The organism is Bacteroides caecimuris (assembly GCF_001688725.2).
GTDB lineage: Bacteria > Bacteroidota > Bacteroidia > Bacteroidales > Bacteroidaceae > Bacteroides > Bacteroides caecimuris.
In genome coordinates, this window is record NZ_CP015401.2 from 2,537,541 (window position 1) to 2,652,883 (window position 115,343).

At 41.0% G+C, this 115,343-nt stretch carries 100 protein-coding genes, 3 tRNA genes, 1 other RNA gene and 6 pseudogenes (1 of these 110 only partly in view); 29 read left to right on the forward strand and 81 right to left on the reverse strand.

All coding sequences use genetic code 11. The features are described 5' to 3' along the window. Positions 1-107 precede the first annotated feature (107 nt). The 4 genes from A4V03_RS10970 to A4V03_RS10985 all read left to right on the forward strand — a co-directional run bounded on the left by A4V03_RS10970 (position 108) and on the right by A4V03_RS10985 (position 4,289). Positions 108-416, forward strand: coding sequence for a DUF3853 family protein (locus tag A4V03_RS10970; RefSeq protein ID WP_071807672.1), 309 nt, complete (start codon positions 108-110; stop codon positions 414-416). A 14-nt stretch (positions 417-430) separates the two neighbouring features. Then, positions 431-1,507, forward strand: a complete 1,077-nt coding sequence (locus tag A4V03_RS10975) for an AAA family ATPase (RefSeq protein WP_016269990.1) — start codon at positions 431-433, stop codon at positions 1,505-1,507. Between the two features lie 212 nt (positions 1,508-1,719). Further along, the gene (locus A4V03_RS10980) at positions 1,720-2,676 is read left to right on the forward strand and encodes a toprim domain-containing protein (protein ID WP_065540388.1); all 957 of its coding nucleotides are present in this window, start codon (positions 1,720-1,722) and stop codon (positions 2,674-2,676) included. Between the two features lie 209 nt (positions 2,677-2,885). Continuing rightward, entirely contained in the window at positions 2,886-4,289 is a 1,404-nt protein-coding gene (locus tag A4V03_RS10985) for a mobilization protein (RefSeq protein WP_065538908.1), read from the forward strand. A 100-nt stretch (positions 4,290-4,389) separates the two neighbouring features. Here the strand turns inward: A4V03_RS10985 and A4V03_RS10990 are convergent, their stop codons facing one another. Then, positions 4,390-6,348, reverse strand: coding sequence for an exonuclease domain-containing protein (locus A4V03_RS10990; protein ID WP_048927844.1), 1,959 nt, complete (start codon positions 6,346-6,348; stop codon positions 4,390-4,392). Between the two features lie 369 nt (positions 6,349-6,717). Then, positions 6,718-6,802 (reverse strand) — tRNA-Ser (locus tag A4V03_RS11000). Positions 6,803-7,041: 239 nt separating this feature from the next. On the opposite strand from A4V03_RS11000, the gene pflB reads away from it, so the two are divergent. Next, a complete protein-coding gene (gene pflB / locus A4V03_RS11005; RefSeq protein WP_065538910.1) occupies positions 7,042-9,270 on the forward strand; it encodes a formate C-acetyltransferase in 2,229 nt (742 codons plus the stop codon). Positions 9,271-9,285: 15 nt separating this feature from the next. Further along, positions 9,286-10,014 carry a pyruvate formate-lyase-activating protein gene (pflA, locus tag A4V03_RS11010; RefSeq protein ID WP_065538911.1) on the forward strand — a complete coding sequence of 243 codons (729 nt, stop codon included), beginning with the start codon at positions 9,286-9,288 and terminating at the stop codon, positions 10,012-10,014. 277 nt (positions 10,015-10,291) lie between these two features. Here the strand turns inward: pflA and A4V03_RS11015 are convergent, their stop codons facing one another. The 9 genes and pseudogenes from A4V03_RS11015 to A4V03_RS11055 all read right to left on the reverse strand — a co-directional run bounded on the left by A4V03_RS11015 (position 10,292) and on the right by A4V03_RS11055 (position 21,145). Continuing rightward, on the reverse strand, positions 10,292-11,647 hold the full coding sequence (locus A4V03_RS11015; protein WP_065538912.1) for an MFS transporter: 1,356 nt from the start codon (positions 11,645-11,647) through the stop codon (positions 10,292-10,294). 13 nt (positions 11,648-11,660) lie between these two features. Then, positions 11,661-12,589, reverse strand: a pseudogene (locus tag A4V03_RS11020) (glycerophosphodiester phosphodiesterase family protein). A 12-nt stretch (positions 12,590-12,601) separates the two neighbouring features. Beyond that, complete coding sequence (locus A4V03_RS11025) at positions 12,602-13,885, reverse strand: IPT/TIG domain-containing protein (RefSeq protein WP_065538913.1); 1,284 nt, start codon at positions 13,883-13,885, stop codon at positions 12,602-12,604. A gap of 26 nt (positions 13,886-13,911) precedes the next feature. After that, positions 13,912-15,672, reverse strand: a complete 1,761-nt coding sequence (locus tag A4V03_RS11030) for a SusC/RagA family TonB-linked outer membrane protein (RefSeq protein ID WP_065538914.1) — start codon at positions 15,670-15,672, stop codon at positions 13,912-13,914. Positions 15,673-15,842: 170 nt separating this feature from the next. Next, positions 15,843-17,402, reverse strand: coding sequence for an ATP-binding protein (locus tag A4V03_RS11035; protein WP_084081140.1), 1,560 nt, complete (start codon positions 17,400-17,402; stop codon positions 15,843-15,845). 76 nt (positions 17,403-17,478) lie between these two features. Next, on the reverse strand, positions 17,479-18,459 hold the full coding sequence (locus A4V03_RS11040) for a FecR family protein (protein ID WP_065538915.1): 981 nt from the start codon (positions 18,457-18,459) through the stop codon (positions 17,479-17,481). Between the two features lie 67 nt (positions 18,460-18,526). Next, positions 18,527-19,123, reverse strand: coding sequence for an RNA polymerase sigma-70 factor (locus tag A4V03_RS11045; RefSeq protein ID WP_065538916.1), 597 nt, complete (start codon positions 19,121-19,123; stop codon positions 18,527-18,529). A 168-nt stretch (positions 19,124-19,291) separates the two neighbouring features. Then, a complete protein-coding gene (locus tag A4V03_RS11050; protein WP_065538917.1) occupies positions 19,292-20,590 on the reverse strand; it encodes a porin family protein in 1,299 nt (432 codons plus the stop codon). A 6-nt stretch (positions 20,591-20,596) separates the two neighbouring features. After that, positions 20,597-21,145, reverse strand: coding sequence for an RNA polymerase sigma factor (locus A4V03_RS11055; protein ID WP_065538918.1), 549 nt, complete (start codon positions 21,143-21,145; stop codon positions 20,597-20,599). A 176-nt stretch (positions 21,146-21,321) separates the two neighbouring features. On the opposite strand from A4V03_RS11055, the gene A4V03_RS11060 reads away from it, so the two are divergent. Then, positions 21,322-22,044, forward strand: coding sequence for a NigD1/NigD2 family lipoprotein (locus tag A4V03_RS11060; RefSeq protein WP_065538919.1), 723 nt, complete (start codon positions 21,322-21,324; stop codon positions 22,042-22,044). Positions 22,045-22,183: 139 nt separating this feature from the next. Here the strand turns inward: A4V03_RS11060 and A4V03_RS11065 are convergent, their stop codons facing one another. Then, entirely contained in the window at positions 22,184-22,873 is a 690-nt protein-coding gene (locus tag A4V03_RS11065) for an MIP family channel protein (RefSeq protein WP_065538920.1), read from the reverse strand. Positions 22,874-23,004: 131 nt separating this feature from the next. Next, positions 23,005-23,931 (reverse strand): hydrogen peroxide-inducible genes activator, encoded by a 927-nt coding sequence (locus A4V03_RS11070; protein ID WP_065538921.1) that lies wholly within the window; start codon positions 23,929-23,931, stop codon positions 23,005-23,007. A gap of 137 nt (positions 23,932-24,068) precedes the next feature. Between A4V03_RS11070 and A4V03_RS11075 the strand changes: the two genes are divergently transcribed. Beyond that, complete coding sequence (locus A4V03_RS11075) at positions 24,069-24,545, forward strand: Dps family protein (RefSeq protein WP_065538922.1); 477 nt, start codon at positions 24,069-24,071, stop codon at positions 24,543-24,545. A 750-nt stretch (positions 24,546-25,295) separates the two neighbouring features. Next, entirely contained in the window at positions 25,296-26,402 is a 1,107-nt protein-coding gene (locus tag A4V03_RS11080) for a mechanosensitive ion channel family protein (RefSeq protein ID WP_065538923.1), read from the forward strand. A gap of 102 nt (positions 26,403-26,504) precedes the next feature. Here the strand turns inward: A4V03_RS11080 and A4V03_RS11085 are convergent, their stop codons facing one another. The 6 genes from A4V03_RS11085 to A4V03_RS11110 form a co-directional block, all read right to left on the reverse strand. Then, the gene (locus A4V03_RS11085) at positions 26,505-27,683 is read right to left on the reverse strand and encodes a clostripain-related cysteine peptidase (protein ID WP_065540390.1); all 1,179 of its coding nucleotides are present in this window, start codon (positions 27,681-27,683) and stop codon (positions 26,505-26,507) included. Between the two features lie 91 nt (positions 27,684-27,774). Beyond that, a complete protein-coding gene (locus A4V03_RS11090) occupies positions 27,775-28,176 on the reverse strand; it encodes a hypothetical protein (RefSeq protein WP_065538924.1) in 402 nt (133 codons plus the stop codon). Positions 28,177-28,253: 77 nt separating this feature from the next. After that, complete coding sequence (locus A4V03_RS11095) at positions 28,254-28,877, reverse strand: murein L,D-transpeptidase catalytic domain-containing protein (RefSeq protein ID WP_084081141.1); 624 nt, start codon at positions 28,875-28,877, stop codon at positions 28,254-28,256. Between the two features lie 134 nt (positions 28,878-29,011). Further along, positions 29,012-29,872, reverse strand: coding sequence for a sigma-70 family RNA polymerase sigma factor (locus A4V03_RS11100; protein ID WP_002561589.1), 861 nt, complete (start codon positions 29,870-29,872; stop codon positions 29,012-29,014). Positions 29,873-30,056: 184 nt separating this feature from the next. Further along, positions 30,057-31,592: a trypsin-like peptidase domain-containing protein gene (locus A4V03_RS11105; protein WP_065538925.1), complete on the reverse strand. Its 1,536-nt coding sequence runs from the start codon at positions 31,590-31,592 to the stop codon at positions 30,057-30,059. A 317-nt stretch (positions 31,593-31,909) separates the two neighbouring features. Continuing rightward, positions 31,910-32,890, reverse strand: a complete 981-nt coding sequence (locus A4V03_RS11110) for a C40 family peptidase (RefSeq protein ID WP_065538926.1) — start codon at positions 32,888-32,890, stop codon at positions 31,910-31,912. Positions 32,891-32,988: 98 nt separating this feature from the next. On the opposite strand from A4V03_RS11110, the gene rnpB reads away from it, so the two are divergent. Together rnpB and A4V03_RS11120 are read left to right on the forward strand one after the other, a co-directional pair. After that, positions 32,989-33,352, forward strand: an RNA gene (gene rnpB / locus A4V03_RS11115) — RNase P RNA component class A. Positions 33,353-33,374: 22 nt separating this feature from the next. Beyond that, complete coding sequence (locus tag A4V03_RS11120; RefSeq protein WP_065538927.1) at positions 33,375-34,694, forward strand: YihY/virulence factor BrkB family protein; 1,320 nt, start codon at positions 33,375-33,377, stop codon at positions 34,692-34,694. 283 nt (positions 34,695-34,977) lie between these two features. On the opposite strand, the gene tnpC is transcribed toward A4V03_RS11120, so the two are convergent. The 5 genes from tnpC to A4V03_RS11145 all read right to left on the reverse strand — a co-directional run bounded on the left by tnpC (position 34,978) and on the right by A4V03_RS11145 (position 38,901). Continuing rightward, a complete protein-coding gene (gene tnpC / locus A4V03_RS11125) occupies positions 34,978-36,759 on the reverse strand; it encodes an IS66 family transposase (RefSeq protein ID WP_065538928.1) in 1,782 nt (593 codons plus the stop codon). Between the two features lie 82 nt (positions 36,760-36,841). Next, a complete protein-coding gene (tnpB, locus tag A4V03_RS11130; protein WP_065538929.1) occupies positions 36,842-37,189 on the reverse strand; it encodes an IS66 family insertion sequence element accessory protein TnpB in 348 nt (115 codons plus the stop codon). Position 37,190: 1 nt separating this feature from the next. Beyond that, positions 37,191-37,559 carry a hypothetical protein gene (locus tag A4V03_RS11135; protein WP_065538205.1) on the reverse strand — a complete coding sequence of 123 codons (369 nt, stop codon included), beginning with the start codon at positions 37,557-37,559 and terminating at the stop codon, positions 37,191-37,193. 144 nt (positions 37,560-37,703) lie between these two features. Beyond that, positions 37,704-38,240, reverse strand: a complete 537-nt coding sequence (locus A4V03_RS11140) for a nitroreductase family protein (protein WP_065538930.1) — start codon at positions 38,238-38,240, stop codon at positions 37,704-37,706. Positions 38,241-38,298: 58 nt separating this feature from the next. Beyond that, positions 38,299-38,901, reverse strand: a complete 603-nt coding sequence (locus A4V03_RS11145) for a riboflavin synthase (protein ID WP_065538931.1) — start codon at positions 38,899-38,901, stop codon at positions 38,299-38,301. Positions 38,902-39,449: 548 nt separating this feature from the next. Between A4V03_RS11145 and A4V03_RS11150 the strand changes: the two genes are divergently transcribed. The 3 genes from A4V03_RS11150 (at position 39,450) to A4V03_RS11160 (ending at position 43,404) form a co-directional block, all read left to right on the forward strand. Beyond that, on the forward strand, positions 39,450-41,189 hold the full coding sequence (locus A4V03_RS11150; protein WP_065538932.1) for a glutamine--tRNA ligase/YqeY domain fusion protein: 1,740 nt from the start codon (positions 39,450-39,452) through the stop codon (positions 41,187-41,189). 101 nt (positions 41,190-41,290) lie between these two features. Beyond that, positions 41,291-42,742: a tetratricopeptide repeat protein gene (locus tag A4V03_RS11155; protein ID WP_065538933.1), complete on the forward strand. Its 1,452-nt coding sequence runs from the start codon at positions 41,291-41,293 to the stop codon at positions 42,740-42,742. Positions 42,743-42,759: 17 nt separating this feature from the next. After that, entirely contained in the window at positions 42,760-43,404 is a 645-nt protein-coding gene (locus A4V03_RS11160; protein WP_065538934.1) for a DedA family protein, read from the forward strand. A gap of 134 nt (positions 43,405-43,538) precedes the next feature. Here A4V03_RS11160 and tpx read toward each other — a convergent pair whose 3' ends face one another. Continuing rightward, positions 43,539-44,036 carry a thiol peroxidase gene (tpx, locus tag A4V03_RS11165; RefSeq protein ID WP_065538935.1) on the reverse strand — a complete coding sequence of 166 codons (498 nt, stop codon included), beginning with the start codon at positions 44,034-44,036 and terminating at the stop codon, positions 43,539-43,541. A gap of 142 nt (positions 44,037-44,178) precedes the next feature. Between tpx and A4V03_RS11170 the strand changes: the two genes are divergently transcribed. Genes A4V03_RS11170 through A4V03_RS11180 form a run of 3 tightly spaced genes read left to right on the forward strand, consistent with a single transcriptional unit; the run spans position 44,179 to position 46,335 of the window. Further along, positions 44,179-44,658: a DUF4494 domain-containing protein gene (locus A4V03_RS11170; protein WP_004296648.1), complete on the forward strand. Its 480-nt coding sequence runs from the start codon at positions 44,179-44,181 to the stop codon at positions 44,656-44,658. Positions 44,659-44,664: 6 nt separating this feature from the next. Beyond that, positions 44,665-45,333 carry a YggS family pyridoxal phosphate-dependent enzyme gene (locus A4V03_RS11175; protein ID WP_065538936.1) on the forward strand — a complete coding sequence of 223 codons (669 nt, stop codon included), beginning with the start codon at positions 44,665-44,667 and terminating at the stop codon, positions 45,331-45,333. Positions 45,334-45,357: 24 nt separating this feature from the next. Further along, the gene (locus A4V03_RS11180; RefSeq protein ID WP_065538937.1) at positions 45,358-46,335 is read left to right on the forward strand and encodes a dihydroorotate dehydrogenase-like protein; all 978 of its coding nucleotides are present in this window, start codon (positions 45,358-45,360) and stop codon (positions 46,333-46,335) included. Positions 46,336-46,424: 89 nt separating this feature from the next. On the opposite strand, the gene A4V03_RS11185 is transcribed toward A4V03_RS11180, so the two are convergent. After that, the gene (locus A4V03_RS11185) at positions 46,425-47,750 is read right to left on the reverse strand and encodes a PhoH family protein (RefSeq protein ID WP_065538938.1); all 1,326 of its coding nucleotides are present in this window, start codon (positions 47,748-47,750) and stop codon (positions 46,425-46,427) included. Between the two features lie 132 nt (positions 47,751-47,882). Here A4V03_RS11185 and A4V03_RS11190 point away from each other — a divergent pair, with 132 nt between their 5' ends. After that, entirely contained in the window at positions 47,883-49,289 is a 1,407-nt protein-coding gene (locus A4V03_RS11190) for a bifunctional folylpolyglutamate synthase/dihydrofolate synthase (RefSeq protein WP_065538939.1), read from the forward strand. On the opposite strand, the gene A4V03_RS11195 is transcribed toward A4V03_RS11190, so the two are convergent. Next, positions 49,257-49,631 (reverse strand): RidA family protein, encoded by a 375-nt coding sequence (locus A4V03_RS11195; RefSeq protein WP_065538940.1) that lies wholly within the window; start codon positions 49,629-49,631, stop codon positions 49,257-49,259. The genes A4V03_RS11190 and A4V03_RS11195 overlap by 33 nt on opposite strands. Positions 49,632-49,769: 138 nt before the next feature. Then, a complete protein-coding gene (locus tag A4V03_RS11200; protein WP_306821701.1) occupies positions 49,770-50,069 on the reverse strand; it encodes a hypothetical protein in 300 nt (99 codons plus the stop codon). Here A4V03_RS11200 and A4V03_RS11205 point away from each other — a divergent pair. Then, positions 49,986-50,210, forward strand: a pseudogene (locus A4V03_RS11205) (N-acetylmuramoyl-L-alanine amidase); the annotation flags it as partial. The gene A4V03_RS11200 and the pseudogene A4V03_RS11205 sit on opposite strands and share 84 nt — an antisense overlap. A 62-nt stretch (positions 50,211-50,272) precedes the next feature. Here the strand turns inward: A4V03_RS11205 and A4V03_RS11210 are convergent. The 23 genes and pseudogenes from A4V03_RS11210 to dnaN all read right to left on the reverse strand — a co-directional run bounded on the left by A4V03_RS11210 (position 50,273) and on the right by dnaN (position 77,825). After that, complete coding sequence (locus tag A4V03_RS11210) at positions 50,273-50,506, reverse strand: DUF4248 domain-containing protein (protein ID WP_065538941.1); 234 nt, start codon at positions 50,504-50,506, stop codon at positions 50,273-50,275. Between the two features lie 279 nt (positions 50,507-50,785). Beyond that, positions 50,786-51,688, reverse strand: coding sequence for an Rpn family recombination-promoting nuclease/putative transposase (locus tag A4V03_RS11215; RefSeq protein ID WP_065538942.1), 903 nt, complete (start codon positions 51,686-51,688; stop codon positions 50,786-50,788). 20 nt (positions 51,689-51,708) lie between these two features. Next, positions 51,709-51,912 (reverse strand): annotated as a pseudogene (locus tag A4V03_RS21670) (DUF4248 domain-containing protein). Between the two features lie 346 nt (positions 51,913-52,258). Then, entirely contained in the window at positions 52,259-53,386 is a 1,128-nt protein-coding gene (locus A4V03_RS11220) for a DUF1972 domain-containing protein (RefSeq protein ID WP_065538943.1), read from the reverse strand. Positions 53,387-53,544: 158 nt separating this feature from the next. Continuing rightward, positions 53,545-54,642, reverse strand: coding sequence for a glycosyltransferase (locus A4V03_RS11225; RefSeq protein WP_084081142.1), 1,098 nt, complete (start codon positions 54,640-54,642; stop codon positions 53,545-53,547). A gap of 28 nt (positions 54,643-54,670) precedes the next feature. Continuing rightward, positions 54,671-55,444, reverse strand: coding sequence for a glycosyltransferase family 2 protein (locus A4V03_RS11230; protein WP_065538945.1), 774 nt, complete (start codon positions 55,442-55,444; stop codon positions 54,671-54,673). Then, a complete protein-coding gene (locus A4V03_RS11235) occupies positions 55,431-56,696 on the reverse strand; it encodes an O-antigen ligase family protein (protein ID WP_084081143.1) in 1,266 nt (421 codons plus the stop codon). The genes A4V03_RS11230 and A4V03_RS11235 overlap by 14 nt, the downstream gene beginning before the upstream one ends. Before the next feature lie 7 nt (positions 56,697-56,703). Continuing rightward, the gene (locus A4V03_RS11240) at positions 56,704-57,477 is read right to left on the reverse strand and encodes a glycosyltransferase family 32 protein (protein WP_236588640.1); all 774 of its coding nucleotides are present in this window, start codon (positions 57,475-57,477) and stop codon (positions 56,704-56,706) included. Between the two features lie 95 nt (positions 57,478-57,572). Then, positions 57,573-58,550, reverse strand: coding sequence for a glycosyltransferase (locus A4V03_RS11245; RefSeq protein WP_065538947.1), 978 nt, complete (start codon positions 58,548-58,550; stop codon positions 57,573-57,575). After that, the gene (locus A4V03_RS11250; RefSeq protein ID WP_065538948.1) at positions 58,535-59,497 is read right to left on the reverse strand and encodes a polysaccharide pyruvyl transferase family protein; all 963 of its coding nucleotides are present in this window, start codon (positions 59,495-59,497) and stop codon (positions 58,535-58,537) included. Before A4V03_RS11250 ends, A4V03_RS11245 begins: the two co-directional genes overlap by 16 nt. Then, a complete protein-coding gene (locus A4V03_RS11255) occupies positions 59,487-60,602 on the reverse strand; it encodes a radical SAM family protein (RefSeq protein ID WP_065538949.1) in 1,116 nt (371 codons plus the stop codon). The genes A4V03_RS11250 and A4V03_RS11255 overlap by 11 nt, the downstream gene beginning before the upstream one ends. Before the next feature lie 6 nt (positions 60,603-60,608). After that, entirely contained in the window at positions 60,609-62,945 is a 2,337-nt protein-coding gene (locus A4V03_RS21135) for a lipopolysaccharide biosynthesis protein (RefSeq protein WP_065538950.1), read from the reverse strand. Between the two features lie 131 nt (positions 62,946-63,076). Continuing rightward, positions 63,077-64,489: an undecaprenyl-phosphate glucose phosphotransferase gene (locus A4V03_RS11265; RefSeq protein ID WP_065538951.1), complete on the reverse strand. Its 1,413-nt coding sequence runs from the start codon at positions 64,487-64,489 to the stop codon at positions 63,077-63,079. Between the two features lie 18 nt (positions 64,490-64,507). After that, on the reverse strand, positions 64,508-65,641 hold the full coding sequence (locus A4V03_RS11270) for a chain-length determining protein (RefSeq protein WP_065538952.1): 1,134 nt from the start codon (positions 65,639-65,641) through the stop codon (positions 64,508-64,510). 30 nt (positions 65,642-65,671) lie between these two features. Beyond that, positions 65,672-68,086 carry an SLBB domain-containing protein gene (locus A4V03_RS11275; protein WP_065538953.1) on the reverse strand — a complete coding sequence of 805 codons (2,415 nt, stop codon included), beginning with the start codon at positions 68,084-68,086 and terminating at the stop codon, positions 65,672-65,674. Then, positions 68,064-68,660 carry a UpxY family transcription antiterminator gene (locus A4V03_RS11280; RefSeq protein WP_065538954.1) on the reverse strand — a complete coding sequence of 199 codons (597 nt, stop codon included), beginning with the start codon at positions 68,658-68,660 and terminating at the stop codon, positions 68,064-68,066. The genes A4V03_RS11275 and A4V03_RS11280 overlap by 23 nt, the downstream gene beginning before the upstream one ends. A 357-nt stretch (positions 68,661-69,017) precedes the next feature. After that, positions 69,018-69,962 (reverse strand): tyrosine-type recombinase/integrase, encoded by a 945-nt coding sequence (locus A4V03_RS11285; RefSeq protein WP_065538955.1) that lies wholly within the window; start codon positions 69,960-69,962, stop codon positions 69,018-69,020. Positions 69,963-70,358: 396 nt separating this feature from the next. Continuing rightward, the gene (locus tag A4V03_RS11290) at positions 70,359-72,065 is read right to left on the reverse strand and encodes a serine protease (RefSeq protein ID WP_065540394.1); all 1,707 of its coding nucleotides are present in this window, start codon (positions 72,063-72,065) and stop codon (positions 70,359-70,361) included. 1 nt (position 72,066) lies between these two features. Continuing rightward, positions 72,067-72,810 carry a 23S rRNA (guanosine(2251)-2'-O)-methyltransferase RlmB gene (rlmB, locus tag A4V03_RS11295; RefSeq protein WP_065538956.1) on the reverse strand — a complete coding sequence of 248 codons (744 nt, stop codon included), beginning with the start codon at positions 72,808-72,810 and terminating at the stop codon, positions 72,067-72,069. 102 nt (positions 72,811-72,912) lie between these two features. Beyond that, a complete protein-coding gene (gene recN, locus A4V03_RS11300; protein WP_065538957.1) occupies positions 72,913-74,574 on the reverse strand; it encodes a DNA repair protein RecN in 1,662 nt (553 codons plus the stop codon). Between the two features lie 26 nt (positions 74,575-74,600). Next, positions 74,601-75,809, reverse strand: coding sequence for a bifunctional phosphopantothenoylcysteine decarboxylase/phosphopantothenate--cysteine ligase CoaBC (gene coaBC, locus A4V03_RS11305; protein ID WP_065538958.1), 1,209 nt, complete (start codon positions 75,807-75,809; stop codon positions 74,601-74,603). After that, positions 75,809-76,588 (reverse strand): 3'-5' exonuclease, encoded by a 780-nt coding sequence (locus A4V03_RS11310; RefSeq protein ID WP_065538959.1) that lies wholly within the window; start codon positions 76,586-76,588, stop codon positions 75,809-75,811. Before A4V03_RS11310 ends, coaBC begins: the two co-directional genes overlap by 1 nt. Before the next feature lie 112 nt (positions 76,589-76,700). Further along, positions 76,701-77,825 (reverse strand): DNA polymerase III subunit beta, encoded by a 1,125-nt coding sequence (gene dnaN, locus A4V03_RS11315; RefSeq protein WP_065538960.1) that lies wholly within the window; start codon positions 77,823-77,825, stop codon positions 76,701-76,703. A gap of 153 nt (positions 77,826-77,978) precedes the next feature. Between dnaN and A4V03_RS11320 the strand changes: the two genes are divergently transcribed. Together A4V03_RS11320 and A4V03_RS11325 are read left to right on the forward strand one after the other, a co-directional pair. Then, entirely contained in the window at positions 77,979-78,353 is a 375-nt protein-coding gene (locus tag A4V03_RS11320) for a DUF3127 domain-containing protein (protein WP_065538961.1), read from the forward strand. 266 nt (positions 78,354-78,619) lie between these two features. Beyond that, entirely contained in the window at positions 78,620-78,913 is a 294-nt protein-coding gene (locus A4V03_RS11325; protein WP_065538962.1) for a hypothetical protein, read from the forward strand. On the opposite strand, the gene A4V03_RS11330 is transcribed toward A4V03_RS11325, so the two are convergent. The 5 genes from A4V03_RS11330 to A4V03_RS11350 form a co-directional block, all read right to left on the reverse strand. Then, on the reverse strand, positions 78,850-80,424 hold the full coding sequence (locus A4V03_RS11330; protein WP_065538963.1) for a DUF3352 domain-containing protein: 1,575 nt from the start codon (positions 80,422-80,424) through the stop codon (positions 78,850-78,852). The two genes, A4V03_RS11325 and A4V03_RS11330, sit on opposite strands and share 64 nt — an antisense overlap. An 83-nt stretch (positions 80,425-80,507) precedes the next feature. Further along, complete coding sequence (locus tag A4V03_RS11335) at positions 80,508-81,266, reverse strand: MBL fold metallo-hydrolase (protein ID WP_065538964.1); 759 nt, start codon at positions 81,264-81,266, stop codon at positions 80,508-80,510. 10 nt (positions 81,267-81,276) lie between these two features. Beyond that, a complete protein-coding gene (gene murB, locus A4V03_RS11340) occupies positions 81,277-82,269 on the reverse strand; it encodes a UDP-N-acetylmuramate dehydrogenase (RefSeq protein WP_065538965.1) in 993 nt (330 codons plus the stop codon). 101 nt (positions 82,270-82,370) lie between these two features. Beyond that, entirely contained in the window at positions 82,371-83,219 is an 849-nt protein-coding gene (locus A4V03_RS11345) for a DUF4348 domain-containing protein (protein WP_065538966.1), read from the reverse strand. Next, on the reverse strand, positions 83,219-84,172 hold the full coding sequence (locus A4V03_RS11350; protein ID WP_065538967.1) for an NAD-dependent epimerase/dehydratase family protein: 954 nt from the start codon (positions 84,170-84,172) through the stop codon (positions 83,219-83,221). Before A4V03_RS11350 ends, A4V03_RS11345 begins: the two co-directional genes overlap by 1 nt. Positions 84,173-84,308: 136 nt before the next feature. Between A4V03_RS11350 and kbl the strand changes: the two genes are divergently transcribed. Together kbl and A4V03_RS11360 are read left to right on the forward strand one after the other, a co-directional pair. Then, on the forward strand, positions 84,309-85,496 hold the full coding sequence (kbl, locus tag A4V03_RS11355) for a glycine C-acetyltransferase (RefSeq protein ID WP_065538968.1): 1,188 nt from the start codon (positions 84,309-84,311) through the stop codon (positions 85,494-85,496). A gap of 80 nt (positions 85,497-85,576) precedes the next feature. Beyond that, on the forward strand, positions 85,577-86,008 hold the full coding sequence (locus A4V03_RS11360) for a DUF2721 domain-containing protein (RefSeq protein WP_022138585.1): 432 nt from the start codon (positions 85,577-85,579) through the stop codon (positions 86,006-86,008). A 34-nt stretch (positions 86,009-86,042) separates the two neighbouring features. Here A4V03_RS11360 and A4V03_RS11365 read toward each other — a convergent pair whose 3' ends face one another. The 9 genes from A4V03_RS11365 to purU form a co-directional block, all read right to left on the reverse strand. Further along, the gene (locus A4V03_RS11365) at positions 86,043-86,522 is read right to left on the reverse strand and encodes a ferritin (RefSeq protein WP_065540395.1); all 480 of its coding nucleotides are present in this window, start codon (positions 86,520-86,522) and stop codon (positions 86,043-86,045) included. 141 nt (positions 86,523-86,663) lie between these two features. Beyond that, the gene (gene lysA / locus A4V03_RS11370) at positions 86,664-87,824 is read right to left on the reverse strand and encodes a diaminopimelate decarboxylase (protein ID WP_065538969.1); all 1,161 of its coding nucleotides are present in this window, start codon (positions 87,822-87,824) and stop codon (positions 86,664-86,666) included. A 77-nt stretch (positions 87,825-87,901) separates the two neighbouring features. Beyond that, the gene (locus A4V03_RS11375; protein WP_065538970.1) at positions 87,902-89,221 is read right to left on the reverse strand and encodes an aspartate kinase; all 1,320 of its coding nucleotides are present in this window, start codon (positions 89,219-89,221) and stop codon (positions 87,902-87,904) included. A gap of 13 nt (positions 89,222-89,234) precedes the next feature. Continuing rightward, positions 89,235-89,963, reverse strand: a complete 729-nt coding sequence (locus A4V03_RS11380) for a cell division ATP-binding protein FtsE (protein ID WP_024987164.1) — start codon at positions 89,961-89,963, stop codon at positions 89,235-89,237. A 42-nt stretch (positions 89,964-90,005) separates the two neighbouring features. Further along, complete coding sequence (gene hisIE / locus A4V03_RS11385) at positions 90,006-90,617, reverse strand: bifunctional phosphoribosyl-AMP cyclohydrolase/phosphoribosyl-ATP diphosphatase HisIE (protein ID WP_065538971.1); 612 nt, start codon at positions 90,615-90,617, stop codon at positions 90,006-90,008. Between the two features lie 190 nt (positions 90,618-90,807). Then, positions 90,808-91,560 carry an imidazole glycerol phosphate synthase subunit HisF gene (gene hisF / locus A4V03_RS11390; RefSeq protein WP_065538972.1) on the reverse strand — a complete coding sequence of 251 codons (753 nt, stop codon included), beginning with the start codon at positions 91,558-91,560 and terminating at the stop codon, positions 90,808-90,810. Between the two features lie 160 nt (positions 91,561-91,720). Then, positions 91,721-92,440 (reverse strand): 1-(5-phosphoribosyl)-5-[(5-phosphoribosylamino)methylideneamino]imidazole-4-carboxamide isomerase, encoded by a 720-nt coding sequence (hisA, locus tag A4V03_RS11395; protein ID WP_065538973.1) that lies wholly within the window; start codon positions 92,438-92,440, stop codon positions 91,721-91,723. A 138-nt stretch (positions 92,441-92,578) separates the two neighbouring features. Beyond that, complete coding sequence (gene hisH / locus A4V03_RS11400; protein ID WP_065538974.1) at positions 92,579-93,169, reverse strand: imidazole glycerol phosphate synthase subunit HisH; 591 nt, start codon at positions 93,167-93,169, stop codon at positions 92,579-92,581. Beyond that, complete coding sequence (purU, locus tag A4V03_RS11405) at positions 93,169-94,026, reverse strand: formyltetrahydrofolate deformylase (RefSeq protein ID WP_024987160.1); 858 nt, start codon at positions 94,024-94,026, stop codon at positions 93,169-93,171. Before purU ends, hisH begins: the two co-directional genes overlap by 1 nt. Positions 94,027-94,517: 491 nt before the next feature. Here purU and A4V03_RS11410 point away from each other — a divergent pair. Next, positions 94,518-94,591, forward strand: a tRNA-Asp gene (locus A4V03_RS11410). Between the two features lie 65 nt (positions 94,592-94,656). Next, positions 94,657-94,730: transfer RNA gene (locus A4V03_RS11415), tRNA-Asp, on the forward strand. 696 nt (positions 94,731-95,426) lie between these two features. Here A4V03_RS11415 and A4V03_RS21330 read toward each other — a convergent pair. The 8 genes and pseudogenes from A4V03_RS21330 to A4V03_RS11450 form a co-directional block, all read right to left on the reverse strand. Next, positions 95,427-95,558 (reverse strand): annotated as a pseudogene (locus A4V03_RS21330) (carboxymuconolactone decarboxylase family protein); the annotation flags it as partial. A 54-nt stretch (positions 95,559-95,612) separates the two neighbouring features. Next, a complete protein-coding gene (locus tag A4V03_RS11420) occupies positions 95,613-97,148 on the reverse strand; it encodes an STM4011 family radical SAM protein (protein WP_084081144.1) in 1,536 nt (511 codons plus the stop codon). A 44-nt stretch (positions 97,149-97,192) separates the two neighbouring features. Beyond that, a complete protein-coding gene (locus tag A4V03_RS11425; protein WP_065538976.1) occupies positions 97,193-98,467 on the reverse strand; it encodes an STM4012 family radical SAM protein in 1,275 nt (424 codons plus the stop codon). After that, complete coding sequence (locus A4V03_RS11430) at positions 98,464-99,318, reverse strand: STM4013/SEN3800 family hydrolase (protein ID WP_024987156.1); 855 nt, start codon at positions 99,316-99,318, stop codon at positions 98,464-98,466. The genes A4V03_RS11425 and A4V03_RS11430 overlap by 4 nt, the downstream gene beginning before the upstream one ends. Then, entirely contained in the window at positions 99,305-100,315 is a 1,011-nt protein-coding gene (locus tag A4V03_RS11435) for an STM4014 family protein (RefSeq protein ID WP_065538977.1), read from the reverse strand. Before A4V03_RS11435 ends, A4V03_RS11430 begins: the two co-directional genes overlap by 14 nt. 6 nt (positions 100,316-100,321) lie before the next feature. Next, positions 100,322-101,395: an STM4015 family protein gene (locus A4V03_RS11440; protein ID WP_065538978.1), complete on the reverse strand. Its 1,074-nt coding sequence runs from the start codon at positions 101,393-101,395 to the stop codon at positions 100,322-100,324. Between the two features lie 220 nt (positions 101,396-101,615). Further along, positions 101,616-102,743, reverse strand: a complete 1,128-nt coding sequence (locus tag A4V03_RS11445) for an OmpA family protein (protein WP_065538979.1) — start codon at positions 102,741-102,743, stop codon at positions 101,616-101,618. 162 nt (positions 102,744-102,905) lie between these two features. Then, entirely contained in the window at positions 102,906-103,097 is a 192-nt protein-coding gene (locus tag A4V03_RS11450) for a hypothetical protein (protein ID WP_065538980.1), read from the reverse strand. A gap of 191 nt (positions 103,098-103,288) precedes the next feature. On the opposite strand from A4V03_RS11450, the gene A4V03_RS11455 reads away from it, so the two are divergent. Further along, positions 103,289-104,221, forward strand: coding sequence for a YihY/virulence factor BrkB family protein (locus A4V03_RS11455; RefSeq protein WP_065538981.1), 933 nt, complete (start codon positions 103,289-103,291; stop codon positions 104,219-104,221). 395 nt (positions 104,222-104,616) lie between these two features. Here A4V03_RS11455 and A4V03_RS11465 read toward each other — a convergent pair whose 3' ends face one another. Both A4V03_RS11465 and A4V03_RS11470 read right to left on the reverse strand, forming a co-directional pair. Next, on the reverse strand, positions 104,617-104,913 hold the full coding sequence (locus A4V03_RS11465; protein WP_065538982.1) for a YtxH domain-containing protein: 297 nt from the start codon (positions 104,911-104,913) through the stop codon (positions 104,617-104,619). Positions 104,914-104,943: 30 nt separating this feature from the next. After that, positions 104,944-105,204, reverse strand: a complete 261-nt coding sequence (locus tag A4V03_RS11470; RefSeq protein WP_024987149.1) for a GlsB/YeaQ/YmgE family stress response membrane protein — start codon at positions 105,202-105,204, stop codon at positions 104,944-104,946. A 260-nt stretch (positions 105,205-105,464) separates the two neighbouring features. Here A4V03_RS11470 and A4V03_RS11475 point away from each other — a divergent pair, with 260 nt between their 5' ends. Further along, entirely contained in the window at positions 105,465-105,731 is a 267-nt protein-coding gene (locus A4V03_RS11475) for a hypothetical protein (protein ID WP_024987148.1), read from the forward strand. An 83-nt stretch (positions 105,732-105,814) separates the two neighbouring features. Here A4V03_RS11475 and A4V03_RS11480 read toward each other — a convergent pair whose 3' ends face one another. From A4V03_RS11480 to A4V03_RS11495, 4 genes are all read right to left on the reverse strand, one after another. Continuing rightward, positions 105,815-106,111: a hypothetical protein gene (locus A4V03_RS11480; protein WP_024987147.1), complete on the reverse strand. Its 297-nt coding sequence runs from the start codon at positions 106,109-106,111 to the stop codon at positions 105,815-105,817. Between the two features lie 276 nt (positions 106,112-106,387). Beyond that, a complete protein-coding gene (locus tag A4V03_RS11485) occupies positions 106,388-107,344 on the reverse strand; it encodes a manganese catalase family protein (protein WP_065538983.1) in 957 nt (318 codons plus the stop codon). Positions 107,345-107,496: 152 nt separating this feature from the next. After that, the gene (locus A4V03_RS11490; RefSeq protein ID WP_065540396.1) at positions 107,497-108,012 is read right to left on the reverse strand and encodes an outer membrane beta-barrel protein; all 516 of its coding nucleotides are present in this window, start codon (positions 108,010-108,012) and stop codon (positions 107,497-107,499) included. Positions 108,013-108,068: 56 nt separating this feature from the next. Beyond that, complete coding sequence (locus A4V03_RS11495) at positions 108,069-109,196, reverse strand: OmpA family protein (RefSeq protein ID WP_065538984.1); 1,128 nt, start codon at positions 109,194-109,196, stop codon at positions 108,069-108,071. Between the two features lie 315 nt (positions 109,197-109,511). Here A4V03_RS11495 and A4V03_RS11500 point away from each other — a divergent pair, with 315 nt between their 5' ends. Continuing rightward, positions 109,512-111,269, forward strand: coding sequence for a 1-deoxy-D-xylulose-5-phosphate synthase (locus A4V03_RS11500; RefSeq protein WP_065538985.1), 1,758 nt, complete (start codon positions 109,512-109,514; stop codon positions 111,267-111,269). Positions 111,270-111,938: 669 nt separating this feature from the next. Here A4V03_RS11500 and A4V03_RS11505 read toward each other — a convergent pair. Then, a pseudogene (locus tag A4V03_RS11505) lies at positions 111,939-112,459 on the reverse strand (helix-turn-helix domain-containing protein). A gap of 152 nt (positions 112,460-112,611) precedes the next feature. Between A4V03_RS11505 and A4V03_RS11510 the strand changes: the two are divergent. Then, a pseudogene (locus tag A4V03_RS11510) lies at positions 112,612-112,917 on the forward strand (hypothetical protein); the annotation flags it as partial. Positions 112,918-113,085: 168 nt separating this feature from the next. On the opposite strand, the gene A4V03_RS11515 reads toward A4V03_RS11510, so the two are convergent. Then, positions 113,086-115,343, reverse strand: partial view of a S41 family peptidase gene (locus tag A4V03_RS11515; RefSeq protein WP_065538986.1) — the 3' portion only. Its footprint extends 1,018 nt past the window's final position; 2,258 of the gene's 3,276 nt are visible here — the last part of the coding sequence; the start codon falls outside the window, past its right edge; it ends in the stop codon at positions 113,086-113,088.

Sequence of the window (115,343 nt, forward strand, 5' to 3'; positions counted from 1 at the left end):
AACCACATCCTTTCCACTCACTCCCCTATCTAATTTTGCATCGTTCGAGAACAGAGATAACAGCCAGTGCGCAGGGCTGATTGTTTAACGGCTAAATAGATTGAACGATGACAAATCTTCAAGAGTTATTATTAAAACCCGTCTGGCAGATGACAGGCGAAGAGTTCATATTCCTGAGCAAGCACGCTTCCGGTCAAACGGAAACGCAACCACGACCCGTTACGGACACAAAAAGAAAATATGTGTACGGAATACTGGGCATAGCCAAACTGTTCGGGTGCAGCCTGCCCACCGCCAACCGCATAAAGAAAAGCGGAAAGATAGACAAAGCCATTACGCAAATAGGGCGCAAGATTATCGTGGATGCGGAACTTGCCCTTGAACTGGCAGGAAAGAAAACCGGAGGACGGAAATAACGGGAGGAATGGCTATGGACTACATGAAAGAGTTTAAGGACATATCGGCAGAAGAAGCCGTAATCCTTTGGCAAGCCTCACGTTTGAGCCTGTCGAAAAGTTATGAGAAAGCACCCGAAATCCTCAAAGTGCATGGTTCTGTCATTGGGACATTGGGCAATTTCAGCGCATCCATCGGCAAAGCCAAAAGTAAAAAGACATTCAATGTTTCGGCTATTGTAGCCGCCGCATTGAAGAATGGCACAGTGTTGCGGTATGTAGCGGAACTCTCCGACGGGAAGCGGAAAGTGCTTTATGTTGATACGGAGCAAAGTCCTTATCATTGCCTGAAAGTCATGAAACGCATTTTACGGATGGCTGACTTGCCTGATGACAGGGATAATGAGAACCTTGAGTTTCTCGCCTTGAGAAAATACACACCTGAACAGCGTATCAGGATTGTCGAACAGGCTATCTATAATACGCCCGACATTGGTCTTGTAATCATAGACGGCATCCGTGACATGGTATATGACATCAACAGCCCCGGCGAATCCACACGCATCATATCCAAACTGATGCAGTGGACGGACGACAGGCAGATACATATCCATACGATACTGCACCAGAACAAAGGGGATGAGAATGCGAGAGGGCATATCGGCACGGAGTTGAACAATAAGGCGGAAACCGTATTGCTGGTGGAAAAAGACAAAAGCAACGGAGATATAAGCAATGTTTCAGCCATGCACATCCGGGCAATGGATTTCGAGCCTTTTGCCTTTCGTATCAATGACAGTGCCTTGCCTGAACTCATAGAGGGTTACAAACCCGAAGCGAAGAAACCGGGAAGACCGGAAGAGGAAAAGTTCGACCCTTACAGGCATATTACCGAGCAGCAGCACCGTATCGCATTGGAAGCCGTTTTCGGGCTGAAAGAGGAATACGGTTACAAGGAACTGGAAGATGCCTTAATCAAAAGCTATACGTCAATAGGTGTAAAGCTGAACCATCAAAAGGCGGTACCGCTCATCACCATGCTTCGCAACAAACGGATGATAGTGCAGGAGAACGGCAGAAAATACACATTCATGCCCGACTTCCACTATTAACCCGTTACCTGCACTCGCTTCACTTTATTCTATGGGTCTATATATTAAGGATAAAGCGAAGTGATGCAAGGAATGGATAAACCGCTTCACTTTATTGCCGTACTCTATATATACGACAATTTAGTGAAGTGGTTATATAGACCGTACTTCTTAAAATGGTACGGGCGAAAAGAAAAATAAATCAATTCATTAACTACTCAAACAATTATCTTATGGATATACAGACAGCCAAGCAAATCAGGATAGCGGATTATCTGCACAGTTTGGGATATTCTCCCGTCAAACAACAGGGTATCAACCTATGGTATAAATCACCGTTAAGGGAAGAAACCGAAGCCTCGTTCAAGGTAAATACCGAGCGCAACCAATGGTATGATTTTGCACTCGGCAAAGGCGGCGGCATCATCGAACTGGCTTCACACTTATATGCTACTGACCATATACCTTATATATTGGAACGCATAGCGGAACAGACACCACATGTCCGTCCTGTTTCTTTTTCTTTTGGCAAGCAATCATTTTCCGAGCCAAGTTTTCAGCAACTGGAGATTGTACCGCTTTCTTCTCCTGCCCTACTCACCTATTTGCAGGAAAGGGGAATAAACATTGTACTGGCGAAAAGAGAATGCAGTGAAGCGCACTTCACCCATAACGGCAAACGGTATTTCGCCATCGCCTTTCCCAACGTGTCGGGTGGGCATGAAATCCGCAACCGATATTTCAAAGGTTGTATCGCACCAAAAGATATTTCCCACATCAGACAGCCGGGAACAGCGAGGGAAACGTGTTATGTGTTCGAGGGATTTATGGACTATCTTTCATTTCTTACTTTGAGATTGGAAAATTGCCCGAAATTTCCCGAACTGGACAGACAAGATTATATGGTATTGAACTCTGTATCGAATGTGAGCAAGGCTCTCTATCCGTTGGGTAGTTACGAGCGCATACATTGTTTCTTTGACAATGACCGTGCAGGGATGGAAGCACTCCGGCAAATCCGTATGGAATACGGCAGAGACTTATACATCCGTGACGCTTCGCAGACCTACAGCGGATGCAAGGACTTGAACGAATACCTACAGAAACAGGCTGAAAGAAACAGGCAAGTCCAGTCCGTAAGAGAGACGCACACCCAGCCACCGAAAAAGAAGAACGGCTTTCGGTTATAGCCCACTATAACTACACGCTCCGCTTCCGTAGTTGTGGGCTCTCCCGAAGGGATTAGGGCTTTGCCCTAATGACCCACTCAGGGCGTTTCACCCCTGAGAACCCCGAGCAAAGAGTGACCCTCTCTTTGCAATCTCCGCTTATGGGTTACCCCTAAGAACCCCGTTACGGAAGCGGACAAAGTAATCTAATGTAAACAAAAAAAGAAGCTATGGCAACAAAATCAAGCATACACATAAAGCCTTGCAACATCGCATCGAGTGAGGCGCATAACCGAAGGACTGACGAGTATATACGAAACATCGGGGTGTCCAAAATCTATGTTGTGTCCGAACTTTCTGCCGACAACGAACAATGGATAAACCCGAACTTCGGCACTCCCGAACTGCAAACGCACTATGACAATATCAAACGGATGGTCAAGGAAAAGACCGGACGTGCCATGCAGGAAAAAGAACGGGAACGCAAAGGAAAGAATGGTAAAATAATCAAGGTGGCAGGATGTTCACCTATCCGTGAGGGAGTGTTGCTCATCAGAGCGGACACCACATTGGCAGATGTGCGTGAATTTGGCGAAGAGTGCCAAAGACGCTGGGGCATCACGCCACTCCAAATATTCCTGCATAAGGACGAAGGACATTGGCTGGGTGAAAAACCTGACGCAGAAGACAAAGAGAGTTTTCAAGTGGGTGAAAAATGGTTTAAGCCGAATTATCATGCCCATATTGTTTTTGACTGGATGAACCACGATACAGGAAAGAGCCGTAAACTCAATGACGAGGATATGGCAAAAATGCAGACTTTGGCATCAGACATTCTAATGATGGAACGTGGGCAATCAAAAAATGTTACTGGCAAAGAACATCTGGAACGCAATGACTTCATCATTGAAAAACAGAAAGCCGAACTGCAACGCATAGATGCTGCAAAGCGGCATAAAGAACAACAGGTGGAACTTGCCGAACAGGAACTCAAACAGGTAAAATCGGAGATACGCACCGACAAGCTCAAAAGCGCAGCCACCGATGCTGCCACAGCCATAGCAAGCGGTGTAGGTTCTCTTTTCGGAAGTGGAAAGTTGAAAGAATTGGAGCGAACCAACGAAGATTTGCATCAAGAGGTTGCCAAACGTGATAAAGGTATTGACAACCTCAAAATCCAAATGCAGGAAATGCAAGAGCAACATGACAAACAGATACGCAATCTTCAAGGAATACACAGTCAAGAACTTGAAGCTAAAGACAGAGAAATATCACGGCTGAACACTCTGCTTGAAAAGGCATTCAAGTGGTTTCCGATGTTTAGAGAAATGTTGAGAATGGAAAGACTATGCGCTGTCATTGGGTTTACCAAAGATATGATAGATTGTCTTTTGACAAAGAAAGAAGCCATCAGATGCAATGGTAAGATTTATTCCGAGGAACATAAACGAAAGTTTGACATCAAGAACGATATTTTCAAGGTGGAGAAAAATCCAGCCGATAGCGGTAAACTTATGCTGACCATAAACAGACAGCCGATTGGAGAGTGGTTCAAAAAGCAGTTTGATAAGTTACGGCAAAGTTTACGAATATCAGCAGAAGAACCAAGAAAAAGCAGGGGATTCAAATTATAATTGTTTAAATCAGAAAATAAAAGTGCAATTCTGATTGTTTATGAATTGCACTTTTATTTCCTACGTGTAAACATAGTAGATATAACACATAACATCACTTCTAAAAATACAATTCATCATCCGTTCGATAGCCTGCCACATAAAACAAACCACAATTTTTACATTGCAATGTAAACTCCCAATCCCATTTAGGGAAGCTACAATAAGACGATTCCAACAAACCGCCACATTGACAACAATATTTATTTTCTGAAACAAAATTTAATTGAATTGGAGAGTTTTTACAGTATTTAACAATTCCTCTTTGAGATAATTCCCAAAAACATTCTGCCGTAGCTCTTACGTCATACAAGGAATTATGCATATTATCAAAATCTTTGTGAAATAAGTAATTGTACAATTCCTTTAAAGAAGGGTATTTGTACTTTCTATCAGCCATATTACTTTCAATTTTACACACATCTACAGTAGCCTTCATCGTACAAATAATACATATTCCATAAAACAGTAGATTTATATCATCCTTTGACAACTCTGTATAACGCAAGAGCTCACATTTAAGAACATTTATATCAAAATCCGCATTATGAACTACTATATAATGAACAGCTTTTAGCTGCTCCACGAAATATCTATAAAAATCTCGTCTATCCCATCCTTCTTCCTGTGCCCTATCATTAGTAATTCCATGAATAGAAACAGAAGCAGCAGGAATTGTGAAGCAATCTGGTTTCAATATATAATCAGACTCCTTCAATATATCATTATCATAACCTGAAAAGATTTGATAACTTATTTGAACTACGTACGGCCAGTTATCTATATTATCAAAAGACACGTTCAAATCTTGTGCCAGTCCTGTTGTTTCAATATCCAAAACAAGGATTACTGTCTGATATAAATCATAGCGTCTGACACTAGGTCCTATATTTGTCACTTTACAATGGATTATTTCTTCATAATTTAATGCTGTATTATAGCCAAATTCTTGCAAAGATGATAATAAGACCGAAGAAGATATCGTCTGTGGATCATTTTGAGGTAATCCACCAATAAAATTATAATTGAAACCATATCCAGACAAAGAAGGTGGCATTATTACATGACATTTCCATCTCAATTCTATTCGTTTAAAAACGTTTTTATATTTTTCATTTGGCTCAAAAACAATAAAACCTGCATTTTTAAAAAGCTTCTCTGCGTGGCTATTCATTAGTAAATTAGAAGGCAATTCTTCCACCTTTATCCAAACATGAAAACCATTATTACTTCCAGTACTAATAACCCAATCATATATGCCTTTAATGCCCAAAGATAATAAGACCTGTTTTACAAATTCAGTAGAAGAACAGCCATCAATATCAATGCACCTATACGAATTAGCACCAGAAAGGACACCAATACCTGTCGCGGAATTCCAAAAATAAGATTTCCATTCAATATTATTGTAACAATTCGTTATGTGTTTTCTTTTTCTAAAATAAGTAATAGGTCTTTTAAATTGTTGAACAAAATCATATTGTGACAATGTAAAGTCTGTATTTTCTGTTTTTATCAAATCCAGTTCATCTAAATGAAGTATTTGATAGCTTATCTTATTTGCAACTACATCTTTATATTCACAAATAACCGCATCAGTCCACCAATCCCAATCTTCAAACTTATCAGCCTTTATACGGGCAGAATTTCTAAAACAGAAATAATTACTAAACGGTAAAGCCGTAGCAACACTATCAGTTTCAGCATCCATACCACTTGACAAATTAATCGCCTCGTAAATTCTATTTACATCATTTTTTACTATATCAATTTTAAATATAGGTGAACAGTCTTTTTGACATTCAAATATCGCCCAAAGTATATTCTCCTTCAATCCAAGACTAATGTTATATATCTCATTATCATAATATTTACAGAAGTTTTGAAATGTAAACACACGCAAAACACCCTTATTTCCAAAATATCCATTTATGAATGTGACTTGAAATCCCATTGACTTATAAAAATGAGAATACAACGAGAATTTGTCTCTATTACAAATGATTGTGTTGCTTTGCATAACTTATGATATTTTATTTATGGAAAGTATCTCCAATTTATCCATTTCTATATTACATTTTAAATACTTAGCCAATTCTACTTTTATAGAATACTTAATATCCCGCATTTGCAGATTATTATTAGAAAAGTTTATATAATAAACACCAACAGTTCCATTCAGCTTATATTTAACCTCATATTCCATATCGTTTTTATTTTCAAAAATACTAATATTTTATATGTTTTCCAAGAAATGATTTATAATTATACCCAACTATGAGCCAGTGAAATATTAAATCTTAAATAAAACAAAAAACACCCAATTTTACATTCTTGGGTGTAAAATCGGGTGTTAATCTTATAAATCATTGAAATTCAATGATTATTGCGGAGAGACAGGGATTCGAACCCCGGGTACCTCGCAGTACAACGGTTTTCAAGACCGCCGCAATCGACCACTCTGCCACCTCTCCAAAACTCCTTTATCAGAAGTGCTTTCCGTTGAAAGCGGTGCAAAGGTACGAAGATATTTTAAACTTGCAAGAGTTTTCACAAAAAAAATCACGAAATCATTTCCAAAAAATAGTAATATCTAGGTATTTTATGTTGAGAAGCATAAAATAGAGCATATTTATGCTGATTATATGAAAAAACGTTGTAACTTTGTGCGCTTTAAAGAAAAGGATAACTACAACCTCTAATTTTATCATTTATGGAATTAAATAAGATCTTTAAAGACGGTCTTTGGAGCACAGAAATCAACGTAAGAGATTTCGTTAGTCACAACATCACTCCGTATTATGGAGATGCTTCTTTCCTCGAAGGACCTACCGAACGCACTAAAGCTGTATGGAACCGCTGCCTCGAAGCACTGGCAGAAGAAAGAGCCAATAACGGAGTACGCTCACTGGATAATGTCACCATCTCAACCATTACTTCTCATAAAGCCGGATATATCGACAAAGAAAACGAACTGATCGTCGGTCTGCAAACAGACGAACTTTTAAAACGTGCAATCAAACCTTTCGGAGGTATCAACGTGGTAAGCAAAGCCTGCCATGAAAACGGCGTGGAAGTGGACGACCGCGTAAAAGATATCTTCACTCACTACCGCAAGACGCACAATGACGGAGTATTTGACGTATATACCGAAGAAATCCGTTCGTTCCGTTCTCTGGGATTCCTCACCGGACTTCCTGACAACTATGCCCGCGGACGTATCATTGGCGACTACCGCCGTATGGCTCTCTATGGTATCGACCGACTGATTGAGGCAAAAAAAGAAGATTTGCGTAACCTTACTGGTCCGATGACCGAAGCCCGCATTCGCCTGCGCGAAGAAGTGGCAGAGCAAATCAAAGCATTGAAGGACATGAAGGTAATGGGCGAATACTACGGACTCGACTTGAGCCGTCCTGCCTACACCGCACAAGAAGCAGTACAATGGGTATACATGGCTTACCTTGCTGCCGTAAAAGAACAAGACGGTGCTGCCATGTCACTGGGTAACGTCTCTTCGTTCCTCGACATTTATATGGAATATGAATTGAGCAAAGGAACTATCACAGAATCATTCGCACAGGAGCTGATCGACCAGTTTGTCATCAAACTACGTATGGTGCGCCACCTGCGTATGCAATCTTACAACGACATCTTTGCCGGCGACCCGACATGGGTAACCGAATCTCTAGGCGGACGCCTCAACGACGGACGCACGAAGGTAACAAAGACTTCTTTCCGCTTCCTGCAAACACTCTACAACCTCGGTCCTTCACCAGAACCGAATCTGACTGTATTGTGGAGCCCGGAACTTCCGGAAGGATTCAAAGAATTCTGTGCAAAAGTATCTATCGACACTTCTTCCATCCAATATGAAAACGACGACCTGATGCGTGAAGTACGCCAGTCTGACGATTACGGAATCGCGTGCTGCGTATCTTATCAGGAAATCGGAAAACAAATCCAATTCTTCGGTGCACGTTGCAACCTGGCTAAAGCCCTGCTACTTGCCATCAACGGCGGACGTTGCGAAAACACCGGTACAGTAATGGTGAAAAATATCCCCGTACTGACAAGTGATGTCCTCAACTTCGAAGAAGTAATGAGCAACTACAAGAAGGTATTGACAGAAATCGCCCGTGTTTACAACGAAGCGATGAACATCATCCATTATATGCATGATAAGTATTACTACGAAAAAGCCCAAATGGCTCTTGTAGATACCAACCCACGCATCAATCTTGCTTACGGTGTAGCCGGACTTTCTATCGCCCTCGATTCACTGTCGGCCATCAAATATGCCAAAGTGACTGCACGCCGCAACGACATCGGCCTGACAGAAGGCTTCGACATTCAAGGCGAATTCCCTTGCTTCGGTAATGACAACGACAAAGTAGACCACTTGGGTGTTGACCTGGTCTATTTCTTCAGCGAAGAATTGAAGAAACTTCCGGTTTACAAAAATGCCCGTCCTACTTTATCTTTGCTCACTATCACTTCCAACGTAATGTATGGCAAGAAGACAGGTGCTACTCCCGACGGACGCGCCAAAGGTGTCGCTTTTGCTCCGGGAGCCAACCCAATGCACGGACGTGACAAGAACGGTGCCATCGCCTCTTTGAGTTCCGTAGCGAAATTGCGTTACCGCGACTCACAGGACGGTATCAGCAACACTTTCTCTATCGTTCCGAAATCATTGGGAGCTACTGAAGAAGATCGCGTAGAAAATCTGGTGACAATGATGGATGGTTACTTCACCAAAGGCGCTCACCACCTGAACGTGAACGTTCTGAACCGTGAAATGCTTTACGATGCCATGGAACATCCGGAAAAATATCCGCAACTCACCATCCGTGTTTCCGGTTATGCTGTAAACTTCGTGAAGTTGAGCCGCGAACATCAATTGGAGGTTATCAGCCGTAGCTTCCACGAACGTATGTAATCAGATCTACTCAATATGACGATAAACGTACATTCATACGAAAGTATGGGAACATTCGACGGGCCGGGCTTACGGCTCGTCGTTTTTCTTCAAGGATGCAATTTCCGCTGCCTATATTGCGCCAATCCCGACACTATAGCCGGAAAAGGAGGCACACCTACCCCACCGGAAGAAATCGTCCGCATGGCTATGAGCCAACGTCCTTTTTTCGGGAAACGCGGAGGAGTCACTTTCTCCGGAGGAGAACCTACGTTTCAGGCCAAAGCACTACTCCCTTTAGTGCGTGAACTGAAAGAAAAGGGAATACATGTATGCATAGACAGCAACGGCGGCATCTGGAACGAAGAAGTAGAAGAACTTTTCAAACTGACGGATCTTGTATTACTGGATATTAAAGAGTTCAATCCGGCACGCCATCAGGCACTGACCGGAAGAAGTAACGAACAGACCATCCGCACGGCAGCATGGCTGGAAGAAAACGAGAAACCTTTCTGGCTGCGTTATGTATTAGTACCCGGATACAGCGATTTCGAGGAAGACATCCGCCAACTGGGAGAAGCATTAGGAAAGTACAAGATGGTGCAACGAGTGGAAATCCTGCCTTATCATACATTAGGCGTACATAAGTATGAAGCGATGGAGCAAGAATACAAACTGAAAGACGTAAAAGAAAATACCCCCGAACAACTTGAAAAAGCCGCGGAGGTATTTAAAGAATATTTTACTACTGTGGTGGTCAATTAACCATCACAGTAATAAATAGAATAAAAATCCAATACTAGCATCGATATTCAGCTTTTTGCTTATTTCACGAGCCACTTTAAGCGAAGGTTCTCCCAAAGAAAAGTATTCTTCTGAATATTCGGCAAAAAGATTAGAAAAAAATTCCACTAACTCAAGAGCAAGGATGCGGTGCAAAAAAATACGGTTATATCAGCTTATTATGGATAATCCTAACTCCCCAGAATGGCGACTAATACCTCGAAAACAAAGACTTATATTCTAACCTAATGTACTCACTTTAATCCACTTCTTTTGATTTTGCATTCCATACCAGCAAAGCAAACAACACCGAAAGCAAAGCAGCACCAATCCAAAACCAATTGATATAGGTGAAGTCATAAACATCTACTCCATTCTGAACAGTCTTTTGCCCTTCTATCAGTATACCGCTCATCACGTCCTGCAATCCGGCACCGATATAACTGGCAATACCGACTACTCCCAATGCAGCACCCGAAGCATTACGGGGAGCAATATCCACTGCCATCAAACCACCCAGAAAACAGATCAAAACTCCGATACCTAAACCGAAAAGAAACATTGCCAACACGTCTATCCCAAAATGAGCTCCCGGAACTAAGAGAAACAAACAAAGAGCAAACACATTCATCAATCCGAAAATTAACGCAGGAACATTGCGACGTCCACCAAATAACTTATCAGAAATAACACCTGAAAACATAGTACCGATTATACCACAGACCGGACAAATAGAAATGATAAAACTGGCATCCAAAGTGGAGTAACCCTTTTGAGCTTCCAAATAAAAAACGCCCCAACTATTGATAGCATAACGACTGATATACATAAAAGCACTCGAAAGAGCCAGTATCCAAATGGCAGGCATCAGCAATACCTGACGCTGTGCTTTATTGAAATCAGCCGTTTCTGTCTCACTCATTTCCTTTTTCTGTTTGGGAACATTCACCGAAGGAAATCCCATGCTTTCGGGAGTATCATGAAAGAACTTCCAGACGATCAACGCTCCTATCAATCCCACTATACCGGCTCCGAAGAAACCATACCGCCAGCCCAACACACTGACAATTGAGGCTATTATCAGAAAAGTCAACGCTTCGCCGATATTATGGCTCGCAGACCAAAAGCCATAGTATGAACCGCGTTCCTTATCCGTAAACCAACGGGAAAGCCCTACTACACAAGAGGCTGCTCCCATAGACTGAAACCAGCCGCTAATCCCCCAAAGGATAGCGAATAGGATAAAAGAACTAGTAAAACCGAGACAAAGATTAACCAAAGCAGTTACCAATAAACCGGTAGTCATAAAACGGTTGATATTACTACGGTCGGCAAGGAAACCGTTCGTGAATTTCCCGATGGCATAGGTGAAAAACAATACGGAACCTATGATGCCTAACTCTGTTTCCGAAAAAATGCCTTCATCTACAATAGGTTTCTTTACGACATTCAGGCTAAGACGGCACACATAATACATACCGTAACCAAAAGTCGCAGAAAGGAAAGTAGACCATTTCAGAAACTTCAGACGGCGAGCATCGGATGAAGACAAAGCTTCTCCGTTACAAGGTCTCGGTGAAGAGACCTTGTAAAAATTGATTAGTTGTTTCAACATGAAGAAAGTGTGTTTAGTCGTGAAGTTTTTTAGTCTTTAAATATAATATTCAAGGAGTTCGCGCGGTCTGTCTGTTTGGATAAAGGCCATATTTTGCCGGATTATCCACCCCCAACTCTGCTCATACTTCTGTTCCTCAACAGCCTTATCATCATCATGACCACCACAGAGTTCCGGCCACATTACATTCACAAAGATTTTTGCTCCACTATCATGCACCTTTTTAATCAGTCGCAATGTCTCCTCCGAATCTTTACTAAACACTAGCTCAAAAACTAAAGGTTTCAGGTTCTTGATATAGCCATCAATAATTGACTCCGCCGCCGGATTATCTAAATTGACAACAGGCATAAAAGTCATTTTCTGAAGTACATCGCCATGTTCACTTACCACCTTTTCATAAGGGAAATCAGATTTGATAATGCACTGACTGGTAGTGCCCGTTTTTTCCAGAATTTGATAGGCTTCCTGAAAATAGTCATAGCCTTTGTCTACGTTTACAAGGATTTTACCTTTACACAAATTCATTACTTCTTCCAAGGTAGGAATGAGATGAGCAGTCTTATGTCCTGCACCGTTCTTCAGACGAAACTTCCTTAATTCTTCGAGTGTGTAATCCTGCGGTAATCCTTTTCCTGTGGTTGTACGGTCAATCTTCTTATCGTGCATCAGAATCAAATGTCCGTCTTTGGTTTTCTTCAGATCTATCTCAATCATATCTACTCCCATTTCAATGCAATTCTTAATAGCTTGTAGGGAGTTTTCGGGAGCATTACGCCAATCGGCACGATGTGAAACGACCAGAACTGACTTATCAGTAATAGTCTGAAGTGTTTTACTTACATTTTCATCCGACTGCTGCGCACATGAAACAAGCGCACATAATAGTAAGAGACAACTACATAAAATCCTATTTTTTCTCATCTTATTTTTATCTTTCATTCAGGTTGATTATTAAGGTTGTACTTGTGCTTCCTCCACTTTGCGAATAGCATGATTAGAGTAGTCGGCTATATACAATGCACCATCTGGGCCAAACTGACATCCTTCAGGATTATTAAACTCTGCCAGCGAAGCAATTCCATCCACCATGCCAGCCTTATTTTGTCCGGCATAGGTTGAAACTTCACCATCGGGAGTAATAACTCTGATACAATGATTTCCCCGATCAGCCACATAAAAATTACCTTCCTCATCTACGTCTCCTTGAGAGGGTTCGTTGAATTGGGCAGAGGTGCCTGTACCATCAGCATATCCTGTCACTCCAAAAGAACCTGCCAGCAACTTAACATCGCTAAATTCTCCAGTAGCCATATCATAACTTGCTTTGTATATCACATGATTTTTACGTGAAACAATATATGCAGTTGTTCCCGGCTTATCAAATGCAATCGTATTGATGTTTCCTTTACTCGCAGCAGCACCGGCAGCATCGGGAAGCTGAAACTTAGGAATAAAATTTGTAACATCATACTGATATATCCATGAACCGGAATGATAACCGATAAAAACCGCACCAGTTTCCGGATGCACTTTCACGGCTGTTATCCCTCCCTGATCCCAAAGAGATGTCAAGTTTTCATATTTGTCTCCGTTTTTCGTCATCGTACCAAATCCCATAGTTCCACTTGCATTATTATCATTGGCAATATACATCGTATTCTCATTCAACGAAAAGTCAATGGCACGCATTCGCTGCACCAACGTGCTTTCCGAAGCTTTCAACAATGTAGTAAGCCGGTTATCCTTTGCTACCCGAATGCATGCCATATCATCTACAGAACTAGCCCCGTCCTCAACAATATACAACGCATTGTTTTTCCCCCACACCAGATAGCGAGGTTTGGAAAGTGTAGCTACTGAAAAATCGCCATCCGCCTCTCCACTGCTTTCTCCACCTAAATAGGTAGACACAACCTGATTAGATACATAAGTAAAATTCATATCATAAATCAATATTTGCGCATTGGGTCTTTCTCCAAGTATGACTCTGACAATCCCCGAACTTGTTCCTTTCTGCACTTCAGCAGTAATGACCTCATTGGTAACTGTTTTCACCAATGCTTCCTTCCCGTTAATCGTAACTTTGACATTATTTATATCTGTACCAAAATTACTTCCGTTTAAAGTCAGTAGCGTATTTCGTCCGCCCATAACAGGAGAAAAATCAGTAACTTCCGCTTTCAAATTTTGCGGTTGATCTTCATCGTTGCAAGCATAAAATGCTATGAGTATCATAAACAATGCCACTATCGGACATTTATTTAAGCAGTTCCTAACATTTGTATAGAGATCATCTGATCTTCAATAAGGGTAGCTACCGCTACCGGATTGTTCAATTTAGATTGTCCGTAACTCGTATGGTTGTGCTCATAATTGAAATCTCCATTTTCATCACGGACAGGATAGATAGGGGCTGCACCCAATGCTAACGATAATACTCCATCGTCTCCATACCGCCCTTCTGTATTTACCAAATTATAAATATTCCGGGTTAGATTGATATTACCTCCAAATTTCCAACGATTGTAATTTACATCTACTTTGACACGAAATCCCATCTTTGTAAAATCGGAATTGATAACTATCCCTTCTTCATTTTGATAGTTTCCCGACAACATATATTTTATATTCTTATTTCCGCCACTTACGGAAAGATTGTGTTTCGTTATGAAACCTGTACGCAATACCGTATCCTGCCAATCTGTATCTACCAGTCCTTCTTCACCTCTAACGTAAGGTAGTATCTCCGGTGGAAGCATCCAACCTTGATTCTCAATCATGCTACCTGTTTTCAGATTATTCCAACGTTCTTGGTTTGTTGCGTTCGGATTATACAAATCCGCTTTTCCTGCCACTCGCAATTGGTCATAATAAGCATTGTTATGCCCGTCAAACACTAGTTGGGAGTATTCATAAGCATTGAGCACGTCTATTTTATCAGTTACTATTTGAGCGCCGGCATAGCCATTATATTTCACCACCGGCTTTCCCTCTTTTCCTTGTTTCGTTGTAATGATAACAACGCCATTGCTTCCTCTTGAACCATATATAGCAGCGGCCGAAGCGTCTTTCAAGACTTCAATAGATTCAATATCAGAGGTTTCAATAGATGCCAACGGACTTACTGTTATACCTGTAGCATCTCCTGTATCATCACTCAAAGGTACTCCGTCAATAACATACAACGGAGAACTTCCGGCAGTAACCGTGCCCACTCCACGCACTTTCACTTCAAAACCTGCACCCGGAGTTCCATTGGGCTGTGTAATTTGTACACCTGCCATACGTCCTACTAATGCCTGTTCGATACTCGTTGCCGCCACATCTGCTATATCTGATGCACGAATAGAAGAGATAGCGGTTGATACATCTCTCTTTCTCTGGACGCCATAGCCAACAACCACAACTTCATCAATCATTTTGCTGTCTTCAACCAGTGTTATTTTACTCGTATTCTGATTTTTAACAGAAAGATTGACTGTTCTGTAGCCAATATAAGAAATAATTAACGTGGCCGACTCCGGTACATTCATCAATGAATAATATCCATCAATATTAGTAATCGTCCCATTACTCTCTCCCTTTACTTGTACACTGGCATCAATAATAGGTTCTCCTTTTTCGTCAACAACAATTCCTGTTACTTTCTTTGTTTCTTGTTTTTCCTGTGATTTGCGAATCAATACAATGACATTCTCTTGCTCTTTCTTGTAGGTTAACTCCATTTTACCCAAAAGTTGTTGCATGGTTTGTTCAATCGTTGCATCTTTCACATTTAACGATACTTTTTGATTTAACTCCGGAAGGCTCTCATTATAGAAGAATTTGTAATTGCTTACTTGCTCGATTTTCTTTAACGAGGCCCTTAAAGAGATCTCTTTCACATTCACTGTTATTTGGGAATAAGCGGTGAAAGAGACGCTTAAAAACAATAGCAGACAGATAGCTTGCAGTGTTTTCCAGTTTTTACTTCTCCCTGTATTTGCTTGAGGGAGCTTTTCAAAGGTTGTTTTGTGCTTCATATATCAAAACTTTTAAGTTGTTTGATAGGTATACAGACTGCTATACTCGCTCGTCCAATCGCCTATCAGATTTTAACTCTCGTTAACTTATTCAATTCAGAGAATAAAAAAGCCATTCCTAAGTAGTGGGCTCCGGAATGGCTCTATTCTATATTTTACTCGATAAACGATTATATTACTTTGTATTCACCAATATTACGTTCTTCAGCATTAAAGGAAACTCCCACTTTTACTAGCTCACGCCCGTCTGTCCGGTAAGGTAACAAATATCCTTTTTCATCTATTTGTTTCAAAGCTTCGTCTACTGTTCCTTCCAGTTTAAACTCAAAAACATAAATACGGTCTTTCGTTTTCACCACGGCATCGGCACGACCTTTTGCGCTACGGACTTCTGCATCTACATATTGTCCCATCAACTTAAAGACGAGATAAAAGATAACCTGATAATGACGTTCGGTCTTTGTGTTCAATTCGTAGGGAATGTCGGCAAAGAATGATTTCATACGTTCCATAAAGGAATGAACGTCGCCCGACTGAAGTTCACGGACAAACTTAACTGCATTAAAATCCGTTTCATCAGAAGAGATGGGTGTATAATAAGGGATCAGGAATTTAAGAAAGCCATATTTTACCTCATCATTCGGAAAACCTAGTGTATATAGGTTCAATGATTTATCAAAGTTTTTAATGGTCAGATAACCGCTTTGGTAAATCATCGGAAGGGGATTCTTTGTCTCTGCACGGTATTCGGCAAAACCGGAACTTCCTACTTCCAAGCCATCTATCAACAAACGTAAATCATAATCACTTTGCTTCAGCAGGTCTACAAGATAGGTAGGAGTACCAGTCTGAAACCAGTAATTATCAAACATTAATCCATCAAAGACATTGAGTATACTGAAAGGATTAAATAGTCCTTCTTCGCTGTATGTAAAGTGATAGCCATCGTACATTGCTGTCATCTTATCAACTGTATCTTCAAAGGACATCTCCTGCACTTCTGCCAACCGCTCCAACTCGGGAGTAAATGTGGATACTAATTCTTTTTTAGTAATACCACAGATATTGGCGTATGGAATCTTCATGCTAATATCATTCAGTTGATTCAAATCACTGAACACACTTACTTGGGCAAATTTTGTGACTCCTGTTAGAAATATAAACCGGAGATAGCGGTCGGAACTTTTCAGAACACCATAAAAGGCTTTCAGAATACGGCGGTATTCATCCAACAAGTTCTCGTCCAAAAGGGCTTGCAGCAAGGGTTTATCATACTCGTCAACCAATACCACAACTCCTTTTCCTGTTTTCAGGCAGGCTTGCTCTATGACATAACTAAAACGTTCTTCAGGACTACGATCTTTCTTCTCATCACCGTAGATGGCTTCCCATTTCTCCAAATATTGGTTTAGCATGGCAACCAAATCTGCTACCGTCTCATATTTCTTCGCATTCAAGTCAAGATGCAGAACCGGATATTGCTCCCACTTTGTCTCTAACTTTTCAATTGCCAAGCCTTCGAAAAGGTCTTTACGACCCTGAAAGTAGGCTTCAAAAGTGGAAATTAGCAGACTTTTGCCAAAACGACGGGGACGACTCAGAAAATAAGGCACTTTAGTAGCTGCTATCTGATATATAATGGCTGTTTTATCCACATACAAACACCCCTCTGTACGCATCTTTTCAAATGTCTGTATCCCTATCGGCAATTTACGCTCCAATGTATTCATTGCATCTTCAAATTAGTGTACCACAAATATAGACGTTATTCGATGAATAAACAAAGATACTCTATGAAAGTTCCACTTATTTCTCTTTCAAGACAATCACCGAACCGTCCATTTCATAATAGAAAGGTGAAGTAAGCATCAGGATATTCAATGCATTCTGTATGCCACCTCCCGGAATGGTTCCGGTGAAATATTCATTAGGTAGTTTATTGGAGTCGAAACGAATCTCTACGTCATAGATGCGTGAAAGGGTTTTCATTATATTTTCCAAAGATTCTTTCTCGAAATAGATATTTCCTTTCGTCCATTCAATATAATCACTCGGGTGTACTTGAGTGGCTGTTATCTTATGAGTGGCTTTATTATATTCTATCTTATCGCCGGGCTTCATAATATGCGACGTTTTCTGCGCATAGACCCCTACTTTTCCTTCCAAAAGAACGACTGTTACGTCTTTGGCATCTTCATAGGCAGATACATTAAAAGAAGTACCGAGCACCTTCACTTCCAAATCCCCGACCTGCACTATAAAGGCATGTTTTTCATCATGAGCTACTTTGAAATAGGCTTCACCATTCAGTTGCACACGACGCACATTTTCTCCGAAGTTATTCAGATAGCTTAATTGTGAAGCGGAATTGAGAACGACATTCGTTCCGTCCGGCAATTCGATGGTTGCTTTATCTCCTTTATCGGCTTTTACTATAAAAGGCGCTCCCACTGTTTGCGAAGAATCTATAAGATAGTAGGTGAAGAAGGCAATACAAATGGGTAAAACGATGGCGGCAGCCCATTTCCAAGGATTCATGCGAATAGTTCTTGGTTTCTCTTTCCCCTGTGTCTCTTCTTTTCCCTGCGTCTGTTCTTTGATTCGGGCAAATAGTTTGTCACGCAGTATCGGATTAATGCCGGCATCCGATTTGGAAAATTCTTCTTCCCACCAGTTCTGTAAATGGCGGTCGTTCTTTATCCAATCGGAGAGCTCTTTTATTTCAGCATCCGTTATATTTCCATCGAAATACTTTTCAATCAGTTCTTTATAATATATTTTATCCATCTTCTTTCCTGCTTATTTACAAGTATACATTTTCATCCTATCTACTATCCAAAAACGTGTATTACAATTACATTTCATTAACAAAAAAGGCGATCAGAAGCGCAATTACCTTATCGTAATGCTTCATCAACTGCTCACGCATAAACTTCACCGCCAAAGATAATTGTGTAGCAACTGTACTTTCAGAAATTCCCATCATTTCGGCAATTTCCTTATTCGTATAGTTCTGACGCTTACTTAGGATAAATATTTTTTTTCGCTGTGCCGGCAATTCTTCCGCTAATGAGTCGATATAGTCGTTCAAGAAATGAAGATCAATATTCTCTTCTGTTTGCGAATCACGATCCACACTGCTTTTCAGTAGATATTCATTGTAAACATATTCAACGGTCTGACGCTGGTACATGTTCATCAGTAAATTTTTGGCTATCGTACAAAGAAAAGAAATAAATGAAGCGTTCGTATCGACTTTCTCACGTACTTCCCATATACGGATAAAAGTGGATTGCACCACTTCTTCAGCCATATATTGATTGCCGGAAGAAAGCCGCATAATGAAATTGTACAGTTTACCGCTGTACATATTATACAATCTTTCAAATGCTTGAAAAAAACCGTCTTTTAAATCGATTAATAAATGTTTTTCATCTGTAAAATTCACCATAGCTTAGAATTTTGCAACAAAGGTATGCAACCATAGACCATTAACAGGTGACAATATTATTAATATTTTCTCAATTATCCGATTTTTATGAGGAAAAAGATACTAATATCAGGATAGTGACGCTATCTTGAACGGATACCGTCACTATGTTCAGTAAGGTAGTTCGCATTAATAAGTCAAGCGGATACCAGCCTGTATATTGAAGTTAAACGGATTCTCTTTACGTATGGTCTGCATATCCGAACCGTCATCGAAATAATAAGCAACACCGGGTTCTACGTAGATACCCAGACGTTTCGTGGCGTTCACCTGTGCACCTACCGCACCGGATACCGAGAATTGCAGAGGTTTCACAGTTTCTTTCTCTGAACCGAGCTTTCCATAGACACATTTCTCCACCATCCCTCCACCGGAAACGTAGAGAGTGACAAGTTTCTTATCAAGGAAATTCCAGTTGGCATGCAGCGGAATACCTACATAATGCAGTTTTTGTTCTATTTGCCGATCTTCACCCGCCAGTTTCGCATCCGAAGAAAGCAATGTGTAAGTCAATCCCGTTTCGAGAGAGAATCCTTTGGTCAGCCCTTTACGAACGGACAATCCGAAAGAAATAGGTTGATGGTGCTTAATGTCGACCACCTGCTTTGTCTGACGCAGATAAGGCACTCCATCTTCAAAAACCAATGTCTGATCGTTAGGTATCTCCATCAGACCGTTGGAAACAGAAAGCATACTCACACGAGACATATAAGCATGAGAGCCAACACCGACTTCTGTGGATGCTCCGCCCGAATTTCCAACCGATAGTCCCATGGACCATGTTCCTTTTTGAGATGCCCTTTTTTCTGACGGAATATGAAGTTTGTCTTTTCCGGAAGGACGGCGTGGCCTGTTGCCCGACCGTTCGGTATCCTGTGACTGTGTAGCCTGCCCCATATTTTCACTGCCTCCCTGCTTTGCTTCATTTTTCGTCTGTTCCGTCTCACCTTTGAACATCTGATCTTCCTCAATCACAGGGTTATTTTCATTCCCTGTTACAGGTTCGTTGTTATTTTCTATTGCAGATGGGCGTGCATTTGTTTTCTGTTCTGGAAGATCCTTATCAATTTTCGCCAAACGGTCTTCACGAGCCACTGGTCGCAAGACGGGTTCTACGGAAGTGCCCTGCACATCCGGTTGTTGCACACCCGGCAACGCATCGGGTGTAGATGCCAATACCGGGGTTTTTATATGACGTATTTCATCCGCAGCCGGTGTTCCCAGAAAATATAGACTTATTGACGAAACAACGGCTAACAATATAACAGCTGCAGCAGCCATCATCCATTTTCGATAAGGATATATTTTCTTCTCCACAGGAGGCATAAGTTCTTTCTCCAGTTGTTCCCAACCGGAAGCAGGCACCGGCTCGGAATAATCCGCGAGCTTCTCCTTCAACTTATTCATCCACAATTCTTTCTCTTCCATCTCTATCTATCCATTATGCATTATCCATTCTTTTACTCTTTTTGCCAATACACTCTTCGCGCGAAATAGTTGCGAAGCCGAAGATTTTTCATTAATACCTAATTCCTGTGCGATTTCTTTATGCGATTTATCTTCGAATGTATAAAGGTTAAACACTGTACGATATCCGGCAGGTAGTTCTTCTATAAACCGCATCAACACTTTCTGTGGAATAGCTTCTACATCAGAAGCATCCGGTTCTTCATATTCTTCAGGCAACTCTTCTAATGGTGCCGACTGATTGATTACATCATTTTTCCGGAGATATTGCAAAGCTGTGTTGACCATCACCCTTTCCATCCAGGCGCGCAGGGAGCCTTCACCCCTCCAGGTGAACTTGTCGAAGGAATCGAATATCTTTAAAAAACCGTCGTGAAGCAGATCCTGGGCTGTATCACGGTCGCCGGTATAACGAAGACAGATGCCAAGCATACGTCCCGCATACTGCTCATACAGTTCTTTGCGAGCTTGGTTATTGCCTAGCCTGCATTGTTCCGACAACTCTAATTCTTCCATTCTCTTATACACGTGTTTAACTTATAAACGCAGCAAAGATAGAAATACTGCATAGAGAGAACAACTCTTTTATCACTTTTGTTTCTTTAACAGATTCAAATGCAATATTTTCTATCCTACTGCATTTTCACGATACAAAGGAACCATTTTATATAATCTAAAACTTAAATAAGTATATGAAGAAATTCAAATTCATTGCCTTTATCTTTGCTATTATGACTACAATGCCGATTCTCCAGTCATGTTTGGATGACAATGATAACCCGTCCGATCTTTTGGTTGTCAGCACCATCAATATGATTAGCCAGGACAGCAAGGAATTTTATTTCACTTTGGATGACGGGAAAAAGATGTATCCCAGCAATGCGCAAGGATGGAGTAATAAAGATTGGGTGGAAGGACAACGAGCTTTTGTGATATTCAACGAGCTGGAAGAGCCTGTGAATGGATACGACTTTAATATTCAGGTGAGAGGTATCAATCCAATCTTAACTAAAGACATCATCACAATGGGTGAAGATGACAACGAAGAAGAAAAAGTCGGAGATGACAAGATCAACACGACTTATATGTGGATCAACAAGGATAATACATATCTGACGATTGAATTCCAATATTATGGAACGCATAGTGAAGATAAAAAACATTTCCTGAATCTCGTAATCAACGACAAAGAAGAGTCTGCTCCTACTGCTGACGACAACAGTGCAGAGGACGAATATATCAATCTGGAATTCCGTCATAACAGTGAAGGTGATTATCCTCAACGCTTGGGCGAAGGATATGTATCTTTCAAACTGGATAAGATTAAAGACCGGATGGAAGGGAAAAAAGGATTAAGGATCCGTGTCAACACTTTATATGGCGGACCGAAAACTTATGAAGTAAAATTTCCCTAAGATTATAAATCTAATGTAAACGTGCAAAACACACTCTTTTTTAATATAATATATTAATTACGCAAAAGAGGGCGGTAGTTGTGAAACTGCCGCCCTCTTATCTTCTCCTTCATATAAAGAAGTTATTCTTATAAAGGAATTATTTCTTTTCTGCCTTATCTCCCAGATAATTCCAAACTGCCGCACTCAACGCAGCCCCTACAAATGGAGCAATGATGAACAGCCACAACTGCGACAACGCTTCTCCTCCCTGGAATAATGCCGGAGCAATACTACGTGCCGGGTTTACAGAAGTCCCCGTGATAGGAATACATACAATATGCACCAATACAAGAGTCAAACCGATGGCAAGCCCTGCCAGATTGCCTGCCCCCTTCTTCGAGTCGGTAGAGCCGAGCACCACTAATACAAAAATGAAAGTAAATACTGCTTCCGCAATGAATGCCTGCAACATTTCTCCATCGCCAAAACCATTGGAACCTGTAGCCGTAGGTCCGTCATGAGCACCGGTGGAAATTAAAGCAAAAAGAATAGCCGAGCCGATAATAGCTCCGATTACCTGGAAAATCATATACATACCTGCATCTTTTCCATTCATACGCCCAGTTAAGAACACTCCTAATGTAATGGCAGGATTAATGTGACATCCTGAAATACCTCCGATAGCATACGCCATCGCTACTACTGAAAGACCAAATGCTAAAGCTACGCCGACTGTTCCCACGCCAGCACCTACCGTACCAGTCACACTACCGGCAAAAACGGCACTTCCACATCCCATAAGAACGAGCACCATCGTTCCAATCATTTCTGCAATGTACTTTTTCATAACTATTAAATAATGGTTGATGCTTCAAATATAAAGAAATAACTTAAGAAAACAAAATATGCGTATCTTATTATTACTACCCTTGCAATATTTTTGAATATATGACAGGAATCATTTCAATCTCCAATTTATTATAGTAAACATTGTATGGACTGCAAAGTAAGCATTTCTTTGGGGACTGCTGCTTTTATTTCCTCTTTCAGAACACATAACAAACTGTGACGAATAAAATCTCTATTTGTCGCCAGCACCACTTGCCGCGTCGGTCGGGGGATAGCAAACGGACGTACTAATTGTCGCTGTTCTTCCGTCAATTGAGCCACTGCTAGTTCGGGAATAAAAGTGATTCCTTTTCCGCTTTCTACCATTCTCATAAAGGTTTCCATGCTTCCCAAACGATAAGCCATCTGATTAACTTTCACTGCTTCCATCTGACAGAAACGGACAAGTTGGTCACGAAAGCAATGCCCTTCGTCCAAAAGCCAAAGATGTTCGCCGGTTATATCGGAAGTACGGATTACGTCATGTTTGAACGAGGGTTCTTTCCGTGATACATAAGCATAGAATTGTTCATAAAAGAGAGTTTCTTCCGTCAAGAATGTGTCTTCTAATTTACTGGCAATAATCCCTGCATCCAAATCACCGACATGCAAAGCCTGCTGAATATCCTGTGTTTTCATTTCCGTGACACGAATATCCAGTTCGGGATACTTCTCCATCAGTTGAGGGAAAAAGCGGGGTAGCAAATAAGGAGCGATAGTTGGCAATACTCCCAAGCGGAACACGCCCGATAATGACTGCTTATCTTCACTGATGATTTCTTTTACTTGAGCTGCCTGCGCTAGAATCACACGAGCCTGGTCTATCACTTTCTGCCCGATGGGTGTCGGACAAACGGGTTGCACTGTCCTATCGAACAACTTTACACCTAATTCATCTTCCAGCTTCTGAATCATGGCACTCAAAGTGGGTTGCGTCACACGGCAATATTCGGCTGCCCGTGCGAAATGCCTGAACTGGTCTACGGCTAGTATATATTCTAATTGTTGTATCGTCATCTATCAAATCATATCAAGTCATAGATTTCATCTATGCAAAGATAGAAATTTTCAGTTTGACAACAAGTATTTTCCGCCTTATCTTTGCCGTACAGAAAAAAAGAAAACAAGTATAAATCATTAAAAACAATAAGAATATGAAGACTTTAGAATTTATCAAATTGAATGAATCGGGAGCAAACAACGTAGTAGCATCTTTGCAACAACTATTAGCAGACTTCCAAGTGTATTACACCAATCTCCGCGGTTTCCACTGGAATATCAAAGGACATGATTTCTTTGTTCTCCACAGCCAATTTGAAAAGATGTATGATGACACTGCCGAAAAGGTGGATGAAATTGCAGAACGTATCTTAATGTTAGGCAGCACTCCTGCCAATAAATTCAGCGATTATTTGAAAGTAGCGAATATCAGTGAAGTAGATAAGGTGAGCAACGGTGAACAGGCACTGAACAATATCCTTCAGAGTATCAGTTATCTGATTGGTGAAGAACGTAAAATCTTGCCTATCGCCTCTCAAGCCGGAGATGAAGTAACCGTTTCGATGATGAGCGATTATCTGAAAGAACAGGAAAAACTAGTTTGGATGCTGACGGTTTATAATAGCAAATAATTAAGTTATATGGTTTAGGTTTAAAAAAGGTCCACTGCTTCTCTTATTCTTTTTCACTCTACTAGAGAACTAAAAAGTGAAAATTTGCTGTCACCTGTCACACATTCACACTTAAACCACTGATTACAAACTATTAAAAAGGTGACAGCAACATGTGACAGCACAGTGACAGTAATTTTGCTGTCACTTTTTCTCCTACGATTCTCTCTTCTCTCTGTACAATCTTCTCTCTTTACATTTGTTTCATGCCTTTAAACAATTAGTTTCAAGGCTTGAAACTAGAGTTTCATCGGTAAGAAACTAAAGTTCCACCCGTTTGAAACTTTAGTTCCAATTGCTTGAAACCAATGGTTTCTTACCGATGAAACTACAGTTTCTCTTTGTTGAAACTAAAGTTTCAAACAAAGGAAACTAACTTGGAACTTACTTCTAAAAAAAGAAAGCAAGGAAAGGTGTGACAGCAAAAGGTATTGAGAGATTACAGTCCTGCATTTCCAAATCACAAAGGTTAAAACACTGACACACAATAGAGTGAATTTATATTAATTATTCTTTTTATTTTCTTATTTACAGAGAAAGGCAGAGGAACTTTTAATTTTCCATTTGTTTTGTATTATATTAAAACGGAAAAGACCGGTTCATTTATTCCACTAATACAGTATTAATATTAAATTAGAATGTATGAGAGAATTGAATATAGAAACTAAGTCAAAATAATTATCATAATGTACAACTTAAATCAATTCGAATATGTTAGAAAATGAAATTTGGGGAAATTCCATCCAGAATTGGATAATTTCCATACTTATTATTGTTGCCGCGATTGTTATTGTAAAGTTGATTACGCTATTAAGCAAAAAAGTACTCAAACCATTAACAGATCGGACCAAGAATCAACTGGATAATATTATCTTTTATTCTCTCGAACCGCCTGTTAAGTTTGCAATTATTCTGTTGGGTATCTGGATAGCTATTCATCGGTTGGTGTATCCGGACAGCTTTGTGAAAGTAGTAGACAACATTTACCGTATTCTGATTGTACTGGATATTACTTGGGTATTCGCCCGTCTATTCAGCGGTTTACTTCAGGTATACTGGGGACGTCGCTCTAACGGTCAGAATAATAAAATGCTGCCGATTATAAAAAGGACAATTCTAGTTGTTGTCTGGATTATCGGTCTTGTGATGGCATTGAGTAATGTCGGAGTAGATATCAGTGCATTATTAGGAACCCTGGGTATTGGTGGTATTGCATTCGCTTTGGCAGCACAAGACACGGTAAAGAATATATTCGGTGCCTTCACCCTTCTGACAGACAAGCCTTTCAATATCGGAGATACTATTCGTTTCGACAGTATCGAAGGAACAGTGGTCGATATAGGTATTCGGAGCACAAGGATTATGAACGATGATAAACGTATCATCACAATCCCGAATTTTAAGATTACCGACTCTGCTATCACCAACATCTCTTCCGAACCGATGCGACGAGTCGTTCTGAATCTCAGATTGACGTATGACACAACTGCCGAAAAGATGAATGAAGCTTTGAAAATTTTAAAAGCTCTTCCACAAAAAGTGGAAAATGTTTCTTCCAGTCCATCAAATGTGGTTGCCCTCTTTACTGAATATTCAGACTCTGCACTAGGCATCAAGTATATCTACTACATTGAGAAGCAAGGGGATATATCAGGAGTAACTTCAAATATGAATATGGAGATTCTGGATTCTTTCAATAAGGCAGGAATTGAGTTTGTTTCTCCGACACGTACCATTTATCTTCAAAAAGATGAATCGGAAAATGAAACCAAAGATAATGATAAAGCTTCAGAAGCTAAAGTTGACTCATTGAAATAAGAATCATCATCCGCTAACTTCTTCGTTTCTGAAGAAGTTAGCCCATCCTCCTCCCTAAATTCTCCATGTTTGATAGGTATCCGCTTAGAATAAAAACGTTTATCACCAACCTGTCTCATTCCATCCGGCAGCAGAATACCATTGTAGAGTCCTAAAATAATCATTCCAGTTTGAATATCTATCATCCGGTATATAACATCCAATACCTGAATATATATCAGGGTCTATATTAACTAATTTATAATCATCAACATAATCCTTATATATAACTGTCCTATCTAATTGCTCTTCAAAATCAGAAGGAATATTATCATCAGTCAATTCACGTATAAAAGCTCGAAAATCATAAGTTGAATGATCCAGAGGAGATCTCCCATAACCATAATGAGTTTGGAAATAATTTATTCTATTATTATCAAACTTAACCAAATTATCCTGATACTGTTCCATAAGCGAATAAGTAATATTCGTCAATGCTGGCATTTCATCCGTTTTTATCACTGCAATAGTAGCCCACGAATAATCATATTCATTTTTATAGTAATCAATAAAGTCCTTTGCAACATTTATAACATTCTGTTCTGTGTTATCGACAGACAGTAAATGTTTCGTCATCTTAAAATAAGGAAAGCCTGCACTCATTACCTCTGCAGGAGAAAGAATTAAATAATCAGCAGCATTTCTCAATTCATAAGCAACCTCAACTTGCGACATCAAACAAGCATCAAATAGTATATAATCGAAATGAATACCTGATTGCTTCAAAGCAACCGATAAATCAGGAATATTAATTTTTGCTCCTCTGTCGTCTCCAAAAGAACGACTTTTTTTATGATCCACAGGCAACCACCCTGTTGCATGAGAACCCAGAATCAGACTATACTTTTCAGCCGGACAATAAACTTCCACATCCTTCAGAACCTTATTTAGAACTTCATTCGATACAGAATTCTGACCACTATAGGTTTTTATTATCTCTCTTTTACCTACTTTCCCCTTACCATCTACTTCATATTTAAATAAAGTCGGATCAGGGAATTCGCTTTTCCGGCTCCCACCGTCCCAATAGATAACAAATGTACCAGGAGATGCAGCCTTGGCCAACCCCTCCTCTACCGACGCTATATTACTATATATATCACCACTTATACTATTATCGGCAACAAGATACATTAAAACTGTTTTCACTGTTACAGGAACAGGAGTGTCTTCTTCATCGTGACAAGCTGCCACCAACATTACAACACAGAACAAGAGTGATAATATTTTAATCTTTTTCATAATCTTCCTCATTAAGAACAGGGACAAAGATAAAAAAATAAGAGATGCAAACCTGCATCTCTTATTATATTAACAATTAAGTTATTGCTTATTACTCTTCCGGTTTCGTAAAGCGGAAGTTATCTGAATCAATCCGCGATACTGTCATTCTATTATTCTTCTTATATTTATTCAGAATCTTCGTTGCTTCTTTTTCCAACTTCTTTCTGTTTTCCGAGAAGTAGATCATACATGTACTATTCTCCTGCAACTGGTTATCCTCCAGATAATTCTTCAACTGATAACTATATAATTCACGATGAGCCAAAAACCCTTCTTTGCTAACCTTCGCACTATCTAATATCTGAATATCCGTGAAATAGACTACCGTATCCGTAAATGAAGCAGAAATTCCAAAAGCATAAACCGGTTTAGAATGGTCTTTTTTCAAAGAAAAAGCGGAGCACATGGTAAACACAAGTGCAATTGCAAATAGTATTTTTACGTATTTCATATCATATAATTTTTAACTTCGCAAAGGTAACAAAAAAGAGGAGACTACCTCGATTTATCTCAAATAAATAGCATTTCTTAATCATAAATCCATAACAATACAGGTTTCTTTTCTGCCTTGAGCAGCCTGTCAACCTTCCTCATCACCTCATCAGATATCACAGGACACCCTTGACTGATTCCTAATGGAAGATGCAAAGGATACACCTCCGTTTCCGGCATCGGAGTATAAGAATGTAACACGATATACCGTTTGAAAGCATTGTTATTCGTTGCTTCCAATCCATGCAATTTATAATGAACATTAATCCCCCACTTGCTATACGACCGTATCCCTACTTTATATTTTCCTAAAGAAGAGCAATAGCTACCTTCCACATTACTGAATACAGGCTTGGACAGCGTACTGTTTTTCCCGTATCCATGTGCACAAAGACTTGCATACTTCACAGAATCTCCCTTGAAATCCCATACAAAGAAACGCCTTTTACCAGAATGAATACTGAAATCTACCAGAAAGCAATAATTTGTATTATACCCGTTCTTATCACAATAAGCCTTTCCTGCCTGCGCTTTTTCACGCAAACGTTGCTCTATTCTAACAGGCACCGTGTCAGAAGACAATGTCGCATATCTTGCGTATGCCACCACCCCTGCTCCCAAAACAACCAGAACAAATGATATTAAAACAGATTTCTTCATAAAACTCACATAGCACAAGATTAAATTATAGAATGGGACTTATATAAAAAGTCGCATAAGTACATTCTTCTACATGAAAAGTGCGACTTATGCGACTGAAATTCTTTTTTCTTTCAGAAACTGATATTTCTTACTTATCCCAAGTAAGATTTGAGCAATTTACTACGATTACTTTGTCTAAGTCTTCTAATTGCTTTTTCCTTAATCTGACGAACGCGCTCACGTGTGAGGCCAAATTTATCGCCGATTTCTTCTAATGTCATTTCTTGTTGTCCGATACCGAAAAACATCTGAATGATTTCTTTTTCTCTATCGGTTAACGTAGAAAGAGCTCTATCAATTTCCCTCGCAAGAGACTCATTAACCAGAGAGCGGTCAGCCATTGGCGAATCATCGTTCACCAACACATCCAACAGGCTGTTATCCTCTCCTTCCACAAAAGGCGCATCCACCGAAATATGACGGCCGGACACCTTCAGCGTATCAGAGATTTTATCAACCGGAATTTCCAGTTCGTCTGCCAATTCCTCGGGAGACGGACGCCGCTCGTTTTCCTGTTCAAATTTCGAGAAGGCTTTGCTGATCTTATTCAACGAACCTACCTGATTCAACGGGAGACGAACAATACGCGACTGCTCTGCCAATGCTTGCAGAATAGACTGGCGAATCCACCATACAGCGTAGCTAATGAACTTAAATCCACGTGTCTCATCAAATTTCTCGGCAGCCTTAATCAGTCCTAAATTGCCTTCATTAATCAAGTCAGGCAAACTCAAACCCTGGTTTTGGTACTGTTTAGCCACAGATACGACGAAACGAAGATTGGCACGTGTCAATTTCTCCAATGCCACACGGTCACCCTTACGAATGCGTTGAGCGAGTTCCACTTCTTCCTCGACAGTAATCAGGTCCTCACGACCGATTTCCTGCAAATACTTATCAAGAGAAGCGCTCTCTCTGTTAGTGATACTTTTGGTAATCTTTAGTTGTCTCATTCTTTTAAAACAGATTTGGAGTGCAAATTTACGACAAATAATTTGTTAACATACAAAATTTAAGTAACTTTTACACTATATTTTTCAACTAATAAAACAAAAAGAGATGCCGACAAGTTGATTGTCGGCATCCTTTTTCTATTTCATTAGCTTATCCTGTAATCTTCTTACCTTATTTTATATATTACTCTTGAGTAAGATCGACAGCGAAGTATCCGCGTTTACCAGATGGGAACACACCGGTCAGGAACAATACCTGATTCGGAGACTTAACGGCAGCTTTCATCACCTCTTCCAAATCGCTGACTTTGCGCATCGGCTGGTCGTTAGCTTTGAGGATAATGAAACCTTTACGAACTCCTGCATCTGACATCTTACCGGAAGACACTCCTGTCACTTGCAAACCGTAACCTAAATTCAATTGTTTCTTCAAATCATCCGGCAACTCTTTGAAAGCAGCTCCCAGGATTTCCATGCCTGCATCCTTCACGATCTTGGTAGTACCTTGTTCGTTCTTCAACGTCACTTCAACGGTCTTTTCTTTCTTATCGCGCATCAGTTTCACTTTCACCTTATCACCCGGACGATGTTTCGCAAGAGCCTCTTGCAAGTCGGCCATATTGGATACTTTCTTATTATCCACACCGATAATTACATCGTCCACTTTGATGTCAGCTCCTGCAGCAGAACCATTCTCTACGATTTCAGAAACCCATACTCCTTCTACAACACCCAGTTCTTTAGCTTTATCTGCCAGTGTCTTACCGGATTTATCAATCGGTTGACGGTCGTCCATCAAACTGCTACCGATAGAACCACCACGAATACCAAGCAATGCACGTTGTACTGTTCCGTATTGTTTCAGGTCGGTAATTACTTTCGTCATAATGCTGGTCGGGATAGCGAAACCGTATCCTGCATAAGCACCTGTCGGAGAAGAAAGCACCGAATTGATACCTATCAGTTCACCTTTGGCATTTACCAGCGCACCACCACTATTTCCTTGATTGATAGCAGCATCCGTTTGGATGAATGATTCTATACCACCATTATATACTCCCAACGAACGGGCTTTTGCACTTACGATACCGGCAGTTACAGTAGAATTCAGATTGAACGGGTTACCTACTGCCAATACCCACTCTCCTACCCTCAACGCTTCGGAGTCTCCTACCGGAATAGTCGGGAAATCATCACCTTCTATTTTCACCAATGCAAGGTCGGTGCTGGGGTCGGTACCAATCACGCGTCCTTTAAACTCACGGTTGTCATTCAGTTTCACACTGATTTCATCCGCCCCTTCAATCACGTGATTATTCGTTACGATATATCCATCCTTCGAGATGATCACTCCCGAACCAAAACCTACACGAGGTTGAGACTGTATCTGACGCTGCTGTCCGCGTCCATCACCAAAAAAGAAATCGAAGATGTCCGGCGCTTGCTGAACTGTTCTTGTTTTAGCTTCTTGAGTAGACCTTATATGTACGACAGCATGAAGCGAATTCTCCGCAGCCTGAGTCAGGTCAACAGGTTGAGCGTTCACAGCGTCAAAAGCAGCCAATTTGACATTGGGATTCTGCTTGAACATCTCATTGAAAGATGTCTCTTTCGCAGCTTCGTTAGATTGCAACAATTTGTAAGTTGTCAATCCTGCAACTCCTGAGCTAAGAAGAATGATTGCTCCTACTCCCAGAATGTTCTTTGTTGTCTGTTTCATGATTTATAATTCTTTAAATTGTTAATATTCGACATTGTTTTAACTTTTACGACGTTAAAATAATAACAAATATCGTTCACTTATTCCACTTGTCACTTTTTTTTGTCCACTTTTAACAGAGAATATTTAGAGCTTAACAGCGGTTAACGACAGCACCTGACAAATTTACATTCGTTGTATGTCAGATGGCATTAACACTCTGACATTCATTCAGTAAAGTCAGAAAAAGCCCACTAGCCCTGAACCCCAAGCTGCCAAAGTCTCTGTTTTCAAAAAATCGCTTCTATTCTGCATGCTTTAATAGATGATAGGTGAAATCATTTATAATAAGGATTATTATCCGTAGTATTCATCCCCTTCTCCTTATTAATATAAGGTAGGAAGCGAACGGCAAAAAGCAGACGTTTCGTGTTGAACTCGTCATAGTTCTTATCCACAGAGTTCATACTACTGATGTGCACATCGCCCAAAGCGTGGATAAACTGCTTATTACCAAGATAAATACCAACGTGAGAGATTCCTTCTTTACGCTCCGGAGTCGCTTTACGACCGAAAAACACTAAATCCCCCCGTTGTACATTGGCAAAATCAGGAGCAATCTCAATATGTTCCCCCACATAAGCCTGTTGAGACGCATCTCTCGGAATAATAATATCATGCATAAAAAGCACGGTACGTACCAAGCCGCTACAATCTACTCCTTTGGAAGAGGTTCCTGCCCACAGATAAGGAACTCCCATCATCGAATAAGCAGTCGCAATGATACTTTCAACATCTTGTTTCAATGAAGCCCTCCATTTTGTTTCTGGTTGAGAAATAGATTTAGAGATGTACGCTTTCCGACCGTCGGGATAAGATACTTTGTAGAAACGCCCTTTGCTTCCCTCCCACTTCAGACGATTGCCTGCAACCACGTCGGACACAGGTTGAGAACTTTCATCCGGTTTTTCATACGCCAATCCGTAGTGCGAAGTAACCACTATCTTTTCCGCCCGGTTCCACTCATCATAACGTTCCTTCGACATGGGGGTAATCACCATCCGGTGTACCCATCCGGTATAATCATCCGGTGTTTGTATCTCGTACCAACCGGTATATTGAAGCACTTTGACCGGCATCCCCAATAATGCCTGTGTACTCATGCCGGAAGTAAATTTGCCTTCTTCGCGCAAATTACAAACAGAGATATGCACTACCCCATAAGCAGAATCGGCAGGCATGGGACGTATTTCCTGTGCTTTCAAGCCGACTGCCGCAATCACCAGAAAACAATAGAAAAGGAGGATATTCTTCTTCATTAAAATTCATTTTAATAATAGCAAAAGTAGAAATTATTTCTATTTGTGGTACTTTCTTTGGCTAAAATAAAATAAATGACGTATTTTTGCAGCCTAAAGCAGTTGGCCGGTCTGTCGCGTGCATGTTTCGTGCAGGAGGAAAGTCCGGGCAACATAGAGCATCCTACTTCCTAACAGAAAGCTGTCCGTGAGGGTAGAGTAACGTAGAAGAAAATAACCGCCGCTCCTTTCGGGGAGAGGTAAGGGTGAGAAGGTGGGGTAAGAGCCCACCAGCCGCATGGTGACATGTCGGGCTGTACGTCTTAGGAGTTGTAAGGTCATGTAAACCGGCGTTATGAGAGTTGCTCGCTCCATGTCGGAGGGTAGACCGCTAAAGTGTCGTGGTGACACGCCACTCAGATAAATGACAGACACCTTATTTTATATAAGGTACAGAACTCGGCTTATAGGCTGACTGCTTTTTCTTTTAATTATCCGTTGAACTATGAAGAAGAAAATCACCGATATATGGAAGTTTCTTACGTATGACATCTGGCGCATTACGGAAGATGAAGTGACCCAGACCAAGTTCTCACTCTACAATATTATAAAAACCATCTACCTTTGTATCAACCGGTTTACCAAAGACCGGATGACTAATAAAGCTTCCGCACTGACATATAGCACATTGCTCGCCATTGTACCGATACTTGCCATCCTATTTGCCGTGGCACGCGGTTTTGGATTCGACAACCTGATGGAGCATCAGTTCCGCAATGGGTTCGGAGGAAACATAGAAACCACAGAGACCATTCTCTCCTTCGTCAACTCCTATCTTTCACAAACCAAAGGAGGTATTTTCATTGGAGTTGGTTTGGTCATGTTGTTATGGACGGTTATCAATCTGGTCAGCAATATTGAAATCACCTTCAACCGTATTTGGGAAGTGAAAAAAGCGCGGTCCATGTATCGCAAGATTACGGATTACTTCTCAATGTTCCTGTTGATGCCGATTCTAATCGTAGTGTCCGGAGGGCTTTCCCTGTTTATGAGTACCATTCTCAAACAGATGGATGATTTCGTCCTGCTTGCTCCTATTATGAAATTCATGATACGGCTTATCCCTTTCGTCCTGACATGGCTGATGTTCACAGGGCTGTATATCTTCATGCCGAATACGAAAGTAAAATTCAAACACGCGCTCATTGCAGGTATTCTGGCAGGGTCTGCTTATCAGGCTTTTCAGTTCCTGTATATCAACAGCCAGTTGTGGGTGTCAAAGTACAACGCCATTTACGGTAGTTTTGCCGCACTTCCTTTATTTCTGCTTTGGCTGCAAATATCCTGGACAATCTGTTTGTTCGGAGCCGAATTGACGTATGCCGGGCAGAACATCCGCAGTTTTAGTTTTGACCAGGACACCCGGAATATCAGCAGACGATACCGGGACTTTATATCCATCCTGATTATGTCACTCATAGCCAAGCGGTTCAAGAAGAACGAGCCACCTTATACAGCTGCAAAAATCTCGGAAGAACATCAGATCCCCATCCGGCTGACCAACCAAGTGCTTTATCAGTTGCAGGAAATAGAATTGATTCACGAGGTAGTCACCGATGAAAAAAGCGAAGAAATCGGCTATCAGCCATCAATGGATATCAATCAATTGAATGTAGCCATCTTATTGGATCGTTTGGATACATACGGATCCGAGAATTTCAAAATTGATAAAGACGAAGAATTCAACGACGAATGGAAAGTGCTGACCGAATCCAGAGAAGAATACTATAAAAAAGCAAGTAAAGTATTACTGAAAGATTTATAAGGAAAAGGAAGGTAAGCAATGCAACGATCTCGAAAATCAGACTTGACAACCTGATATTCTTATCTAAACACATTTTTGGTTTTAAAGAAACAGGCTGTTTCTTTAAAAGGGAAGAGGCTGTCTAAAAAATCGTTAGTAACTCTAACTCCCCTCCTTTGGGAAGGAGGAGAATGAGGATAGAACCGACTTTTTAAACGTAATCATTCTATTTTCCGCCACGACAATTTTATCGGCTGTTTTTCAGCCGATAAAATAAAAATGCCCGCAAGAAAATATTTTTGTTTTAACATTCCGGTTTATAAAAACATGGTAGAAGAGTCTTCTTGTCGCAGTCCTTACCATGAAGAATACATTCGAACAGGTGCTTCAGGTAATCCTGAGGGTCTATGCCATTAAGCTTACAGCTTTCTATCAGGGAGAAGATGAATGCCGAGTTTTCTGCCGCATCCTCACTGCCTATGTTCATACAGTTCTTGAGCAACAGCTTTACCGGTTTCATCCTTTGTTCACAGAGGTTGTTCGATATTTCCGCTGCACCGTCCTTGAGGATATTTCTCAGGGACTTCCACTGGTTTAACGTATAATTGACAGCCTTTCTCATCAGTTCGTTAGCCATAACCTTCGCATCCTGCATCATCATGACCACCTTATGATGGATACTTTCAAGGATCGGTCCTGTAAGCTTCCGTCTTTTCCCCTTTATCTGCTCACCGCTGAGCTTCATGGTGCGGAACAGATCTTCATTCATGAACATATCGCCGATGGAGTCTATTATCTCCATCGCTGTCCTGTCCGAAGGCAAGGCGTCAACCCACAACCTTCTGCAGTGCGTCCGGCATCCTATATGAAGCACCTTTGAGTCTTCTCCATCAAACATTCTGTAAACCGTATATCCGTCAGTGGAAAGGGTCCCCATAAAATGTTCCAGAAACGACTTCGCCGCATCGGATGACCTGCTGCCGTTGTTATAGTGGTAATAGACCATCTTCATATGCTTTGCAAAGAATGCCCATAAGTACTTTCTCCTGTAAGCCTTGCCTTCCTTTGTTTCGACGCCTACAAGTTCGGTCGTCTCATCAACCATAAGATATTCAGCCTGCTGTACAAACCCCTTGAATACCTCTCCGATAAAACCCTTGAGTTTGGCGATTCCGTTATGGATATAGCTGTTCAGTGTGGTATTGCTTATGTGGATGCCCTCTCTGGCAAGCAGTCTTATCTGCCTGTTCTCCGGCATGCTGAAGTCGTATTTCAGACAGAGCAAACGGGCAAGCAGTTCAGGAGAGAAGATGCCTCCAAGGTCTTTCAGCGGATGTTCCATCGTGTTCGCGAAAGTGCCGTCCGCAAGCTTCACCCTTGCCACCTTGTAGACATGCTCCACGTTATGAGCCCTTACATGTTCTATGACCCTGTATTCCCACACATCAGGCATACCGTTGCGGTTCATGAACCGTCCTCCTTCGGGAAGCGTGTAATACTCGTCCACTTCATGTACTACCACTTTGTCAACTTTCAATTTGGTTTTCACGGCACGTGGTGCAGTTTCCTTTCTTCTTGAAAGTTGGCTGTCCTGTGCAGGTGTGCTACCAGAAATGGTACTGCTGCCGGTTTCGTTACCGTCAGCCTTATCGTTGTCATCATCCTTTCTGTCAGAACCGTCATATTCGGACTTATGCAGTGCAGACTTGTCAAGGTTACGGTTGTTCAGCAATTCTCTTTGCTCGGATGTACGGCCGAAACGGTGTTTCCTGCTGTCCTCAAGCTGAAGCCTGAGATTGGAAATCTCGTTTGCCAGCATCCTGTTCACCTCGTCTTTTGCTTCAAGCTGCTTTCTCATAAGCTCCATTTCTTTCCTATAATTTTCAACCGTAGTTGATTGCTTTTCGAGGGAATCTTTGAGGTCATTGATTGTATCAACCAGAGCCTTGGAGTTCTTTTTATTGGAATCTTCAATGGCCTTAAGCCTCGCAATCAGTTCGTTTACCTGTTTGCGAAGCCCTGCCTTTTCCTCATTCGCCAGACCCAACTGGCAGCAAAGTAACTCGTATGCCCTTTCATCAATCATGATATAAAGATACGAAAAATCAGGCAGTTACGCAAACTTTTTACTGTTTATTTTTATTATTCCATTGGATATCAATACCTTGTTATTCATCTTTAGGGCTTACATACATCCTGTCGACTACGATGCTTTCCGTCAGGTATGCCATATCAGACCACTGGATCCGGTAGCATCTGGAAACTTCATCAAACACAGGTTTCTTGAATTTCCCCATAACAGGACGTTTCTCGTAAAGCACATAAAAACCGCGTTCATAATGAAGTATCTTCACAACCTTACGGTTCCTGGACATGAACATATAGACGTTGGAGGCATCGCTCGGGTCAAGTGACATCTCTTCCCTTATACTCTCACATAATCGGAAAATACCTTTCCGCAGATCAACATTACCGTTGAACAGGTAATAGTTCAGGTTAGCACTCAGTCCAAGCATATCATCCTATCATTTTATTAAGCAACAAGCTCAAATCAAGAACTGTGGTGTTTCTCAGAAACAGTGTGGCACCTGATGTCAATTGCAACTTAACCCATCTTATAGGAGGCTCACCTTCAAGCTGTTTCACTTCCATTTTCACGGTTGGACTGTTGCAGGGATTGCCGGTTATCTGCACCTTGGCTACCTTGGGCTGTTCCACCCGGACTGTTTTGCCTAACTTCTCACTCCACAGCTGGTGGCGCTGCCAGTTCATGAACTTGTCGTAATTCACTCCATAATCCGCACAGAACTCGCGAAGGTCTTTGGTTTCGCAGCACAGCTGATAGAGGTCGTACACCTCCTGGTAGTTTACTTTTTCTTTTGCCATAATCTTTGTTAGTAATTGGTTATGGCGCAAAGATACGCTGGGTTGCGATGCGTGTCAAGGCGGAAAATAGAATGGTTACTTTTTAAACAGCCTCTTTTGGTTATATGCTTATCCTAAAAGTTTTAAAATACAATTATTTTTCCATCAATAACGATTGTATGAAATCACCTTTTCTTTCGGTTTCCTCATCTTCTTACGTTTTTCTTTTGCCGGATAGCCAATGACAATATCCAGCAATAAACGTTTCGAGGCAGGAATACCGGCAAGCTGTTTCATTCCTTTCTCATCAAACCAACCCAGAATACAAGAGCCCAACCCTTCAGCTTCAGCCGCCAAAGCAATATGAGCAGCAGTTATTCCAATGTCGATCAATGGAAAATGCTTGCCTTTCACCTTTCCACCAAGCAGAGAGGTGATATTAGCAGATTCTTCTACCACCAGAATATGCACAGGAGCATCTTTAGCAAACTTATTCATCCCCAAACCAGCAGCAGCCTTCCCCGCTTTTTGAGCCAGTTCCTTATCCGTGATGACTACAAACCTCCAAGGCTGCGCATTACAGGCCGAAGGCGCCAAACGAGCAGCTTCAAGTATCCGTTCCAACTTTTCCGACTCCACCGAACGCTCTTTGTCATACGAACGGTCGCTTTGACGAGCCTGCACCAATTGAAGAAAATCCATAAAATTGCAATTTTATGATTTACAATTTACGATCGAAATTCGCTTTTGCGACAGCCAACTATTTATACTGAATCATCTGGCTGATATACTTACCGATAATATCGAATTCAATATTTACCACACTGCCAATCTCAAACGTATGGAAGTTTGTATGCTCATACGTATAAGGAATGATAGCTACCTGGAAAGTATCATCGGTCGGATTACATACCGTCAGACTAACACCGTTCACAGTCACCGAACCTTTATCCACCGTGATATATCCACGTTTCGCCATTTCCTTATCAAACGCATATTGGAAGGTAAAATACCAACTACCTTCCGCATCCTTCATATCAATACAAGTTGCGGTCTGGTCTACATGCCCCTGAACGATATGTCCGTCCAACCGGCCATTCATCATCATGCTACGTTCAACATTCACCTTATCCCCCACTTTCAGCAGACCGAGATTAGAACGTTCCAATGTTTCTTTCATGGCAGTCACCGTATACGTATCATCTGTCAGAGTTACCACTGTCAGACACACACCATTGTGAGCAATACTTTGGTCAATTTTCAACTCATTCACAAACGAACACTTAAATGTAAAGTGTATATTCTCCTGGTCTTTCACCAGTGCTACCAAAGTAGCATATTCTTCTACGATTCCAGAAAACATAATTTTATTTACTATTTTACGATTTACTATTTTAAGATTGAGAATACTCTCTTAATGCAAGGGTCAAAGATACGAATTAGAAAGGAGCTTAAAAAATAAGAGCAAAAAAAAATGGGGCTTTTCACAAAGCTCCATTTTTCAGTTTTCAATAGGTATTAGTTTTTTTTAAGGTAAAAAGATTGTTTTCAGGATAACGGTGCAAATATAGGCGGTTTTACTGATACTATCCAAATTATAAAACATGTCATATAACATCTTTTTGAAAATTCTTTGGATTTATTATCATTTGAAGCAAAATCCCCTGTAGCTTGTCCGCTATAGGTGACAAATATAGGACGATTTTTTAAGGAGCCCTAATTTCTGTTTAAAAATCCGCAAAAAATTACTTTTTTCGGGTAGTTTTCGTCCTTTTTGCAACGATCTTTTAACACTTTGGCGTCAATAGCCATCATCTGACAGACAATACATTAAAAAAGAACGGTTATATTCCAGTTAAATAAAAAAAATGTCCTACTTTTGTAGCCTAAATACAGATAACATTAACCGTTATGACAGATATTAAAAACGAAGAAGCAGGCGAAAAGAAAAGCTTGAACTTTATTGAACAGGCAGTAGAGAAAGACTTGAAAGAAGGTAAAAATGGTGGAAAAGTGCAGACACGCTTCCCGCCCGAACCTAACGGCTACCTTCACATCGGCCATGCCAAAGCTATTTGCCTTGATTTCGGCATCGCAGAAAAACACGGCGGTGTATGTAACCTTCGTTTCGACGACACAAACCCGACCAAAGAAGATGTGGAATATGTAGAAGCTATCAAAGAAGACATTCAATGGTTGGGATACCAGTGGGGAAACGAATACTACGCTTCCGACTACTTCCAACAATTATGGGACTTCGCTATCCGCCTGATTCAGGAGGGAAAAGCATATATTGACGAACAAAGCTCCGAGCTGATCGCACAGCAAAAAGGTACTCCTACCCAACCGGGTGCGGAAAGCCCTTACCGCAACCGTCCTATCGAAGAAAGCCTAGAACTTTTTAAGAAAATGAATAGCGGTGAGATTGAAGAAGGTGCTATGGTGCTCCGTGCCAAGATTGACATGGCCAACCCAAACATGCACTTCCGCGATCCGATTATTTATCGTGTAGTGAAACACCCGCACCACCGTACAGGTACTACCTGGAAGGCTTATCCGATGTATGACTTCGCTCACGGACAGAGTGACTTCTTCGAAGGAGTAACTCACTCGCTGTGTACACTCGAATTTGTGGTACACCGTCCTCTTTACGACCTCTTCATCGACTGGCTGAAAGAAGGAAAAGACCTGAACGACAACCGTCCTCGTCAGACTGAATTCAACAAACTGAACCTAAGCTACACCCTGATGAGCAAACGTAACCTGCTCACACTGGTGAAAGAAGGATTGGTAAACGGATGGGACGACCCTCGTATGCCGACTATCTGCGGTTTCCGCCGCCGTGGTTATTCACCGGAGTCTATTCATAAATTTATTGATAAAATCGGATATACCACATACGATGCCCTGAACGACATCGCCCTATTGGAAAGCTCCGTTCGGGACGACCTGAATAGCCGTGCCACCCGTGTATCGGCAGTAATCAACCCGGTTAAACTGATCATCACCAACTATCCGGAAGGACAGGTTGAAGAACTGGAAGCGATCAACAATCCGGAAGATCCGGAAGCAGGAAGCCACCTGATCGAATTCAGCCGTGAACTGTGGATGGAACGCGATGACTTCATGGAAGACGCTCCCAAGAAATACTTCCGCATGACACCGGGACAGGAAGTACGCCTCAAAAATGCCTATATCGTAAAATGCACCGGTTGCAAGAAAGACGAAAACGGCGTAATAACAGAGGTATATTGCGAATATGACGCTAATACCCGTAGCGGTATGCCGGACGCAAACCGTAAGGTGAAAGGCACGCTCCATTGGGTAAGCTGCAATCACTGCCTGCAAGCAGAAGTACGTTTGTACGACCGCCTGTGGAAAGTGGAAAACCCACGCGACGAACTGGCTGCCATCCGCGAAGCAAAAAATTGCGAAGCATTGGAAGCCATGAAAGAGATCATCAATCCGGACTCACTGAAAGTTCTGCCCAACTGCTACATAGAGAAGTTCGCAGCTACCCTGCCCACACTCTCCTACCTGCAGTTCCAACGAATCGGTTACTTTAATATCGACAAAGAATCAACCCCGGAAAAACTGATTTTCAACCGCACAGTAGGATTGAAAGATACATGGGGGAAGATTAATAAATAACCTTTCACCACAAATTACACGGATTAACACAAATTAGAGAAATAAAGAATAAAAATCTGTTGTTAATCCGTGTAATCTGTGGTGAACAAAATCAATAAAAAATGGGTAGAAAGAACTCACCATCAGCTAAAAAGCAACTAGTCACACTTATCACAAACTACGAAGAAGCAAAAGCAGAAAACCGACAACTTTATCTGGATGCTGACCAACTGGCCGACATCGCCGACTGGTATGCCTCCGAACGGAAATTTGAAGAAGCACAAGAAGCGATCACCTACGGACTTAAAATACATCCGGGAAATACAGCTTTGCTCACCGAACAAGCCTATCTTTACCTAGACACCCAAAAACTGCAAAAAGCAAAGAAAGTAGCAGATTCCATCACCGAAGATTTTGACCCGGAAGTGAAACTGCTGAAAGCCGAACTATTGCTGAATGAAGGAAAACTGGAAGAAACCCAATGGCTATTAAGTACGATAGCGGATGCCGACGAACTGGGAACAATCATTGATGTCGTATTTCTCTATCTGGACATGGGATATCCGGACGCAGCCAAAGAGTGGCTCGACCGAGGAAAATCGCGTTATGCCGAAAATGAAGAATATATGGCCCTCACAGCCGATTATCTGGCATCGACCCACCAAATAGAATCGGCCATCATCTATTACAACAAACTCATCGACAAATCCCCTTTCAACTCTTCCTACTGGATGGGACTGGCGAAATGCTATTTTATACAGGAACAAATAGACAAAGCCATCGAAGCCTGTGATTTTGCGTTGGCAGCCAACGATCAATGTGGAGAAGCCTACGCTTACAAAGCGCATTGTTTTTTCTATCTGAACAATTCGAATGATGCCATCGAGAATTATCAAAAAGCGATCGATCTTAAATCCATTCCCCCTGAAATAGGTTATATGTTCATGGGAATATCCTACGGCAATAAGGAAGAATGGCAGAAAGCCAATGGCTATTACGACAAAGTGATTGCACGTTTTGAAGAAGACGGAGACAAACAGTCTGTCCTATTAATAGACACATATACCAGCAAAGCCTTCGCCCTGTCTCATCTGGAAAGATATGAAGAAGCACATCAGCTCTGCGAAAAAGCCAAAGAGATAAACCCGAATGAAGGATTGATTTATCTGACAGAGGGAAAACTATACCTGACAGAGGAACTGGAAGACGAAGCCGCCCGGTCTTTCGTACAAGCAGTAAAGATTAACCCCAACGTAGAAATGTGGTATATGATCGCCTCTGCTTATTCGGAAAATGAATATCTGACGGAAGCCAAAAGATGCTTTGAAAAAGTATATCAGATGAACCCGAAACACGAAGATGTGACAGAGAAACTGAGCGTGCTTAGCCTCATGCACGGTGAAATCGACAACTTTTTTAAATACAACAAAGAATGTAATCATCCATTGGAAGAAGATATGATTCTAGATCTGTTAAATAGTCCCGAGCATAGGGAGGAAGACGAAAAAATGCTCAAAGAAGTGTGGGAACGCATGAAAAAAGAGAATAAGGAAAAAAATAAATCAAATAAATAAATTCTATCCTCAAAAACATGGAATCAGTAGCAGAACTTCTTAAATGGGTATTAGAAAATTTGAACTATTGGGTAGTCACCATTTTTATGGCTATCGAAAGTTCTTTTATTCCCTTCCCCTCGGAAGCCGTAGTGCCACCTGCCGCATGGAAAGCTATGGCAGACGACAGTATGAATATCTTTCTCGTGGTTCTATTTGCCACCATAGGAGCAGATATCGGTGCATTAGTAAATTATTATCTGGCGCGTTGGCTGGGTCGTCCTATTGTCTATAAATTCGCTAACAGCCGTTTAGGACACATGTGCCTTATTGACGAAGAAAAGGTACACCATGCAGAAGAATATTTCAGAAAGCACGGTGCAGCCTCCACTTTCTTTGGCCGTCTCATTCCGGCTGTACGCCAACTTATCAGTATTCCCGCAGGATTAGCCGGCATGAAATTAGGTCCTTTCCTGCTTTACACCACTCTCGGCGCTGCGATATGGAACAGCATATTAGCTCTACTCGGATACCTGATCTACCGGTTTACAGACCTCAAAACCACTAATGACGTTTATGTAAAAGCAACCACATACAGCCACGAAATCGGCTATGTCATTGTAGCAGTAGTGGTATTAGTCATCGGATTCCTGGCTTATAAGGGACTGATGAAGAAAAAATAAGTGTTAAGTATTAACAACTCTGACAAATCAGGGGTTACGACTAATACTTAACGTCAGTTCGATATAAGTTCGCCCGTATAGCTTCCCCTCCTTCAAGAAGCTATGCAGAATACTTGCGAAACTTGAATTCATTATTATATCGCTGCCAAAGCTTTGTCATAGTTAGGTTCCTGGGTGATTTCAGGAACAAGTTCCGTATAAGCAATCTTGCCATCCTTGCCAATCACAACTACTACACGGGCCAAAAGTCCTGCCAACGGACCGTCCGCCATACGTACTCCGTAACTTTCATCGAAATCAGAGAAGCGGAAATCAGACAGTGGAATTACATTTTCAATACCTTCCGTTGTACAGAAACGACCGTGCGCAAAAGGAAGGTCCTTAGAGACAGCCAATACTACCGTATCTTTCAGTCCGGCAGCCATCTTATTAAACTTACGTACAGAGGTTGCACATACGCTGGTATCCAGACTGGGAAAAATATTTAAAATCACATTTTTACCATTCAAATCTTTCAGAGAGAAAGAAGATAAATCTGTTTTTACCAGCTCGAAATCAGGAGCTACCTTACCTACTTGTATAAATTCACCGATTAGTTTCACCGGTTGTCCTTTGAAATTTGTTGTTGCCATAATGCATCTATATTTAAAATTTACTTTATATAAGAAACAACTATTCCTCCAAATATGTTCACCCTTTCGGCGCTTACTTTGGTATTTTGTTTATCTTTGTAGGCAATTTACATAAATCAATTAATTAAAAAGGAAGAAAATTATGGCAATGCATACATGGTTTGAGTGCAAGATCCGTTACGAGAAAGTAATGGAAAACGGAATGCAGAAGAAAGTAACAGAACCTTATCTTGTTGACGCACTCAGTTTTACAGAAGCAGAAGCACGGATTATCGAAGAAATGACTCCGTTTATTTCCGGAGAATTTACCGTTTCGGACATCAAACGTGCCAACTATAGCGAATTATTCCCCAGTGACGAAGAAAGTGCCGACCGCTGGTTCAAATGCAAACTTATTTTTATCACGCTCGATGAAAAAAGCGGTGCGGAAAAAAAGACTTCCACTCAAGTATTGGTACAAGCTGCCGACTTGCGTGATGCAGTGAAAAAGCTGGATGAGGGCATGAAAGGAACCATGGCAGATTATCAGATCGGTATGGTATCCGAAACTCCGCTCATGGATGTATATCCTTACAGCGCCGAACCGAATGACAAACCAGAATTTGATCCGTCAAAAGCATAAGTAACAATGAGTATTGCTGACAATTTAAAGCAAGTGCTGGCCGAACTCCCTCAAGGAGTCCAGCTGGTTGCTGTCTCAAAATTCCATCCCAACGAAGCGATAGAAGAAGCATACCAGGCGGGACAGCGTATTTTTGGGGAAAGCAAAGTGCAGGAAATGACAGCTAAATACGAAAGTTTGCCCAAAGATATCGAATGGCATTTTATCGGGCACCTGCAAACGAATAAAATCAAATACATGATACCATACGTAGCGATGATTCATGGAATTGATAGTTATAAACTGCTGGCCGAAGTCAACAAACAAGCTGTCAAGGCTGGACGTACTGTGAACTGCCTGTTGCAGATCCACGTTGCGCAGGAAGAAACCAAATTCGGTTTCAGTCCCAAAGAATGTAAAGAGATGCTGAATGCCGGAGAATGGAAAGAGTTGACTCATGTGCGCATTTGCGGATTAATGGGTATGGCCAGCAACACCAATTGCATTGAACAAATCAACCGGGAATTTTGTTCATTAAATAGACTCTTTAATGAGATAAAAGAAACTTGGTTCACCCACTCTGATACCTTCTGCGAACTATCAATGGGAATGTCATACGACTATCACGAAGCCATTGCCGCAGGAAGTACGCTGGTACGGGTAGGAAGCAAGATTTTCGGAGAAAGAAATTATTGATTAAGTATTAAAAAACATATTGCTATGACCGATTTAAAAACTACTTTCGCAGGGCTTTCTCTTAGAAACCCTATCATCATCAGCAGTTCAGGGCTGACCAATAGTGTTGGCAAAAACAAAAAATTGGCTGAAGATGGTGCCGGTGCTATCGTTCTGAAATCACTGTTTGAGGAACAGATCATGCTGGAAGCAGATCAACTGAAAGACCCGGCTTTCTATCCCGAAGCCAGTGACTATCTGGAAGAATATATCCGTGAGCATAAGTTATCTGAATACCTGACTTTGATAAAAGAAAGCAAAAAGGTATGCCCCATTCCTATCATTGCCAGCATCAACTGTTACACTGATTCGGAATGGATCGACTTTGCAAAGAAAATTGAAGCAGCCGGTGCCGATGCATTGGAAATCAATATTCTCGCCTTACAATCAGAAGTGCAATATACATACGGTTCATTCGAACAACGCCACATCGACATTCTCCGCCACATCAAGCAGACGGTTAACATTCCTGTTATCATGAAGCTGGGCGATAACCTGACCAATCCTGTGGCATTAATCGATCAGTTGTATGCCAACGGTGCAGCCGCAGTTGTTCTCTTCAACCGCTTTTATCAACCGGACATCAATATCGAAAAGATAGAGCATATTTCAGGAGAAATATTCAGTAATGCTTCCGACCTCTCCACTCCGCTCCGCTGGATCGGAATTGCGTCTGCTGTAGTAGATAAGATCGACTATGCGGCTTCCGGTGGTGTTGCCGATGCTGAATCAGTAGTGAAAGCAATCCTTGCCGGTGCTTCAGCCGTAGAAGTATGTAGCGCAGTCTATCTGAATACAAACGCATTCATCGGAGAAGCCAACCGCTTCCTCTCTGCATGGATGGAACGCAAAGGATTCGAAAATATAGCCCAATTCAAAGGCAAACTGAATATCAAAGATATGAAAGGCGTCAATACATTTGAACGTACACAGTTCCTTAAATATTTCGGGAAAAAAGAATAATAAGATTTACGATTAGACGATTTATGATGTACTCCAGCTTTCATCGTACATTGTAAATCGTCTAATTGTAAATCAACACTTTATCCTACTTACAGCAAGTTACTTGCCAACTCACTCAATTCACTTCGTTCACCTTTCAGCAGATTAACGTGTGCAAAGATATTCTGATCTTTCATCCGATCAATCATATATACCAGACCATTGGACTGGCTGTCCAGATAAGGTTGGTCAATCTGTTGAATATCCCCGGTAAACACCATTTTCGTACCTTCGCCCGCACGGGTGATGATTGTTTTTATTTCATTCGGCGTCAGGTTCTGCGCTTCATCGATGATGCAATACATCTCGCTCAAACTACGTCCCCTGATAAAGGCCAAAGCTTCAATCACCAGCTGTTCGCTTTTCTGCATATCCTCAATCCGCTTCACTTCGGTAGAGTTTGCAGCAAACTGACGCTTTATTACGTTCAGATTGTCAAATAATGGCTGCATATAAGGAGCCACTTTCTCTTGTGCATCTCCCGGAAGAAAACCGATGTCTTTGTTAGAAAGCGCCACAACAGGACGTGCCAGTAAAATCTGTTTGTAGTCGGTCAGTTTACCCAACGCAGCAGCCAAAGCCAGCAAAGTCTTACCTGTTCCCGCTTTTCCCGTCAGAGCTACCAGTTTGATATTCGGATCATTCAAGATCTCAAACGCAAAACTCTGTTCCGCATTCCGGGGTTCGATTCCATAATTTTTCCCTTTCATCACGCGGATTATAGAATGAGTAAAAGGATTGTAGCGTGCCAGCACACTGTTCCTATCACTCTTCAACACAAAACATTCATTGGGATGAATCAAATCCTTAAAATCGAATTCACTTAAGTCAATACCTTCTTTAGAAGAATAAATGCGGTCGATCAATGCAGGATCTACATTTTCAAAAATCTCATTGGATTTTTCGAACACATCTACATTGGCCACCTTATCCGTTATATAATCCTCGCAAAGCAACCCGATTGAACGAGCTTTCATGCGCAGATTCACATCCTTGGTCACTAAGATAGATTTCACATTCGGATACTTATCGGTCAAGTATTCGGTCGCCGCCAAAATCAGATGGTCGGGTTTCTTTATTGGAAACGATTCCCACACTTTGGTAGCCGGCACGCTGCTTGTCACGACAAACAGACGCCCCAATCCTTCGCCGAGCTTCACCCCTTCGGAGAAAAGCTCGTCGCTAGTCAATACATCCAATTCGCGTACGAACTCACGGGCATTGAAATTGATCTGCTCATTTCCTTTTTTGAACTTATCCAGTTCTTCGAGTACCACAAGGGGGAGGTAAATATCATTTTCCTGAAAATTCTTCAAGCAATTGTAGTCATGAAGAATAACATTGGTGTCTAGCACAAAATTTTTCTTTGTTCTCATGATTTCTCAGATTTAAATGTTGATATTTGCAATCTCATTCGCCAGTCCCCGCGTTTACGGTTAGATTGACGGTTCTAAAGATAAACAAATTAGCGGGCAATAAAGATCGCCCGAAGTTAAATATTATAAAACATGGACTATCAGAACACTTTAAAGTACTTATATGAGAGTGTGCCAATGTTTCAACAAATAGGAGGCAACGCCTATAAGCCGGGGTTGGAGACCACACATCGATTGGACGAACATTTCGGGCATCCTCATCAACAATTCAAAACGATACATATCGCCGGAACCAATGGAAAAGGTTCCTGCTCACATACTATTGCAGCCGTATTACAGTCCGCAGGATACCGGGTAGGCTTATTCACTTCCCCCCATTTGGTTGACTTCCGCGAACGCATCCGCATCAACGGAGAAATGATGCCGGAAGAATATGTAGTCAACTTCGTAGAAGAGCACCGTTCCTTCTTCGAACCGCTCCATCCTTCGTTTTTTGAACTGACTACTGCCATGGCGTTCCGCTACTTTGCGGACCAGAAAGTAGACGTAGCCGTTATCGAAGTAGGAATGGGCGGACGTTTGGATTGCACCAACATCATTCACCCCGATTTATGTGTCATCACTAATATCAGTTTCGACCACATGCAATATCTAGGGAATACCCTGACAAAAATAGCCAAAGAAAAAGCAGGCATTATCAAAGAAGGTGTTCCGGTAGTCATTGGCAGGGCTAAAGGCAGTGTTAAACGTGTGTTCACCATGAAAGCCAAAGAAATGAATGCACCTATCAACTATGCAGATTCTATCTCCCCCAATAATCCCACAGACTGGCTTCCTTATCCGGAAATGCAGGCGCTAAGAAAACATCTGGACAATACCCTGCATCCGGCAGATAGCATAAAAGCATTAGACAAAATACTCGACAAGAGAAAAGATGCTATCCGAATTGTCAATGAAATGTTTCCGGCAGGTCTTTTTATGGAATTAAGCGGTCTCTGCCAGCATGAAAATATTCTCACCATCCTGTCTGCTCTTAAGGAACTGACTAAAATAGGTTATCGCATCTGTCCCAAAGACTATCTCAATGGTTTTGCCGATGTGTGCAAACTTACCGGACTGATGGGACGCTGGCAGAAAGTACATAGCGATCCGGATATCATTTGCGACACGGGACATAATGTAGATGGCATCAAATATGTCTGTGGACAGCTGGATTTCCTTCATCAGAAATTCAACCAGGAGCTGCACATCGTATTTGGCATGGTGAACGATAAAGATATCAGCAGTGTCTTGCAAGAGTTGCCGAAACATGCCACCTATTATTTCACCAAAGCAAGTGTGAAACGTGCGCTTCCGGAAAATGAACTATTGGCATTGGCAGAAACAAACGGTTTGAAAGGTACCACCTACTCCACTGTTGTAGAAGCTGTACAGGCGGCAAAAAAGAACTGCCCCCTCAAAGATCTGATCTTTATAGGAGGCAGCAGTTTCATTGTCGCAGATTTGTTAGCGAACCGCGATACACTCAATCTCTACTAACGCATCCTTGGGCAGAGCTTTTACGGCAACCGCCGAACGTGCGGGAAAAGCTCCGTCAAAATACGTGGCATACACGCCATTCATCCCTGCAAACAGAGACATATCCTGAAGAAATACAGTAGTTTTGACAATGTTTCCCATTGTCAATCCTGCTTCTTCAAGAATGTGCTTGATATTCTCCAACGACTGGCGAGCTTGTCCTTCTATCCCTTCAGCCATCTGTCCCGTAGCGGCATCAATAGGCAACTGTCCGGACACAAATACCATACCATTGGCTTCTATCGCCTGACTATAAGGGCCGATAGCCCCCGGAGCTTTCGCACTGCAAATTACTTTTTTCATATCTATTTCTTTTTCTGTTTATAATGGATTTCAAAGATAAAAATAAATTCTGAAATTTCTTCCACCGGATTAGGAATCAACATATAGAAATCACAATCTCACCCCATCCCATTGCATCACCACCACCCACTCTTTCGGTTAGCAAATCCCATGAAAACGGTGCGGAACCGTAGCAACCACCAAATCACAATTGGAAGCTAATACGGTTCTCAACTCCTTCAGCAACATATCCATCCGGATAATTAAATGAAGATACTCCGTCATACACCGGATCACGCGCACATACTGATAAATACACATATCCTCTCCCCGCCTTATCCCCCTCAGTGTGTTGGAAGAGACAGCAAGTTCACTTATAACCGGCATAGTATTGGAATCTGCTATGAAGGCGGACTGAATGAAGAAGGTCGTCCGGCAGATACGAGAACACAGGCGCAACGCTTTGCGTTGCTCGACTTGTTGACGATTCTCAAACATCAGTATCCAGAAGCGCAAATCATAGGGCATTATCAGCTTAGTGCTTCGATTCATAAAGCTTGCCCCTGTTTTGATGCTCAAAAGGAGTACTTTACTATCTAAAAAAACTACGGGAGACGGTGAAAATGCTGTCTCCCGTAGTTTTTTTTAGATATTTATATCATTTATAAGTCTCCCGGCTTTCCTAAATAATAGGTGATAAGCCGTACTTCTCTCACAAAAAATGCCTTTGTCTTCGGATGAAAATCGGTAGATAGTATCTCATCCATCAATGGCTTGCATCTCCTCATCCAGCGCCGGAGTTTATTAACTGAAGCACGGATCGTCAGATCAGGAAAATATATCTGCGCCAACTCTTGTTTATTATAACATTTCACTACAAATTCTGAATGTTTCATCGTTTCTTTATTACTGTTTTCTATGCTATAAAGTTACAAAAACTATAACATATAAACAAAGAAAGAGGAGACTATTATCGTCAGAAACCATGTTAACATAATCCCTGCATCCATCTCGGCACCGACATCGCTGCCATAATGCAGTGATTGCCTTGCCACGGTCATAATCTTTCAACAAAAAACATGGTATTTTTTGTCTGAATCAAGAACTTGTCTCAATGCTTGGTTATGACCAACTCCATATCCCACATTGAATAAAACTCAAAACAGTTTCTTTCACTATAACTTTTCTATTTCCTCTTCAGACAATCCGGTAGCTTGTGAAATTACATCAATTGCTACTCCCAATTGTTTCAGATTTCGAGCATTATTCAAATTGGCTTCTCTTACTCCTTCTTCTCTTCCTTCTTTTCTTCCTTCTTCCCGACCTTCTTCTCTTCCTTCTTCCCGTCCTTTCTTTTCTGCCGTAGATATAACACTATACCAATCACGGAAATTCTTCAAGCTGTCCCAATACTCACTCAGTTCAGTCTGGGTAAACTTTGCTATCTCCGCTGTTTCAAAAAGGCGGTCAAAAACTCTGTTCTGCAATGCTCTAGGACGTTCAAGCAGAGAGGCAAGATTACGCAAGACAAACAGCCACTTGTCAAACATGCTATCCAACTCATCCTCACTCTTGTTGAATTTGGGCATTTCAAGGTAAACGAAGGTAAGCTTGTCATAGAATATCTTATGAGTATAAAGGTCTACAAGCTTCACCTCATGATGGAAATACTCCGCATCAGAATTGTCAAAGGAGAAATTCAGGATACCCACCACGTAGACAGCCTTCAACTCATAATCCCATTCCCCACGTTTGCCCTGCTCACGAATAGGGAAAGTGGAATAAAAAACACTGCGGTCCTTAAAGAACTGCTGCTCGCCACGCTGCATCTCAACCAGGAACTTCTCACCCTTCTCATTCTCACAATAGACATCAAAGACAGCCCGACGGTCATATTCCTGCGTCCCAAGATGTTCAGCATTAAGATAAGTGACATCTTTGATTACCTCCTCCTTGAATAAGAGTGCATTCAAAAAGCTGATCAACAATTCCTTATTCATTGTTGTACCAAAAAGCAACTTGAATCCGAAATCGGTATATGGATTTACATATTTATCCTGTATTCCTTCCGCTCCCATGTCTTTTTTTATTTTTTATATTATGGACAAAAGTAGCAATAATCAGATAAAATCAAGCAGAAAAAGACTATTTTAACAGAGGGATGAAAATCGGTAGATAGTATCTCATCCATCAATGGCTTGCATCTCCTCATTCAGCACCGGAGTTTATTAACTGAAGCACGGACCGTCAGATCAGGAAAATACATCTGCGCCAACTCTTGTTTATTATAACATATAAACAAAGAAAGAGGATACTATTATCTGGTATTATGAGAATAAATCGGGAAATATCAACGATCTTCACAGACAGTTGATATAGTGGGAAATTCACATCGGCTTTAACCTCCGATGCCAGGGTGTAGATCAGCAATGTGCCGTCGCGCTTTTTCTGATCTACAATGTAGGGGAATCATGCTGTAAACAGCATGAAGCTAGGGACCTACATTTTTCTTCATCTCACATACGAAACACTCACGTGTTTATTACATCTCAACATTTATTTTATACCATACCTTTTAGGGTTAATCCACCATACATTTATTAGAATTTCATAATTACCCTTCAATTACTACACATTTTACTTTATCATCATTTCTCAACAAACAATTCCATAAAATATTTTTCATGTTCATCTACTAAATGCTCCCAAGAATATTCTGTTTTTATCTCTTCCAAATTTGCAGATATAAATTTCTCTTTATCTCGTGCAGCAATAATATCCATATCATTTAATAACTTGGTCACCTCTATTGCTGTATGATAATATTTGGCATTTTCTTTTAGCACTGATCGATTAAATATATTATCATTAGCTAAAATAAAACAACCTGAAGCCATAGCTTCTAAAAGTGATGGATTTGTTCCTCCTACTGAATGACCGTGAAAATATGCAAAAGAAAACTTACGTATTGAATTCAGTTTATCAAAATCATAAACTCCACCAATAAAACGCACATAACTCTCTTTAGCATATTGTTCCACAAGTTTTTTACCATGAGGGGTATTAGTTTTACCTACAATTATCAATGGTTTACGCCCATTTTCTTTAGAAGCCAAATACCCTTCTATAGCCATTGCAATATTATTCTCAGGTTCTAACCTCGCTACAAGCAAATAATAACCATTCAATTCTAACTTAAATTCCTTCAATACTTCCTTATTGTAATCATCATGTATATCTGCTCCATAAGCAATAAAACGACAAGTTTTATTATATTTCGCCTTATAATAATCATGAATACCCATATTATCAGCAATTAGATAATGACTGTGTTTTACAGCCTGTCTTTCTTCCCAAAAGACAAATTTCCGTATCCATTTATTAAACTTTGTACGCTTATATTCCAATCCATCCATATTCGTTATAAATATTGGACACTTAATATTCTTCACATTAAACCAAATATAAGCTGGTACAATACTAGTGTACCCTGCTTCATAAATAATATCGAACTTTTCCCGTTTGAGTGCATCTTTTAACGAAAAATAATCATAAAAGAAACTCCCAACAGAACTCCCCATCCATGTTTCAGGACTATAAATATGTTTGATACGTACTCCTTTATAAAAATCTTTTTTATAAGGGTGAAAATGAGGAGAATAGACAGTCACTATGTGACCTCTTTTTGCCAAACCTACGGAAATGTATTCAGCAAACTGCTCAAAGCCCCCATAGTTATTTGGAATACCACGAGTGCCAATAAAAGCTATTTTCATCAGAAATTTTAATATATGAAGGTAAATTGATAACTCTAAGTATACAAAACAATCTCTTTTTCTCGGAACAATATTTCGTGTAGCGAGTCCAATATGAGAGTTTTACTTTTTCTTAAATAAAAGCAGAAATAAATTTAGAAAATACCATAATCATTTTTTCAAACTCTATTTATCTCAGCATCAACCATAGTTACAAAATCGTTGATTTCTTTCTTCTGTTCATAACGTTCACAATCTGAAGTTGTATAATAATTATCTAACACTGGTTTTTTTATTATATCCTCTACTGATTGACGATACTTATTGATTGATGTAAGTCTGCCAAAACTAGGAAACTCGTCTATCATTTTACGAAAATATGGAATGTCCGTTAATAACATAACTTTCTTAAAATAACATGCCATTGCAAAAATACCACTTTGCGAAGATTTACGATAAGGTAGTAAAACTACATCTGTATGACTATATAAATAGACCAATTCATCATCATTAATATGACGATCAAGTACCCTGTAATCTGTTGATATTCCATACAATAAACTAAAATCTATATTTTCAACATTTTTACCAGCAATTACAAGTTCGACTTTTTCCCTTACACCATGCGGTAATCTTGCAAATACATCTACAATGATATCAATACCTTTTGCATAACTTAAGTTTCCAAAAAAAAGAAATTTAATTTTGCCAATACTCACAAATGCATTAGCAACATCTTTAGATAGTGACTTTTCCTCATATTTTTTCTTAAAAGAATATTTTAAATGAGGTACATATAACATTGGAACTTTTACCCCTATAGTATTCAATATATTTTTTGTACGCTCAGAATGATAAATAAAGCAACGTACATATTTAGTATAATACCAATCAAAGAAACATAAGACACGCGAAGTATCTATATATTTTAAAGCATGCGCTTCATGCATATCACACCATAATCGCCTACTAACCATACCAGGTGACATCATTAACAGATCATAAAGTTCACCATAACACATATAAATATATACTCCTCTCTTGTGAGTAATCATATGTTTCAATAACCGTAGGTAATTTTTCAAAAGCAACAACACTGATATCAGTTTATTCCTACCAAATATAAGAGAGAAAAAAGGTTTCTCTCCTTGTTCATTAAAAGTAGAAAGAATTTTTACTTGAGATCCCTTCTTTCGCAAAATATCGGCAAATGCTTCATCATAATAATGCATGCCACAGTAAGATCCAATCAAGTCAACTATGTATATTGTTTTCATTTATTATGTCAGTATCTACCATTCTTACTTAATCATTCACCTTTCTGTAGTAAATTTTTAGAATAAATTTCGGACATACACATCTAATCATTCTCTTTACTAAAAACTTTAATATTTCAAAATGTATAGAACCATGAAATACCTCTATTCTTTGCAATTCATTTAAGTGTCTTATTAAAACTTTAATATTAGGAGCAGATGAAATTCCATTTACATTATCATAAGTAGATATTGTAAACGGTAATTGATGAAAAAGATTTCCTTTTTTATATTGTTCCAAGAAAAATGCATAATCGGCAACAATAGAATAGTTTGTATCAAATTTAGTCTTTTTCATTAAATCAGTTCGAACAAAACAAGATTGATGTGAAAAACACATATGCAATGGAAGACATTCTAAAGGATATGGTCTCTTTATAATTTTAGTGAAACCATAATCTAATTCTACAGCACCATAAATAATATCTGATTTATATTCATGCTCAAACACTTGTGATAAAATTGTTTCAGAATAAAATCGATCACCACTATTCATAAAAATCAACCATTCTCCTGTCGCTCTATCAATACCCTTATTCATTGCATGATATACCCCACTATCTTTTTCAGAAATCCAAAAAGAAATAGATTTTTCATATTGCCTAATTATATCAACCGTACCATCCCGACTTCCACCATCAATAATTATATATTCAATCCGAGGATATGTTTGTTTAAGTACACTTTCTATCGTATCCTCAATAACAGATACTGAATTATAAGACACTGTTATGACAGTAATTAATGGATTATCTATTCTCATAAACTGATTTTACTGATTTATTTAAAACAAATCCCATTCCTCCCCATATATAATAAACATAAGGATACTGAAATATATTAACTGATACAACGGAAACCATTAATGTAGCAATCATCAACGATGACATTATCAAATAAATCTCCGTTTTATATTGCCTCATTTTTTTTAAAAGCACAAACCATAAAAACAAATAAAAGGCACATCCTTGTATTCCTATTTCATAAGCTTGTAATAAAATAGAAGATTCTGCAATATTTCCTCCATCACCATCTATAGTTCCTGTTCCTAGACCATTTCCCCATGGCGTTGACAATAACTGCAAATAAAAATCATGAACCATATCTCCTCTTGTTGAAGCACTACTTTCTTCACCTGTTAAAGAAGCTACTACAATATCAAAAAACATTGGTTCTAAAATAAAAACAATAGCCATTATTAATACCAAAGCAAATAACATAGCAAACATAAATTTGATTACAACAACAGCTTTTCCTTTATAAAAATTAAATAAAAAGAGTGTTATAATAACAAGCGCCCAACCAGCTCTAGAAAAAGACATGAACAAGCATCCAGAAATCAAGACAAGACATAACCAAGAAGAAAATTTATTTATGGATTTAGAAATACATGCTGAATATATCCATAGCCAAACATATGCCATATAGACACCAAACTGATTTGGAGCTCCAATAAGACCATTCATCCTCTCAATTCCCATTATCGTAAAAGATGGAGTTACATAACTCAAGGCTCCATTCTTATCAATTATATAATGATTTAAAAAAAGATGCCAATCTGATTGAAAGAAAAAATAAATGACAATTCCTGTTATACAAAGAATATATGTTACCCAAAGTTGTACAATAAAAAGTTTTTTTATTTGTAATGAAGTAAATTTCAAAGTTGACAAACTAAAAAATAAACAAAAGCAATGAAGATAAATCCTCAATGTCGAGATCGCATCTTTATCATTAGGCAGCAAAAAATAAAAAGCAAAAAGATATAATATAAAAAATAAAAAGACAATCCAATAGTAAGAAACCTGCATTTTAACTCTAAACGCCTTTTGTAGAAGAAAGAATATTGCAATATCATACCAAAAAGGAAAATAAACATCCCCACCTAGAATTGCAAAACAATGCTTTAATGTGATATGAATAGGAAATAAAATGAATAATGAAGAAAGCACTAAGTATGCACGAGTTCTCCAGCAAAAGATAAAGTAAATTATTAAAAAGTATAAAGTATACATATAGCAACTATCGATGCTTTAGAAATTTCTTAACTTCCCATTTTAATCGTTCAAAAAAGCTTTTATCCCTCCAACTTCCATCACAAAAATGCATACAATAAGATTGTTTGATTCTTGTCGCAGGATTACCTGCAAAAACTGAGGAATTAAAAATCATCATATTATTTTCCAATAATTGATCCTCGTCTTTATAAACAAATCCATATGCTGTAGCTATTGTTGCCATTATCCCAGGATTAATGATATCTATAAAAAGGCTACCATCTTCTTTGACAAAATGTCTACTTCCAAAGTATTCCAAACATTCCTTTACAAATGCATTCCCTTTTTTTGCAGCAAAACATGCAGCCAGCAATCCGCACCCTTCTACTACATCACCTTTTTTCAAAGCGTGCCCATCTACATCAACACAATTTCTGCCTGACGAAATATAAATCTGAGGATGATATTCTACAGAGGTAAAAAAATCCCAATTAAGAAACTCATCAAAAGGACGAAATACTTTTACATCAGTATCTAAATATATTCCTCCCTCAGTATATATAGCATAATGCCTAATATAATCTGACGCTAATGACCACTTCCCTTTGCTAATAGCTTCCTTAACCCAAGGAACTGAATTTACATCAAATACATTCTCATCCCAACATTTAATTTCATAATCAGGCATTTTCTCCTTCCAAGAATTAATGCAATCTATCACAGAACGAGGCTTAGAAGCATTCCCTAACCAAACATAATGTATTTTCTTTGGTATGTTACTTTCATTTTCCATCTTCATACTTACTTTTTATTATCGTCACATATAGACTAACCAAATCACAATATAAAATACTCCATATTACAAATGTTTATTACATATTTCCATAAACACAGTTATTTTTGTGAAGAAAGACTTTTTTTTGATGCAGACTTTAAGTTCAAAGAACTCATAACAACAGAATGAAGTCGTCTTATTGTCCAAAAATGATATCCTTTAATAGCACTGATAAAATAATAGACAGTCACTATACGTTCATTTTGAAAAAGCATCAAACATACATTCAAACAAAGCTTTATAAGGATTTTGATATAAGATATATAGTGATAGATAATAGATTTTTTTTCATTTATAGCAAAATCATATGCCATAAGAACAGGTACGGATAATCCAAATCCTTTAGACATAGATACTAAATACTTATAACTCAATCTTTTTTCTGAGAGAACATGAACAAATGTTACTTTCTCCGTTGCTGCAAGCACACAATGTCTAAGCAATATTAACTTTGTTATTTCACTATCATCACCTGCAAGTAAACGATTCCCACATCGACCAGTTAATAATAACACATAATGCGAATCATATATTTCTTTTAATAATGAAGCCCTAACACACAGCCCTGCACCATATAAATAAGTCTCACCCTTTTGTGGTCCTATAGCATATATTGGCAAATGCTTTTTTACAAAATGATGTGGTATCCCTTGAAATTCTGCAACTCCCATTCCACCACATGCACCTAATAGTGGATTAGACTCCATCATTTCAAACATTTGCTCTATATATGTATCACATAATAAATTATCATCATCACAAAATTGAATATAAGAATATTGAGCCTCTTCCACTCCCCTTTTTCGGGCATGAACTAATCCTTGTTTGGGTTCATTAATAACTTTATGTGGTATGGATGCATTATTTAGCAATCTATTTGCAATTACATCTGTGCCATCTGTTGAAGCATTATTTACTACTATAATTTCCCAAGCAATGGAATTATTTAGCTTTTGCTTCAGTAATGCATTCAAACAACGCTCTATAATCCAAGCACTATTATAACAACAAACAATTACACTTACTCCTTTGGACATATTTTTTTTGATATAAATTCCACGTTATCTAAATCAAAGAGCCATGTATCGAAAAAAGAACTATTCTTTCCATAAGAATTATCAAAGAAAAAGAAAGGTTTATTTAGCAGAATTGACAAAATTGCTACATGCAATCTTGTTGTGTATATATTTTTGTATTGAGAAACAAATTCTACTCCCTGAGCAATAACTCTATTCCTATAATAATAAAAAGCAAATATATCTCCTATTGGAAAATTTGTTTTTATTTGAATACTCACCAACTTATATAAAAGCCGTAAAAGCAATGATTTCTTTTCCATAGAAGGCCAATCCCTTACCTCAACCCACCTTTCTCCCTTAATATATTCATTAAAATCCCAATCTACTATTTCCTTGTCTTTCCGCTTTAATAACAAAGCTTTATCACGTACCTTACCAACAAAACGATGAATATACTGCAAATCAATATAAAAAGCCATATCTGGAATTAGTAGTATCTGATTAGAGGTACTCATTTTCAACAAATCATAGCTACGTTTATCTCTCACACATATTGTTAACCTACTATGATCTGATAAAAGAACACATTCTTTTTTTAAAATGAAATCATCTGTATAAAATACTGTTTGTGGAAGGATTACAATTTTATTTTGAGGATATTTTTCTATTATTTTCAAACGAAAAGCTTGATGTTCTATCCATATATCACCAAAATTCCCTCCTCCTTGTAAAAGAATAATAACATTAGAATCTAATATCCCAAAATCAAAAGTGTCTATTGAAGCCCTCTTCAAACATTTATGAGAAAGAGTTCTTAAAAAATTTTCCGTTCCTTCCCATATTAAAACATCTCCAACATTATCATAATATGGAAGTCCCAATAAAACATAGTCATTATCAATAACAGGAATTAATGCCTTTGCAATTTCTGTTCTTAGCTTATTTATCTTTTCGTTAAAATCCATGCTTTACCTTAAATAGAATTCGTTTAACAAAGTTTTTAGCATCAGACTTTATTCTTAAAATACGAATCAATCTATTGACCTTCATTTTTTCTACTTCAGTATATTCCTTATTTGATTCGTATAATTTTGTATTCATAAAAGCCTTCATTTTAGGCTGTAGCCATTCAGTTCCATAAATCGTTATACGATTTCTCAGTTCACCATACGTAGGAGTCCTCAATTCTGGAATGTCGCCAAGAGCTAAAAAAGCATGTCCGTTATAACAATGATACTGATTACAATTATTTCCAACAGGAATGAATTTTATTGGCTTAGTTATATCCTTATATATATTTTGTTTAAAATAAGAACAATAACATTGAGAAGCTTCTCCTGTTCCTATATTCACACTTAAAGACCAATCACCAGCATAACAAAATTCTTTTCTTTTCACTCCAAAAATAGACATCTTATAATCAAAAAACTCGGAATTGAACACTCCCCAAGTTTTCTGATATTCATTACGAGACATTTTTGTTAGAATTGGTAATTTTTCTATTTTACAGCGTTCATCACGAGCAACAGTAACATGATTTAGCGCACCCAAATATTTCAATGCTTCCTCTTTCATTTCATTTATATAAGGAACTAATTCATCAGATGGTGTGGCCTCAAGTGTAAATGAACACCCTACATCACGCATTTTACAAACATTCCTAAAAAAGATATGTAATAGATTCCTTTTTTTTAATTCCAAATAATGATATGAAAATTTGAAAAACAAACGTTCTCTTAACTCTTTTGGAAATTGAGCGATCTCATCAAAACGTTTTGAACACGTTGCATTAGTCACAATCATTACATAATGCCCTTCCTCTAATAATGCTTTTGTATACCCAACTACCTCAGCAGGCAATAAAGTCTCCCCTCCTCCACATAAATTAATCAAGCATGTACCTCCTAATCTGTCTTTTGATAATGCTTTACGAATAAATGCTGCATCATATCTGAATTTGGGTAATTTTGTATCAAAAAGACGTTGGTGGGTAATGTAACAATAATGACATCTTAACGTACAACTCGTTACAGGAACATATCCATCAATGAAACGCTTAATCCTTTCCATAAATATTTAGTTTATATAAATAGCTCCATTCGTTAGTTCTAAAAACTTATCTATTTTATAATTACTCAACAAATCATTAAATAACCATTCATGAGTAAGCACAACAATAGTATCTTTCTGTACTAAATTGTTCATCCACTCAAGATTCAAGAATGCGTAGTCTGATATTTTCTCAAATCTCAAATCTGTTTTGCAATAAACCAAGCCATTTTTGTGGATTGTATCTGAATTTAGTCTATCAACTTCCAAAGAAGTACAATCATAACTTAACCGAGAATCATCTGCTGTCAACAAAACCTTAGTACTTGGTTTTAACAAGTTCAAAAGCTGCCTATCACCTTGAAAACCATGTAATTGAACCATATGAGCAACACTTTTATTACCTGCAAATTTTGTTATACTAGTACACACGTTATTGTAAGATTTCTCAAATTCTTCCAAAGATTGCATATTCATAGATGCGGTACTGGCATGAAAGGCAAACTTTAACCAGTCGCTATTTTCTTGAAATTCTTTCTTAAATTTATCAGTTACATGGTCTATTCTGAATTTGTCATTTTTCTCATAAACATAGAGTGTAAACTTACTTCCATATTTTTTATGTTTTTCTCTCAAATATGCAAAGAATGAATTTTCAAACAAACTATTGTATTCATTCTCATGTACAGTTATGTCGTCAAGGCATTGCCACACATCATCATACGAGAAATGAATATTTACATTCTTCACATTTAAAGCCTGCTTTCCATTATCGTGTGACATCAAACTTATACAGAAATACACAAAAAACAAAAGAGATAATATTTTCAAGAATTTGATTATAACACTAAATTTGAACCTACGAGTATTTTCAATAATAGCTATCTTTTCCTCATTGGAAAGCCCTACAAGATAAACAACCGTAAGAGATATAATAATAGAAACTAAACAAATACAAAGTAGGCATAATATTGTAGGAGGGAATATTATTTTCAAATATAATGGAATAATCAAACTAATTCCAAATGTAATGAAACACCTTAGAATTACATTTTTACTATATTCCAAAGCAGTTATACCAATATAAATATAAAGAAAATATAAACGACAAAACATAGCTATTAAACTTAAAACTATAATAGCTATAAAAGCTGCTCCCGGTGAATATCCCAAAGCATATAGAGCGTATGAAATGGGAAAAGAAATTATTTGTATAAGACTTATTATAATTTGATAATTACGAATCCTACCAGTAGCTTGAATTGCGGCTCCCATCGTATATACAAAACACTCAACTAAAGATACAACAATGACTAATTGAGTTAAATAGACCGAATACTCTGGTATCTGTTTAAGCCACAATAGCAATATTTCGTGACAATATATTAATATTGGTATTGATATAAGCATGAGTAAGAAAAAAGACACCTTCCCGCCTACAAACAACAAAAATCTTACCCTAACATTATCTCCACTTGAATACGATTTTATTATTTGTGGATTCAAAGCTATTGTAAAATTATTCGTAAAATTCATCACACACCTATTTACTTGTTGTGCAATTGCATTAGCTGCATTTACTGTAGGTCCAAAAAAAATGTTCATCAGTATATTTAGCCCTTGATCTTTTAACAAAGAAGCAAAAGAACCAAATATACTCCAAAAAGAGAAACCAAGCATCTGTCTTAACGCTGGTTTATCAGAATGTAAGCAAACAACACATTCCTTAAATAACTTCTTACAATAAAAAAAATAGAACATAAACATTAGAAATGTAATTACCCAATTACAAATACCTAATGTTATTAACTTATCAAATGGCGCTTTCAATATAATATAAGCAATTGCTAATTTTAATATAGCATCAGAAAGACCTAAGTATGCATAAATCTTCATCCGCTCATGTGCAATTATCAATGAATTGAAAGGTACTTGAATAATAGTCAAAAAAGAAGAAAAAATGGCACATTGAAAAATTATGTTACAGGCCAATATTCTATTAGACGGAATAACAAGTTTATAATTTATCAAGTATAAACCAATACTTTCTCCTAAAAGCACAACAATCATAGCAAAAGCACTATGAATAAACAAAGCTGTTGAAAAGATAGCCTGCAACTTTTTAATATTCGAATTTCCCAATTCAAAAGTGAGAAACCTCGATGTTGATACAGCTAAAGAACCATTAATAAAACTAAATAAAACAATAGTACCTGAGATTATATTATTCAAGCCATAATCTACCGCACCTAATGCATTTAATATTATACGTGATGTAAATAATGTCACTAACATTGTTAACATCATACGTATATATAAAAAAACTGTATTTTTAGCTATAACCTTATTTTGATTTTGTGCCACAATAACCTTTATACAACTAACAAATTACTATCTTCCCAGTATATTTCGATTAGCCTTTCCCTACTCAATACTTAGATATATTTTTCAGTTCTTTTATTAATTCTATATATACCAAATCAATACAATCCATTCTAATACGCATTCTTCTCTCCCACAATCACATTCGCCACAGTCTTATAAATGATATATAAGTCAAGCAGCATTGTCCAATGCTCCATATACCAGATATCAGCCTTCACACGTTCCTCCATCTGGGAAAGTTCCCTCGTTTCACCACGGAAACCATGCGTTTGAGCCCAACCTGTCACCCCAGGTTTTATAAAATGCCGCACCATATACTTATCAATCAAACGAGCATAAGTCTCCGTATGAGCCAACATGTGAGGACGAGGACCAACTATCGACATATCACCCTTAAAGACATTGATAAACTGGGGAAGTTCGTCTATATTAGAACGACGAAGAAAGTTCCCAAAACGAGTTTTACGGGGATCATCAGCCGTAGCCTGTTTACTGTCGGCTTCATCATTCACTTTCATTGAACGGAATTTGTAACACACAAAATCCCCACCATTCAAACCTGTACGCATCTGCTTAAAGAATATAGGACCGGGAGAAGTCAACTTGATGATACTTCCTACGATGAGATAAACAAAAGGAAAAACTGTTACCAGAAAAAGACCGGAGAAAACAATATCGAACAGACGTTTTAATATCCGGTTCTCCATCTTACTCAAAGGCTCATAACGCAGATTCAAGATAGGCATATTGCCAACCATACTATGCCAGATACGACGGGGAAAACCTTTGCAGACATTGGGGACACCATGAAAATAAAGCAAGTGGTTCTCACAATAATTCATGATAGAGAAATTATAACGCCCCTCCTCCATCGACAGGGAGCAAAAAACATGCTTGATTCCCGGATGTACGGACATGAAATCTGAAAATCCGTCGGGATTACCCAGATAGGAACATTGTGAGGAAAGCTCCTCATTCGGGTTGATGTCAAAATAACCTACAACCTCATACAACGAGGATGCCAGGGAATTCTCCATCTCTTCATACAATACCTGCATGTTATTGCCACCTCCTATAAAAACGGCATAACGACGGTGCTTGCCCTTGGCACAATAAGCTATCATAAACTCACGGATGATGATACGGTAAATGCTTAAAATGACAAAGAGGAAGGCAAAATAGGCGACAAAGAAGAACGGAGAATAGATAGAGATTCCACTGAAGGTCATGATACATGCCCAAAAGATGAAAAACGCTATTATATTCTTCAACACGCGCAACACTAGTTGGTCGGGACGAATCCCACGACTGTCCCAGACCTTCCCGCGGGAGCCTGAACAGGCAAGATAACAGAGGGTCAACGAAGTCACCATCCAGGAAACCCGGCAGGAAAAAGGCAAAGAAACAAAGGCTTCTTCCCAAAAGAAAAGGAGCAAGAATAAAACCAGGTTCAGGATGATCAGATCTCCTAAAACTGCAATAAATTCTATGAATTTATTGATTTGGCTAGTGGTTGATACCATATCATATAAATATTGATTTTAGGCACATGCTTCTTTGAACTTATTCAGAAAATCTTTGCCGAATAAATTCCAAGAGATAACAATACAAACTGATAGGAAAATAAAAGCTAAGACATATACCTTACGACTGGTTCCCGAAGGATATAATGGTACCACAGCAGGCTCTACGACAGCAAACACAGGTTTCTCTTCCTGAACCTTAGCCCTGGCAACCTGAAGCTGGCTGGCAACCTGGCTGTATACCTGGTAAGCCAGACTCATGTCATTCTGCAAACGTTCCTGTTCGGCACGGACACTCTGCAAAATGATATTGTCATGGGAGTCCATATAGTCGGCGTACTTCTTTTGAGCGGCATAATATTCTTGTTGACGTTCTTTAAACAATTTCTCCAGATAAAGACAATCCTCTTTTGATTTGGAGGTACGATAATCTATAATGTATTCCTGCAACTTCTTAACTACAGAGTCAGCAACAACTGCAGCAACCTTAGAATCCTGAAAAGTTGCAGTAACGGAAGTCATTGAGGTTTTCTTATCCACAGAAGCAGTGATCTTTTCCTTCAAAGTCTCAATTTTCTCCGTTTCCTTCTTTGAAAGTTCAATTATACCCTGACTTGTTTTATCAAAAGATGTAATTTCATCTTCCTCAATAAACAAGGACTTTACTCCGCCAATTACCATACCCGGGAGTCCGATTATATAACTCCACCAAGGAGAGGATTCCTCATCTAAATAAGTATTCAGTGTCATGACTTCATTCTTTGTTACCGGTATATCCATTACAGAAAGTTCCAGTAGAAAAGGAGTGGAAGAAACAATATCAGCAGATAAGGAAGCATTCAAGGCATCGGTTCCATCTCCCATAGAAACTCCACTGCCTAAAAAGGATGCGGCTAAACCGGATAAACCACCAGCTTTACTGCTTCCCATCTCTGGAGAAAGGGTAACTTCAACCGTATACTGCTTAGGGATACTTATCGCAACAATAACACCAATTATCAGTCCGATACCGGCCGCTTTATAGATCTTCTTACGAATACCTATAACCTTACGAAGAAGATCCATCAAATCGATTTCAAGCTCCTCGTCATTGTGATTATTATACACCTGTTTTGTTTCCTTTTCAGATGCTTGTTCCATCAAAGTAGACATAAAATAAATAAAGGTATTATAAAGTATTCGTTATTTCTTGATTAAATTGGCAAGAGAGGCAATCATCATACCCAAAGAACTGAAAGAAGTGGCGTATCCCAGGATTTCACCCATATTAGTACGCTTCTTCGATCTGCTGGGAACAATGATCTCACAACCGGGCTCGATTTGCTTCTTACCGCTACCCTTGACCTTAGTCACCTGACCATTCATGTAAACGATGAACTTCTTGCTCTTCTTCGCATTGTCAGCATAACCACCCGCCTGATTCAAATAATAATCGATATGCTTACCAGATATATAAGAAACAGTATTAGGAACCATCACAGCACCATTGATCTTAACCGTATTGGTACTTTTGGGAATAAAGACAACATCACCCTCACGCAAGACAATATCAGCCGTGCTACCCGGATTAGCCAAAGCTTTCTCCAAATCAATGCCCACCGTAAAATGGTCTTCCACATGAATATCCAAAGAATCCATCATAGCCTCACCTAACTGACGGCTCATTAAGCGAAGCACATCTTCCATACGTTTCTTCTCACCCTCAGTGGCGACACGGGTCAACTTGGCACCGCGCAGGTAGGCGTTTTTGGTGGAACCGCCGGCTTTACGGATCAAATCGGAAAGACGTTCCGTACGGCTGGTCATGGCGTAGGAGCCTTCGAACAGGATTTCACCTTCAACTGATACATTCTGTTGGGCCTGATAGCCCGGGCTGCGGCGTACATAAACCTCATCGTACGGTTGAAGCACAAAACCCGGTGTACCGTCGACAACAAAGCCTTCTTTCAGGGAGAATGTATATGTCCGGCCGATAGTATCGTTATCCACTGTACTATAGGGATTCCTGATTCTGCGAGAGACATCCACACGGACTACAGAAGCGGCTTCACGCAAGCCACCTGCCTGAATAATCAGGTCTTCAAGCGTCATATTGTCAGCGTAAGAATAGGAATCCGGTTTTGCCACTTCGCCGTGGATGACAACATCCCCCCTATCTTCCAGATCATGGATGCTCGGAATATAAAGAATGTCGTTTTTCGTCAGGATAATATTTTGGGAAGTGCCATCCATGATGGCTTTAATGTCAACAGGGACAACTTCAGTAGTGAGGTCCTCACGCTGGCGATAAAGGACGGCACGGTTCAGGAAAGCATCACCCGTCAAGCCTTGGGCTTCGTTAACCAGTTCGCGGACCGTATTCAGTCTGCCGTTGAGCTGGTAGATGCCGGGGCGGTAAACGGCACCACGGATTTCAAGCTTATTAGTGAAGCGGTTGAGGATGGCCTCGGCGGTCACGACATCACCGTTACGCATTTTATAGACACTATAGTCAAGGTCTTTGACCGTGTTCACTTCATATTCCTGCCCGTTTTGGCGTACCACACGCAGTGAACGGGTGTAAGCGTCGGCGTCAAAGCCACCGGCGTAACTGATAAGGGTGGACAGGTTCTCGTCCTTCTTCATTTCGAAACGCATCGGGCGTTTCACTTTCCCGTCGATCTTGACCAGGACCTCATAGGCGGGAACAATCACCACATCGCCTTCCTGAAGGCGGATGTCATCCTGGATGTTGCCTTTCATGATGAACTGGTAGACGTCGATCGTGGCGATGTTTTTGCCGTTACGCACCAGTTGGACATTGCGGAGGCTGCCTATGTCGCTGACTCCTCCGGCACGGTAAAGCGCATGGAAGACAGTAGAGAAGGAAGAAAGGGAATAAGTGCCCGGCTGGACCACTTCACCCATCACATTGATCTGGATAGTACGGATGCCGCCCAGAGTCAGACGGATGTCAGAAGTAGGGTCATTCGTATTATTGAGACCATTATATATCTTGTTTAATGTTCGCTTGAGATAGTCATTGGCTTCAGCAATAGTCATACCGCTCAGGTTGACGGGACCGATTTTCTGGATGTTGATCGTGCCGTCAGGGGAGATCTGTTGGCGGATCGTGTTCTGGCTGGCTCCCCAGATGTCGATGATCACTTCATCACCCGGACCCAGGCGGTAATTTAAAGGGGTGGCGATGTTGACACTGGGTTCAAAAGTCAGGTTACGGGTATTGAAGATGTTGCGTCCGAAAACCTGGTTGCTACGGGCAAGGTCTTCAGTACCAGGACGGTCTTCCAGTATATCGGAAGTGTTCTCGTCCATCTCTTCACGAAGGCGTGATTCATTGACATCCGTACCGGCAGCGTTGGAGGCATTGACATTGTTCTGTTGCTCATAGAGCTGCTTCACACGCATGGCCTGTTCCTTGGTCACGCCTTTGCGTGCCAGTTCGGAGGCGAGTTGCTTTTGTTCTTTTCCCTGCTTGATCCCCTCTTTGACATACTCCAATACCTGGGAGTCGCTCATGGTTTGAGCCATCAAAGGAGAGAAAACTCCCAACAGCAGAATAAATAAAAATACGTTAAAGTTTTTTTGTGTCGTCATTACTAATCTTTATGGGTTCTACATAACCGATTGGCATATCTACACAAGCACAGCCAAGCATATTTAAACGAACGGCAATCTTACTCTTCCCCCCGACGGTCACGAGTTCGCCGACAAGACCGCTCAAAGGGCCTTTGATCACACGGACTTTCTCGCCACGCGCCAATGGAGTGTCATTCATACAGACTGCTTCTTCGGAATAATCGAGCATGAAACGGAAACGGGCCATCTGCTCGTCAGGAATAACGGCAGGAGCGCTTTCACCACGCATCACCATATAACGGCTGACTGTGGAGAAGCTAAGGACTTCCATACGCTCTTTGGGAGTGACATGGACAAAAACCATCATGGGAAGCAAAACGGTGTCAACCACCTTCCGACGGTCGCTCCATTGATGGATCTGCTGCTGGACGGGAACAAAAGAATCAATTCCCATCTTAGACAAACGTTCGGCAACCTTCTTCTCGTGATGCATACGAACGAGTGCCACATACCAACGTTTTGAGTGTGCTACGCCTTCCCCTGTCCCACTTATAGGCCCGGCATTTACTGATTTTGACTTCGTTAAAATCATATTTTTTTACCCCATGTTATTCCGTTACTTCTTAGGTAACGGAAATATATTCGCTACAAAGATAGGTAAAAATATTAATAGCAAACAAGCAAAAAACTTCTTTTTTTCCTTTTTCTCTAAAATATGCAACATGAATCTATCTGAACATGAAAAATAACGTTTTCATGCTCAAGGAATTTTTATTACCTAAATTCAAAAAAGTATTATATTGAATGTTAGGTATCCGCTTTTATATTCCCTCATAATCGATTTTTTTCCTTTTTACACTGCTATGTGTATCCTATATGTGTATTATCCGTTACCTAAGAAGTAATACCAGCATTAAATCCCTAATCTATAATGCCTTAACAATATTAATCAGAACATTTTAAAACTACATACGTAAGAATAATTCAATTTATTAACTTTTGTTCTTTCTTCCAATTCGAAACCCTTTAAATATATCTGTGTTGTTTTAATAGATTTGTGCCCTAATGATTCGCTAATCATCTCGATAGAAACACCTCTGTACTTGGCAGTCGTAGCCCAAGAATGCCGGAGCGTGTAAGATGTGACGGATGAAGATATCCTTAATTTTTTGGACAGGCTTTTCAAGTCATTATTGAAACGTCTCAAGGCTGACTGATATTCACGATAGGCCTCCTCTTCGTCTCTCTTGTATGCTCCGCTTAATATTCGAAAAAGATAATCTGGATAATCTGGGCTCCGGGCATCGTTTTTATTGTACAATCCCCCGATTGCATTGTGCGCTGACTCCAACACTTCTATACTCATAGGAGTACCGGTCTTGAGACGATTGTACTTTAAAAGACCTTGTTTCAAATTGGATTTTTCCAGATGGGCCAAATCAGAAAAAGGCATTCCACAAAACTGAAATAACAGATTGGCAATAGCCTGTGTCCGGCGAAGTTTTTCCGATTGAGGATCTTTGTTTAGTAGCATGTGAAGTTCACCGATCGGGATGGCTTTCTTCTGACGTGTGTCTACCCCGGTAAATACCTCTCGGAACAAGCCATGTACATAAGGAGCCTGATGCGTATCGACTCCGCGATTGTAGATACTACGAAGCATACGCATATACGTAGAAATCGTATTAGGCTTCAAACGGGAAGCCAACAGATAATTGCTATACCTCTTGAGAGTTTCGCGGTTTATCTTACTAAACGTAATGGATTGGGTCCCACAAAACCGCGAAAAAGAACGAATAGCGTGTTTATACACGTGGGCCGTAGAATAACGCCCCTCTTGTCGCAAACAATTGATGTAATTGTTTGCGCAAATGGTAAATCGATTTTTTTCCATAAATTATAACTTATCTCATAAGTGTTATTAAAAAAACGTGCGGAATATAGTAAGATTATAGATAAAATGAATCACAATTTTAAATTTAGTCACTGTGCCAGATGGAAAATCGAATAATTTCTAAAAAAAATAAGTGAAGCCATGCAGTATTTTCAATAACCGTGCATTTAACTTATAAAAGAGGAAAAAGGAAATCAAACCATATATCATTAAAATCTATAACCTGAGCTTAACAAGTGAAGTGGGGAAAAATAAAAGAGAGAGAGTTTTTAGACAAGATCCCCAAGAATGAAGAATCCCTGCCAATTTTCAAGTTGGCAGGGATTCATTTTAAGAATAAGGAGTAAACAAATCACCCATACTACAGATCGTTGTAGTATGGGTGATTTCATAAATTTACTTGCAGTATTTGGTAATCAACTCATCGACATTCGGATCACCCAGTTCTTTCGCTTTCTTAAAGTTGCCGCAAGCTTCATCTGTTTTCTTCAACTGTATCTGGCAAAGCCCCAGCAAGCGGTAAGCCTCGGCATATTTAGGATCAGCCTTCAGTATATTATTCAAAATCTGAATAGCTTCTTCATAACGTCCTACACGCAGGTTTACCACTGCATGCTCCGCCTGATAGGTCAGGTCTGTCGGATTCATTTCGACTGCTTTAGCTATGTCGTCCAAGGCACGTTGGAATTGGCGTGCTTTCAAAGCGGCCTGTTCGCGATAGTAATAGAATACGTCGTTCACTTCTCCTTTGACTGCCGTATGATAAGCATCATAATCGAGCATCGCATTGCGTGGTTGGCCGGCATTCATGTTCATCTGCGCACGTTCCAACAGATATGGAGCAAAATCTGCTGTGATCGGTTGCGGGCAGCGGGCAATACAACTATCCATTAAAGCTACGACTTCTTTCGGGTCACCTTTCGCCAGTTCCTTCGTCTTGGCAGCACTAAAGAAAGTGGCCGGAGAAGCAATGTTGCTGGCATTTACCTTTTCATAAGCTGCCAAAGCACCGGCATAATCTTGCTGGGCAAACAGTATATCGCCTTCCATTTGAATATAAATAGGCAGCGGATCAATAGCGATTGCCTGACGAACATTCTGCAAAGCAGTGTCATACGTCCAGTTTTTATACGTTTTTTCCGGCTTCGACAATTGATAAGCATATATCAGCTTACCTATATTATAATATACATCATCTTTTTTCTGGGCCACTTTCAAAGCTTGATTAAAGTCGGCAACTGCTTTATCATACCAAGTCTGATCGTCTTTACCTTTAGCTGCATAATAATTGGCACGACGAAGATAGCCATCCGCATTGGCAGGAAACTGACGGATAAAATCATCCAACAGCTTTTCGTAATCGTCGCCCGACAGGCTCGAAGATGCCATAAACAAGTACACTAATGCTTGGTCTTCCGTTTCAGGCAGACCTTTCCGGATGCCAATCTTTTTCAAAGCAGCGTCTCCCAAAGAAAGAGCACTGATTTTCTGCGACATGGCAAAAGCTGCTCCTGCGGCATAGCAAGTAGTCACCGTATCGACGCCGGATGATTTCTGCGCAATACCAAACACCTGACCTTCGGCATTCACCACCGGACAGCTCACCATTTTATCTTTCATCTGCATACCTAATGTATAGTAATGATACTCTCCGGCTACTTTGGAAACATCTTTCACCTTACCAGTAACGCAAGCGATACTTTTTTGTGTAGAATAAGGAAGCATCCACGCATCGGCTCCCACTGCCGGAGCTGTTTTAGCCACCATCAGCGCAGGCACTTTCTTCTCGGTGATAGCCACACGGAACTTAACGACATCATACATATCATTCGCCCCAAGTATCAAGCTAACCGGCATCTGCTTGCCTTCGGCAGTGATTACCACCGCACGTTCGGCTCCTTTAAAAAGCGTATAATCTGATAAAGCCAATCCGTCTTCAGACACAAAAAATCCGTTTCCGGTATTCAGCATTTTATCATTCTTATCATAAGTCACCACAGAGAAGACTGCACGTTTTGCCTTCTCTACCCATTTGGGAGTTTGCGCCATGCTTCCCTGTATCAGGAAGAAAAGCAGCAAAGGTAGGATTAAAATCTTCTTCATATCAGTCATTATTTCTTTGTTTCACAGCTTCGTAAACCAGGATACCGGCAGCCACGGAAACATTCAAAGATTCGATAGTGCCCAGCATCGGGATTTTCACCCATTCGTCGCAGAGCGCAAGGTTATCATAAGAAACTCCTGTATCTTCCGCTCCCATGATGATGCACAGCGGTCCTGTATAATCGGCTTTTGTGTAGTCATAATCTCCTTTTTCGGTAGCAGCTACAATGCGGAAACCACTGTCTTTCAGATATTGCAGCGTTGAACGAAGGTTCTGTTCACGACACACAGGCAGCGTGTGCAGCGCTCCTGCCGATGTTTTCACGGCATCAGCATTGACAGACGCACTCCCGCGGGCCGGAATAATCACTGCATCGACAGCTGCACATTCGCAGGTACGGGCAATGGCTCCGAAATTACGTACATCGGTCACTCCGTCGAGCATAACAAAAAACGGATTTTTCCCTTGTTCGAACAGGAAAGGAACAAGATCTTCCGTTTTCTGATAAGTCACAGAAGAAATGAAAGCAACCACTCCCTGATGATTTTTCCGGGTAATGCGGTTGATACGTTCCACCGGAACACGCTGAACCGGTATCAGCAGCCCTTTCAAAGCAGCAAACAGTTCTTTGGAAAGATCACTCTGAATGTCTTTCTTTACCAGAATTTTATCAATTTCTTTACCTGCCTGAATGGCTTCTATCACGGCACGAACACCGAATATCATTTCACTTTTATCCAACATCTATTTGATTTACTATTTTACTATTTACAATTTACTACTTATCAGTTACCGCTTAACAATTCACTACCTCAACTATTTTGAATGAATCAATTTAGCCATTAATTACTTAGCGGTAAGCAGGGATTTGGCATTGCTAAGGGCGGCCTCGGTCAGAGTGGCGCCACTAAGCATGTGAGCTATTTCCTCTACTCGTTCTTCATCGGTGAGACGGCGGATGTGACTGTTGGTTTCCGTATCGCTGTCTTTCTTATATACTTTATAATGTGCACGTCCGCGGGCTGCAATCTGCGGCAAGTGGGTGATGCTGATTACCTGACGGTTCCGGTCGCCCATTTCCTGCATCATGTCCGCCATGCGGTCGGCTATTTCACCGGAGACTCCGGTATCTATTTCATCAAATACGATAGTCGGCAGTTTCACGGCTCCGGCAATCAATGCTTTGATAGAAAGCATGACGCGGGCAATTTCACCTCCCGAAGCTACGGACGAGATATTCTGCAAGGTGCCGTTCTTATTGGCAGAAAACAGGAAGTTGACTGTATCTTCTCCATGCAATCCCGGTTCTTTCTTCAGTCCCATTTCGATCTGGAAACGAACATTCGGCATGCCCAACGGAATCAAGCGGGCTGCCAATTGCTTTTCTACTTCACGCGCAGCTTTCGTACGGGCTTTGGTGAGCAGTTCTGCTTGTTGTTTCACTTGCTTATATTGTTCCTCTTTACGAACGGTCAGCTCGGCAATACGCTCATCGTATGAAGTGATGTCGGACAATTTGCTACGATATTCATCCGTCAACGCTATCAACTCGTCAAGAGTCTGTACCCGATGTTTCTGTTGCAGGGAATAAATCAGATTCAGCCGTTCGTTCACTTCTTCCAGGCGGACCGGATTAAATTCAACGGAATCACTTTGCGAAGAAACTTCGTGCGAAATATCTTTCAATTCGATATAGGCGCTCTCCATACGTTCGGTAAGTTCCTTAGCAGGCTGATAGACTCTTTGCAAGCTATTCAGCGTATTCAGACTATCTTTCAGGTAAGAAAGCAATCCGCCTTCATCCGAGGCAAATGACTGTTCGACCCGGTAAAGTCCGGCTTTAATTTCCTCTGCATGACTTAGTGTTTCGGCTTCCTGCTCCAGTTCCTCCTGCTCCCCTTCTACAAGATGGGCCTCTTCGAGCTGCTCGAGTTGGAAACGGATATAATCTTCATCGGAACGGCTTTTTTCTGCCAATGACATTAATTCGGCCAATTCGCGTTCTGTCTGCTTCCATTCGCCATAACGCAGATGGTATTTCTCCAATGCTGCATCATTATGCGCCAAAAGATCAAGCACGTTCAACTGGAATCCTTCTTTATTAAGTAACAGATTCTGATGTTGAGAATGTACATCTATCAACTGTTCGCCCAGCTCTTTCATCTGTGCCAGTGAAGCGGGAGTATCGTTGATGAATGCCCTGCTTTTGCCGGAAGCCTGTACCTCACGGCGCAAAATACACTCTTCATCATATTCCAATTCGTTTTCTTCAAAAAACGGACGCATACCGTAGGCAGCAATATCGAACCGTGCCTCTATAATACATTTGGAAGCTCCGCGACGAATCGCTTTCACATCGGCACGCTGCCCCAGCAGGAGTCCGATAGCTCCCAGAATAATTGATTTCCCGGCTCCCGTTTCACCTGTTATAACGGAAAAGCCTGTTTCAAAACTGATATCCAGTTTTTCTATCAACGCGTAATTCTGAATGTATAGTGAACGTAACAAACTAATTAAAAATTAAAATTTGAAAATTAAAAATTGGGAGACAGGGCGGCTACCAGACGATCAATGATGTCTTGAGCTACTTCCGTTTTCGACTTCAAAGGATAGTCTGTACGACCTTTCCTGTCGATTATACTTATCTTATTGGTATCATGGCGGAAACCGGCTCCAGCATCATTCAACGAGTTGAGCACGATAAAATCGAAGTTCTTGCGTTCGAGCTTTCCTTCGGCATTCTGCTGCTCATTATTGGTTTCGAGCGCAAAGCCAACCAAGCATTGTTGTTTTCTTTTTATGGCTCCCAAAGAGGCAGCAATATCTTGTGTTGCCCGAAGATGCAGGGTCAGTTCTTCTTCTTTTTCCCGCTTAATCTTCTTATCGGCTACTGTTACCGGACGATAGTCGGCTACTGCCGCACAAAGAATACCGGCATCAGCATCCGGGAAATGAGCCTGTGCTGCTTTGTACATCTCTTCAGCTGATTCGACATCGACACGGATGATGCCAGAATGTTGCGTTTTGAGTTGCACAGGGCCTGTAATCAAGGTCACTTGCGCTCCACGACGGGCACATTCTTCTGCCAACGCGAATCCCATCTTTCCGGACGAATAATTGCCGATGAAACGCACCGGGTCAATCTTTTCGTAAGTCGGTCCGGCGGTAATCATCACTTTCTTTCCGGACAGTTCGCCGCTCGAAGCAAAGAATTCATCCAATACCCGGATGATATTCTCCGGCTCTTCCATTCGCCCCTTCCCTACCAGATGGCTGGCTAGTTCTCCTGTCCCCGGCTCGATAATATGATTACCGTATGAACGCAGAATATCCAGATTTTTCTGGGTGGCAGGATGAGCAAACATATCGAGGTCCATTGCCGGAGCAACAAACACGGGAGCTTTTGCCGAAAGATAAGTGGTTATCAGCATATTGTCGGCTATTCCGTTGGCCATTTTACCGATGGTAGAGGCAGTGGCCGGCGCAATCAATACGGCATCCGCCCATAAACCGAGATCGACGTGGCTGTTCCACGTTCCGTCACGTTGGGCAAAAAACTCACTGATGACCGGTTTGCTGGTCAACGCCGAAAGAGTGATGGGAGTAATAAATTCTTTTCCCGCCGGAGTAATGACGACCTGCACTTCCGCTCCTTGCTTTATCAGCCCACGAATGATATAGCAAGCCTTGTACGCGGCAATACTGCCGGTAATTCCAAGAATTATTTTCTTTCCTTTTAGCATTATTTTGTAATCAAATTACTCATTTCACGCAAGCGGATTTTTGTCAATACCGCCTTGGTGTTCAGCGTGAAGTCACTATTCAAAATCCAACTGTAGTATCCGGGATCTTTCTTCAAAACCTCGGCTACAGACATTCCCTTATATTTTCCGAAGTTGAACACTTCTACTCCGTTATCATCGTACACCATGCGTCCGGCAAAATCGACATTCTTGCTGAAGCTTGAATAATCTGCCAGGAACGCAATATCATTCTGAAGATCGGAATAACGGTCGAGCTGTGCTTTCAGCACTTCGTACGTAGCCCGTGTATCTGCTTCGGCAGTGTGCGCGTCTTCCAGATTCTTGTCGCAATAGAACTTGTAGGCAGCAGACAGGGTGCGTTGTTCCATTTTGTGGAAGATGACCTGTACGTCTACAAATTTACGTTTTGTCATATCAATATCCACTCCGACACGAAGAAACTCTTCGGCAAGAACAGGAATATCAAAACGGTTGGAATTAAATCCTGCCAAATCGCAACCTTCAATGTCTCGGGCTATGTTTTTCGCTACTTCTTTAAAAGTAGGACAATCTGCCACGTCGGCATCATAAATGCCATGTATAGCAGAGGATGCTTCCGGAATATGCATTTCAGGATTGATACGTAATGTCTTCGCTTCTTCATTTCCATTCGGATATACTTTCAGATAGCAGATTTCAACAATTCGGTCTGTGTTGATATTGGTTCCTGTTGTTTCTAAATCAAAGAAAACAATGGGGTTTTTCAGGTTTAATTTCATTTCTGTTTATTTTATTGAGTCACCACAGAGGACGCAGAGGACACAGAGGGTTATTTAATAAATATTCAAATTTATCCTCTGTGTCCTCTGCGTCCTCTGTGGTGAATTAACATTAATCATTTAGCATCATCGGCATCAGCAACATCAGCAGATCTTCGTTTTCTTCCTGCTCTACCGGGATGATTACTCCGGCACGTGAAGGATCTGCAAGTTCGATGACTACTTCATCTGCCGAAATATTGTTCAGTATGTCGATGAGGAATGTCGATTTGAAACCGATGCTCATTGCAGCACCTGCATACTGGCAAACTTGTGTTTCTTCGGCAGAAGTAGAGAAATCAATATCTTGTGCGGAAATCACAATCTGGTTTTCCTGCATACGAAGTTTAATCAAACTGCTGGCTTGTGACGAGAAGATAGACACACGGCGCAAAGCTCCTACCAACTGTTGGCGGTCTACGGTTACTTTGTGCGGGTTGTTTTGCGGAATTACCGAGTTGTAGTTCGGGTAACGTCCTTCAATCAGGCGGCAAACCATCCGGTAGCTTTCGAGCATGAATACAGCGTTGCGTTCGTCAAATTCGATGGTCACTGTGCCTTGTTCTTTCGGCAAAAGATTCTTTAGCAATGTAGCCGGTTTCTTCGGAAGGATGAAGGCTGCACGCTCGTTGCCTTTGGCTGCCAACGTTTTGCAACGCACCAGTTTATGACCGTCCGAAGCAACCATTGTAATGTCTTCTGTTGTAATATCGAAATAAATACCGTTCATCACCGGACGAAGTTCATCATCGGCAGTAGCAAACACCGAACGGTTGATACCTCCCAGAAGTACGCTTGCTTCCATTTCTACGCGGACAGCATTATCCCCCAGTGTAGCCGATTGCGGGAATTCATCCGCATTCTGCCCCATCAGGCTGTATTTTCCGTTCTGGTACTGCACCGTTATTTCATAATTATCCGGATTGATATCGAATGTGAGTGGTTGCTCCGGAATTTCTTTCAGTGCGTCAAGCAATGTTTTCGCTACTACGGCAAAACGCCCGTTCGTATCGCTCTCATTCACTTCTACGGTAGTCACCATCGTTGTTTCACTGTCGGATACAGTCACAGATAAAGTTCCGTCTTCCAATTCGAAGAGGAAACAATCGAGAATTGGCAGCGCATTTTTTGAATTAATAACACGGCTGATGGCCTGTAAATGGCTGGAAAGAGCAGTACTTGAAACGATAAATTTCATATATTTTCGTGTATTTAAGTTTTAAATGTTCTATCGCACAAAGTTACGAAAAAAGATTGGGGCTGCCCAATAAAAACAAAAGAAAAAACAGGTATTGTGCGAGGGATATTACTAAAAAATTGTAACTTCGCCGCAGAATTTAAAATTATCGCAATGGAATTTACAGGAAAAATCATCGCTATCCTCCCCCCGAGAGGCGGAGTCTCAAAAACTAGCGGCAACGAGTGGAAATCACAAGAGTACGTTATCGAAAACCACGACCAATATCCGCGCAAAATGTGCTTCGACGTATTTGGCGCAGACAAAATCGAGCAGTTCAACATTCAAATGGGCGAAGAATTGACTGTATCATTCGACGTTGACGCCCGTCAGTGGAATGATCGCTGGTTCAATAGTATCCGCGCATGGAAAGTAGAGCGTGTTAACACAGGTGCTCCAATGGCTTCCGGTTCTCCCGTTCCTCCTCCAGCTCCATCGGCTATGCCGGAATTTACTCCGGGCGATGCCAAAGACGACCTGCCATTCTAAACCGAAAGTCATTCGTTCGACGAATAAGCATAAAAAAACTCCCGATAGGATTAAACTCCATCGGGAGTTTTTTTATCTCCTTTTCTCCCGAAAAAAAACAAATCTTTTTCTTCTTCTTTTTCATCTTCAGAAGAAGAATTTTTTTTATTTATTTCTTTGTTTATAATGGGGGATGAATTTTTCTGTATATTTTACGTATTTTCCGTGAATTTTTCTGTATATTTTACAGATTCAAATGTTAAAATCGCTCATAACAAGCTGGCTATATGACTATTATAAGCACACATATAAAAACGGCAAAAACGCAAAAAGAAAAAAAACAAAAAGGCGTTTCTCCAAAAGCAGAACGCACACCAAAAAGCATGGGTCAATGGAGCAAAAAAAACGATAAACAGCATCTTGAAAATGTATGGAGGAAGCAGGCAAAGTTTATGGATAATCCAGCCAAAAGCTATGGAGGTTTTCAGAAAAATGATCGCAGACAAACGATGATTTTTTATTCTGATTTATATTTCAAAACAATAGTAGGATATACCATTCCGTCTGTACAGGCAAACTGAACAAAGAGAGTGAAATGACGGAAGAAGTCGGCGTTGCGCAGAAAGAAATCCGGTACCAAACGAACGTGATTTTCTGATTGTTGGAATATGTGGTCGAAATCCGCCATCAGCATAAAATGATAGGAATCGGACAAATGATCCATGCCTGTCTGATAGGCCATCGCTCCATCGAGCACCTCACCTTTATCCAGCTGGCGGATATAATGCGCGAGAGCATCCGCATCAGGAGCGAGCAACAAGCGCCCGCCATAGAAGGCTGCATATACATCCAAGGTTGGTTCCGCAAAACTGGTTAGTTGTTCAAACAACGTTGTTTGAGGCAACCGATAGATAGGATATGCTTTATTTACAGTATAACAAAAAGTTATACGCGGATTTCTTCTTCCTTCGTCCGCCGGAGCTGCATCAACAAGGGCACGAAGCATTCGCTCGGCTTCCGTTATATCTGCCACCGACAGGCTCAAGACTGCCGCTGCACCCTGCAAAGTATCTTCACGCTGAAAGAGACAGGCAACCAAATCCTGCCCAGCATTTTCTATCAGATAGCGTGAAAACTCTTCATCCCTATTTTGGACTTCGCTCGTGCGGGCAGCCACACTCTGTTCCTGCGTATTTCCATAAGAAAGCAGAGACACCCAGTCCGCAATCCCTTGCCGGCTGAAATAGAAAGCAGTAGATGGCAACACTTCTCCCGGAAATCCCTTGACGGATTGCTGCTGGCGAAGCTGGTTTATAAACGCAAAGCAAGTGTCTGCATCGTGAGTGATGCCGGAGAAATAGATGAAATCATCTTTCATCTTCATGTCAAATTCCGTCCATCCCATCATCCCTTTCATACGGGTATAGACTGTAGCAACCGCCGCACTTTTCTTGGGAGCACGTATTCCTGTAAAGGTAGAATCATCAGCCAACGATTTTCCACGTTTATATGTATCAATAACGTTTTCAATCAGTTTTTTCTGAAAGCTCAATGCCATAAAATCGGATGTCAGATAGCAGGCAAGAAAATCACCGTCCGCCATCGGATAAATGACAATTTCTTCTCCTTTGTAAATAAATGTTTTCGGCGGATAAAGTGAGGATATATATTTGCGCACAAACCTGTTTACCAACTCCTTATCTCCATGGCCCAATCTGCAATAGAGTACTTGGTTACGTTCGTTATCCGGTTCGTGGAAACCAATCATCATTTGATTCATTTGCCGGCTCAAACCGTGGGGAGTATCCTCCGAAAGGGCATAAAGGCCCTGTTTCAGATAAGAAAAAAGTTTGGATACATGAAGATATTGCTGATTTTTACTACAAGTCAGCTCATCGACCTCTGCTACAAATTCAAGCACGTCATCAGTAACGAATACTGCTGAAGTTGTAGACGGCACTAGTTCATAAAGATTAAAATCTTTATGTCCTTCAGCCACCGACAGTCTAAAAAAAGAGTACAATGCGAAACCTGAGCACAAAAGTACAACAGAAGACGTGATCGCTATTTTCACTATCGTACGAAGTTTCATAATATTCGCTGTTTATCGGCTAGGTGCAAAAATAATAATTTCTACAAAGAAAACAAAACTTTTACTAAAAAATTCACCAATAATCAAAGATAGATATCCAATCCGTCGAATGCCAGGTGAATATTTTCCGGAAGACTCTTTTCCACTTCCGCATGCAAGCCCATATCATGGCTCATGTGTATAAAGTATGTCTCCTTTGCCTGAATACGCTGCGCCACCGTCAATGCTTCTTCCAAATTTTGGTGAGTAGGATGCGAGGCGACGCGAAGTGCATTCATTACCAAAACATCTATGCCTGCCAATTGTTCATAGGATTCTTCGGGCATGGTCAACATATCGGTGATATACCCCAACTGCCCGATACGATACCCCAGAATCGGCAGTCGACCATGCATCACACGCAGAGGAAGCACTTTTGTATGATTTATAGGAAAGGAGTGTCCTACCGAAATTTCCTGTAAAGGAATATCGGGAACACCCGGATAACGACGATCCACAAAGCAATAAGGCATACGCAAACGAAATCCGCGTGCTACATAGTCTTCCGCATAAATAGGCACGGAACCAAACCGGCAAAACGGACGTAAATCGTCTAATCCGCCTACATGGTCATAATGTTCGTGCGTAATGAGTACACCATCTATCCTCTCAAAAGGAAGATGCAATACCTGTGCCCGAAAATCAGGACCACAATCTATCAAAATCCGCGCGTCATCGGTCTCCACAATAGCAGATGCACGCGATCGATTATCCTTCGGATCGGAGGAAGTACACACCGAACATGTACAGCCGATTTGAGGCACTCCTGTCGATGTTCCACTTCCTATAATTCTTACTTTCACTTGTTTATTCTCAATTTATAAAGTTGACTTCCGGATGAATATCAATGCCGAACTTCTCACGAACAGAGGCACGGACTGCATCTGATAGCGCAATGATATCACTACCTTTTGCTCCGCCACGATTCACCAGTACCAGTGCTTGTTTATCATGCACGGCAGCCGGACCCAAGGCTTTTCCCTTCCAGCCGCACTGATCAATCATCCACCCTGCCGGAATCTTGACGCGACCGTTAGCCAGTTCATAATAGGGCATGTGGGGATATTCTTGTTGCAAGGCTTCCAGCTTTTCTTTCGACACAATAGGGTTCATAAAGAAACTGCCGGCATTACCCATCACTTTCGGATCGGGCAACTTGCTCTCGCGAATACCAATAATCACCTTACGCACAACAGGTAGTGTCAGTGCCGGATATTTTTCAAGTTCCTGCCGAATGGTACCATAATCCAACGTATAATACTCTTCTTTACTTAGCCGAAAACGGACATAAGTAACAAAAGCCGATTTATTTTCCGGACGTTTGAAGATGCTGTCGCGGTAGGTATATCCACATTCATCAACTGAATAAACGCGTTCTTCAGCTTGAATGTTCACCGTTTCCACAGCGGTTATCAGATCTTTTACCTCAACGCCATAGGCTCCGATATTCTGCACCGCACTTGCCCCTACCTCACCGGGAATCAGCGACAGGTTCTCCGCTCCATACCATCCGTGCTCTACACAATAGGCCACAAAGTCATCCCATACTACCCCTGCTCCCACTCGCACTGATACAGAGCGAGCATCTTCTTCCGTCACTTCGATTCCTTCAATGCGGGAATGTAATATCAGCCCATCGTAATCTTTGGTAAACAACAAGTTACTGCCACCACCAATATGCAAAAAAGGTGTCGTAATGGCACCTTGCGCAATCAGCTTCTTCAGTTCTTCAACCGAAGTGTACTCTAAAAAACGATCGGCATTGACATCTATACCGAATGTGTTGTAGGGTAAAAGAGAATACATATATTTTTAATTATAAGTTATATCGTTATTCGTTATAAGCCGACAAACACAATTATTATCATTAACTGCAAGGCTATTTGCTATCGTGTATACAACTTGCATCAAATGCTTGTATCTTCAAACTTATACAATTCCCATTCTCCGGCTTTGCGACGGAAATAGAGGATATTGGAAAAACCATTACCGATACCTTTCAACGCCAGGATTTTCGTTGGTGAATCATCGTCATTCCGTTGTCCGTAATTGATATTAGAAAGACGATCGGCAGGAAGTCCCGGTTTAAAAGCGAACCACTGATTAAGGTCTAGAGTGGTCTCCAGAATAGAAAAATCATCATCCGGATCGGTGGTTATAAAAGCCAGAGGCTCACACACACGCTTACTTTGAAAAAGGCTATCTGCGGCAAAGTGTCCGAAAAACTCCACGAAATTTTCATTATCATTTTGCTTAATGGGACGCAGATTAATTGCCTCCAGTATCCATGCACCTTTGATACGCTCAAAATAGTATTTCTTCACCATTCGTGTTTTCACAAACACCCATTCTACCTGTACGGAAGTGAGAGAGGTGTCTCCTACTAAATCCATATCTTCCTCTCTATCAAACAGAAGCGTATAATAATACTGTTTGGTAAACAAGTCATCATGCTTCCAATTACGCTCCTCAATATTCGTTTTTTTATCCCCATTGTAGTAAGGCAACGGAAATTTCACGCGCTGACGCTGCAACACATCATCGGAAGCAAAATTGTAGATAAAATCATCGAAAGATTCATCTGCCTGTATAGGTTGCGGATCTTCCGGCGATTCATCACAGTGAATAGAATCGGCTACCTGCCGGATAGAATCCACTTCTTTTGTGATAGATGCGAAGGGGTCAATGTGTGTTTTCTTGTTTCCACAAGCGCCCAGTATACCGAGCAACATGACCCCTACAATTAGTTTTTTCATTATTTTAGTTTCTCTCTTAACTTTTCAAGCATATCTACCGTCATGCTTTCCAAATCGTAGGCCGGCTTCCAGCCCCACTCTTCACGAGCGCAGGTGTCATCCAAACTATCGGGCCAACTATCGGCTATGCGCTGTTTCAAAGGATCTATATCATAGATCATCTCAAACTGCGGTACATGCTTCCTGATAGCCTGATAGATCGTCTCCGGGTCGAAACTCATAGAGGCGATATTGAAAGCATTGCGGTGTATCAATCTTGTCGGATCAGCTTCCATCAGCGTAATTGCTGCATTCAACGCATCCGGCATGTACATCATATCCATCAGAGTGCCTTGCTTAATAGGGCACACAAATTTTTCTCCTTTCACCGCCGAGTAATAAATATCGACAGCATAATCGGTCGTACCTCCTCCCGGAGGAGTCACATTCGAAATAATGCCCGGAAAACGGACAGCACGGGTATCGACACCGTATTTATTAAAATAGTAATCACTTAGCAACTCAGTCGTTACCTTGGTGACTCCATACATGGTACGCGGACGCTGAATAGTGTCCTGCGGTGTTTTTGTATGAGGCGTACTGGCGCCAAACGAACCAATAGAACTCGGAGTAAACACTGCACATCCTTGTTCGCGTGCTACCTCCAGCACATTCCATAATCCATCGATGCCTATTTTCCAGGCCAGCTTAGGTTTAGACTCGGCAACAACAGACAGCAGAGCAGCCAAATTATAAATTGTATCAATGTGGTACTCTTTTACCACAGATGCAATCGCCTCTCCATCCGTTACATCAGCAATTGCCGACGGTCCGGATTCCTTCAATTCCCCTTTAGGTTCTGCACCTGGAATATAACCTGCTACTACATTTGCATTTCCGTAACGTTTACGTAGCTCCATCGTTAGCTCCGACCCTATCTGTCCGGTAGCTCCAATAATCAAAATGTGTTCCATTTTTTCTTCTGACTTAGAATATCAAGCTTAAATAGTGCACAAAGTAAGCACTTTTTTTTCAGATTTTAATCAAAAAGACATTGTTATTCCAAGAAAAATTGTGTCCTTTGCAATATAACTTAATCACCCAAACACTATGTACGGTAAAATGAAAGAATTCCTCAGCCAAACATTGGCTGAAATCAAGGAAGCCGGGCTTTACAAAGAAGAACGACTGATTGAAAGTGCGCAGCAAGCTGCCATCACTGTAAAAGGCAAAGAAGTGCTGAACTTCTGCGCTAACAATTATCTGGGACTGTCCAATCACCCACGACTGATTAAGGCGTCCCAAGAAATGATGAACCGACGCGGATACGGTATGTCGTCTGTCCGTTTCATCTGTGGAACACAAGATATACACAAGGAACTGGAAGCCGCTATCTCCGATTATTTCCAAACGGAAGATACGATTCTGTATGCTGCCTGCTTCGACGCGAACGGCGGGGTATTCGAACCGCTTTTCACCGAAGAGGATGCCATTATTTCGGACGCTCTGAACCATGCTTCTATCATTGACGGGGTACGTCTTTGCAAGGCTAAACGTTACCGTTATGCTAACGCCGACATGAAGGACTTGGAAAGATGCCTGCAAGAGGCACAGGCACAACGTTTCCGCATTATCGTGACCGACGGTGTGTTCTCTATGGACGGTAACGTTGCTCCGATGGACCAGATTTGTGACCTCGCCGAAAAGTATGACGCGTTGGTAATGGTGGACGAGTCTCACTCTGCCGGTGTGGTAGGCGCTACGGGACATGGCGTAAGCGAACTATACAAGACTCACGGACGTGTGGATATTTATACCGGTACATTAGGCAAGGCTTTCGGTGGTGCATTGGGCGGATTTACTACCGGCCGGAAGGAGATTATTGATTTGCTGCGCCAACGCAGCCGTCCATACCTGTTCTCCAACTCATTGGCTCCGGGAATTATCGGTGCAAGCCTTGAGGTATTCAAGATGCTGAAAGAGAGCAATGCACTGCATGACAAGCTCGTTGAAAACGTAAATTATTTCCGCGACAAGATGACGGCTGCGGGATTCGACATCAAGCCGACTCAGAGTGCTATCTGTGCCGTAATGCTGTATGACGCGAAGTTATCGCAGATTTATGCCGCACGTATGCAGGAAGAAGGTATCTATGTGACAGGTTTCTACTATCCGGTAGTGCCGAAAGACCAGGCACGCATCCGCGTACAAATCTCCGCAGGACACGAGAAGGAACATCTCGACAAATGTATCGCTGCCTTTATCAAAGTAGGTAAAGAACTCGGCGTACTTAAGTAAAACATTTTCATGTCTTCCGTTGTTAGTATTGTAAGCATAAGATTGCGGCAATATAACAACGGAAGATTTTTAATTTACTTATGGAAGAACTGACTCTCACTACTCCCGCCCTGCTTTTCTCGGCAGTTTCTCTGATTTTACTAGCTTACACCAATCGTTTTTTATCATATGCGCAGCTCGTACGTCAACTACGTGACCGCTATATGGAGAATCCTACGGATATCACCGTAGCGCAAATCGAAAACTTACGGAAACGGTTGAATCTCACGCGCACCATGCAAGGGCTGGGAATTGCAAGCCTGTTCCTCTGTGTAGTCAGCATGTTTTTTATCTATATCGGGTTGCAACTGCTCTCTGCCTATGTGTTCGGAGTGGCTTTGTTGTTGCTTATCGCCTCTCTTGGCGTATCTTTCCGCGAAATACAGATTTCCACCCGCTCACTGGAGATTTACTTGGGAGCGATGGAGAAAAGACAAAAAAAGCTGTCAGAAAACACTTCCCGACAGCTCTGATTATATATATCTTTAAGATATTCTCAATCCATCATCAACGTTGTCCCAATTGCGAGTCAACAAAGAAGATTCCTGCATCACCGACTTTCTTGAGTTTATCAACAATACCCTGTGCGGTAGCCTCTTCTTCTACCTGTTCGCGAACGAATCCCCACAGGAAATCTTGAGTAGCCTTGTCTTTTTCAGCAGCAGCCACGTCTACCAGCTTATCTATCAATTGAGAAACATGACATTCATGTTTGTAAACGTGTTCGAATACTTCAAGAGGTGTACCCCATCCGTTAGGTACCACATCTATTTTATCCACTTTTGCAGTACCTCCACGTTTGATAACATAATCTGCCATAGCATAAGCATGTCCCATCTCTTCTTGGGATTGCTTTTTCATCCAATGAGCAAAACCGCTGAAACCTTCTTTCTCAAAGTAGAAAGACATTGCCAGATACAGGTTAGCGGACCACATTTCAGCAGTAATCTGTTCGTTAATTGCATTCTGTAATTTTTCTGAAATCATAATCGTATTTTTTATTAAGTTGTTAATGTAGTTTCTTTTTGAACTCATTACAAAAATAATACGCTTTCAGTTAAGATTGTTGCATGTACCCTGCATTTTTAAACTACATTCACATTTTGATTGTAATGGTTCATTGTCCACTTACACCAATTCGTCGGAAATATATCCTTTCGGCAGTTCACGACAATTGTATCCAGAAGCCATTATTTCACCGTATGCGCCTGCCGAACGAAGGGCTATCAAGTCGCCGCGCTTCACTTTGTTCAGGTCAATTGCCTTGCCGAAAACATCGGACGATTCGCAGATAGGCCCTACTACGTCATAAGCCTCTATCGGTTCTTCAGAGGTAATATTTTCCATTTTATGATAAGCCTGATATAATGCCGGACGGATTAAGTCGGTCATACCGGCATCAAGGATAGCAAACTTCTTCTTTGCGCCTTGCTTCACATACAAAACTTTAGAAATCAACGTACCGCACTGACCGACTACCGCACGTCCTAATTCAAAATGTAAAGTTTGGTAAGGACGCAGTTTCAATTGTCCGGCATAAGTAGCAAAGTAATCTTTGAAATTCGGGATAGCCTGACGGTTGGGATGCCCGTAATCAATACCGAGTCCGCCGCCTACATTGATATGTTCTACTAAAATATGACGGGCTTCAAGTTTATCCTGCAATTCGTTGACACGATTACAGAGAGCTACAAAGTCACCCATATCAAGAATCTGCGAACCTATGTGGAAGTGCAGTCCTATGAATTTGACATTCTTCATTTCCTGAGCCACATCGATCACCTTATCCATATCCTGCATGCTGATACCGAATTTATTTTCTGCCAGTCCGGTAGTAATATTGGCATGAGTATGTGCACCGACATCAGGATTGATACGGAAAGCCACATTGGCAACTTTATTTTGGGCGGCAGCTAATTCATTGATTACTTCCAGTTCGGGGATAGACTCGACATTGAAACAGAAGATACCATATTCCAATCCGAGATTGATTTCCCAATCAGCCTTGCCTACTCCGGCAAAAACAATTTTGCCGGCAGGGAATCCGGCACGAATAGCAGCGCGGATTTCTCCACCACTCACACAGTCGACTCCCATTCCGCCCTCACGGATAATGGTAAGTACCTTCGGGTTGGCATTGGCTTTAACAGCATAATGCACTGAATAATTAGGATATTTGGCAACCTCATGGTTAATAGCCGACAATGTATCACGCAGCACTTTGGTATCGTAATAATAGAAAGGGGTCTGCAAAGTGCGGAATTTATCAATTGGAAATATTCCTTTCATAGTTCGGAAAACTTGTTTAGTTAGTTAAAAAGAGCGCTTTTATCAGTTCAGTAAAAGCGCTCACATTATTTGTGGAATTATTTGTTGTTGAAAAGCATATCGCTCAGCGATTGCAATGCCCTCTTCTTGTCACACTCACGGATGAGGAAAGAAATATTGTAATTACTTCCACCAAAAGAAATCATTCGTACCGGAACATCACGCATCGCATCAAGTGCCTTGGCTTCAAAGCCAACGTTTTCCCATTCCAAATCACCTACAACACAAATAATACACATCTCTTTGTCAACGGTTACTGTTCCGTATTTTTTCAGATCGTCCAGAATCTCGTTCAGATGCTTCGTGTTATCGATTGTTACAGATACGCCTACCTCTGAAGTACAGATCATGTCGATAGACGTCTGATAGCTTTCGAAGATCTCGAATACCTTGCGCAAGAAACCGTGGGCAAGTAACATACGGCTGGATTTGATTTTGATAGCCGTAATGTTTTCCTTCGCTGCTACTGCCTTGATTTTACCTTTTTCCGTGTCGTTGGAAATCAGCGTACCGGGAGCTTCCGGGTCCATGGTGTTCAACAGACGTACAGGGATATTGGCATATTTGGCAGGCTGGATACAGGTGGGATGCAGGATTTTTGCACCGAAGTAAGCCAACTCGGCCGCTTCTTCAAAATGAAGCTGACGAACCGGGGATGTCTTGTCGACAACACGCGGGTCGTTGTTATGCATACCATCGATGTCTGTCCATATCTGGATTTCGGAAGCGTGTACAGCAGCACCAATCAGGGATGCGGTGTAGTCGCTACCACCACGTTGCAGGTTGTCTATCTCGCCGTAAGCGTTGCGGCAGATGAAACCTTGCGTAATGTAGATTTCTACATCCGGATAAAGATCAAGCTGTGCGCGCAATTTATCCTTAATATATACAGGATCCGGTTCTGCGTTCTTGTCAGTACGCATGAATTCCAAAGCCGGAAGCAACACAGACTTCACACCACATTCCTGCAGATAGAAGTTCACCATGGCCGTAGAAATAAGCTCTCCCTGTGCCAAAACCACTTTCTCTTCAAACAAAGTAAAAAGGTCTTTCGTATAGGAGCGGATGTAGTCGAAGTGGGATTTGACAACTTCAAGACCTTTCTGTTTATATTCCTGAGTGGCGAAAAGCTCATCAATGTGCTGTTTATATTTTGCTTCCAGCTTATTGATAATCTCGTTGGCACCCTCCGGATTCTTCTTATACAGATAGTCCGAAATTTCCACCAATGTGTTTGTCGTGCCTGACATGGCTGAAAGGACAACAATCTTCTGTTCACCATCGGTAATCAATTTGGCTACTTCCTTCATGCGCTGAGCAGAACCTACGGAAGTTCCTCCAAACTTTAAAACTTTCATTTTCGTTACTGTTTTAGTTATCTATATTTAAATCTATTTCTATTGTTCTCTGCCGGGGCATATATTCGGCTGTCACATCTACAATCTGATGGTCGGCACAACGGTATACCCTGCCCGGATACTCTTTCAGCAATTGCAGATTGTGTGTCGTCATCATTACGGACGAACCGGAACCACAGATATTGTGCAACAATTCAACAATGGACTTTCCGGTTTCCACATCTAAGTTTCCCGTCGGTTCATCCGCAAGGATGATGGCGGGAGAATTGAGTACGGCACGTGCAATCACAATGCGTTGTTGCTCACCACCGGAAAGCTCGTTCGGGAGCTTATAACCCTTGTTGGACATTCCCACCAGCTGAAGCACCTCTTCAATGCGGTCTTGGATTTCCTGTTTGTTTTTCCAGCCTGTGGCACGAAGTACAAATTCCAGATTATTATATACAGTCCGGTCTGTAAGCAACTGAAAATCCTGAAAGACAATGCCTAATTTCCGGCGCAATTGCGGAATATGCTTACGTTTGATAGAACGCATGTCATAACCTAACACTTCCGCTTCACCGTCGATTATGTCCAGTTCGCCATACAAGGTCTTGAGCAGACTCGTTTTTCCCGAGCCTACTTTTCCGATCAGATAGACGAACTCTCCTTTGTGCAATTCCAGATTTACATCGCTTAGCACACAGAGTTCCTGTTGATGGATTTCTACGTTCTTATATTGAATCAACGCCTCGTCATCCATACCGACTCTTGTTTCATTTTTTAATTTTTAAATATTAATTGTTCAATGTTTCTTCCATGTACTGCTGTGTCTTTCCTGCAATTCACGTGCAAGATCTTCGAGACGATAGCCTTTTGAAGTAAGCAATACAATCAGGTGGTAAATGAGGTCAGCTCCTTCGTAAATCAGGCGGTCGTCTGTTCCGTTGGTTGCTTCGATGACTGTTTCTACGGCTTCTTCACCTACTTTTTGAGCCATCTTATTGATTCCCGACTGAAACAGACTGGTAGTATAAGAACCTTCGGGCATTTCTTCATGACGTTTGTCAATGAAATCTTGCAATGCTTTCAAGAACATAACCGGTTCTTCGTTTTTCTCACCCCAGCAAGTATCTGTACCTGTATGGCATACGGGACCTACCGGATTCGCCTGTATCAGTAGTGTATCATTGTCACAATCGGCTTTGATAGAAACTACGTGAAGGAAGTTACCGCTTTCTTCGCCTTTTGTCCAAAGACGATTCTTGGTGCGGCTGAAGAAAGTAACTTTTCCGGTTTCTACCGTTTTATCATAAGCTTCTTTATTCATGAAGCCCAGCATCAGGACTTTACGTGTCTCGTTGTCCTGTATGATAGCCGGAACGAGTCCGTTCATTTTATCGAAATCCAATTCCATTTTTATATAAGTTCCAATTACTATTTCAAATTACAATTATGAGCTATTCGCCTATGAAGTTTTTTGCAGATATCTTATTCTATTTATCTAAATAGATTATTCATCCGCATGGAAACCTGGCCGGGGTGCCTCACCCCCTGATGGTAATTCCTTCGCCACAGCCTGAAGGATAATTTTTGCTGCGCAGTAATTACCTGACGGTAATTCCTTCGCCGCAAAGATACAATTTTAATTCGGTAATTTTAATTTCTCCGAAGTGAAAAACACTGGCAGCCAAGGCGGCATCTGCTTTTCCTTGTAAAAACACATCACGGAAGTGCTCTTTGCAGCCCGCCCCGCCCGAAGCTATGATAGGAATGGAAAGCTGATCCGCCAAAACAGCAAGTGCATCATTTGCATAACCCGCCTTTACACCATCGTGATTCATGCTTGTGAAGAGAATTTCTCCCGCTCCACGCTCCTGGGCTTCTTTTGTCCATTCGAACAGGTCTTTATCCGTTTCAATACGTCCTCCATTCAAGTAACATTTCCAACCATTTTCGGTTTGTTTGGCATCTACCGCCAACACACAAACCTGCGAACCGAAATTCTTTGCAATTTCGTCAATCAGTTGCGGATTGCGGATTGCGGAAGAGTTGATAGAAATCTTGTCAGCTCCAGCATTGAGCAGACGGTCTACATCGCTTAGTTCGTTGATGCCGCCACCTACGGTAAACGGGATATTGATATTAGCAGCAATCCGTTTTACCAATTCCGTGAAAGTCTTGCGTCCTTCATGACTTGCAGTGATATCCAGGAAAACAAGTTCATCGGCTCCTTGTTCACTGTAAGCCCGCCCCAACTCTACCGGATCACCGGCTTGGCGCAAATTGACAAAATTCGTTCCTTTCACGGTTTGCCCGTCTTTTATATCCAGACAAGGTACTATTCTTTTTGCTAACACAATCCTATTTTATTTATTGTTCAACAATTTATAATCTATATCCCTGAAGTTTGATTATTTATCTATATCCCTAAAGTTTAATTATTTATCTCCTCTTATAACTTATAATAAGAAAGCAACCATTTATAATACAAACAGCCATTTTATTCCGGTACGCTAATTATAAAAAGATTCTCAAATCTTTTAGGGTGATATGTCCTTCGTACAATGCCTTGCCGAAAATTACTCCGGACACTCCGGCTTCGTTCAAGGCAATAATGTCATCGACATTACTTACTCCGCCACTGGCCATCAGATAGAGGTCGGGAAATTTCTCCAGCATCTCCTTATATAAATCAATGGAAGGTCCACTCAGCATCCCGTCACAACTGATGTCTGTGCAGATTACTTTTCGTATACCTTTCTCCATATAATTTTCAAGAAATGGAAAAAGTTCACAGGCACTTTCGTCCTTCCAACCATTGACGGCTATCTTATGTTCTTTTACGTCTGCTCCCAATATAATTTTCTCGCTTCCGTACACGTCAAGCCAATGACAGAACAGTTCGGGGTCTTTCACGGCAATGCTGCCACCCGTCACCATTTGTGCACCGCTTTCGAAAGCAATTCTCAAGTCTTCATCACTCTTTACTCCACCACCAAAATCTATTACCAAGGAAGTACGGATAGCAATCCGTTCCAACACCCGATAATTGACTATATGATGAGAAGCGGCCCCGTCCAAGTCTACCACGTGAAGCCTGCGAACACCGTTCGCTTCAAACTCCTTGGCAACTTCCACCGGATTTTCGTTATATACTTTCTTACTGTCGTAATCTCCCTGGGAAAGGCGTACGCACTTTCCGTCAATAATATCAATGGCTGGAATAATTTCTATCATCTATTATTTATTTGCTAAAAGTTTATTATAACCGATGAACGAGTTTATTATAAACGATGATGGAGTTTATTATAAACAGCGACATTGTTTATCATAAACAGCGATATTGTTTATTATAAACGGCGACATAGTTTATATTTATAGATTCAAAAAGTTCATCAGAATCTTCTCTCCCGTCTTACCGCTTTTCTCCGGATGAAACTGGGTAGCATAAAAATTGTCTTTATGCAAGGCGGCACTAAAGGGGTGAATATAATCAGTTGTAGCAGCAGTAAAGTCACAGGCAGGCACATAAAAGCTATGTACGAAATAGACGAACTCTTCTTCGGTGAATCCTTCAAAGAGTTTGCTGTTCGTGCTCCCAATGGTATTCCATCCCATGTGCGGAACTTTATCCTCGTGCTTCTGCGGAACAAAACGTTTCACGTCCACATCAAAGATATTCAAACAATCAACCGCTCCTTCTTCGGAATGCCGGCACATCAACTGCATGCCGAGACAAATTCCCAATACAGGCTGACGGAGATTCTTTATCAATTCGTCCAGCCCTGTCGCTTTCAGGTGTTTCATGGTAGTCTCCGCCTCTCCCACTCCGGGGAAAATAACTTTATCTGCCGACTGGAGTTTTTCCTTATCGGCAGTAATCACCGCTTCCACGCCCAACCGCTTCAAAGCATAATCCACGGAACGAATATTGCCGGCATTGTATTTTACAACTGCTACTTTCATCAGCTAAATATTACTGTTTTATTTTTATAAGCCAAAACTTTACGTTCGATATGCTTCTGTACGGCACGCGAGAGGACAATCTTCTCCAAATCCTTTCCTTTATTTACAAGGTCTTCGATAGAGTCTTTATGAGTGATACGCACCACGTCTTGTTCGATAATCGGACCTGCGTCCAGTTCGGTCGTTACATAATGGCTGGTTGCACCGATAATCTTCACCCCTCTTTGGAAAGCGGCATGGTAAGGCTTCGCACCTACGAACGCAGGAAGGAAAGAGTGGTGAATATTGATTATCTTATTCGGATAAGCGTTTATCATCTGTTCGGAAATCACTTGCATATAGCGTGCCAATACGATAAATGTAATCTTATGCTTGGCAAGCAGTTCCATTTCCTTGCGTTCCTGTTCTTCTTTCGTCTCCTTCGTGATGGGGAACAGATAGAAAGGAATGCCGAAACGTTCGGCCACATGCTGCAAATCGGGGTGATTGCTTATAATAAGAGGTATCTCTACATTCCACTCACCTGCCGTATAGCGTGCCAGCATATCGAAAAGGCAGTGTGACAGCTTGGAAACGAAAATAGCCATACGCGGTTTCACATCCGAGAAATAAAGGCGGAAATCCATTTCGTATTTTTGAGCGTAAAGTGTTCTGAAATAATCTTCAATCTTTTCCTGAGGAACTAAAAAGTCTTTCAATTCCCATTCAATACGCATGAAGAATATGTTTTCTACATGGTCTACATATTGGTCCAAATAGATAATATTTCCTTTGTTTACCGTAATAAAGTCTGTCACTTCCGCAAGGATTCCCGGTTTGTCGGGACAGTGCAATAACAGTTTGGCTGTTGTCATCATTCTTTTTGCTAATTTACGATTCCAGGCAGAATTGTTTTCCACCTTTCTAATTTTAGTTTGCAAAAATAACGATTTATTGCAAAATCGCGAATTATTCAAGCAGAAAGTTGATATAAAAACAGAGATTTCTTACAGATAGAAAGAATTCGGGAGCTATTTTCTATGAATAGAATGACAAACTTCGGGATAATGATGCTATTGCCTTCGGGATAGTGATGCTATTGCCTTCAGGATAATGACGCCATCCGATTGTCATAGTGACGCTATCCGGTTGTCATAGTGACGCCATCACAATAGGATAGCGTCACTATCCGAAGAGAAGAAAAAACAATATTTTTTTTCATTACAAAAGTACTCAAAATGAGACACTAAGCATTTTTCTCGTTTTTTCTTGAAAAAAACTTTTCCTAAAACGCTTGCAGATTTACAAAAAACAACTACCTTTGCACCCGCAATCGAGAGAGAGATGCAGATTAACAAAATGAAATTCTGGTGCGTTAGTTCAGTTGGTTAGAATACATGCCTGTCACGCATGGGGTCACGGGTTCGAGTCCCGTACGCACCGCTTCTTTAATAGAGAGGCGGAAAGAAATAAAAGGAGTTAGTCTGAATAAAAGCAGAATAAAATTTGGTGCGTTAGTTCAGTTGGTTAGAATACATGCCTGTCACGCATGGGGTCACGGGTTCGAGTCCCGTACGCACCGCAAAGGAGAATGATTTTTTCATTCTCCTTTTTTATTATCCCCCTTCAAAGTTTTATCCAACGTAAAAAGCAATCGGGTCTGTCTGAAAACTTTGTGGGTATATTATGTTAATTCAAGTTTTGCAAGTGTATTATCTTTGCGTCAACCACGCTGTAATTATGCTTCAATGCAGTCAACAATCACCGACGGGAGAAAGTTTTCCGACAGATGCCCCGTTCTGTTAACGGATGCAAACGCAATAGAAAAGAGTTTGTCCGCATTTTGAAAAGTGCAACAAGCCACCCGTTGTTTTACATCATTTAACAATAGCGCATTAAATTCCGCTTCATCCTCGCTTTATGAAGCATTCATTTTCGTTTCTTCACGGATATTAAGTAAATATTTATTCAATTTTAGAACGAAGAGGGAACGAAGGTGATACGAAGGTGATACGAAGGTGATACGGAGAAGTGACGAAAAAACAGCGGGAAAGCAAGGAAAAGACAAAAAATCAGAATCTTCGGAAAGGCTCCGGAGGGAGCTTGTTTTTTGTTTTTTTACCAGTTCGTTAACCAAGATTAAGCGTCCGGAGTGAACCGCCGAATGGAAAATCTTGGGTACGGATGTTGCAGCACCCTGACAAATTTAACATACCCACAGGGCTTTCAGGCTGCCCCTTTCCATGCTGCCCCTTTCCATGCAGTTACCTGATTATCATCATTTCGACTGTCCGAGTTTGTCATACTCATCATCCGTAACCGGTTCAAGCCATTCATTGGAAGTGTTTTCGCCGGATACTTCAAAAGCCAGATGAGCAAACCAACTGTCGGCAGCAGCTCCGTGCCAGTTATTGCAAGATAACGATAGAATCAGTTATCAATGTAACGCTTTATTTCAGTCGCCCTACAACTTCCGGAAGCGGAAGAAAGCAGGCAGGCGGTCGGGATTCAGCGTGTAGCGGGCACGGTCTTTCAAAAACGGTTCGGCGTTCATCACCGCACAAGAATGGGGTACTGCCGACATCATTTCCCAATCTTTCTGCGAGTTGCCGACAATCAAGACTTGCTCCAAAGGGAAAGCTAAAACTTTACATATATGGAGCACTCCTCTCTTTTTGCCGGCTTCTTTATGTACAACTGTGATAAGGGGTGTTTTATAAAACACCTGATAAGGTTTCTCTTTCAACAGGGAAAGAATGTTCTCCCTCTGTCCTTTCTCATAAACCAGCAGGCTATACTTATAGACTTGGCCTTCATAGCTATGCGCCGTTATCTTTGCCGATTTTTCGTTTACGTCCGGTAGTGATTCAACCGGTAAACATCGGCTCTGCCCGTCGTACAACAATAATCCGCCGTCGGCAAATGCCCCACCTTTGAACAAACTGAAAAGAGTCTTACCTAATTTTCTCCGTGCCTGTTCCATAGATAAAGAAGTAGCCAGATACAAAGGAACAAATTGCGCTATGTACCGCAAGGCATGGGCATAACTTTCCGAAACCCTTCCTTGTGCATCGGTAAGAGTTCCGTCCACGTCAAAAAACACGGAAGTAATCAAGGGTTTATCCGGTATCCGCCAAAATGCCCCCTCTCCCATTATCCGATGCAAAGGATGATTAGTCTGATTACTGAAAGCAATGTAACAATCACAAACTTTCCTCTGACAAGGAAGCGAGATATCCAACTTCCGACTCTGATAAAGATTGCCTATTTTCACCCGACTTCGGGGACAGGCAAAGATATCTCCTTTCCAGTCAATGAAACAACTGCTTCTCCCTCCCAAACAGATATCCCATTGGGCCGAAGCGTTTTTTAAATCATACTCAAAAAGGTTATCCAGTTGCGTAAAGAAACGAATATCTTCTATGCTCAACGGAGACTTCAACCCCTGCATAGCATTAATAAACAAATAAATATCCGGCAAAAGAGCATTTCGCAAATCGCTAAGTACACTTTTTGCCATCGGATTGCCTACTGCTCCGGCACAGACCTGTATTCCTGCATGATAAAGCGTATGAAGTTGCCGGACAAAGTTTTCTACCGAAGTCATTTCCGGATGAAAGCTGGCCCAAATCTTTATCTTACCCCTCAATGCCGGAGTTGCGCGGAGTTCGTCCAGCCATTCGTCGGCAGAAAAAGAAAGATTAGTCTGACAGGAAATTCCGGTCACATGTGGCAATGACGCAAGCCGTATTATTCCTTCCCTATAATAGCGATGTATGAGTGCTTCACCATAAGGAATGACAAATAGTTGCAAAGCCTCTCCTGCCCATTGCTCAATAGCGGCAATAAAACGACTCCATGCCTGCTTGTCCTGCATTGTTGTAGATGCAGGATGAGACTTCTTGCCAAAAGGACAATAAGAACAAGTGTAGTTACAACTATTCAATTTACCCCGATAGTATATACGTCGGATAGAAAGTAAAGAGCCTTCGTTTGCCATTGTCATTTCATTCAAATATCATTCAAATATCACCCAATTTTCACTCAGTAAGAATAAGTATCCATTAGTCGCCTGATTCTCTGTGGGATAAATAACTGACCGATATAATCGGAATAACCAAGTCCTTCGGGAGTCAGCCGGATACGGTCGGAAGTTTCCTCTATCCAGTGCTGTTCTGCCAGTTCGCGAAACAACGGAGTCCTGTCAAGCGGCTCTCCAAAACGCCGGGTATATTCAGCCTTGTCAATCCCCGTATAATACATCAGATTCTTGATGATAAAACGCTGCTGTTGTTCCTTTGCGGAAAGGATAAATCCGTTCCGGGCTACGGTGAAGTCAGTGGTTGCCATATATTCGTCTATCTCGCGGGCAATGCATTGCTGACAGACGGTATATCGGGTGGCATAGTGTAAATCACCCAAATAACTGCGTCCGCCCGACCCGCACGAAAGCATCACTTCGTCGCCACATGAGACTTCCGCGTCAGTGGACGGATGATGAATGAAACGCCGCATGGATGTTTGCAGAAAGCCTTTCGCCTGCAACAACTCGCAGGCAGCGCGATACATTCGGAAACAGACATCATCCGGTTCCCGTTCGGTAATACCTGTACCTTGACGCACATATAGCGGATAGATAAAGAGTTCGTTAGGCTGGAACCGGAGCGCTTCTTCCAGTGAATAGAGGAAACTTTCTACCGTCTGTCCCTTAATGCCATAAATCAAATCGATATTGAAATAGGGAAAATCCATTTGACGAATACCTTCCAACGCTTGATAAATAGTGTTTTGCCGGGGGCGCCTTTTGATAGCTTTCAGTTCTTCATCTTGAAAACTCTGTATGCCGATACTTACGCGGGCTACTCCCGCCTGTTTCAAGACATTGAGCCGCAAAGGGTCTGCGTATTCCGGTGAAGTCTCTACAGAAGTAAAGGCATGAGACGGATGCACACCGAACAAAGCGGCGGCAGCCATTAATCGTTCCAGTTGCGGAACAGTCAGTAGCAACGGAGTACCGCCGCCAATGGCAAAGCTATCGAACGTCAGTCCGGCAGTGAGCGGTGAAAGTTGCTGTGCCTGCCTGTGAAGGGTGTCCAGATAAGCGGCAATATATTCTGTACGGTTCGTTTGCAGGGAGAATAAGTTGCAGTATCCACATTTATGGCTGCAAAAAGGGATATGAAAGTAGAGTGACGCCTTTCTGCCTTCCAGTTGCTCCAAATATGGAAGCAGCGAAACCGGAGCTGGAAAAGGACGGTAGGCTGTTTTATGCGGATAACTATACATGTAGTCTACATATCGGAATAGCGGTCGATTCATTGTTTCGTCAGTATAAAATGTTTGTAAGGAACCGTGTAGACGGTCTCGTGGGATATGCAGTGATACTCGTAGCCGTCTTCGCCGTAGCAGGTGCCGTGGTCGGAAAGGGCGATGACCAGCGTGTCGGAACGTCGCCGAAAAGCCTGAAACAAGCGGGGCAACTGGCTGTCGACATACCGCAATGCCGCTGCGTGCGATTCTTTATCGTCTTTCGTTTTACCTTTCACATAGTGACAGTTCGGGTAATGAATAGCGGAAAAGTTGATATACATGAATATACGTTTGTCCGAAGGGTAATTCTCTAGTTTCTTCAAGGCAAAATCAATCTGCTTCTCCGCACTGTCGGGAGCCGTACAGCCAAAGGTCGGCAGCCAGTAGCTTTTCGTAAAATAACCGGGAAACACACGTCCCAGTTCATTGCGTTTGCTAAAGAAATTCACGCCGCCTATGCAGATTGTCTCATATCCCTTATTGGCAAGGCTCTGCACGAAAGTAGCTTCCGTAAACGGATAGCTGCCTTCGGGCGGAATACGCCCCGTCCCTGCCTGCACAGGGAAAAACAGCCATTTACGGCTACGCAAGGAATGAGGTTCTGCCGGTGAAGGAAGAAAGCCTGCGAAAATGGCAAAATGAGAGGGGTAAGTAAAGTTTCCCGGCGCGTGCCTTTTCTCCCATAAGCCGCCGTGACTATTCAGCACCGGTGTTCCTCCGGCGGCTTCTTCCGCCTTACTCACATCGTAGCGCAGCGTATCGAAGCAAAGCATAAGTATATCATGGGTTCCCACCACGCGGTTCATATCCATATCGGGATATCGGTTCTGCTCTCCCGCCGGCAGTTCATCTATCTGCATGGTCATATTTATCTTTTATCGTTTCTATCTGTCGGGTGTAAATCGAATTGTCGGCATACATATCCTGGTAAATGTGGTCGCCCTGGCCGTTGACTTCAATAATATAAGGTATATCCGTACCTCTTTCTATCAGTACATCCACTCCGGCATACTGCAAACCCATTGCGTGGACGGCTTTTCTGCATAAGAGGTAAATCCGCTGCCGCACCTCTTCCGGCAAGGCAAGTTCTTCCCACCGACGTGGGTTATTGTTTAGATGCAGGTTGGTAATACTCCCCTTGCTGCATCTCACTACCACATAATAAACCTCCTCTTCTCCGCATACCACCCGAAGGTCGTAATTTTCTCCCTGCCACTGCTCCTTAGGTATCCACCCTTCCAGCACAGCTCCGGTATGCATGACGGCTTCCGCCAGGAGGAGAATTTCTTTCTCCTTTGTCAGACGGTGAATACGTTTGGTATTACGGATGATACCGTCCGCTTCCTGCAAGGTGGTATAAGCCACCCATCTCCGTTGATGCGGCCGGTAGCGGATTGCCATAATACCGCCCGCTCCCGAACCGTAACGGGGTTTCAAGAAACATCCTCTGCCGCAGTCGGCAAGTGCTTGCAGCAGTTCGTCGCAGGAGCGTGGCGTACCCAATATGGGAGTTACATTCAGGGCCTTTGCCGATAAAACCTGCTTGGTTTCCTTTTTATCAAGTGCCTGCAACAATGCATGGGGCGGATTCAGGAAGTGCACACCATCGGGCAAGACTGTCTCATCCAGCCGTTGCAATACGGCTTTGTATGCTTCATTCAGCCGAGCATATTTCAGAAAATCCGTTTCGCTGCTCACCCACGGTTCCAGTTTCACAACCGCCTGACACAATGACGGCAGGCGACTGAACAACTCTTCGTAAGTCTGAAAACGGACTTCTGTCTGTAACTTCCTGCCTGCTTCGGCAAAGTATTCGATACGCTTGGACAAAGAGTTGCCGACAACGATGATTTCCATACTTTCCTACTCCGTAATCATCGGACTATACCAAATTCCACCGCTGTATTCTTCGGCCTCTTCCGTTTCGGCAATGTCTATCTTCATGGGGAGTTCCTGCAATTTCTTCTTCATCTCCCGGCTCAAATAGTTATAACGCATATTGATGAACTTCAAATGGGCAATCTTATCCACATTGTCCAGCAGGAGTCGGGCACCTTCATCTTTGAGGACACCTGCCGAAATATCCATGGTTTCAAGTTGAGGGAGAATATCCGATTCTAAGAACATCTTTACAACCTCGTCCTGTTCTTCGGCATTCACAATACCCAGATAGGTCAGTTTCGGAAAACGTGCTTTGGAGAAAAGCGGACGGAAGATTTCGATATCGCCTTCAAAGCCGTAGTCTTCCACACCGGCATACAGAACCAGCTTTTCCAGATTCGGGAAATCGGATTTTAGGATGTCTTCCACCACTTCCGTAGGAAGGCCGCCGCTGATAATCTCCAGCGAGCGCAACTCCGGACGTGAAGTCTGTCCCAAGCGAAGATTATTCGTTCCTTTTATCTTCAAGTCTTTCAACTTAGGCAGAGCATTGAGCAGGGGACTGAGATCTGTCTGTTCAATCCAGGAGATTTCCTGCTCCTCCCAGTCTATATCTCCCCAGAACAAGCCTTCGAGGTGGGCAAACTTATCTTTATGTTCAAGCATTCCTTCCAATAAGGCAGAGCAGTCTTCACCTTCGTAGTCCCAGCAGCCGACAGTGATTTGCTTATATTCAGAGAGATGCTTGTCTTTCAATATCTTATCCAAAAGCTTCACATCGTTTTCATACTCATCATAGCTCAATGTATATTTCTTAGATTCCACTTTCATTTCACGTGCTGTTTCTTCAGCAGTTTCCACATAGCCTTTCTTTGTCTTCTCTGCAATCAGTTTGTTGGCAGCCTTTTCGGCTTCTTCAACAGTCGGGTAGTTTTTCACTTGGGTCTGCCCCTCTGTTCCCAACTTACCGTAATTAACGACAACGTCTGTTCCCTGTACATCTACACTCCAGAACTTCTGCGATTTAAAGTCTTGAAATACGAAAACTCTTTTCATAATACTTTATTTTATGGTTGATATTATCCCATTCAAAGCGCAACAACGCATGAACGATGCCTGCAAAAATAGCTATTTTATATAATGTACAAAGAAATTGGTTTATTAATCTTTCAGAGTATTCAAAAAATCAACTGTCCATCTATAACCTATATACACAGACAAAAGCTGCCTAAAAAGACAGCCTTTATTATTTTTCTATTTATGTAATAGTTCTGTTTTACTCCTCAATCGTACATATACTTACACGATTCCAATCCGGTTCGGTAAACATGTCACCTACGCCCTGACCTTCAGCAGTGATGCGCGATGCATTAATCTTGTATTTATTAACAAGGATAGTTTTTACAGCCTCTGCACGTGCAGCAGCGATTCTCGCGTTGACCTCCACACTACCTTCCGGAGAAGCGTATCCTTTAATAACTACTTTTGATTCAGGATATTTCTTCATATATGAAGCCACACGTTCCACATTCGGCAACTGTGATGCGTCAACCGATGATTTGCCTTGTCGGAAAGTAACGATAGATTCGGGTACACGAGTGTTTTTAACTACCGTCTCTACCGGAACAACCTTGGTACGACAAACTTCAAGTTCTTCCTGTAATCCGTTGATACGTTGGTTTGCACTACTGATTTCGCCCTCTTTATTGTTCACCTCTGAACGAAGCGCATTGATGGAAGAATTCAAACCGTCAATTTCCATTTGGTCGTACACTTTGACTTTGGCAAAATGATGGGTTCCGTTACTTGTCTTAAAGTGATACGTCAATCCGGCTGTCACCTCAAAACCTGCGTTATTGGCATTGAAACGACTCTTGGTTTCGGGGTAAGTGCCTTGCATATCATATACAATGGCAGGTTTGATTCCCAAGGTCCATGCTTTACTTTCACCCAAATTGAAATTGAAATTCAATCCCAAACGAGTAGACCAGGAATTCCGGTCACCATCACCATTCACATAGTTATGCAACCAACCCATTCCGACCATAGCTTCCATTTCAAACACACGAGGCTCGCCAGTGTAACTTGCAAATAGATTCATCAAGTTAACTTTACCCAGTATACTGACATCCGAAGCATCAAAAGCCGTTTTACTCTGGGTGGTATTGATATATCCCATTCCTTGGAATCCCAAACCGAAGATAGGAGTTAATTGTTTTGAGAATCCAACTCCGAAAGCGGGACGCATACTCTTAAAGAAAGCGCTGTGAGTGAGAGGAGTGATTGCTCCTGCATTTACTCCCACAGACCAATTGTCTGCAAACTTTGTACCTTCTACTACCGATTGGGCATTTGCAGTAAATGCGCCCAATACAAAAGCTGATAAAATAATAGATTTTTTCATAATCAAATGTTTTTTAAACTGTGATGTTTTGCATGCTAAATCATTAGAAATGTTTTTATGTGTTCCATGCCTAACTTTTTAGTTCATAATTAAGTTCGTTATTCACACTAAACAACATATCGTATAAAAAATTAGTTCACACACCCGGCAGACGATTAACAATTATTCACTTAACCAACCTGCCATACGGGTTCTTGCATAGAAATAATAGAAAAACAGTCCTATCCAACTGGTAAGAAGAATCAGCACAATAGCCAACAACTTCTTTTCCCAAGGTGCATAAAGACGCCCTATTTCCAAAGCTGCCTTAATAGTCAACACGAAGCCGACTACCCAAATTACAAATCCAACCATAACAATATAATTTAATTAAGCAATCATTTAAATATCACATTTCAATATATAACCAACAAAAGCATCTGTTGGTTTCTTGAAATTTTACTTTTAACATAAAAACAATCAGGAATATCCTCCTATTGACATTTTTTCCGGATAATACCCGAACAAACAAATTATTACGTTCGTTAGAAAAAAGAAAATGCCCTATGAAAATCTTAACTCAAAGCAAGAAAAAGTTGTCGGTATCTATTAAAATAATAAAAGATACTTTCCAAGGATTTATGGATGACAACGTCATGAGATTGAGTGCGTCACTGGCTTACGCAACCCTGTTCTCAATCATCCCCCTGCTCTCACTCCTCGTTACTATCGGAGTATTACTCAATGTAGATTTCACCCATCAGCTATATGCCCAACTGGAACCCATCGTCGGCTCTAAAGTGATTGATGCGCTTCAAGCAATTATGGAAAATGCAGAGACTACCGAATCCTTTTCATTCGCCACTATCATCAGCGTAGGCGTCATGATATTCGGCGCAACGACTGTTTTCGCGGAAATACAAAGTTCACTGAACACCATTTGGGGAATAAAAGCCGTTCCTAAGAAAAGTTGGCTCAAATACATCCAAAACCGATTGCTATCTTTCTCTGTTATCATAGTTTTTGCTTTCATTCTGCTAATCACTTTTACCATTAGCAACCTCATCACGGAATTAAGCAACAAATTCATTACCAATCATCCGGATATAGCAGAATCTTTAGTGAAGACAATAGGAATGATTATTAATATAGGTGTAACCACTGTCATCTTCACTCTTATCTTCAAAATATTGCCGGATGCGAAAATTAAAAGCAAAGATGTATTTATAGGAGCGCTTGTCACTACCGTTTTATTATTAATCGGACAATGGGGAATATCCTTTTATATCGGATTTGCCAATATTGAAACCGTATATGGAGCGGCGGCGTTCATAGCTATTTTCATTACATGGATTTATTATTCAGCCATTATCATATATACAGGAGCGGAATTTACGAAAGCATGGGCGAACGAGTTAGGTGGGAAAATTTTTCCGGACGAATATGCCGTGGCAACCAAAGTCATTGAAATACGTGAAGAGAACAAACCTGTCAATTAACTTCAAGCACCAGTTTCAGTAGCAATTATTATCTATCTGAAACTGGTGACAGGCAAACAAACAAGCAGCTTATCTTCTGGCATTTGCCGAGAGTGTATATATCTCGCCCTTATTCTCACTTTCTTTTATCCGGTTTCTCATACGTACCATTTTTCTTAATTTCTCAGTCTTCCTACCTGACGAAAAATGATATATAATTGCACCAATAGCTGAGCCTACTGTCAGCCGAAGCCATAAATTGAAATTATTAGTTTTCATAATCAATTTGTTTTAATGGTTAATTATTCAGAATACTCTTAGTTATCATCATAACTGTTCTCCCACCAATAAATAGTAAAAGGGGAGAATAGCTTTCACTTACACTATCCTCCCATTGCAGAACAACAAACCCCTAACTATTTCTTAGCCTTATCCGCCATAGCATGGACTTTATCTCTCACATCATCCGCTTTTTCGGCAACATAAAAGGTTCCTTCAGCTACCTTATCAGCCACTTTTGTTCCAGCATCCAATACCTTGTCATTTACCGTATCAATCAAATTAACACCGTCTCCGGTTACTTTCTGAAATGCATGATTTACTTTCTCTTTCACACGCTTTCCTTTGGGAGAACGCCAAAAACGATAAGCCAACGCACCAATTACCGAACCTACTCCCAGTCCGATAAGAAAATTAGATTTTCCACTTTCCATAATGAAGTTTAAGTTTTAAAAGTTAATAAATCAGAGCTCTTCGCTTCTGGGGTGTTTTCTAAATAAGGACAAAATCCATAATAGCAATACAGCACCCACAACCGAAGTTATAAGACTACCTAAAATACCGCCGGCAGCGATACCTAATAAACCGAATACCCAGCCGCCTAAAAGGCCACCGATAATACCTACAACTAAATTAATCCAAAGGCCGAAACCTCCTCCTCTCATAATCTTTCCGGCTAAGAAACCGGAAACAATTCCAATGACAATGTACCAAATTACACTCATAATTAAAGAATTTAGGTTTATATATAAATTTCAAAAAAGGGTTTACTATTTTCTCCAGTTATAATAAGATTTCCATTTTATTTAAAAACGACTTTTAGTATCATTTAGTTTCAATTCAACCCAATATTTTAACACATATTTTGTATTTATCATATTTTAGCAACATCACGAACAATATTAAGAATGATTAAAAGCTCCATCCAAACTTCTTTATCCCGCAATATGTTTTACTAAATGTAAAACATTAAAAATACCGAAATATGAAAAATTGCGATAATTTATTTATTACAGACCAAGCCGAGTATGAGAACATACATAAGATGTGCTCGGACGCATACACCCAAGGACGTATGGCAGAAAGAACCCTGGCTATCGAAGCTTACAGATTACGTTGCCACCATCTGTTTGGCAACAGATGCATGACACGCTCCTCCTTCGGAACGTTGACCAAAAAAATATGTGATGGAGATTGCCGATATCTGAAGCAATACAAATCGGAATTAAATAAACTGGAATCCGATAAATGAAAGGACAGTGGTTATCCTGTCCTTTCTGAAGGTAATAATGAAAATACTATGTTTCTGATGTATGAAACATATTTCAACAAAGTTTAATCAAGCGTCTTTTTCACTTCTTTTTTGACATTATTATAGCCTTCCTTTATTTCTTTCTTTGCTTTATCAGCTCCTTCCTTGACCTGCTCTTTAGTTTCCTTCCAAGCTTCCTTCACACTATCCGCTCCCGCTTCCATTTTATCAGAAGCTTTATCAAGTGCCCTATCGGCAGATTCCTTCGCGTTCTCAATCCGGTTGTTAACCTTATCCTGCGTTCTTTTATCCCTGCAAGAGGTAAAAGACAATGATACAACACATATTAATGCCAAAGCCGCAAACATCTTTTTTTTCATTTTCATATTCTCTCAAATTAGTTAGTTTACAATATAGAACAAAGATTTCCGGCGAAAGTTTTCCTAGCAGCTTCTTTCGCCGGAAATAAAAATTGAACTTGATTTAATAATCTAAATCATTACTTCTTATCCGACTTTTTGCCGGAAGTTGCACATTTGCTTTCTTTAGCCTGAGTTTCCTTTTTGGCACTCTTTGCTTCCTGTTTTTTTTCAGTTTTCTTATTCATAACACAAAATATTAGAAGTTAGTAAATAAAATTATTTATATGCAGCCGTTTATTTTTTGCTGCCTTTTTCTGATTTCTGATAATCACACCACGTCAGTTCCTTTTCAGGAGTGACGGAAAGCACTTCATTGCTGCGTTCGTCAGACAACTGTTTGTCCATTTGAGCAACTTGTTCTTCAGTGCGTTCCGTTCCTTCCGGTTTTCTGTTCGCCAGTCCGTTTGTCTTTCTCACTTCTCCCAGCGGGTCGTCAATATACTGCCACTCTTCTTTCAATCGTGAGCTCTCACCTTTATTCCACGGACCACGGTACTCTTCACCTCTTGACAGATTAAAATGAAGATTGCTATACTTTGGCGAAGTTTGCAACACTGCAGGTGGGAAATTCGGCTGAATGGTATTCAAAGCAGCTTCAAATTGCTGGAAGTGCGTAACTTCACGAGTCATCAGGAAAACAAGAGTTTCTCTCACCGAAGGATCCTCTGTAAACTTCAGAAGGTTTTCATAACCAATCTTGGCACGACATTCGTTCGCCATATTAGTCTGGAGATCTACCGTAAGTTCCGCATTGGCAGATACATAGCTTCCGCACCACGGATTTCCGTTACTGTCTGTCAACATCGGGCTACCGGGAGCTACCACCACACATTGCGGATTTGTAAACGCCTGTTGAATAAGTTCTTCCTTAGCAGACTTACCGTCCATCAGTTTACGAATATCCATCGTCTCTACAGCATCCTTCATCTCACCGTTGACCGGTCCGAGAAGCATCTGAATAGTAGCTCCCACTATTTCGAGATGCGCCAACTCTTCTGTAGCAATATCCATAAGCATGTCATACTTGTCCGGGAACGGATTATGACAACTGAAAGCTTGTACAAAATATTGCATAGCTGAAGTTAGTTCTCCATTAGCACCACCGAATGCCTCCAGCAATATGCGTGCGAAACGCGGGTCCGGTCTGGAAACACGGGCATTGAATTGCAAATCTTTTACATGATAAAACATAATCGATTTTTTTAAGTTAGTAATTCAGGTTGATTAAGATGTACATCTATATTTATAACATGTTGTTTTATATATTCACGCATTCTCTCAATGCGACATCGTCAGAAAAATATGCCGGATAGCATAAATGCCGTCCGGCATACAATTAAGAATCAGAATTTATAACCATAACCTAACATGATAACGACATTGTCATCCTCGGCAAACATAAATTTCGCTTCTGCGTTTAAAAAACTACGTTCTGACAAAGGTAAAGTAATACCGCCTCCAAGATTAAAAGCAAATTTGGTTGAGTTACTCCTATCCACCCGGGTGGTCACGCCATTCACCTCGACATTCTGCTTTCCATAGAAATTGTTCTGCATACCAATTCCCGCAAGAGGATAAACGGAAAATCCTTGTCCATCCTTACTGAAATTGAACACATAATGGAAGTTTACATTCACATCCAGTCCCGTTGCTTTGTCTTTCGGAAAGAAGAATGTGAGGTCAGGAGCTATCCTAAGATTATTGGCAATCGCATAGCGTCCCTGTGCTTGCAAGCCGAATCTCTCGTAATTAGTCTGGTAACCAAGGCTTCCCATTAAAGAGCCCTCACCTTTTCTAGTTTGAGCATTCACTCCGAAAGCAGTCATTGCTACTAAAATCAATAATAAAAACTTTTTCATAATCAAGGCATTTAGTTAATAATATATTTCATCTAAAACAAAACTCTCATTCCTTATTATTCTTCAATAGTACAGATACTTACACGATTCCAATCCGGTTCGGTAAACATATCGCCCACTCCCTGTCCTTCGGCAGTAACGCGGTCTGCTGCTACTCTGTATCTCTTAACCAAAATTGTCTTGACAGCCTCTGCACGTGCTGCAGCCAGTCTGGCATTGAGTTCGGCACTACCTTCCGGAGAAGCATATCCTTTTATTACAACTTTTGTTTCCGGATGCTTACTCATATAAGAAGCTACACGTTCCACATTCGGAAGTTGCGAAGCATCAACGGATGACTTACCTTGTCTGAAAGTAATGATTGATTCCGGAATACGGGCTGTCTTGACCACTGTTTCTGCCGGAACCACTTTTGTACGACAGTCATTCAGTTCCTGCTGCAGTCCGTTGATTCTTTGATTAGCACTATTCAACTCACTATCTCTGGTATCCACTTGCCCGCGAAGCGCGTTGATAGAAGAATTCAACTCGTCAATTTCAGCCTGATTGTATGCTCTCACTTTATTGAAGTAATGGGTTCCATTGCTTGTTGCAAAATGATATGTCAATCCTGCAGTGATTTCGAAAGCAGCATTGTTGGCATTGAAACGGCTTTTTGCCCGATTATAATCGCCCTGCATATCATATACAATAGCAGGTCTGATACCAATGGTCCATGCTTTGGATTCGCCCATATTGAAATTAAAGTTCATTCCGAAACGGGTAGACCATGAATTTTCGTCACCGTCACCGCTTGCATAATAGCGCAGCCACCCTACACCAGCTACAGCTTCAATTTCAAAAACACGGGGAGAACCGAGATAAGTGCCGAAAAGATTCATCAGATTCACCTTACCTAATACACTAACATCAGAAGCATCAAAAGCAGTTTTACTTTGGGTTGTATTCACATACCCCATTCCCTGGAATCCCAAACCGAAATTAGGAGTCAGCTGTTTTGAGAATCCCACTCCAAAAGCAGGACGCATACTTTTAAAGAAAGCACTATGAGTAAGCGGAGTCACTGCGCCGGCATTAATTCCCACTGACCAATTATCTGTAAATTTAGTACTTTCAATAACAGTTTGGGCCTTCGCTGAAAATGTGCCCAACACACAAGCTAATAAAATAATAGACTTTTTCATAATTGAATATAATTTAATGTGACGTTTTGTTTATCATCTACACGAAAACAACATATCCTAAAAAAAATTAGTTCGCAATTGGTATTTCACATTAACATATATTCATTTTTTTAAATCAAAAGAATACGCCATAAATTGAAAAACGGCTGAAAGCGGATTATCCACTATTCTTAGGTTTATCGTCAGTCACATTTTCCAAGGTCGGTAATATAGGTAGGATAATCTGTAATCTATATACAAACCGAATCCAAAATCAGCAGTATCTTTGCAACATGGATAAAAACAACAGATATAAACGTAAAAAAACAAATTAATATGTATCTAGACCATATTTACTCTCCTGCAGACATAAAGAAATTATCGTTTAAAGAACTCAATGATTTAAGTAATGAAATCCGTGCATCACTCCTGCAAAAGTTGAGCGAACATGGCGGGCATTTCGGACCTAATTTCGGAATGGTGGAGGCTACTATCGCTTTACATTATGTATTCAATTCACCGGAAGACAAGATTGTTTTTGATGTATCACATCAAAGTTATGTGCATAAGATGCTGACCGGACGAAAAGACGCTTTTCTCTACCCAGCTGAGTATGACAACGTATCCGGTTATTCCGAACCACAAGAAAGTAAGCATGATTTCTTTGTTATCGGTCATACATCCACTTCCGTCAGCCTGGCTAGCGGATTGGCGAAAGGACGCGACCTGACCGGTGGCAATGAGAATATCATAGCCGTGATAGGCGACGGTTCCTTAAGTGGCGGCGAAGCATTTGAAGGATTGGACTATGTAGCGGAGCTTGGTACAAACATGATTATTATTGTCAACGACAATCAAATGTCTATTGCCGAGAATCACGGTGGACTATATAAGAACCTGAAAGATTTGCGCGACAGCAACGGTCTGTGCGAATGCAATTTTTTCAAGGCTATGGGATTGGATTATATGTACGTAAACGACGGCAACAATGTGGAAGCATTGGTTGAGGCTTTCTCTAAAGTGAAAGATATTCAGCATCCGATAGTAGTACATATTAATACACTGAAAGGGAAAGGGTATGAACCTGCAGAACAAGATAAGGAAACTTTTCACTGGCTCACTCCTTTCAATATAGAAACCGGAAAACCAAAGTTTGCCGAGGATGCGGAAGATTATAGCGAAGTGACTGCCCAATATCTGCTGAAAAAGATGAAAGAAGACAAGCGGGTGGTAACAATCACTTCGGGCACTCCTGCCGTTCTCGGATTTACTCCCGACCGTCGCCAGGAAGCAGGCAAACAGTTTATAGATGTCGGTATTGCCGAAGAACACGCGGTAGCACTTGCTTCCGGCATCGCAGCTAATGGCGGAAAACCTGTTTACGGAGTGTATAGTACATTTATCCAACGTTCATACGATCAACTTTCGCAAGACCTCTGTATCAATAATAACCCGACTGTTTTGTTGGTCTTCTGGGGAACACTGTCCGGAATGAATGATGTAACCCACCTCTGCTTCTTCGATATTCCGCTTATCAGTAATATTCCTAATATGGTTTATCTGGCACCGACCTGCAAAGAGGAATATCTTGCTATGCTAGAATGGAGCCTCCACCAAAACGAACACCCGGTTGCCATCCGTGTACCGGCAACGGATGCAATTACTTGTGGAGAACCGGTAGAAACTGATTACAGTGTTCTCAATCGCTATAAGGTGGCGCATCGTGGGTCAAAAGTAGCCATTCTTGCTTTAGGTTCGTTCTATGGATTGGGACAGTCGGTTGCATCACTTCTAAAAGAAAAAGCCAATATTGATGCAACACTCATCAATCCGCGTTACATCACCGGTGTAGACAACGAACTGATGAATGAACTGAAAGCAGATCACGAATTAGTGATTACATTGGAAGACGGTGTATTGGATGGTGGTTTCGGTGAAAAGATTGCCCGTTATTATGGTACTACAAACATGAAAGTTCTGAACTTTGGAGCTAAAAAAGAATTTGTTGACCGATATGATATACAGGAGTTTCTCCGTGCCAATCATCTGACGGATGAACAGATTGTAGAAGATATCACCACAGTGATCGGTTAAAATCAAAACCATTCACTATATATTCAGGAAGCTGTCTAAAAGCCTGTTTAAATTCTCTTCAGTCATAATCTTATAGCTGATATTTCAACTTACCCCGGCTCTTCTTGTCGCGTCCGTCTGTAGTTGGCGGAAGGGGTATTAACAGTTGCGCTCTTGGCTGTTAATAGAAAACTTTCCGCCCATTAAGTATAAAGTTCCTTCGGACAGGAAGGAAACTTTCTTTTCATTCGATGCAAACTATAAACGCAAGCTTTGATTATATAATTGCAAGCTTTGTTTTTATAATCAAAGCCTTTGTTTTTATAAACAAAGCTTGCGTTTATAGATTACGGTTAATGAAAAATAAGTTTACATACTGATAATAAGAAGTTTACAATTAATGAAAGAGAACTTTTCTATTAATGAATGAAAAGTGGGTTATTAAGAGCCTGCTCCGAGTTTTGCCCGACACAGTTTTGAGAGTTGCTTTCGAGTATATTTTCTGTTGTTGTGAGCAGCAGCATGACGGAGACTATGTGACGAATAAAAACTGGTCGGTAAAGCCTATCTAACATAATCTCAGGAAAATTTAAACAGGCTCTAAAAAGTCGTCAGTAACTCTAACTCCCCTCCTTCGGGAAGGAGAATGAGGATAGAACCGACTTTTTAGACAGCCTCTTCCATTTTCATTCAAATCAATAATCCTTTCCGATAGTTCAACGGAGTCTGTCCCGCATTTCTTTTGAAGAACTTACAAAAACCGGCTGCATCACTAAACCCCAATTTAGCTGCAATCTCGCCAACCGTAAATTTAGTAGAACTCAATAAAGTACGCGCCTCCATTACTAACAATTCATTAATAAGGCTATTGATAGTCTTACCTGTCCCAAGACGTACAATACGAGCCAGGTATTGTTCACTAATAGCCAGCTTATCCGCATAAAAGCTCACGAAATGTTCTTCCCTGAAATTGCGGGTAACGAGTGCATAAAATTCTTGCAGAACGCAATAAACTCTCCATTCAGTAGAATTTCCGAACGGCCTTCAAGAACAAATATCATATAAAGCTCCCGATTGAAATAACATTCATTCGCGGGATAGCTTCTGTCTTTATATTCACTCCGGAAACAGACTACCTCCTCTTTATAATGAGGAAGTTCAGGATGCTCCTTCAACAACTGTGTATTGTCAAATATACGAAATTTTACCATTTACACCTTTATTTTATGACGTAAAAATACGATTTGTTTCGGATATGACAAAAACTGTATGGAATTAGATAATCTATTTCAGAGTAAAAAACAGGACCTTTGCATATCCTTTTCAATATATGGAAAGGGAATCAATAGAAAGAAGTTAAAGATGCATGGTGCAGTCTATCGGAGTAGTGCTTGAGCTGAAACCAAGAGTAGCCATGATGAGCGCAGAAGCATTTGTAAAATATGCATCCCGCCATTATAACAAGGAATTTGGAAAGTTCAAAGTTTATTTCGATATTACTTTAGTTACATTAGCCGTGATTCTCTCGCTCCTGCTGACTCAAGGTATTCAGGGAGTACGCGAAGGATCACTCATTGCTGCTTGTATAACAGGGTATATCGTCAGTTTCCTGAATCAGAAGATAATGACTAGAAAAAACCTTCATAGATTACTACCGGTCTGGAAGTAAGCCCTATATCTATTTAAAATAAACGCCTTATAAAAAGAGGGATATAAAAAGAGAATATAAAAAGGTCAATATAAGAAAGTCGCTATAAAAGAAAATCGCTTCTCTGTTAGAATCTGATTGATTCTTTCAAAGAAGCGACTCTTTATTTTAGATATAACTACCTTGTATTTACTTCTTCTGACCGTCTATCTCTTTCAGAAGTTCATCAACAGCCACTTTTAGTTGGATATCCTCTCCTTTGACTACTGTTTCCGGATTATTGGCAACCTTTACATCCGGTTCCAATTGGGTATTTTCCAAATAACTGCCGTCAGGCAAACGATAACCGATGATAGGAATACCGAAGACCAGTGAAGGATCTTGCAATGTTTCCCAGGATACGCTTGTCATTGTTCCTGGCACAGGCATACCTACCAGCTTACCTATCTTCTGATGTTTGTATACCCACGGAGTTCCGTGTGCATTGGAATAGTTAGCTTCACACTGCAACATGATAGAAGGTTTATTCCAGCGACGGCTCGGCATATCACAAGCTTCACGTCCACGCACTACCTGCGTAAAGTATTTCTGACCGCTGAAAAGTACCTCAATATCTTCATGCAGACGGCCACCACCGTTGAAACGGGTGTCAATCACAATACCTTCGCAGTTGTTATATTTTCCTAGAATGTCCGAGTATACAGTACGGAAGCTATCATCTCCCATCGACTGAATATGAACATACCCCAAACGTCCTTTCGACCATTTTTCAACATCTGCCGCACGTTGTTTTACCCAACGTTTGTATAACAAACCGTTAAGCTTTCCACTAGTAATAGGCATTACCACTTCTTCCCAACGTTCCTTGTTCTGCGGATTATACAACGAAACCAAGGTTTTCTTTCCGGCTTTATTATTCAATAAAGCGGTAATATCCTTATCTGGAGCCAGTTCCTCACCGTTAATCTTTTCAATAATGCAACCAGCTTTTACTTTCGTACGGGAATGGTCGAACGGACCTTTTTCAACTATCTCAGCGATTTTCATTCCTTTTCCCTGATACTCCCAATCGAACAACAAACCCAGATTAGAGGTCACATCTCCTCCACCTCTCGGAGAATAACGTCCTCCGGTATGTGAAACATTCAGCTCACCCAACCACTCACTCAATAATTCTGCAAAGTCATAATTGTTATCAATATGAGGCAGGAACTTACGATAAGCATCAGTCATAGCATCCCAGTTTACCCCGTGCATATTGAGGTTATAGAAACGTTTTTGATGCTGCTTGTACACATGGTCGAACATCGCCTCACGCTCGGCAGCCAAATCCATCTTCATTTCAGCCTGATAACTGATTGATTTCAATGCATCCGACTTCGCATCCATTTTCTGCATAATCCGGCTTCCCAACAAGAAAATATCCCCTTTCTTATCCAACATCAATGATGCCCAACCGGTATTGAGTTTGTGCAGACGTTTTGTGTCTTTTTCACGAAGATTCATTTTCCAAAGGTCATATCCACCTTCGATAGCTGAGAAGTAATAAAGATTCTCCCCGTCTTTTGAGAGTATGGCACTGCCTAAATCGGAAGAGTTGGGAGTCAGACGGACAATACGGTCTTCAATGCCGTTAAGTTCTACAACTATATCTTTCTTGTCTGCCTTATCTTCGGATGACTTATCCTCGTCAGCCTCATCCTTTTTTGACTTATTTCCGTCTTTCTTCTTGTCGCCTTCCTTCTCTTTCGCTTTCTTCTGTTCCTTTTCTAATTCTTTGAGCAGTTCGAAGTCTTCCTTGCTCAGGCGATAGCGATCATAAGCATCCTGATTCAGGAATACCAGCATCACATCTTGTTGCGAACCCCAGGAAGCATGCGCACGCATACCGTAACGTTCAGTCTGGAAAAGAATAGCGTTTCCGTCCAAGACCCAACGCGGAGCACCACTGATATATCCACTATTTGTCAGATTAGTAATCTCCCCTCCCTGTGCGCTGACAATGCCTACATCCGAATAAGGATCGTGACGATTGCCTATAAATTCGAGGGTAAACCATTTGCCGTCCGGCGACCATTCGTAGTCAAATCCGCCACCGGTATTATACCATGTAGAACCATCCGTCACTTGACGAACTTTCTTTGTTTTTAAGTCAAGTACCATTAAGCGTTTGCGGTCTTCGATAAAAGCCAGTTCCTTGCCATCCGGAGAATATTGCGGATAAGCACGTTCCACCGTTTTGGAAGGAAGCAGGACTTCTTCTTCGATAAGAGTTGCATTAGGGAAATTGGCTTCTTCCTTACGGGTTATTTTGGCAGTGTAAAGTTGCCAGTTACCCGTCCGTTCGCTGGCATAGACCAATGTCCGGTTATCCGGTGCAAAGGACACAGCGGCTTCTTTTCCCGGAGTATTCGTGATTTGCTTAGTTGTAGTGTAATCCGTCGAAG

Coding starts and splice junctions, on each gene's coding strand:
- A4V03_RS10970 (WP_071807672.1), top strand. CDS start 108: ATGACAAATCTTCAAGAGTTATTATTAAAACCCGTCTGGCAGATGACA.
- A4V03_RS10975 (WP_016269990.1), top strand. CDS start 431: ATGGACTACATGAAAGAGTTTAAGGACATATCGGCAGAAGAAGCCGTA.
- A4V03_RS10980 (WP_065540388.1), top strand. CDS start 1,720: ATGGATATACAGACAGCCAAGCAAATCAGGATAGCGGATTATCTGCAC.
- A4V03_RS10985 (WP_065538908.1), top strand. CDS start 2,886: ATGGCAACAAAATCAAGCATACACATAAAGCCTTGCAACATCGCATCG.
- A4V03_RS10990 (WP_048927844.1), bottom strand. CDS start 6,348: ATGCAAAGCAACACAATCATTTGTAATAGAGACAAATTCTCGTTGTAT.
- pflB (WP_065538910.1), top strand. CDS start 7,042: ATGGAATTAAATAAGATCTTTAAAGACGGTCTTTGGAGCACAGAAATC.
- pflA (WP_065538911.1), top strand. CDS start 9,286: ATGACGATAAACGTACATTCATACGAAAGTATGGGAACATTCGACGGG.
- A4V03_RS11015 (WP_065538912.1), bottom strand. CDS start 11,647: ATGTTGAAACAACTAATCAATTTTTACAAGGTCTCTTCACCGAGACCT.
- A4V03_RS11025 (WP_065538913.1), bottom strand. CDS start 13,885: ATGATACTCATAGCATTTTATGCTTGCAACGATGAAGATCAACCGCAA.
- A4V03_RS11030 (WP_065538914.1), bottom strand. CDS start 15,672: ATGAAGCACAAAACAACCTTTGAAAAGCTCCCTCAAGCAAATACAGGG.
- A4V03_RS11035 (WP_084081140.1), bottom strand. CDS start 17,402: ATGAATACATTGGAGCGTAAATTGCCGATAGGGATACAGACATTTGAA.
- A4V03_RS11040 (WP_065538915.1), bottom strand. CDS start 18,459: ATGGATAAAATATATTATAAAGAACTGATTGAAAAGTATTTCGATGGA.
- A4V03_RS11045 (WP_065538916.1), bottom strand. CDS start 19,123: ATGGTGAATTTTACAGATGAAAAACATTTATTAATCGATTTAAAAGAC.
- A4V03_RS11050 (WP_065538917.1), bottom strand. CDS start 20,590: ATGGAAGAGAAAGAATTGTGGATGAATAAGTTGAAGGAGAAGCTCGCG.
- A4V03_RS11055 (WP_065538918.1), bottom strand. CDS start 21,145: ATGGAAGAATTAGAGTTGTCGGAACAATGCAGGCTAGGCAATAACCAA.
- A4V03_RS11060 (WP_065538919.1), top strand. CDS start 21,322: ATGAAGAAATTCAAATTCATTGCCTTTATCTTTGCTATTATGACTACA.
- A4V03_RS11065 (WP_065538920.1), bottom strand. CDS start 22,873: ATGAAAAAGTACATTGCAGAAATGATTGGAACGATGGTGCTCGTTCTT.
- A4V03_RS11070 (WP_065538921.1), bottom strand. CDS start 23,931: ATGACGATACAACAATTAGAATATATACTAGCCGTAGACCAGTTCAGG.
- A4V03_RS11075 (WP_065538922.1), top strand. CDS start 24,069: ATGAAGACTTTAGAATTTATCAAATTGAATGAATCGGGAGCAAACAAC.
- A4V03_RS11080 (WP_065538923.1), top strand. CDS start 25,296: ATGTTAGAAAATGAAATTTGGGGAAATTCCATCCAGAATTGGATAATT.
- A4V03_RS11085 (WP_065540390.1), bottom strand. CDS start 27,683: ATGAAAAAGATTAAAATATTATCACTCTTGTTCTGTGTTGTAATGTTG.
- A4V03_RS11090 (WP_065538924.1), bottom strand. CDS start 28,176: ATGAAATACGTAAAAATACTATTTGCAATTGCACTTGTGTTTACCATG.
- A4V03_RS11095 (WP_084081141.1), bottom strand. CDS start 28,877: ATGAAGAAATCTGTTTTAATATCATTTGTTCTGGTTGTTTTGGGAGCA.
- A4V03_RS11100 (WP_002561589.1), bottom strand. CDS start 29,872: ATGAGACAACTAAAGATTACCAAAAGTATCACTAACAGAGAGAGCGCT.
- A4V03_RS11105 (WP_065538925.1), bottom strand. CDS start 31,592: ATGAAACAGACAACAAAGAACATTCTGGGAGTAGGAGCAATCATTCTT.
- A4V03_RS11110 (WP_065538926.1), bottom strand. CDS start 32,890: ATGAAGAAGAATATCCTCCTTTTCTATTGTTTTCTGGTGATTGCGGCA.
- A4V03_RS11120 (WP_065538927.1), top strand. CDS start 33,375: ATGAAGAAGAAAATCACCGATATATGGAAGTTTCTTACGTATGACATC.
- tnpC (WP_065538928.1), bottom strand. CDS start 36,759: ATGATTGATGAAAGGGCATACGAGTTACTTTGCTGCCAGTTGGGTCTG.
- tnpB (WP_065538929.1), bottom strand. CDS start 37,189: ATGCTTGGACTGAGTGCTAACCTGAACTATTACCTGTTCAACGGTAAT.
- A4V03_RS11135 (WP_065538205.1), bottom strand. CDS start 37,559: ATGGCAAAAGAAAAAGTAAACTACCAGGAGGTGTACGACCTCTATCAG.
- A4V03_RS11140 (WP_065538930.1), bottom strand. CDS start 38,240: ATGGATTTTCTTCAATTGGTGCAGGCTCGTCAAAGCGACCGTTCGTAT.
- A4V03_RS11145 (WP_065538931.1), bottom strand. CDS start 38,901: ATGTTTTCTGGAATCGTAGAAGAATATGCTACTTTGGTAGCACTGGTG.
- A4V03_RS11150 (WP_065538932.1), top strand. CDS start 39,450: ATGACAGATATTAAAAACGAAGAAGCAGGCGAAAAGAAAAGCTTGAAC.
- A4V03_RS11155 (WP_065538933.1), top strand. CDS start 41,291: ATGGGTAGAAAGAACTCACCATCAGCTAAAAAGCAACTAGTCACACTT.
- A4V03_RS11160 (WP_065538934.1), top strand. CDS start 42,760: ATGGAATCAGTAGCAGAACTTCTTAAATGGGTATTAGAAAATTTGAAC.
- tpx (WP_065538935.1), bottom strand. CDS start 44,036: ATGGCAACAACAAATTTCAAAGGACAACCGGTGAAACTAATCGGTGAA.
- A4V03_RS11170 (WP_004296648.1), top strand. CDS start 44,179: ATGGCAATGCATACATGGTTTGAGTGCAAGATCCGTTACGAGAAAGTA.
- A4V03_RS11175 (WP_065538936.1), top strand. CDS start 44,665: ATGAGTATTGCTGACAATTTAAAGCAAGTGCTGGCCGAACTCCCTCAA.
- A4V03_RS11180 (WP_065538937.1), top strand. CDS start 45,358: ATGACCGATTTAAAAACTACTTTCGCAGGGCTTTCTCTTAGAAACCCT.
- A4V03_RS11185 (WP_065538938.1), bottom strand. CDS start 47,750: ATGAGAACAAAGAAAAATTTTGTGCTAGACACCAATGTTATTCTTCAT.
- A4V03_RS11190 (WP_065538939.1), top strand. CDS start 47,883: ATGGACTATCAGAACACTTTAAAGTACTTATATGAGAGTGTGCCAATG.
- A4V03_RS11195 (WP_065538940.1), bottom strand. CDS start 49,631: ATGAAAAAAGTAATTTGCAGTGCGAAAGCTCCGGGGGCTATCGGCCCT.
- A4V03_RS11210 (WP_065538941.1), bottom strand. CDS start 50,506: ATGAAACATTCAGAATTTGTAGTGAAATGTTATAATAAACAAGAGTTG.
- A4V03_RS11215 (WP_065538942.1), bottom strand. CDS start 51,688: ATGGGAGCGGAAGGAATACAGGATAAATATGTAAATCCATATACCGAT.
- A4V03_RS11220 (WP_065538943.1), bottom strand. CDS start 53,386: ATGAAAATAGCTTTTATTGGCACTCGTGGTATTCCAAATAACTATGGG.
- A4V03_RS11225 (WP_084081142.1), bottom strand. CDS start 54,642: ATGAAAACAATATACATAGTTGACTTGATTGGATCTTACTGTGGCATG.
- A4V03_RS11230 (WP_065538945.1), bottom strand. CDS start 55,444: ATGAGAATAGATAATCCATTAATTACTGTCATAACAGTGTCTTATAAT.
- A4V03_RS11235 (WP_084081143.1), bottom strand. CDS start 56,696: ATGTATACTTTATACTTTTTAATAATTTACTTTATCTTTTGCTGGAGA.
- A4V03_RS11240 (WP_236588640.1), bottom strand. CDS start 57,477: ATGAAGATGGAAAATGAAAGTAACATACCAAAGAAAATACATTATGTT.
- A4V03_RS11245 (WP_065538947.1), bottom strand. CDS start 58,550: ATGTCCAAAGGAGTAAGTGTAATTGTTTGTTGTTATAATAGTGCTTGG.
- A4V03_RS11250 (WP_065538948.1), bottom strand. CDS start 59,497: ATGGATTTTAACGAAAAGATAAATAAGCTAAGAACAGAAATTGCAAAG.
- A4V03_RS11255 (WP_065538949.1), bottom strand. CDS start 60,602: ATGGAAAGGATTAAGCGTTTCATTGATGGATATGTTCCTGTAACGAGT.
- A4V03_RS11265 (WP_065538951.1), bottom strand. CDS start 64,489: ATGGTATCAACCACTAGCCAAATCAATAAATTCATAGAATTTATTGCA.
- A4V03_RS11270 (WP_065538952.1), bottom strand. CDS start 65,641: ATGTCTACTTTGATGGAACAAGCATCTGAAAAGGAAACAAAACAGGTG.
- A4V03_RS11275 (WP_065538953.1), bottom strand. CDS start 68,086: ATGACGACACAAAAAAACTTTAACGTATTTTTATTTATTCTGCTGTTG.
- A4V03_RS11280 (WP_065538954.1), bottom strand. CDS start 68,660: ATGATTTTAACGAAGTCAAAATCAGTAAATGCCGGGCCTATAAGTGGG.
- A4V03_RS11285 (WP_065538955.1), bottom strand. CDS start 69,962: ATGGAAAAAAATCGATTTACCATTTGCGCAAACAATTACATCAATTGT.
- A4V03_RS11290 (WP_065540394.1), bottom strand. CDS start 72,065: ATGAAGAAGATTTTAATCCTACCTTTGCTGCTTTTCTTCCTGATACAG.
- rlmB (WP_065538956.1), bottom strand. CDS start 72,810: ATGTTGGATAAAAGTGAAATGATATTCGGTGTTCGTGCCGTGATAGAA.
- coaBC (WP_065538958.1), bottom strand. CDS start 75,809: ATGCTAAAAGGAAAGAAAATAATTCTTGGAATTACCGGCAGTATTGCC.
- A4V03_RS11310 (WP_065538959.1), bottom strand. CDS start 76,588: ATGAAATTAAACCTGAAAAACCCCATTGTTTTCTTTGATTTAGAAACA.
- dnaN (WP_065538960.1), bottom strand. CDS start 77,825: ATGAAATTTATCGTTTCAAGTACTGCTCTTTCCAGCCATTTACAGGCC.
- A4V03_RS11320 (WP_065538961.1), top strand. CDS start 77,979: ATGGAATTTACAGGAAAAATCATCGCTATCCTCCCCCCGAGAGGCGGA.
- A4V03_RS11325 (WP_065538962.1), top strand. CDS start 78,620: ATGACTATTATAAGCACACATATAAAAACGGCAAAAACGCAAAAAGAA.
- A4V03_RS11330 (WP_065538963.1), bottom strand. CDS start 80,424: ATGAAACTTCGTACGATAGTGAAAATAGCGATCACGTCTTCTGTTGTA.
- murB (WP_065538965.1), bottom strand. CDS start 82,269: ATGTATTCTCTTTTACCCTACAACACATTCGGTATAGATGTCAATGCC.
- A4V03_RS11345 (WP_065538966.1), bottom strand. CDS start 83,219: ATGAAAAAACTAATTGTAGGGGTCATGTTGCTCGGTATACTGGGCGCT.
- A4V03_RS11350 (WP_065538967.1), bottom strand. CDS start 84,172: ATGGAACACATTTTGATTATTGGAGCTACCGGACAGATAGGGTCGGAG.
- kbl (WP_065538968.1), top strand. CDS start 84,309: ATGTACGGTAAAATGAAAGAATTCCTCAGCCAAACATTGGCTGAAATC.
- A4V03_RS11360 (WP_022138585.1), top strand. CDS start 85,577: ATGGAAGAACTGACTCTCACTACTCCCGCCCTGCTTTTCTCGGCAGTT.
- A4V03_RS11365 (WP_065540395.1), bottom strand. CDS start 86,522: ATGATTTCAGAAAAATTACAGAATGCAATTAACGAACAGATTACTGCT.
- lysA (WP_065538969.1), bottom strand. CDS start 87,824: ATGAAAGGAATATTTCCAATTGATAAATTCCGCACTTTGCAGACCCCT.
- A4V03_RS11375 (WP_065538970.1), bottom strand. CDS start 89,221: ATGAAAGTTTTAAAGTTTGGAGGAACTTCCGTAGGTTCTGCTCAGCGC.
- A4V03_RS11380 (WP_024987164.1), bottom strand. CDS start 89,963: ATGGATGACGAGGCGTTGATTCAATATAAGAACGTAGAAATCCATCAA.
- hisIE (WP_065538971.1), bottom strand. CDS start 90,617: ATGGAATTGGATTTCGATAAAATGAACGGACTCGTTCCGGCTATCATA.
- hisA (WP_065538973.1), bottom strand. CDS start 92,440: ATGATAGAAATTATTCCAGCCATTGATATTATTGACGGAAAGTGCGTA.
- hisH (WP_065538974.1), bottom strand. CDS start 93,169: ATGAAAGTAGCAGTTGTAAAATACAATGCCGGCAATATTCGTTCCGTG.
- purU (WP_024987160.1), bottom strand. CDS start 94,026: ATGATGACAACAGCCAAACTGTTATTGCACTGTCCCGACAAACCGGGA.
- A4V03_RS11420 (WP_084081144.1), bottom strand. CDS start 97,148: ATGGCAAACGAAGGCTCTTTACTTTCTATCCGACGTATATACTATCGG.
- A4V03_RS11425 (WP_065538976.1), bottom strand. CDS start 98,467: ATGAATCGACCGCTATTCCGATATGTAGACTACATGTATAGTTATCCG.
- A4V03_RS11430 (WP_024987156.1), bottom strand. CDS start 99,318: ATGCAGATAGATGAACTGCCGGCGGGAGAGCAGAACCGATATCCCGAT.
- A4V03_RS11435 (WP_065538977.1), bottom strand. CDS start 100,315: ATGGAAATCATCGTTGTCGGCAACTCTTTGTCCAAGCGTATCGAATAC.
- A4V03_RS11440 (WP_065538978.1), bottom strand. CDS start 101,395: ATGAAAAGAGTTTTCGTATTTCAAGACTTTAAATCGCAGAAGTTCTGG.
- A4V03_RS11445 (WP_065538979.1), bottom strand. CDS start 102,743: ATGAAAAAATCTATTATTTTATCAGCTTTTGTATTGGGCGCATTTACT.
- A4V03_RS11450 (WP_065538980.1), bottom strand. CDS start 103,097: ATGGTTGGATTTGTAATTTGGGTAGTCGGCTTCGTGTTGACTATTAAG.
- A4V03_RS11455 (WP_065538981.1), top strand. CDS start 103,289: ATGAAAATCTTAACTCAAAGCAAGAAAAAGTTGTCGGTATCTATTAAA.
- A4V03_RS11465 (WP_065538982.1), bottom strand. CDS start 104,913: ATGGAAAGTGGAAAATCTAATTTTCTTATCGGACTGGGAGTAGGTTCG.
- A4V03_RS11470 (WP_024987149.1), bottom strand. CDS start 105,204: ATGAGTGTAATTTGGTACATTGTCATTGGAATTGTTTCCGGTTTCTTA.
- A4V03_RS11475 (WP_024987148.1), top strand. CDS start 105,465: ATGAAAAATTGCGATAATTTATTTATTACAGACCAAGCCGAGTATGAG.
- A4V03_RS11480 (WP_024987147.1), bottom strand. CDS start 106,111: ATGAAAAAAAAGATGTTTGCGGCTTTGGCATTAATATGTGTTGTATCA.
- A4V03_RS11485 (WP_065538983.1), bottom strand. CDS start 107,344: ATGTTTTATCATGTAAAAGATTTGCAATTCAATGCCCGTGTTTCCAGA.
- A4V03_RS11490 (WP_065540396.1), bottom strand. CDS start 108,012: ATGAAAAAGTTTTTATTATTGATTTTAGTAGCAATGACTGCTTTCGGA.
- A4V03_RS11495 (WP_065538984.1), bottom strand. CDS start 109,196: ATGAAAAAGTCTATTATTTTATTAGCTTGTGTGTTGGGCACATTTTCA.
- A4V03_RS11500 (WP_065538985.1), top strand. CDS start 109,512: ATGTATCTAGACCATATTTACTCTCCTGCAGACATAAAGAAATTATCG.